This window comes from Cupriavidus sp. LA-1, from assembly GCF_055385985.1.
Genome location: NZ_AP031387.1, coordinates 3,542,560 through 3,653,527, shown reverse-complemented (window position 1 = coordinate 3,653,527; position 110,968 = coordinate 3,542,560). Strand labels below are relative to the sequence as shown.

At 66.9% G+C, this 110,968-nt stretch carries 107 protein-coding genes, 1 tRNA gene and 2 riboswitches (2 of these 110 running past the window's edge); of the genes, 69 read left to right on the top strand and 39 right to left on the bottom strand.

The genetic code is table 11. The annotated features are described in order from the left end of the window. Positions 1-392 carry the start of a LysR family transcriptional regulator gene (locus ACZ5MJ_RS17095; RefSeq protein WP_464220946.1) on the bottom strand. It extends 544 nt beyond the left edge of the window, so the window shows 392 of its 936 coding nt (coding positions 1-392); its start codon is at positions 390-392; its stop codon lies off the left edge, out of view. Positions 393-485: 93 nt separating this feature from the next. Here ACZ5MJ_RS17095 and ACZ5MJ_RS17090 point away from each other — a divergent pair, with 93 nt between their 5' ends. Further along, positions 486-1,013, top strand: a complete 528-nt coding sequence (locus tag ACZ5MJ_RS17090) for a DMT family transporter (protein ID WP_464220945.1) — start codon at positions 486-488, stop codon at positions 1,011-1,013. On the opposite strand, the gene ACZ5MJ_RS17085 is transcribed toward ACZ5MJ_RS17090, so the two are convergent. Continuing rightward, entirely contained in the window at positions 986-1,216 is a 231-nt protein-coding gene (locus tag ACZ5MJ_RS17085) for a cysteine-rich CWC family protein (RefSeq protein WP_464220943.1), read from the bottom strand. The two genes, ACZ5MJ_RS17090 and ACZ5MJ_RS17085, sit on opposite strands and share 28 nt — an antisense overlap. A 364-nt stretch (positions 1,217-1,580) precedes the next feature. Between ACZ5MJ_RS17085 and argB the strand changes: the two genes are divergently transcribed. The 5 genes from argB to metW all read left to right on the top strand — a co-directional run bounded on the left by argB (position 1,581) and on the right by metW (position 6,274). Next, a complete protein-coding gene (gene argB / locus ACZ5MJ_RS17080) occupies positions 1,581-2,498 on the top strand; it encodes an acetylglutamate kinase (RefSeq protein WP_010813296.1) in 918 nt (305 codons plus the stop codon). Positions 2,499-2,570: 72 nt separating this feature from the next. Beyond that, entirely contained in the window at positions 2,571-3,521 is a 951-nt protein-coding gene (locus ACZ5MJ_RS17075; protein WP_464220940.1) for a pyrimidine 5'-nucleotidase, read from the top strand. Next, a complete protein-coding gene (gene slmA / locus ACZ5MJ_RS17070) occupies positions 3,518-4,189 on the top strand; it encodes a nucleoid occlusion factor SlmA (RefSeq protein WP_464220939.1) in 672 nt (223 codons plus the stop codon). Before ACZ5MJ_RS17075 ends, slmA begins: the two co-directional genes overlap by 4 nt. Positions 4,190-4,484: 295 nt before the next feature. Then, positions 4,485-5,666, top strand: coding sequence for a homoserine O-succinyltransferase MetX (gene metX, locus ACZ5MJ_RS17065; RefSeq protein WP_464220938.1), 1,182 nt, complete (start codon positions 4,485-4,487; stop codon positions 5,664-5,666). After that, complete coding sequence (gene metW, locus ACZ5MJ_RS17060; RefSeq protein ID WP_432258974.1) at positions 5,663-6,274, top strand: methionine biosynthesis protein MetW; 612 nt, start codon at positions 5,663-5,665, stop codon at positions 6,272-6,274. Before metX ends, metW begins: the two co-directional genes overlap by 4 nt. A gap of 22 nt (positions 6,275-6,296) precedes the next feature. On the opposite strand, the gene ACZ5MJ_RS17055 is transcribed toward metW, so the two are convergent. Continuing rightward, the gene (locus ACZ5MJ_RS17055; protein ID WP_464220937.1) at positions 6,297-6,725 is read right to left on the bottom strand and encodes a VOC family protein; all 429 of its coding nucleotides are present in this window, start codon (positions 6,723-6,725) and stop codon (positions 6,297-6,299) included. 66 nt (positions 6,726-6,791) lie between these two features. On the opposite strand from ACZ5MJ_RS17055, the gene ACZ5MJ_RS17050 reads away from it, so the two are divergent. Then, on the top strand, positions 6,792-7,382 hold the full coding sequence (locus tag ACZ5MJ_RS17050) for a TetR/AcrR family transcriptional regulator (RefSeq protein ID WP_464220935.1): 591 nt from the start codon (positions 6,792-6,794) through the stop codon (positions 7,380-7,382). Here ACZ5MJ_RS17050 and ACZ5MJ_RS17045 read toward each other — a convergent pair whose 3' ends face one another. Next, on the bottom strand, positions 7,383-8,297 hold the full coding sequence (locus ACZ5MJ_RS17045; RefSeq protein WP_464220933.1) for a LysR family transcriptional regulator: 915 nt from the start codon (positions 8,295-8,297) through the stop codon (positions 7,383-7,385). 110 nt (positions 8,298-8,407) lie between these two features. Between ACZ5MJ_RS17045 and ACZ5MJ_RS17040 the strand changes: the two genes are divergently transcribed. Together ACZ5MJ_RS17040 and ACZ5MJ_RS17035 are read left to right on the top strand one after the other, a co-directional pair. Further along, positions 8,408-9,295: a DMT family transporter gene (locus ACZ5MJ_RS17040; protein ID WP_464220932.1), complete on the top strand. Its 888-nt coding sequence runs from the start codon at positions 8,408-8,410 to the stop codon at positions 9,293-9,295. A 123-nt stretch (positions 9,296-9,418) separates the two neighbouring features. After that, a complete protein-coding gene (locus ACZ5MJ_RS17035; RefSeq protein ID WP_464220931.1) occupies positions 9,419-10,267 on the top strand; it encodes an acyl-CoA thioesterase in 849 nt (282 codons plus the stop codon). Between the two features lie 12 nt (positions 10,268-10,279). Here ACZ5MJ_RS17035 and ACZ5MJ_RS17030 read toward each other — a convergent pair whose 3' ends face one another. After that, positions 10,280-11,539 carry a muropeptide transporter gene (locus ACZ5MJ_RS17030; protein ID WP_464220929.1) on the bottom strand — a complete coding sequence of 420 codons (1,260 nt, stop codon included), beginning with the start codon at positions 11,537-11,539 and terminating at the stop codon, positions 10,280-10,282. Positions 11,540-11,637: 98 nt separating this feature from the next. On the opposite strand from ACZ5MJ_RS17030, the gene ACZ5MJ_RS17025 reads away from it, so the two are divergent. Beyond that, a complete protein-coding gene (locus ACZ5MJ_RS17025; RefSeq protein ID WP_464220928.1) occupies positions 11,638-12,600 on the top strand; it encodes a M48 family metallopeptidase in 963 nt (320 codons plus the stop codon). Positions 12,601-12,667: 67 nt separating this feature from the next. Here ACZ5MJ_RS17025 and argC read toward each other — a convergent pair whose 3' ends face one another. Beyond that, positions 12,668-13,615 carry an N-acetyl-gamma-glutamyl-phosphate reductase gene (argC, locus tag ACZ5MJ_RS17020; protein ID WP_464220926.1) on the bottom strand — a complete coding sequence of 316 codons (948 nt, stop codon included), beginning with the start codon at positions 13,613-13,615 and terminating at the stop codon, positions 12,668-12,670. Positions 13,616-13,799: 184 nt separating this feature from the next. Between argC and ACZ5MJ_RS17015 the strand changes: the two genes are divergently transcribed. Further along, positions 13,800-14,096, top strand: a complete 297-nt coding sequence (locus ACZ5MJ_RS17015; RefSeq protein WP_464220924.1) for a type II toxin-antitoxin system MqsR family toxin — start codon at positions 13,800-13,802, stop codon at positions 14,094-14,096. Between the two features lie 15 nt (positions 14,097-14,111). Next, positions 14,112-14,513 carry a type II toxin-antitoxin system MqsA family antitoxin gene (locus ACZ5MJ_RS17010; protein ID WP_464220922.1) on the top strand — a complete coding sequence of 134 codons (402 nt, stop codon included), beginning with the start codon at positions 14,112-14,114 and terminating at the stop codon, positions 14,511-14,513. A 9-nt stretch (positions 14,514-14,522) separates the two neighbouring features. Here the strand turns inward: ACZ5MJ_RS17010 and ACZ5MJ_RS17005 are convergent, their stop codons facing one another. After that, entirely contained in the window at positions 14,523-15,299 is a 777-nt protein-coding gene (locus tag ACZ5MJ_RS17005) for an exodeoxyribonuclease III (protein ID WP_464220920.1), read from the bottom strand. Positions 15,300-15,326: 27 nt separating this feature from the next. On the opposite strand from ACZ5MJ_RS17005, the gene pyrE reads away from it, so the two are divergent. Both pyrE and ACZ5MJ_RS16995 read left to right on the top strand, forming a co-directional pair. Next, a complete protein-coding gene (gene pyrE, locus ACZ5MJ_RS17000) occupies positions 15,327-16,013 on the top strand; it encodes an orotate phosphoribosyltransferase (protein WP_106061998.1) in 687 nt (228 codons plus the stop codon). A gap of 99 nt (positions 16,014-16,112) precedes the next feature. After that, complete coding sequence (locus ACZ5MJ_RS16995) at positions 16,113-17,420, top strand: patatin-like phospholipase family protein (protein WP_464220918.1); 1,308 nt, start codon at positions 16,113-16,115, stop codon at positions 17,418-17,420. Positions 17,421-17,442: 22 nt separating this feature from the next. Here ACZ5MJ_RS16995 and ACZ5MJ_RS16990 read toward each other — a convergent pair whose 3' ends face one another. From ACZ5MJ_RS16990 to ACZ5MJ_RS16975, 4 genes are all read right to left on the bottom strand, one after another. Further along, entirely contained in the window at positions 17,443-18,252 is an 810-nt protein-coding gene (locus ACZ5MJ_RS16990) for a polyphosphate kinase 2 family protein (RefSeq protein WP_464220916.1), read from the bottom strand. A gap of 108 nt (positions 18,253-18,360) precedes the next feature. Next, positions 18,361-19,227, bottom strand: coding sequence for a diaminopimelate epimerase (gene dapF / locus ACZ5MJ_RS16985; RefSeq protein ID WP_464220914.1), 867 nt, complete (start codon positions 19,225-19,227; stop codon positions 18,361-18,363). 52 nt (positions 19,228-19,279) lie between these two features. After that, the gene (locus ACZ5MJ_RS16980) at positions 19,280-20,173 is read right to left on the bottom strand and encodes a lipid A biosynthesis lauroyl acyltransferase (protein ID WP_464220912.1); all 894 of its coding nucleotides are present in this window, start codon (positions 20,171-20,173) and stop codon (positions 19,280-19,282) included. After that, positions 20,170-21,075, bottom strand: coding sequence for a lysophospholipid acyltransferase family protein (locus ACZ5MJ_RS16975; RefSeq protein WP_464220911.1), 906 nt, complete (start codon positions 21,073-21,075; stop codon positions 20,170-20,172). Before ACZ5MJ_RS16975 ends, ACZ5MJ_RS16980 begins: the two co-directional genes overlap by 4 nt. Before the next feature lie 331 nt (positions 21,076-21,406). Between ACZ5MJ_RS16975 and metK the strand changes: the two genes are divergently transcribed. From metK to ACZ5MJ_RS16960, 3 genes are all read left to right on the top strand, one after another. Then, the gene (gene metK / locus ACZ5MJ_RS16970; protein WP_464220909.1) at positions 21,407-22,570 is read left to right on the top strand and encodes a methionine adenosyltransferase; all 1,164 of its coding nucleotides are present in this window, start codon (positions 21,407-21,409) and stop codon (positions 22,568-22,570) included. 202 nt (positions 22,571-22,772) lie between these two features. Then, positions 22,773-23,714, top strand: coding sequence for a Kdo hydroxylase family protein (locus tag ACZ5MJ_RS16965; protein ID WP_464220907.1), 942 nt, complete (start codon positions 22,773-22,775; stop codon positions 23,712-23,714). Positions 23,715-23,928: 214 nt separating this feature from the next. Further along, the gene (locus tag ACZ5MJ_RS16960; RefSeq protein WP_464220905.1) at positions 23,929-25,608 is read left to right on the top strand and encodes a GMC family oxidoreductase; all 1,680 of its coding nucleotides are present in this window, start codon (positions 23,929-23,931) and stop codon (positions 25,606-25,608) included. Between the two features lie 15 nt (positions 25,609-25,623). Here ACZ5MJ_RS16960 and ACZ5MJ_RS16955 read toward each other — a convergent pair whose 3' ends face one another. Then, a complete protein-coding gene (locus ACZ5MJ_RS16955; RefSeq protein ID WP_464220903.1) occupies positions 25,624-27,285 on the bottom strand; it encodes an acyl-CoA dehydrogenase family protein in 1,662 nt (553 codons plus the stop codon). A gap of 200 nt (positions 27,286-27,485) precedes the next feature. Then, positions 27,486-27,587: riboswitch (TPP riboswitch) on the top strand. Positions 27,588-27,688: 101 nt separating this feature from the next. On the opposite strand from ACZ5MJ_RS16955, the gene thiC reads away from it, so the two are divergent. The 6 genes from thiC to ACZ5MJ_RS16925 all read left to right on the top strand — a co-directional run bounded on the left by thiC (position 27,689) and on the right by ACZ5MJ_RS16925 (position 33,738). Then, on the top strand, positions 27,689-29,569 hold the full coding sequence (thiC, locus tag ACZ5MJ_RS16950) for a phosphomethylpyrimidine synthase ThiC (RefSeq protein ID WP_464220901.1): 1,881 nt from the start codon (positions 27,689-27,691) through the stop codon (positions 29,567-29,569). A gap of 136 nt (positions 29,570-29,705) precedes the next feature. Next, a complete protein-coding gene (locus ACZ5MJ_RS16945; RefSeq protein WP_464220899.1) occupies positions 29,706-30,899 on the top strand; it encodes an FAD-dependent oxidoreductase in 1,194 nt (397 codons plus the stop codon). Between the two features lie 10 nt (positions 30,900-30,909). Continuing rightward, positions 30,910-31,107: a sulfur carrier protein ThiS gene (gene thiS / locus ACZ5MJ_RS16940; RefSeq protein ID WP_432260333.1), complete on the top strand. Its 198-nt coding sequence runs from the start codon at positions 30,910-30,912 to the stop codon at positions 31,105-31,107. Between the two features lie 3 nt (positions 31,108-31,110). Continuing rightward, positions 31,111-31,947 (top strand): thiazole synthase, encoded by an 837-nt coding sequence (locus ACZ5MJ_RS16935; RefSeq protein ID WP_432258995.1) that lies wholly within the window; start codon positions 31,111-31,113, stop codon positions 31,945-31,947. Beyond that, positions 31,944-33,080, top strand: a complete 1,137-nt coding sequence (locus tag ACZ5MJ_RS16930; protein WP_464220896.1) for a thiamine phosphate synthase — start codon at positions 31,944-31,946, stop codon at positions 33,078-33,080. Before ACZ5MJ_RS16935 ends, ACZ5MJ_RS16930 begins: the two co-directional genes overlap by 4 nt. Positions 33,081-33,285: 205 nt before the next feature. Next, positions 33,286-33,738 carry a PaaI family thioesterase gene (locus ACZ5MJ_RS16925; protein ID WP_464220894.1) on the top strand — a complete coding sequence of 151 codons (453 nt, stop codon included), beginning with the start codon at positions 33,286-33,288 and terminating at the stop codon, positions 33,736-33,738. A 21-nt stretch (positions 33,739-33,759) separates the two neighbouring features. On the opposite strand, the gene ACZ5MJ_RS16920 is transcribed toward ACZ5MJ_RS16925, so the two are convergent. Together ACZ5MJ_RS16920 and thiD are read right to left on the bottom strand one after the other, a co-directional pair. After that, entirely contained in the window at positions 33,760-34,194 is a 435-nt protein-coding gene (locus ACZ5MJ_RS16920; protein ID WP_464220893.1) for a PGDYG domain-containing protein, read from the bottom strand. A gap of 5 nt (positions 34,195-34,199) precedes the next feature. After that, entirely contained in the window at positions 34,200-35,027 is an 828-nt protein-coding gene (gene thiD / locus ACZ5MJ_RS16915) for a bifunctional hydroxymethylpyrimidine kinase/phosphomethylpyrimidine kinase (RefSeq protein WP_464220892.1), read from the bottom strand. 1,307 nt (positions 35,028-36,334) lie between these two features. Here thiD and ltrA point away from each other — a divergent pair. The 6 genes from ltrA (at position 36,335) to ACZ5MJ_RS16885 (ending at position 42,287) form a co-directional block, all read left to right on the top strand. After that, positions 36,335-38,047 (top strand): group II intron reverse transcriptase/maturase, encoded by a 1,713-nt coding sequence (ltrA, locus tag ACZ5MJ_RS16910; protein ID WP_464220890.1) that lies wholly within the window; start codon positions 36,335-36,337, stop codon positions 38,045-38,047. A 77-nt stretch (positions 38,048-38,124) separates the two neighbouring features. Then, a riboswitch (S-adenosyl-L-homocysteine riboswitch) is annotated at positions 38,125-38,240 on the top strand. A gap of 121 nt (positions 38,241-38,361) precedes the next feature. Next, entirely contained in the window at positions 38,362-39,780 is a 1,419-nt protein-coding gene (gene ahcY, locus ACZ5MJ_RS16905; protein WP_464220889.1) for an adenosylhomocysteinase, read from the top strand. A gap of 70 nt (positions 39,781-39,850) precedes the next feature. Beyond that, complete coding sequence (locus ACZ5MJ_RS16900; protein ID WP_432259001.1) at positions 39,851-40,201, top strand: phage holin family protein; 351 nt, start codon at positions 39,851-39,853, stop codon at positions 40,199-40,201. A 61-nt stretch (positions 40,202-40,262) separates the two neighbouring features. Beyond that, a complete protein-coding gene (metF, locus tag ACZ5MJ_RS16895) occupies positions 40,263-41,093 on the top strand; it encodes a methylenetetrahydrofolate reductase [NAD(P)H] (protein ID WP_464220887.1) in 831 nt (276 codons plus the stop codon). Positions 41,094-41,102: 9 nt separating this feature from the next. Beyond that, on the top strand, positions 41,103-41,462 hold the full coding sequence (locus tag ACZ5MJ_RS16890; RefSeq protein ID WP_464220885.1) for a TfoX/Sxy family protein: 360 nt from the start codon (positions 41,103-41,105) through the stop codon (positions 41,460-41,462). Between the two features lie 51 nt (positions 41,463-41,513). Further along, on the top strand, positions 41,514-42,287 hold the full coding sequence (locus ACZ5MJ_RS16885) for a Mut7-C RNAse domain-containing protein (protein WP_464220883.1): 774 nt from the start codon (positions 41,514-41,516) through the stop codon (positions 42,285-42,287). Here ACZ5MJ_RS16885 and ACZ5MJ_RS16880 read toward each other — a convergent pair. Continuing rightward, the gene (locus ACZ5MJ_RS16880) at positions 42,265-42,849 is read right to left on the bottom strand and encodes a 5-formyltetrahydrofolate cyclo-ligase (RefSeq protein WP_464220882.1); all 585 of its coding nucleotides are present in this window, start codon (positions 42,847-42,849) and stop codon (positions 42,265-42,267) included. The two genes, ACZ5MJ_RS16885 and ACZ5MJ_RS16880, sit on opposite strands and share 23 nt — an antisense overlap. Before the next feature lie 102 nt (positions 42,850-42,951). Between ACZ5MJ_RS16880 and ACZ5MJ_RS16875 the strand changes: the two genes are divergently transcribed. From ACZ5MJ_RS16875 to ACZ5MJ_RS16860, 4 genes are all read left to right on the top strand, one after another. Beyond that, entirely contained in the window at positions 42,952-44,904 is a 1,953-nt protein-coding gene (locus ACZ5MJ_RS16875; RefSeq protein ID WP_464220881.1) for a lytic transglycosylase domain-containing protein, read from the top strand. Between the two features lie 105 nt (positions 44,905-45,009). Next, positions 45,010-46,032, top strand: a complete 1,023-nt coding sequence (locus tag ACZ5MJ_RS16870; RefSeq protein WP_464220880.1) for a complex I NDUFA9 subunit family protein — start codon at positions 45,010-45,012, stop codon at positions 46,030-46,032. A gap of 201 nt (positions 46,033-46,233) precedes the next feature. Then, positions 46,234-46,932 (top strand): glutathione S-transferase family protein, encoded by a 699-nt coding sequence (locus ACZ5MJ_RS16865; RefSeq protein WP_464220878.1) that lies wholly within the window; start codon positions 46,234-46,236, stop codon positions 46,930-46,932. A 56-nt stretch (positions 46,933-46,988) separates the two neighbouring features. Further along, positions 46,989-48,224, top strand: coding sequence for a multifunctional CCA addition/repair protein (locus tag ACZ5MJ_RS16860; protein WP_464220877.1), 1,236 nt, complete (start codon positions 46,989-46,991; stop codon positions 48,222-48,224). 10 nt (positions 48,225-48,234) lie between these two features. On the opposite strand, the gene ACZ5MJ_RS16855 is transcribed toward ACZ5MJ_RS16860, so the two are convergent. Genes ACZ5MJ_RS16855 through ACZ5MJ_RS16830 form a run of 6 tightly spaced genes read right to left on the bottom strand, consistent with a single transcriptional unit; the run spans position 48,235 to position 53,511 of the window. Then, positions 48,235-48,672, bottom strand: a complete 438-nt coding sequence (locus ACZ5MJ_RS16855) for a universal stress protein (RefSeq protein WP_464220876.1) — start codon at positions 48,670-48,672, stop codon at positions 48,235-48,237. A 41-nt stretch (positions 48,673-48,713) separates the two neighbouring features. Continuing rightward, a complete protein-coding gene (locus tag ACZ5MJ_RS16850) occupies positions 48,714-49,547 on the bottom strand; it encodes an ABC transporter ATP-binding protein (RefSeq protein ID WP_464220875.1) in 834 nt (277 codons plus the stop codon). Further along, positions 49,544-50,290, bottom strand: a complete 747-nt coding sequence (locus ACZ5MJ_RS16845; protein WP_464220874.1) for an ABC transporter ATP-binding protein — start codon at positions 50,288-50,290, stop codon at positions 49,544-49,546. Before ACZ5MJ_RS16845 ends, ACZ5MJ_RS16850 begins: the two co-directional genes overlap by 4 nt. Beyond that, complete coding sequence (locus tag ACZ5MJ_RS16840; protein ID WP_464220872.1) at positions 50,287-51,300, bottom strand: branched-chain amino acid ABC transporter permease; 1,014 nt, start codon at positions 51,298-51,300, stop codon at positions 50,287-50,289. The genes ACZ5MJ_RS16845 and ACZ5MJ_RS16840 overlap by 4 nt, the downstream gene beginning before the upstream one ends. After that, entirely contained in the window at positions 51,297-52,199 is a 903-nt protein-coding gene (locus tag ACZ5MJ_RS16835; protein WP_464220871.1) for a branched-chain amino acid ABC transporter permease, read from the bottom strand. The genes ACZ5MJ_RS16840 and ACZ5MJ_RS16835 overlap by 4 nt, the downstream gene beginning before the upstream one ends. A gap of 22 nt (positions 52,200-52,221) precedes the next feature. After that, on the bottom strand, positions 52,222-53,511 hold the full coding sequence (locus ACZ5MJ_RS16830) for an amino acid ABC transporter substrate-binding protein (protein ID WP_464220869.1): 1,290 nt from the start codon (positions 53,509-53,511) through the stop codon (positions 52,222-52,224). A 191-nt stretch (positions 53,512-53,702) separates the two neighbouring features. Between ACZ5MJ_RS16830 and ACZ5MJ_RS16825 the strand changes: the two genes are divergently transcribed. From ACZ5MJ_RS16825 to ACZ5MJ_RS16810, 4 genes are read left to right on the top strand one after another with little or no spacing between them, the layout of a single operon-like run. Continuing rightward, positions 53,703-55,109 (top strand): ABC transporter substrate-binding protein, encoded by a 1,407-nt coding sequence (locus ACZ5MJ_RS16825; protein ID WP_464220868.1) that lies wholly within the window; start codon positions 53,703-53,705, stop codon positions 55,107-55,109. Positions 55,110-55,122: 13 nt separating this feature from the next. Beyond that, positions 55,123-56,151: an ABC transporter ATP-binding protein gene (locus ACZ5MJ_RS16820; RefSeq protein WP_464220867.1), complete on the top strand. Its 1,029-nt coding sequence runs from the start codon at positions 55,123-55,125 to the stop codon at positions 56,149-56,151. Continuing rightward, positions 56,148-57,095, top strand: a complete 948-nt coding sequence (locus ACZ5MJ_RS16815) for a carbohydrate ABC transporter permease (RefSeq protein ID WP_464220865.1) — start codon at positions 56,148-56,150, stop codon at positions 57,093-57,095. The genes ACZ5MJ_RS16820 and ACZ5MJ_RS16815 overlap by 4 nt, the downstream gene beginning before the upstream one ends. Position 57,096: 1 nt before the next feature. Continuing rightward, a complete protein-coding gene (locus ACZ5MJ_RS16810; protein WP_464220863.1) occupies positions 57,097-57,951 on the top strand; it encodes a carbohydrate ABC transporter permease in 855 nt (284 codons plus the stop codon). 18 nt (positions 57,952-57,969) lie between these two features. Here the strand turns inward: ACZ5MJ_RS16810 and ACZ5MJ_RS16805 are convergent, their stop codons facing one another. Together ACZ5MJ_RS16805 and ACZ5MJ_RS16800 are read right to left on the bottom strand one after the other, a co-directional pair. Further along, the gene (locus ACZ5MJ_RS16805) at positions 57,970-58,164 is read right to left on the bottom strand and encodes a DUF2905 domain-containing protein (protein ID WP_432259019.1); all 195 of its coding nucleotides are present in this window, start codon (positions 58,162-58,164) and stop codon (positions 57,970-57,972) included. Between the two features lie 7 nt (positions 58,165-58,171). Beyond that, a complete protein-coding gene (locus ACZ5MJ_RS16800; RefSeq protein WP_464220861.1) occupies positions 58,172-59,359 on the bottom strand; it encodes a class I SAM-dependent methyltransferase in 1,188 nt (395 codons plus the stop codon). A gap of 15 nt (positions 59,360-59,374) precedes the next feature. Between ACZ5MJ_RS16800 and ACZ5MJ_RS16795 the strand changes: the two genes are divergently transcribed. From ACZ5MJ_RS16795 to ttcA, 3 genes are all read left to right on the top strand, one after another. Further along, entirely contained in the window at positions 59,375-60,217 is an 843-nt protein-coding gene (locus ACZ5MJ_RS16795) for an SDR family oxidoreductase (RefSeq protein WP_464220860.1), read from the top strand. 86 nt (positions 60,218-60,303) lie between these two features. Continuing rightward, entirely contained in the window at positions 60,304-60,705 is a 402-nt protein-coding gene (locus tag ACZ5MJ_RS16790; protein WP_011614433.1) for a dihydroneopterin aldolase, read from the top strand. A gap of 108 nt (positions 60,706-60,813) precedes the next feature. Beyond that, positions 60,814-61,758 (top strand): tRNA 2-thiocytidine(32) synthetase TtcA, encoded by a 945-nt coding sequence (ttcA, locus tag ACZ5MJ_RS16785; protein ID WP_464220857.1) that lies wholly within the window; start codon positions 60,814-60,816, stop codon positions 61,756-61,758. 65 nt (positions 61,759-61,823) lie between these two features. On the opposite strand, the gene ACZ5MJ_RS16780 is transcribed toward ttcA, so the two are convergent. Continuing rightward, positions 61,824-62,651 (bottom strand): DUF6279 family lipoprotein, encoded by an 828-nt coding sequence (locus ACZ5MJ_RS16780; RefSeq protein WP_464220856.1) that lies wholly within the window; start codon positions 62,649-62,651, stop codon positions 61,824-61,826. 290 nt (positions 62,652-62,941) lie between these two features. Between ACZ5MJ_RS16780 and glmU the strand changes: the two genes are divergently transcribed. The 3 genes from glmU to hfq all read left to right on the top strand — a co-directional run bounded on the left by glmU (position 62,942) and on the right by hfq (position 66,882). Continuing rightward, the gene (gene glmU, locus ACZ5MJ_RS16775) at positions 62,942-64,306 is read left to right on the top strand and encodes a bifunctional UDP-N-acetylglucosamine diphosphorylase/glucosamine-1-phosphate N-acetyltransferase GlmU (protein WP_464220855.1); all 1,365 of its coding nucleotides are present in this window, start codon (positions 62,942-62,944) and stop codon (positions 64,304-64,306) included. Between the two features lie 117 nt (positions 64,307-64,423). Beyond that, complete coding sequence (gene glmS / locus ACZ5MJ_RS16770; protein ID WP_464220854.1) at positions 64,424-66,262, top strand: glutamine--fructose-6-phosphate transaminase (isomerizing); 1,839 nt, start codon at positions 64,424-64,426, stop codon at positions 66,260-66,262. Between the two features lie 293 nt (positions 66,263-66,555). Continuing rightward, positions 66,556-66,882, top strand: coding sequence for an RNA chaperone Hfq (gene hfq / locus ACZ5MJ_RS16765; protein WP_464220853.1), 327 nt, complete (start codon positions 66,556-66,558; stop codon positions 66,880-66,882). Positions 66,883-67,148: 266 nt separating this feature from the next. On the opposite strand, the gene ACZ5MJ_RS16760 is transcribed toward hfq, so the two are convergent. Then, on the bottom strand, positions 67,149-68,795 hold the full coding sequence (locus ACZ5MJ_RS16760; protein WP_464220851.1) for an NRAMP family divalent metal transporter: 1,647 nt from the start codon (positions 68,793-68,795) through the stop codon (positions 67,149-67,151). Positions 68,796-69,596: 801 nt separating this feature from the next. Between ACZ5MJ_RS16760 and ACZ5MJ_RS16755 the strand changes: the two genes are divergently transcribed. The 6 genes from ACZ5MJ_RS16755 (at position 69,597) to ACZ5MJ_RS16730 (ending at position 74,223) form a co-directional block, all read left to right on the top strand. Then, the gene (locus ACZ5MJ_RS16755) at positions 69,597-70,352 is read left to right on the top strand and encodes a hypothetical protein (RefSeq protein WP_464223746.1); all 756 of its coding nucleotides are present in this window, start codon (positions 69,597-69,599) and stop codon (positions 70,350-70,352) included. Positions 70,353-70,425: 73 nt separating this feature from the next. After that, entirely contained in the window at positions 70,426-71,553 is a 1,128-nt protein-coding gene (locus ACZ5MJ_RS16750; RefSeq protein WP_464220850.1) for a VIT1/CCC1 transporter family protein, read from the top strand. Positions 71,554-71,895: 342 nt separating this feature from the next. Continuing rightward, complete coding sequence (locus ACZ5MJ_RS16745; RefSeq protein WP_464223745.1) at positions 71,896-72,525, top strand: cytochrome b/b6 domain-containing protein; 630 nt, start codon at positions 71,896-71,898, stop codon at positions 72,523-72,525. Between the two features lie 21 nt (positions 72,526-72,546). Continuing rightward, entirely contained in the window at positions 72,547-73,320 is a 774-nt protein-coding gene (locus ACZ5MJ_RS16740) for a molybdopterin-dependent oxidoreductase (RefSeq protein ID WP_464220848.1), read from the top strand. Positions 73,321-73,388: 68 nt separating this feature from the next. Then, the gene (locus tag ACZ5MJ_RS16735; RefSeq protein WP_464220846.1) at positions 73,389-73,676 is read left to right on the top strand and encodes a pentapeptide MXKDX repeat protein; all 288 of its coding nucleotides are present in this window, start codon (positions 73,389-73,391) and stop codon (positions 73,674-73,676) included. 253 nt (positions 73,677-73,929) lie between these two features. After that, positions 73,930-74,223, top strand: a complete 294-nt coding sequence (locus ACZ5MJ_RS16730; protein WP_464220844.1) for a hypothetical protein — start codon at positions 73,930-73,932, stop codon at positions 74,221-74,223. A gap of 91 nt (positions 74,224-74,314) precedes the next feature. On the opposite strand, the gene ACZ5MJ_RS16725 is transcribed toward ACZ5MJ_RS16730, so the two are convergent. Beyond that, positions 74,315-74,551: a YgiT-type zinc finger protein gene (locus tag ACZ5MJ_RS16725; protein WP_464220842.1), complete on the bottom strand. Its 237-nt coding sequence runs from the start codon at positions 74,549-74,551 to the stop codon at positions 74,315-74,317. 25 nt (positions 74,552-74,576) lie between these two features. After that, complete coding sequence (locus ACZ5MJ_RS16720; RefSeq protein WP_464220840.1) at positions 74,577-74,816, bottom strand: GDCCVxC domain-containing (seleno)protein; 240 nt, start codon at positions 74,814-74,816, stop codon at positions 74,577-74,579. A gap of 100 nt (positions 74,817-74,916) precedes the next feature. Between ACZ5MJ_RS16720 and ACZ5MJ_RS16715 the strand changes: the two genes are divergently transcribed. Continuing rightward, the gene (locus ACZ5MJ_RS16715) at positions 74,917-75,324 is read left to right on the top strand and encodes a MerR family transcriptional regulator (protein ID WP_464220838.1); all 408 of its coding nucleotides are present in this window, start codon (positions 74,917-74,919) and stop codon (positions 75,322-75,324) included. A gap of 48 nt (positions 75,325-75,372) precedes the next feature. On the opposite strand, the gene ACZ5MJ_RS16710 is transcribed toward ACZ5MJ_RS16715, so the two are convergent. Then, positions 75,373-76,008, bottom strand: coding sequence for a TetR/AcrR family transcriptional regulator (locus ACZ5MJ_RS16710; RefSeq protein ID WP_464220836.1), 636 nt, complete (start codon positions 76,006-76,008; stop codon positions 75,373-75,375). A 186-nt stretch (positions 76,009-76,194) separates the two neighbouring features. Here ACZ5MJ_RS16710 and ACZ5MJ_RS16705 point away from each other — a divergent pair, with 186 nt between their 5' ends. The 4 genes from ACZ5MJ_RS16705 (at position 76,195) to ACZ5MJ_RS16690 (ending at position 79,201) form a co-directional block, all read left to right on the top strand. Next, the gene (locus ACZ5MJ_RS16705; protein WP_464220834.1) at positions 76,195-77,505 is read left to right on the top strand and encodes an MFS transporter; all 1,311 of its coding nucleotides are present in this window, start codon (positions 76,195-76,197) and stop codon (positions 77,503-77,505) included. A gap of 287 nt (positions 77,506-77,792) precedes the next feature. Next, on the top strand, positions 77,793-78,269 hold the full coding sequence (bfr, locus tag ACZ5MJ_RS16700; RefSeq protein ID WP_464220832.1) for a bacterioferritin: 477 nt from the start codon (positions 77,793-77,795) through the stop codon (positions 78,267-78,269). A 95-nt stretch (positions 78,270-78,364) separates the two neighbouring features. Next, a tRNA-Cys gene (locus ACZ5MJ_RS16695) sits at positions 78,365-78,439 on the top strand. A gap of 318 nt (positions 78,440-78,757) precedes the next feature. Continuing rightward, positions 78,758-79,201 carry a GNAT family N-acetyltransferase gene (locus ACZ5MJ_RS16690; protein ID WP_464220830.1) on the top strand — a complete coding sequence of 148 codons (444 nt, stop codon included), beginning with the start codon at positions 78,758-78,760 and terminating at the stop codon, positions 79,199-79,201. Positions 79,202-79,249: 48 nt separating this feature from the next. Here the strand turns inward: ACZ5MJ_RS16690 and dmeF are convergent, their stop codons facing one another. Both dmeF and ACZ5MJ_RS16680 read right to left on the bottom strand, forming a co-directional pair. After that, positions 79,250-80,215: a CDF family Co(II)/Ni(II) efflux transporter DmeF gene (dmeF, locus tag ACZ5MJ_RS16685; RefSeq protein WP_464220829.1), complete on the bottom strand. Its 966-nt coding sequence runs from the start codon at positions 80,213-80,215 to the stop codon at positions 79,250-79,252. A 417-nt stretch (positions 80,216-80,632) separates the two neighbouring features. After that, positions 80,633-82,093 carry an aminotransferase-like domain-containing protein gene (locus ACZ5MJ_RS16680; RefSeq protein WP_464220827.1) on the bottom strand — a complete coding sequence of 487 codons (1,461 nt, stop codon included), beginning with the start codon at positions 82,091-82,093 and terminating at the stop codon, positions 80,633-80,635. Between the two features lie 346 nt (positions 82,094-82,439). On the opposite strand from ACZ5MJ_RS16680, the gene aptA reads away from it, so the two are divergent. The 3 genes from aptA (at position 82,440) to ACZ5MJ_RS16665 (ending at position 86,958) form a co-directional block, all read left to right on the top strand. Continuing rightward, complete coding sequence (gene aptA / locus ACZ5MJ_RS16675) at positions 82,440-83,771, top strand: omega-aminotransferase AptA (RefSeq protein ID WP_464220826.1); 1,332 nt, start codon at positions 82,440-82,442, stop codon at positions 83,769-83,771. 107 nt (positions 83,772-83,878) lie between these two features. Then, positions 83,879-85,396, top strand: coding sequence for a CoA-acylating methylmalonate-semialdehyde dehydrogenase (locus ACZ5MJ_RS16670; RefSeq protein ID WP_464220824.1), 1,518 nt, complete (start codon positions 83,879-83,881; stop codon positions 85,394-85,396). Between the two features lie 164 nt (positions 85,397-85,560). After that, positions 85,561-86,958: an amino acid permease gene (locus ACZ5MJ_RS16665; RefSeq protein WP_464220823.1), complete on the top strand. Its 1,398-nt coding sequence runs from the start codon at positions 85,561-85,563 to the stop codon at positions 86,956-86,958. An 18-nt stretch (positions 86,959-86,976) separates the two neighbouring features. Here the strand turns inward: ACZ5MJ_RS16665 and ACZ5MJ_RS16660 are convergent, their stop codons facing one another. Continuing rightward, complete coding sequence (locus ACZ5MJ_RS16660) at positions 86,977-88,383, bottom strand: aminotransferase-like domain-containing protein (protein WP_464220821.1); 1,407 nt, start codon at positions 88,381-88,383, stop codon at positions 86,977-86,979. Positions 88,384-88,595: 212 nt separating this feature from the next. Between ACZ5MJ_RS16660 and ACZ5MJ_RS16655 the strand changes: the two genes are divergently transcribed. From ACZ5MJ_RS16655 to ACZ5MJ_RS16635, 5 genes are all read left to right on the top strand, one after another. Next, positions 88,596-88,934 (top strand): DUF2917 domain-containing protein, encoded by a 339-nt coding sequence (locus ACZ5MJ_RS16655; RefSeq protein WP_464220819.1) that lies wholly within the window; start codon positions 88,596-88,598, stop codon positions 88,932-88,934. 259 nt (positions 88,935-89,193) lie between these two features. After that, entirely contained in the window at positions 89,194-92,484 is a 3,291-nt protein-coding gene (gene icmF, locus ACZ5MJ_RS16650; RefSeq protein ID WP_464220818.1) for a fused isobutyryl-CoA mutase/GTPase IcmF, read from the top strand. Between the two features lie 143 nt (positions 92,485-92,627). Continuing rightward, on the top strand, positions 92,628-93,065 hold the full coding sequence (locus ACZ5MJ_RS16645; protein ID WP_464220816.1) for an HIT family protein: 438 nt from the start codon (positions 92,628-92,630) through the stop codon (positions 93,063-93,065). Between the two features lie 62 nt (positions 93,066-93,127). Further along, complete coding sequence (locus ACZ5MJ_RS16640) at positions 93,128-93,982, top strand: 3-hydroxybutyryl-CoA dehydrogenase (protein WP_464220815.1); 855 nt, start codon at positions 93,128-93,130, stop codon at positions 93,980-93,982. A 190-nt stretch (positions 93,983-94,172) separates the two neighbouring features. Continuing rightward, on the top strand, positions 94,173-94,481 hold the full coding sequence (locus ACZ5MJ_RS16635; protein WP_464223744.1) for a hypothetical protein: 309 nt from the start codon (positions 94,173-94,175) through the stop codon (positions 94,479-94,481). A gap of 30 nt (positions 94,482-94,511) precedes the next feature. Here the strand turns inward: ACZ5MJ_RS16635 and ACZ5MJ_RS16630 are convergent, their stop codons facing one another. Then, positions 94,512-94,934 (bottom strand): DUF3293 domain-containing protein, encoded by a 423-nt coding sequence (locus ACZ5MJ_RS16630; RefSeq protein ID WP_464220813.1) that lies wholly within the window; start codon positions 94,932-94,934, stop codon positions 94,512-94,514. A gap of 1 nt (position 94,935) precedes the next feature. After that, complete coding sequence (locus ACZ5MJ_RS16625; protein WP_464220811.1) at positions 94,936-95,604, bottom strand: Crp/Fnr family transcriptional regulator; 669 nt, start codon at positions 95,602-95,604, stop codon at positions 94,936-94,938. Positions 95,605-95,882: 278 nt separating this feature from the next. Here ACZ5MJ_RS16625 and ACZ5MJ_RS16620 point away from each other — a divergent pair, with 278 nt between their 5' ends. The 7 genes from ACZ5MJ_RS16620 to ACZ5MJ_RS16590 all read left to right on the top strand — a co-directional run bounded on the left by ACZ5MJ_RS16620 (position 95,883) and on the right by ACZ5MJ_RS16590 (position 104,503). Beyond that, positions 95,883-97,841: an AMP-dependent synthetase/ligase gene (locus tag ACZ5MJ_RS16620; protein ID WP_464220810.1), complete on the top strand. Its 1,959-nt coding sequence runs from the start codon at positions 95,883-95,885 to the stop codon at positions 97,839-97,841. A 14-nt stretch (positions 97,842-97,855) separates the two neighbouring features. Next, positions 97,856-98,818 carry an ABC transporter ATP-binding protein gene (locus tag ACZ5MJ_RS16615; protein WP_115215918.1) on the top strand — a complete coding sequence of 321 codons (963 nt, stop codon included), beginning with the start codon at positions 97,856-97,858 and terminating at the stop codon, positions 98,816-98,818. Between the two features lie 11 nt (positions 98,819-98,829). Continuing rightward, positions 98,830-99,744 carry a branched-chain amino acid ABC transporter permease gene (locus ACZ5MJ_RS16610; protein ID WP_464220807.1) on the top strand — a complete coding sequence of 305 codons (915 nt, stop codon included), beginning with the start codon at positions 98,830-98,832 and terminating at the stop codon, positions 99,742-99,744. 24 nt (positions 99,745-99,768) lie between these two features. Then, a complete protein-coding gene (locus ACZ5MJ_RS16605) occupies positions 99,769-100,845 on the top strand; it encodes a branched-chain amino acid ABC transporter permease (protein ID WP_464220805.1) in 1,077 nt (358 codons plus the stop codon). 92 nt (positions 100,846-100,937) lie between these two features. Continuing rightward, the gene (locus ACZ5MJ_RS16600; protein WP_464220803.1) at positions 100,938-102,275 is read left to right on the top strand and encodes an ABC transporter substrate-binding protein; all 1,338 of its coding nucleotides are present in this window, start codon (positions 100,938-100,940) and stop codon (positions 102,273-102,275) included. 78 nt (positions 102,276-102,353) lie between these two features. Further along, positions 102,354-103,169 (top strand): ABC transporter ATP-binding protein, encoded by an 816-nt coding sequence (locus ACZ5MJ_RS16595; protein ID WP_464220801.1) that lies wholly within the window; start codon positions 102,354-102,356, stop codon positions 103,167-103,169. Between the two features lie 83 nt (positions 103,170-103,252). Next, positions 103,253-104,503 carry a phenylacetate--CoA ligase family protein gene (locus ACZ5MJ_RS16590; protein WP_464220799.1) on the top strand — a complete coding sequence of 417 codons (1,251 nt, stop codon included), beginning with the start codon at positions 103,253-103,255 and terminating at the stop codon, positions 104,501-104,503. 84 nt (positions 104,504-104,587) lie between these two features. Here ACZ5MJ_RS16590 and ACZ5MJ_RS16585 read toward each other — a convergent pair whose 3' ends face one another. The 6 genes from ACZ5MJ_RS16585 to ACZ5MJ_RS16560 form a co-directional block, all read right to left on the bottom strand. Then, positions 104,588-105,565, bottom strand: coding sequence for an NAD(P)H-dependent flavin oxidoreductase (locus ACZ5MJ_RS16585; RefSeq protein WP_464220797.1), 978 nt, complete (start codon positions 105,563-105,565; stop codon positions 104,588-104,590). A 125-nt stretch (positions 105,566-105,690) separates the two neighbouring features. Further along, the gene (creC, locus tag ACZ5MJ_RS16580; protein ID WP_464220795.1) at positions 105,691-107,127 is read right to left on the bottom strand and encodes a two-component system sensor histidine kinase CreC; all 1,437 of its coding nucleotides are present in this window, start codon (positions 107,125-107,127) and stop codon (positions 105,691-105,693) included. A gap of 7 nt (positions 107,128-107,134) precedes the next feature. Next, a complete protein-coding gene (creB, locus tag ACZ5MJ_RS16575; RefSeq protein ID WP_464220793.1) occupies positions 107,135-107,845 on the bottom strand; it encodes a two-component system response regulator CreB in 711 nt (236 codons plus the stop codon). A 9-nt stretch (positions 107,846-107,854) separates the two neighbouring features. Further along, positions 107,855-108,982 (bottom strand): NAD(P)/FAD-dependent oxidoreductase, encoded by a 1,128-nt coding sequence (locus ACZ5MJ_RS16570; RefSeq protein WP_464220791.1) that lies wholly within the window; start codon positions 108,980-108,982, stop codon positions 107,855-107,857. A gap of 240 nt (positions 108,983-109,222) precedes the next feature. Next, positions 109,223-110,548 (bottom strand): sigma-54-dependent transcriptional regulator, encoded by a 1,326-nt coding sequence (locus ACZ5MJ_RS16565; protein WP_464220789.1) that lies wholly within the window; start codon positions 110,546-110,548, stop codon positions 109,223-109,225. An 8-nt stretch (positions 110,549-110,556) separates the two neighbouring features. Next, on the bottom strand, positions 110,557-110,968 hold the 3' end of the coding sequence (locus ACZ5MJ_RS16560) for a sensor histidine kinase (RefSeq protein WP_464220787.1). It continues 1,574 nt past the right edge of the window; only the last 412 of its 1,986 coding nucleotides appear in the window; the start codon falls outside the window, past its right edge — the gene reads right to left on this strand; it ends in the stop codon at positions 110,557-110,559.

Genomic DNA, 110,968 nt, shown 5'->3' with positions numbered 1-110,968 from the left:
GACACCACCAGGTCGATATTGGGCGCGGCCTTGCGCACCGCGCGCAGCAGCCGCGGCAGCACCACCAGCGCGCCGTAGTCGGACATCGCCAGCCGGAAGCTGCGCCGCGCGGTGGCCGGCTGGAAGCCGCCGGGCCCCAGCAGGATGCGCACCTGCGCCAGCGCCTCGGCCAGCGGGCCGGACAGCTCGTGCGCACGCGCGCTCAGCACCAGGCCGCCCTTGCCGCGCACCAGGATGGGATCGTCGAGCAGCTGCCGCAGCCGCCCGAGCGCGTGGCTGACCGCCGGCTGGCTCAGGTGCAGCCGCAGCGCGGCGCGGGAGATATGGCGCTCGGCCAGCAGTGCTTCCAGCACCACCAGCAGGTTGAGGTCGATTCCGCGTAGGCTATTCATTCGGCGAATAATAAACGTACGAAAGCAGAATTGGAAATTCGCATTGCGATATTTCAAACTGTTGGCATCGCATCTTGCCCGATGGAGCGCGCAATGTCAGGCATCCAATTGCCGTTTTCGATCCCTGTTTCACTCTGGCTGCCGCTCGGCACCGCTGTGCTGGCCGGCGCGGCGATCCCGTTCCAGGCGGGCGCCAACGCCACCCTCGGGCGCACGCTGGGGCATCCGCTGTCGGCCACGCTGGTGTCGCTGCTGGTCAGCCTGGTGGCGCTGCTGCCCGTGCTGTGGCTGATGCGCGTGCCGCTGCCGGCGCCGGCGGCACTGGCGCGCGCGCCGGGCTGGCTCTGGAGCGGCGGGGTGCTGGGGGTGTTCTATATCTCGGCCGCGCTGATGATGGCGCCGAAGCTGGGCGCCGCCGGCTTTATCGCCGCGGTGGTGGCGGGCCAGGTGCTGGCCGCGCTGCTGGTGGACCAGTTCGGGCTGGCCGGCTTCGCGGTGCGCGTGCTCACGCCGGCGCGGCTGGCGGGCGCGGCGCTGATCGTGGCAGGAATGCTGGTGATGCAGTGGGGCAGCGCGGCGGCGCCGGCGGCACCTCAGCCAGTGGCGGGATCGGGCGCCTGAGCCGCCTGCCGGCGCGCCGCCAGGCAGGCGGGGCACAGGCAATGCTGGCCCGGCACGATCTGCCGCGCCGGCAGCAGCGGCTGGCTGGCGCACCAGCACTCGGGCAGCCCTGCCACGTAGCCGCAGACAAAGCCCGCGCCGCAGTGGCTGCAATGCTCGACCGGGCGCAGCTGGCCGGCCAGCACGGCCGAGGCGTCGCTCATGGGCGGCTCCCGCGTGCTGGCGGGAAGGCGGGGGTTCGGGCCGGTGGCATGCGGTTGGCGTCAGGCATGATGGTCAGGACTGGGGAACCGCTGCGCCAGGGTGCAAGCCAAACGGTTCAGGCGAGAGCGTTGTTGCGCGGACGGAACGCCGGCATGCTGCCTGGTGCCCCGTGGGGCGCTTGCAGGCCGCTTGCAGGCCATTCACAGGGCCGCGTTCGGCCGGTTGGCTCGCGCCCCGCGCGGTTTCTTGTAAAATCGGCGCCTGCCGTGGCCGGATGGTGCACTTTCGGGCGATCCCCGTAGGTTACCGCCGGCTACGCGGCCGATTAGCCATCATACCTGTTGATTCTCACGGATGTCCCCCATGAACGCCGACAACCCCGGGCCTGCCGCAACCACGGTGGCCGCCATTGCTCCCGCGCTGAAAGCCGAGATCCTCGCCGAGGCCCTGCCGTATATCCGCAAGTTCCACGGCAAGACCATCGTGGTCAAGTACGGCGGCAATGCCATGACCGAAGAGAAGCTCAAGCACGGCTTCGCGCGCGACGTGATCCTGCTCAAGCTGGTCGGCATGAATCCGGTGGTGGTGCACGGCGGCGGCCCGCAGATCGACGAGGCGCTGAAGAAGGTCGGCAAGGTCGGCACCTTCGTGCAGGGCATGCGCGTCACCGACGAAGAGACCATGGAAGTGGTCGAGTGGGTGCTGGGCGGTGAAGTCCAGCAGGACATCGTGATGCTGATCAACCAGTACGGCGGCCAGGCCGTGGGCCTGACCGGCAAGGACGGCGGCCTGATCCGCGCCAAGCGCCTGCAGATGCCCGACCGCGAGAACCCGGGCGCCTTTATCGATATCGGCTACGTCGGCGACATCGAGGCGATCAACCCGGCGGTGGTCAAGGCGCTGCAGGACGATGCCTTCATCCCGGTGATCTCGCCGATCGGCTTCTCCGACGACGGCCAGGCCTACAACATCAATGCCGACGTGGTCGCCGGCAAGATGGCCGAGATCCTGAAGGCCGAGAAGCTGGTGATGATGACCAACATCCCGGGCGTGATGGACAAGAAGGGCAACCTGCTGACCGACCTGTCCGCGCGCGAGATCGAAGAACTGTTCGCCGACGGCACCATCTCGGGCGGCATGCTGCCGAAGATCTCGTCGGCGTTGGACGCGGCCAAGAGCGGCGTGCATTCGGTGCACATCATCGACGGCCGCATCGAGCATTCGCTGCTGCTGGAAATCCTGACCGAGCAGGCCTTCGGCACCATGATCCGCTCGCACTGAGCGGAGCCCCGGGGCGGCGCTGGCCAGGGCCAGCCGCCCCGGAACATCCCATCATTCTCCGAGCTGCCCGGCGTGCCTTCCAGTCTTCCTCATCCGCGCCGTGTCCGCGCTCGCCTCTGCCGCCGCCCCGCTGGCAATACCTCCGGCGGCACCGTCTGGCTGTTCGATCTCGACAACACGCTGCACGACGCCTCGCACGCGATCTTCCCGGCGATCAACCGGCTGATGACCGCCTACGTGGCGCGCGTGCTCGGCTGCGACGAGGCCAGCGCCAGCCGCGTGCGCGTGGACTACTGGCAGCGCTATGGCGCCACGCTGCTCGGCATGATCCGGCACCACGGCGTGGACCCGGCCGACTTCCTGCGCGCCGCGCATGAATTCCCGGCGCTGGCCGACATGGTGCGGGTGCGGCGCGGGCTTGCCGCGCACCTGCGGCGCCTGCCCGGGCGCAAGATCCTGGTCACCAACGCCCCGCAGGATTATGCGCGCGCGGTGCTGGAGATCGCCGGCATCCGGCATTGCTTCGAGCGCGTGGTGGCGATCGAGCAGATGTGGGTGCATGGCCACCTGCGGCCCAAGCCGGACCGCCGCATGCTGCGCCGGCTGCTGGCGCAGGCGCGCGTCGCGCCGCATCGCGCGGTGCTGGTGGAAGACACGGTGTCGCACCTCAAGCGCTACGCGGGCACCGGCATCCGTACCGCTTGGGTGACGGGCTACCTGCGCACGATCGCGCCATCGCGTCCGCATGACGTGCCTGCCGGATCCACCGCGATCCGCGACGACGGCAGCCGGCGCGATGCCGCGGTACGCTCGACGCTGGACGCGGAGGACCGGCGCCATGTCGGCCACGCCGCGCAGGAACAGTCGGTTACGCTGGTGGCCGCCGAGTCCCAGGCGCCGCAGGCACAGCCCGACAACGTGCCGCGCGTGCGCGCCCGCGTGCCGAACCGCCCGGCCTATGTGGACATAAAAGTACAATCGATGCATCAACTCCAACGACGAATGCGGAGAATCGGGTCATGACGCAAAGCAACGGGCGCGAGCCAGGGGCGGTCATTTCAGGCAGTGCGCAGGAGGCGCAGGACGCTGACCAGCAGCCGGCCGCGCCGGTGCGCAAGCGCCCGCGTCCGGGCGAGCGCCGCGTGCAGATCCTGCAGACGCTGGCCACCATGCTGGAGCACCCGCGCGGGGAGAAGATCACCACCGCCGCGCTGGCCGCGCGCCTGAGCGTGTCCGAGGCGGCGCTGTACCGGCATTTCGCCAGCAAGGCGCAGATGTACGAGGGCCTGATCGGCTTTATCGAGCAGACCGTGTTCGGCCTGATCAACCAGATCACCGACAAGGAAGAGCACGGCCTGCGCCAGGCCCACGCGATCGTGCGCATGCTGCTGTCGTTTGCCGAGAAGAACCCGGGCATGACGCGCGTGCTGACCGGCGAGGCGCTGGTGGGCGAGCATGAACGCCTGCAGGAGCGCATCAACCATTTGGTGGACCGCATCGAGGCGTCGCTGCGCCAGTGCCTGAAGATGGCGGTGACGCAGGCCGCCTTCCCGGCGGATGCCGATATCCCCGCGCGTGCCGCGCTGATCATGGCGGCGGTGCAGGGCCAGTGGCACCGCTATGCCAAGAGCGGCTTCCGCAAGTCGCCTTCAGACCATGCCGAGGCGCACCTGCGGGTCTTGCTGGGCTAGGAACCCATTTGGGTTCCAATTCAACACACCGGGCCGATTGCTCTATAATTGCCCGGTCGCGCCGATTTGATGACTGGCTTGCGGGCGCGCGGCAGCCACGGGACCACGGTCCGGGGGCTTGCCACTATAAATGCGGCTAAAGAGGTTGGGTCGGCGCCCCATGCCACCACGGTAGTGGATGGCGCCGGCACGCGGAATCCCGCAAGGAATCCAGCGAATCCCGACTTGGCTGCGAAGCTTGATACGCAAATGCCGGTCGGGTTTTTTTATGCCCGTTCGCCACGGGCCGGATTCCATGACTGATGTCGCCCTGCCGACCGCTGCGCCTGCCGCGTTCGACCTGCCGCCCGATTCGGTTGGCGTGGTCGCGCCGCAGCGCATGCACTTTGCCGAGCCGCTCAAGCTGCGCAACGGCTCGTCCATTGCCGGCTACGACCTGATGGTCGAAACCTACGGCACGCTCAACGCTGCGCGCTCCAACGCGGTGCTGGTGTGCCACGCGCTCAATGCCTCGCACCATGTGGCGGGCGTCTATGCCGAAGACCCGCGCGATGTGGGCTGGTGGGACAACATGGTCGGTCCCGGCAAGCCGCTCGATACCAACCGCTTCTTTGTCATCGGCGTGAACAACCTGGGTTCGTGCTTCGGCTCGACCGGGCCGATGAGCACCAACCCGGCCACCGGTACGCCCTACGGCGCTGCGTTCCCGGTGGTGACGGTGGAAGACTGGGTCAATGCGCAGGCGCGCGTGGCCGATGTGTTCGGCATCACGCAGTTCGCCGCGGTGATGGGCGGCAGCCTGGGCGGCATGCAGGCGGTGGCCTGGAGCCTGATGTACCCGGAGCGCCTGCGCCACTGCATCGTGGTCGCGTCCACGCCCAAGCTGTCGGCGCAGAACATCGCCTTCAACGAGGTCGCGCGCAGCGCCATCCTGTCCGACCCCGACTTCCACGGCGGCAACTACTACGCGCATGGCGTCAAGCCCAAGCGCGGCCTGCGCGTGGCGCGCATGATCGGCCATATCACCTACCTGTCGGACGAGGACATGGCCGAGAAATTCGGCCGCGAACTGAAGAGCGAGGACATCCGCTTCTCGTTCGATGTCGAGTTCCAGGTGGAAAGCTACCTGCGCTACCAGGGCGACAAGTTCGCCGAGTACTTCGACGCCAATACCTACCTGCTGATCACGCGCGCGCTCGACTACTTCGATCCGGCGCTGGCCTACGGCGGCGACCTGACGCGTGCGATGGCGCAGACCCGGGCGAGCTTCCTGGTGGCCAGCTTCGGCACCGACTGGCGCTTTGCGCCGAGCCGCAGCCGCGAGCTGGTCAAGGCGCTGCTGGACAACAAGCGCCCGGTCTCGTACGCCGAGATCGACGCGCCGCACGGCCACGATGCCTTCCTGCTCGACGACCCGCGCTATCACAACCTGATGCGCGCCTACTACGACCGCATCGCTGAGGAGATCGGCGCATGAACGCCCCGGCCAATCCCAATATCCTGGCGCTGCGCCCCGACTTCCGCGCGATCGCGCGCTGGATCGAACCCAATTCGACCGTGCTCGACCTCGGCTGCGGCGACGGCAGCCTGCTGCGCGTGCTGCAGGACGAGCTGGACGTGCAGGCCTACGGTATAGAGATCCGCGACGAAGGCGTGCTGGCGTGCGCGCAGAAGGGCGTGCATGTCATCCAGCAGAACCTGGAAGGCGGCCTCGCGCTGTTCGAGGACAAGAGCTTCGACACCGTGATTCTGTCGCAGACGCTGCAGACCATCCACAACACCGCGCAGGTGCTGCGCGACACGCTGCGGGTGGGGCGCGAGTGCATCGTGTCGTTCCCGAACTTCGGCTACTGGCCGCACCGGCTCTCGGTGTTCCGCGGCCGCATGCCGGTGTCGGAATCGCTGCCTTACCAGTGGTACAACACGCCCAACGTGCGCGTGCTGACCATCAGCGACTTCGAGGCGCTGGCGCCCAAGGTCGGGCTGCGCGTGATCGACCGCGTGGTGATGCACGAAGGCGTGACCGTCAACTGGGGCGGCAACTGGCGCGGCAGCCTGGCGGTGTACCGGGTCTGCGCGGCCTGAGCCGGGCCGCAATCGCCGCCTTCTAGCCGGGCAGCGCGCCGGCCTGGTACTGCACCGCAAATTCTCCCGACGGCGGGATCGGCTTGATGATGTCGATCAGCACGCCGTTCGGGTCGGCGGTGATGAAATGGCGCTGCCCGAAGGCCTCGTCGCGCAGCGGCAGCAGGATCGGCAGCCCGGCCGCCCGCAGGCGGTCATGCACCGCATCCGGGTCCTCCACCTCGAAATTCAGCAGCAACCCCTTGGCGCACTGCCCGCGGGCCGGGGCGGGGATGGTCTCGTGGCAGCCATCCAGCACGGCCAGGTTGACCGAAGGCTCGTCCGCCAGTTGCAGGTGCACGTACCAGTCGCTGGTGAACAGCGCCACAAAGCCGAAATGCCGCTGGTAGAACGCGGCCGTGCCGGCAACGTCGCCGGTCATGATGACGGGGTAGTAGCTGGTGACCTTCATGGATGCTCCTTTATTATTGAGATACATACAGCCTGTATGTAAAAAGCATATTAAGATACAGACTGTATGTATGCAAGGAGGCAATGCGTGGCCCGATCCAACCGCGAACGTACCGAGGCAACCCGCCAGGCGCTGACCGATGCCGCGCGCGCATTGTTTGTCAGCCGGGGCTATGGCGAGACCTCGACCCCTGACGTCTGCGCCGCCGCCGGCATCACGCGGGGCGCCCTGTACCACCATTTCGCCGACAAGCGCGATCTGTTCCGGCACGTGCTGGCCGAGGAAGCCGCGGCAGTGGCCGCCGATATCGAGGCCGCCACGCCGGCGGGGCGAGACCCGGCCGACGCGCTGCTCAGCGGGGCGCAGGCCTACCTGGAGGCGATGACGGTGCCGGGCCGCACGCGCCTGCTGCTGGTGGAAGGGCCGGCCGCACTGGGGCTGCGCGAGATGCTGGCGCTGGACGGGGCCAATGCCGCCCGCACCCTGCGCGAGGGGCTGGAAGCCGCGGGCGTGGACCCGCAGGGCGACGTGGCGCCGCTGTTGTCGGCGGCGTTCGACCGCGCCGCGCTGGAGATCGAGGCCGGGGCCGAGGCCGCGCGCGTGCGCGACGCGATGCTGTGGCTGTTGCGCCGCGTCCTGGCGAAGGCGCCCGGCTGATCAGCGCGGTGAGTCGCCGGCGGTGCCGGCCAGGTGGTCGACAAAAGCGCGCACCTTGGGCGGAACGTGCCGCGTGGGCGTATAGACCGCGAAGGCCGTGCCGATATAAGGCTCGAGGATGTCCCAGTCGGCCAGCACGGTGACGACACGGCCGTCGTCCAGCGCGCTGCCCAGCGAGAAATCCGGCACCAGCCCGATGCCGGCATCGCGCTCCACCATGCTCATGATCGCCAGGCTGTTGTTCAGTGTCAGCCGCGGCGGGATGCGCACCTCCACTTTCTCGCCGCCGGCCTGGTGGCGCAGGGTCCAGCGCTCACCGAAGTTGCCATAGCCCAGGTACAGGCAGCGCGCGGCCGGCAGGTCACCGGGCGTGGCCGGCGTGCCGTGGCGGGCCAGGTAGCCGGGCGAGGCCACCAGCCGGTAGCGCACCTCGCGCAGCGGGCGCGCCGCCAGGCCCGGGGCCAGCTCGCGCGCGATGCGCACCGCCACATCCAGGCCTTCTTCGACCAGGTCGACCATGCGGTCGGCCAGCGTCAGCTGCAGGTCCAGTCCCGGGTATCTGGCCAGCAGCGCCGGCAGCCGCGGCGCCAGCCAGGCCTGCCCGAACGAAACCGGCGCGCTGACGCGCAGCACCCCGTGCGGCGTGCCGCCGTGCTCGCCGGCCAGCGCGGTGACCTCGCGCGCGGCGGCGGTCATGCGGGCGCAGGCGGCGTAGACCGACTGGCCCAGTTCGGTCAGCGCAAAGGCGCGCGTGGTCCGCTGCAGCAGGCTCGCGCCGAGCGTGGTTTCCAGCCGGGAGACGTGCCGGCTGACCGCCGAAGGCGTCATGCCCAGGTCCCGGGCGGCGGCCGAGAAGCTGCCGCACTCGACCACGCGCGCAAACACGGCCATCGCATTAAGTGGCATATCCGGCATTACGCATCCTCAATCTTTGACTCCAGGTCAAATACTAATTGAGTGATGACAGGATTGTTGAGCAGATCGCATGGTGGAACAATGCGCCCATTGTCTGACCGGAGTCCGTCATGCCCTCCCAACAACCCTTGCCAGGCGGCGCCTGGCGCATGGTCGCGGCCATGCTGCTGTCCGGCACCATCGGCTGGTTCGTGGTCACCAGCGGCCAGCCGCCGCGCGATGTGGTCTTCTTCCGCTGCCTGTTCGGCGGCGCGGCGCTGCTGGGCGCGCTGACGCTGCAGCGCGGCTGGGTGCGGATGACCCGCGCGCAGCTTGGCTGGCTGGCGCTGGGCGGCGTCACGCTGGTGCTCAACTGGCTGGCGCTGTTTTCGGCCTACGCGTACAGCGGCATTGCCATTGCCACCGTGGTCTATCACACCCAGCCGTTCTTCCTGCTGCTGCTGACCTCGGTGATCCAGCGCGAGCCGTTCCCGTTCGCGCGGCTGCCGTGGCTGGCGCTGGCCTTTGCCGGGGTGATGCTGATCACGGGGCTTGAGCACGGCGCCACCCGCACGGCGATGCTGGCCGGCATCGGCCTGGGCCTGCTGGCGGCACTGCTGTACGCGGTGACGACCCTGGCCACGCGGCGGTTGCAGGGGATCCCGCCGGGCCAGATCGCCGGGCTGCAGATGGTGCTGGGCGTGCTGATGCTGGCGCCGCTGGCCCATCCCGTGGCCGGCAGCTATGGCACCGGCACCTGGGCCGCGCTGCTGGCGCTCGGGCTGGTGCATACCGGTGTGATGTACACGCTGCTGTATGGCGCGTTCCAGCGGCTCAACGTGGTGTCGATCGCCACGTTGTCTTTTATCTACCCGCTGGTGGCGATCGTGATCGACGTGATGGTGTTTGGCGTGGTGCTGGGGCCGCTGCAGATCGCCGGCATGGCGCTGGTGCTGCTCGGCGTGGTCGCCAACCAGCTGGGCTGGAGCCTGCCGCTGCGGCGGCGGGCGCAGGGATGATGCTGCGCCACGGAGGCAAAGGCTGGCCGCTTGCCGTATTGACCCGAACGCTGACTACGGTTAGTGTAGGCAGAAGATCGAACGATCGTGCTATTCACTGCGTGCCAACGACCCACACCTGCCATGTCCACTGCGCCCCAGACTCAGACGGCCACTGCCGCCAGCCCGCTCCACCCCTTTGACGACGCGCTGGCGCTGGAGCCGGCCGGCGAACACCGCTTCCTGGGCCGCACCACGCCAGCGTACTGGAACATGATCGGGCCATTCGGCGGCATCACCGCCGCTACGCTGCTGCAGGCGGCGCTGGACCATCCGCAGCGCCTGGGCGACCCGGTCTCGCTGACAGTCAACTTTGCCGGGCCGATCGCGGAAGGGCCGTTCGAGATCGAGGCGCGCCCGGTGCGCACCAACCGCTCGACCCAGCACTGGACGCTGGAACTGCGCCAGGGCGATGCCGTGGCCACCACCGCCACCGCCATGTTTGCTGTGCGGCGCGAGACCTGGGCCTGCGGCGAAGCGGTGATGCCCGAGGCGCCGGCCGCCGGCACCCTGCCGGCAATGGGCGGGTTTGCGCCGGTGCGCTGGCTCAAGTCCTACGACATGCGTCCGGTGCGCGGCGCCAGGCCGACCGCCGAGGCCGGCACCGAGCATCCCGACAGCCTGACGCAGTTCTGGCTGCGCGACGCACCGGCGCGCACGCCGGACTTTGCCGCGGTGGCGGCCTGGGCCGACAGCTTCTACCCGCGCATCTTCCTCAAGCGCGCGGGCTTCGTGCCGGCCGGCACGGTGTCGATGACCACGTATTTCCATGCCGATGCGGCCACGCTGGCGGCGCTGGGCGACAGCCACGTGCTGGCCAGCGCGCAGGCACAGGTGTTCAGGCAGGGCTTCTTCGACCAGCGCGCGCAGCTGTGGAGCGCGGCTGGCGAGTTGATCGCCAGCTCGCACCAGATCGTCTACTACAAGGAATAAGTCCGGCCGGGGTCAGGCGGTGGCTTCGCGCGCCTGGGCCTCGTAGCGGTGCACGGTGTGGCGCATCGCCCAGAGCAGGATCACGCCGGGCAGCGCCACCACCACGGTCCCCAGGTAGAACGGCGCCCAGCCCCAGGCCTCGACCATATAGCCCGAAGTGGGCCCCACATAGACCCGGCCCACGGACGCCAGCGCCGACAGCAGCGCGTACTGCGTGGCCGAGAACGAGCGGTTGCACAGCGTCATCAGCAGCGCGACGAAGGCCGCCGTGCCCATGCCGCCGCACAGGTTCTCGACCGCAATGGTCGCCCCCATGGACCACAGGTGCGGCGGCGTCACCGCCAGGATCCAGTAACCGAGGTTCGACACCGCCTGCAGCACGCCGAACAGCATCAATGAGCGGTACAGGCCCAGGCGCACCATCAGCGTGCCGCCGAACAGCGCGCCGACGATGGTGGCGACCAGCCCCAGGGTCTTGTTGACGATGCCCACCTCGCCCGCCGAGAAGCCTACGCCGCGGATCAGGAAGGTGGTCGACAGGCTGCCGGCAAAGGCGTCGCCAAGCTTGTACAGCACGATCAGCAGCAGCAGCCACCATGCGCCCGGGCGTGCAAAGAAGTCGCGCAGCGGGCCCACCACCGCTTCTTCCAGCGAGCGCGGCGCACGGGCCGGCACGTCGGGCTCCGGCGCCCACAGCAGCGTGAGGATGCCCACACCCATCAGCGCCGCCATCAGCAGGTAAGTCTGCTGCCAGCCCAGCACACGGTCGGCCAGCCACAGTGCCAGGCCGCCCGAGACCAGCATCGCCAGCCGGTAGCCCAGCACCTTGACCGCCGCGCCGGCGCCGCGCTCGGGCGGGCGCAGCACGTCGGTGCTGTAGGCGTCGAAGACGATGTCCTGCGAGGCCGACAGGAAGGCCACCAGCGTGGCCAGTGCCGCCAGCGCCCACAGCGCCTCGCGCGGCGGGCAGAAGGCCATGGCGGCGATGCCCAGCACCAGCCCGATCTGCGTCACCAGCAGCCAGCCGCGCCGGCGCCCCATCAGCGGCGGCGTGTAGCGGTCCATCAGCGGCGCCCACAGGAACTTGAAGATATAGGCCTGGCCGACCAGCGAGAAGAAGCCGATGGTCTTGATATCCAGGCCCTCGACCGTCATCCATGCCTGCAAGGTGCCCGACGTCAGCGCCAGCGGCAGCCCGGAGGCGAAGCCCAGCGCCAGCATGGCGCCGATGCGGCGGTTGCGGAAGATGTCTAGATAGGTCTGGAAATTCATGAATGGGGCAGCCGTATGCTGCCGCGCGGCCGCGCGGGTGCCGTGTATTATTGCATCACCTGTTTGCCCGCTCCCCGATTGCGCCCAAGGAATCGCACATGCTCCGCCGCCTGCAAGGTGTTCAGCGTCCCACCCGCCTCCGGCTGGCCCGTGCGCTGGCACTGGCCGCGGCAGCATTGCCGCTCGGCTGGGGCTTGCCCGCGCAGGCACAGGACAGCGATGCCGGCGGCATCAGGCTGAATCCCGGCGGTTCGGCGGTGCGCACCATCGTGCCGGTCGAGGCCATCGAGCAGCAGGCAGCGCAGGAATACGAGCAGCTCAAGCAGGAGGCCATCGCCAAGCGCGCCCTTGCCGCCGACAACAACCCGCAGCTGATGCGCCTGCGCGCCATTGGCAAGCGGCTGCTGCCGCAGACCGCGCGCTGGAACGAGCGCGCGCGGCAATGGCAGTGGGAGATCAACCTGATCGGCTCCAGGCAGGTCAATGCCTTCTGCATGCCCGGCGGCAAGATCGCCTTCTACACCGGGCTGCTGGACCAGCTCAAGCTGACCGACGAAGAGATCGCCATGGCGATGGGCCATGAGATCGCCCACGCGCTGCGCGAGCATGCACGCGAGCGTGCCGCCAAGTCCGAGATCACCAACCTGGGCGCCAACGTGATCTCGCAGCTGTTCGGCTTCGGCAACCTTGGCAATATGGCGCTCGGCACCGGCGCCCACCTGCTGACGCTGCGCTTTTCGCGCGCGGATGAGTCCGAGGCGGACCTGATCGGCATGGATATCGCCGCGCGCGCCGGCTACGATCCGCGTGCCGCGGTGTCGCTGTGGCAGAAGATGGGCCAGGTCACGCAAACCGGCGCCGAGTTCCTGTCGACGCACCCTTCCGGGCGCAGCCGCATCGCCGACCTGGAAAAGCACCTGCCCGAGGTGCTGCCGCTGTATGCGCGCGCGACCAACACCACGGTGGACAAGCTGCCGGCATACCGCGCCAATATGGCGGGGCTGGGCGGCGCGCCGGTGGACAGCGGCGACGACGACCGGCAGAAGCCGCTGCAGCGCTGAGCGGCCTGCAGGCGCAAAAGAAAGAAGCCGGCATTGCCGGCTTCTTTGCGTTCAGGGCGTGGCCCTGTCAGGCGCGCAGCCCCGTGGCCTCGTCGGCGCCCACATGCACGTTCATGCACTGCACCGCCGCGCCGGCTGCGCCCTTGCCCAGGTTGTCCAGGCGCGCCACCAGGTTCAGGCGCTCGGCATTGCCGAACACGAACAGGTCGACACGGTTGGTGTCGTTGTTGGCCTGCACGTCGAAGAAACCGCCGTCGAGGTTGTCGGCGCTGTTGTACGGCATCACGCGCACGAACTGCTCGCCTTCATAGTGCTTGCGGTAGATCTCGACGATCTGCTCGGCGCTCACCTTGCGTGCCAGCCGGTCGGTGAACACGGGCACCGTGACCGCCAGGCCCTTCAGGAAGTTGCCGACGATCGGGTTGAAGACCGGCGCCTGCGCCAGGCCGGCCTGCACGCGCATTTCCGGCAAGTGCTTGTGTTCCAGGCCCAGCGCGTACGGGCGCGGGCTGTCCAGCTTCGGGTTACCGCCGGCTTCGAATTCGGCAATCATCGACTTGCCGCCGCCGCTGTAGCCGGTCAGGGAGAACGCCGAAACCGGGTAGTCGGCCGGCAGCACGCCGGCGTCCACCAGCGGGCGCACTGCCAGCACGAAGGCACTGGCGTGGCAGCCCGGCACCGCGATGCGCTTGCTGGCGCGGATCTTCTCGCGCTGGCCGCGCACCAGCTCGGGCAGGCCGTAGGCCCAGCTGTCGGTGGTGCGGAACGCTGTGCTGGCGTCGATCACGCAGGTGTCCGGGTTGGTCACCAGCGATACCGCCTCGCGCGAGGCCACATCGGGCAGGCACAGGAAGGCGACGTCGGCGGCGTTCAGGAATCGTGCTCGTTCGGTCGGATCCTTGCGCTTGTCATCGGCAATGCGCAGCAGTTCCACGTCGGAACGACCGGAAAGATAGTCAAGCAGCCGGAGACCGGTGGTGCCTTCCTGACCATCGACGAACACTTTGAAAACCATGGCTGACTCACTCAATGGGGTGCGGGAAATGCCGCTGGGAATGCGAAACGTCCCCTGCCGCATGCGGTAGGGAACCTGCATTGTAGCGGGGATGGGGGCGGGTCGCAGGGGTTTGTACCAATGGGCTGATTGCGATTTCGCACAGTTCCAGGCTTGCAGGATATAACCAAGTAGGTTAATTTCCATGGAAAAGGGGACCGCGCATTACCCGCTCTGGCGGGTCAGGGAGTTGATTGGAGCAAGGCGGGTGCGCGTGACCCGATGCGCGCGCGACGGCGCCACGGCACTCGGCTTCGACATGGCCGGGCTGGCGCAGGTGGTCGCGGGCCTGAGCGGTGCCGACTTCTACAAGAGCATGACGGCCTACGCCGACCACACCGTGTGGCAGGACGTCTATCGCCCGGTGACACCGTACGGCGGGGTGTACCTGAAACTGACCGTGACTGAAGACCTGCTGATCGTGTCGTTCAAGGCACGATGAAAGGAGCTGAGCAAAATGAAATGCCCCGTGTGCGGCGCGGCTGAACTGGTGGCCGACGTGCGCGATGTCCCCTACACCTACCGTGGCGAAACCACGGTCCTGGAATCCGTGCGCGGCGAGTTCTGCCCGGCATGTGGCGAATCCGTGACCGACTGGCACGAAAGCGACCGCATCATGAAGCTGATGAACGCGTTCAACCGCCAGGTCAACGCCGCATTTATCGAGCCTTCCTACATCACTGGCGTGCGCAAGAAACTCCGCCTCGACCAGCGCGAGGCCGCCGAGATCTTCGGCGGCGGGGTCAATGCCTTCTCGCGCTACGAGACCGGGCGGACCAAGCCGCCGCTGGCGCTGGTGAAGCTGCTCAAGCTGCTGGACCGCCACCCGGAACTGCTTGAAGAGGTCCGGGCGGCGTAGGCGCGTGACTCAGAGCGGGAAGTCGTAGTCGATCGACAGCGGCGCGTGGTCGCTGAACTTCTCGTCCTTGTAGATCGAGCACAGGTGCGCGGTGTCGGCGATCTTCGGCGTGGCCAGGTGGTAGTCGATGCGCCAGCCGACGTTCTTGGCGTAGGCCTGGCCGCGATTGCTCCACCAGGTGTACTGCTCGGGGCGCGGATCCAGCTTGCGGAATACGTCGACATAGCCATGGGTGTCGAACAGCTCGCCGATCCAGGCGCGCTCTTCCGGCAGGAAGCCCGAGTTTTTCAGGTTGCCCTTCCAGTTCTTGATGTCGATTTCCTTGTGCGCGATGTTGACGTCGCCGCACAGCACGATCTCGCGCCCGGAGGCCTTTATCTGCAGCAGGTGCGGCAGGAAGGCCTCCATGAAGCGGAATTTGGCCTGCTGGCGTTCTTCGCCGCTGGAGCCGGACGGCACGTACACCGAGATGACCGCCAGGTGCGGGTACTGCACTTCCACATAGCGGCCTTCGTTGTCGAACTCGGGGATGCCGAAGCCCGTGATCACGCGCTCGGGCTTGTGGCGTGTGTACAGCCCTACGCCGCTATATCCCTTCTTCTCGGCGTAGTGGAAATAGCCGTGATAGCCATGTGGCGCAAGGAACGCTTCCGTCATGTCGGCGGCCTGCGCCTTCAGTTCCTGCACGCAGACCATGTCTGCGTCCTGCTTGCCCATCCAGTCGAAAAAGCCTTTCTTCGACGCGGAGCGGATGCCGTTGAGGTTGGCGCTGATAATCCGTAACATTCGGGGAAATTTTGAATTCAGAGAGAAATGATGACGCAGCAGAATCCGCCCGCGGGTACCGATCTCAGCCAGACCTTTATCCGCTTTGCGCTCGATGCCGGCGTGCTGTCGTTTGGCGAGTTCGTCACCAAGGCCGGCCGCAAATCGCCGTACTTCTTCAACGCCGGCCTGTTCAACCAGGGCGCGATGCTGGGCCAGGTGGCGCAATTCTATGCCAAAACCCTGCTGGCCTCGGGCGTGCAGTTCGACGTGCTGTTCGGACCGGCCTACAAAGGCATCACGCTGGCGTCGGCCACCGCGGTGGCGCTGGCGGGCATGGGACGTGACGTCGGCTTCGCCTACAACCGCAAGGAAGCCAAGGATCACGGCGAAGGCGGCACCCTGGTCGGGGCAAAGCTGCAGGGCAAGGTGGTCATCATCGATGACGTGATTTCCGCCGGCACCTCCGTGCGCGAATCCGTGAACATGATCCGCGCCGCCGGCGCCGAGCCCGCTGCGGTGCTGATCGCGCTGGACCGCATGGAAAAGAGCGGCACCGCCGAGCAGGTCGGCACGCATTCCGCCGTGCAGGACGTGCAGCGCGAATTCGGCATCCCGGTGATCGCGATCGCCAGCCTGAAAGACCTGCTGGCCTATCTCGATGCCTCGCAGGACCCGGCGCTGGGAGCTTCGCGCGAGGCCGTGGCGGCCTATCGTCAGCGCTACGGCGTCTGAACCCGTTGAAGACGGCGGGCGCTGCCGGCCAGCGCCCATTCCACAATTTCGGCGTGCAGCGGACAGACGGCTGAGTTTCAGACTGGGAGGAAGCGCGGCGTGGCGGCAAAAGAGCGGCAGGAACGGGCAGGGCGGCAGGCGGCAACGCCATCCACAACCGCGGAATCGGCCGGCAACGGCGAGTCGCTGGCCGAGCGCGGCGCGCAGGCGCACCCGCGCAAGCCGGTGCGCCAGGCCGCCAAGGCCCCGGACCGGCCGGCGCACGAGGCCTATGCCGTGCGCGCGCTGGTGCTGCAGGGCGGGGGCGCACTTGGCGCCTACCAGGCCGGCGTGTACCAGGGCCTCGCTGAAGGCGGCATCTACCCGAACTGGGTCGCGGGCATATCCATCGGTGCGCTGAACGCGGCCATCATTGCCGGCAATCCGCCGCAACGCCGGGTGGAGCAGCTGCGGGCGTTCTGGGAGTACATCTGCGCGCAGCCGTGGCTGCCAAGCCCGTCGCACACGTGGTTTGCCGACCAGGCCGAAAGCTGGCCCGAGCCGATGCGGATCTGGTTCGATGGCCTGTATGCGGCGCGCGCGATGTTCGAAGGCCAGCGCGGCTTCTTCCAGCCACGCAGCTGGCCGGAGCTGATGTCGCGCTACGAAGACCCGACCCGCGCCAGTTTCTACGACACCACGCCGCTGAAGGCGACACTGGAGCGTTTTGCCGACTTCGACCTGATCAACCACCGTCCCGACCTGATGCGCGTCTCGGTCGGTGCGGTCAATGTGCGTACCGGCAATTTCGCTTACTTCGACAATACCCGCGACAAGCTCCGCCCCGAGCACTTCATGGCCTCGGGCGCGCTGCCGCCGGGGTTTGGGGCGGTGGAAATCGATGGCGAGTACTACTGGGACGGCGGGCTGGTGTCGAACACGCCGCTGGCCGAGGTGCTGACGGCGCAGCCGCGGCGCGATGCGCTGATCTTCCAGGTCGACCTGTGGAGCGCGCGCGGCAAGCTGCCGCACAACCTGGTCGACGTGGCCGAGCGCCAGAAGGACATCCAGTATTCCAGCCGCACGCGGGCCATTACCGACTATATGCGCGAGCAGCAGAACCTGCGCCGCATGCTCAACGAGGTGATGGCGCTGGTGCCGCAGTCAAAGCGCGACAACGACTGGTACCGCCGCGCGGCCGAGCACTCGTGCGATGCGCGCCGCAACGTGATCCAGCTGATCTACCGCGACAAGTCGTTCGAGAGCCTGGCCAAGGACTACCAGTTCGGCCCGCTGACCATGCATGAGCACTGGACCAGCGGACTGGAAGATATCCGCCAGACCCTGCGCCATCCGCAATGGCTGGCGATGCCCAGCCTCGAGCACCCCTTCGTCACGCACGACGTGCACCGCGGCAATGGTAGCTGAGGGCGGCTGAGGCGCGCGGAACTCAGTCGACCTTGAGCTTGGCCAGTTCCGGCCGCGCCGGCGGATAGGCCGGCTTCAGGTCCGCGAAGACCCGGGTCAGGATCTCGGCCACCATCAGGTTGCGGTGCGTCTTGGAATCGGCCGGCACCACATACCACGGGCATTCGGGCGTGCTGGTCGCCATGATGGCGGCCTCGTAGGCATCCGCGTAGGCCTTCCAGTGCTTGCGCTCGGTCAGGTCGGTGGTGTCGAATTTCCAGTGCTTCTGCGGGTCGGCCAGGCGTGCTTCGAGCCGCGCCTTCTGCTCGTCGCGGGAAATATGCAGGAAGCACTTGACGATGGTGGTGCCGGTCTCGGTCAGCATGGCCTCGAAGTCCCGGATCTGGCGGAAGCGCCGCTCGCATTCGGCGGCGTCGATCCAGTCGTGCACGCGCGTGATCAGCACGTCTTCATAGTGGCTGCGGTTGAAGACCACGATCTCGCCCGCCTTCGGCACCTGCAGGTGGACACGCCACAGGTAGTCGCGCGCCAGTTCCTCCGGCGTCGGGGCCTTGAAGCCGACCACGCGGATGCCCAACGGATCGAAGCTGCGGAACACGCCGCGCACGGTGCCGTCCTTGCCGCTGGTATCCATGCCCTGCAGCACAACCAGCAGCTTGCGGCGGTGCTCGGCATAGAAGATGTCCTGCTGCGCGTCCAGGGCGTTGCTCAGTTCGACGATGCGGGCAAGGTCTTCCTCTTTCTTGCCGCAGGACAGCGGCTTGCTGCCCGGGTCGAAGTCGGCAAGGCGGAATTGCTTGCCCGAGGTGATGCGGAAATCGTCCAGCGGCATGGGCGCTCCAATCGGTCTGACCTGCAGGATCAAGGGAGTGGGCGCCCCCGCCAGGACTCCGTTGCAAGGGACGCCGGGAGTGCGGAAAGGGGCGCGCAGCCCGTATGGTCAGGCCGGCAGGGCCGCCAGGTCAATGCTGCCTTCGAACACGGTGGTGGCCGGGCCGGTCATGCGCACCGATTCAGCGCCGCCGTCCCAGGCAATGTTCAGCTCGCCGCCATGGGTGTGGACCTGCACCGGCGAATCCAGCAGGCCGCGCCGGATGCCGGCCACCACGGCCGCGCAGGCGCCGGTGCCGCAGGCCAGGGTCTCGCCCGCGCCGCGCTCGTAGACGCGCAGGCGAATGGCGTGGCGATTTTCGATCTGCATGAAGCCGGCGTTGACGCGGTTCGGGAAGGCGGGGTGGTATTCCACCACCGGACCGTCCTGCAGGACCGGGAAGTTTTCCACGTCGTCGACCACCTGCACCGCGTGCGGGTTGCCCATCGACACCGCCGAGATCCATTCGGTGCGGCCGTTGACCTCCAGGCCGTACAGCGTGTCGGCGGCTTCGGCGCGGGTCGGCAGGCCCTGTGCGCGGAACGGCACGCGCGCCGGTTCCAGCTCTGGCGCGCCCATGTCCACCGTGACCTGGCCATCGTCCTGCAGCGTCAGCGTGATCACGCCGTTCATCACCTCCACGCGCACCGAGCGCTTGTCGGTCATGCCCTTGTCCGTGACAAAGCGCACGAAGCACCGGGCGCCGTTGCCGCAGTGCTCCACCTCGCTGCCGTCGGCATTGACGATGCGGTAGCGGAAGTCGACGTCCGCGCGGGTCGGTTTCTCGACGATCAGGATCTGGTCCGCGCCCACGCCGAAATGCCGGCTGGCAAGGGCACGCCACTGCGCCGGGGTCAGGTCGATCTGCTGGTGGATGCCGTCGAGCACGACAAAGTCGTTGCCGGCGCCGTGCATCTTGGTGAACTGGAGTTTCATGGTGGGGATTGTAGCTGCGGGGCGCCGGATGCGTTGGACGTGCCGGACGCGCTCAGTAGATCGCGGGCTCGCCCGGCATGCGGTTCTTGAAGCGCTTGTGCACCCAGTAGTACTCGGGCACGCGCGGGCGGATGCAGTCCTCGAAAAAGGCATTCATGCGGCGCGTGTCTTCAGTCACGCTCGCGCCCGGGTAGTGCTCCCAGGCCGGCAGCACGCGCAGCACATAGCCCTGGTAGTCGGGCAGCATCTCGGTGTAGATCGGCACCACCTTGGCCCCGGTCAGCCGCGCCAGCCGCGATACCGACGTCAGCGTCAGCGCCTGCGCGCCGAAGAACGGCACGAACTCCGAATCGCGCTCGCCGAAGTCCATGTCGGCGATCAGCTGCATCGCCTCGCCCTTCTTCAGGCAGCGCAGGATGTCGCGTGCGCTGTCGTTGCGCGAGATCATGTTGGCGCCGAAACGCCCGCGGGCGTGCTTCAGGAAGCCGTCGAACAGGGCGTTCTTCTGTCTCGTGTAGAGCGAGGCGCCGGAGCGGCCGACATGCTCGCGCAGGTGGATGGTGAGCCGGATCGCGCCAGCTTCCACGCCCGACAGGTGCAGCGTCACCAGGATATGCGGGGTGCCGTCCAGCGCCACCAGGTCAGCCTCGTCATCGATCTGCACCCAGCGGCGCATCTGTGCCTCGCTGCCGGTCCAGAAGATGCCGCGCTCGGCAAAGCTGCGGAACAGGATGCGGAAGCTCTGGCGCGACAACGCGTCGATCTCGGCCTCGGTGCGCTCCGGGAAGCACAGGCGCAGGTTGGCCTGCACCACGCGGCGCCGTTCGCTGGGCAAACGGTACAGCAGGCCGCCGAGCGCCTCGCCGAAGCGCGCGACGAAGGGATATGGCAATTTGCCCAGCACCGTCAGCAGGCCGATGCCGAGCCAGGTGAACACGCGGCTCATGAAATCGATTGATCAGTGGCCGGCTCGGTATGGTTGCCCGGGGTGCCTGGCGCATCCGGGGTGCCCGCTCCGGCGGGTTGCTTGTAGCGGTTGTAGCCCCACAGGTATTGGGTGGGGGACAGGCTTACCAGTTCTTCGATGGTCCGGTTGATGGCAGCGGCGGCGGCGGCGGGATCGTCCGGCAGCATGCCGCCGTCGTTGATCACGCGCAGATGGCCGCGATAGCCGGCGCCGCGCGGCAGGCGCTCGGCAAAGACCGCCACCACCGGCGCGCCGGTCAGCTGCTGCAGCCGGTGCACCAGCGCCATCGTATAGGCGGGCTTGCCGAAGAACGGCGCCCAGTTGCCTTCGCCGCCGCTGGGCACCTGGTCGGGCAGGATGCCCACCGCCTGGCCGCGCTTGAGCGCCTTCACCAGCATGCGCACGCCGCGCGGCGTGGCCGGCGCCATATGCATATTGGGGCGAGTGCGCATTGTTTCGATCCACTCGCGCAGCCAGGGCTGGTGCGGCGGCTTGAACAGCGCGGTGACCGGGCGATGCAGTGCGTGGGACTGCGGCAGCACTTCAAAGCAGCCCAGGTGCGGGGTCAGGATGATGATGCCCTTGCCGCGCGCCTGCAGCTTCCCGAGCTCGGGCCACAGGTAGTCGTCAAAGCCGTACAGCTTTGCGCCGATCCTGCTGCGGCTCCAGAAGTAAGGCATCTCGATGATCATGCGCCCGGTCGAGCGGGCGGCCTCGTCGATCATCGCCTCGGTGGCATCCGGGAAGGCCAGTCGGAAGTTTTCCCGCAGGCGCTGGCCATAGCGGCCGGGCAGGCGCGCAATCAGCAGGCCGATGGCGCCGCCCACGGCTTGCAGCAGCCGCAGGGGGAATCGGGAGATCAGCCAGAATAAAAAGGTCATCAGGCGCGAAAAACAGGTCTGTCGCAGGTCCGTGCCGGGAACAGACGGGCAAGCAGGCGTTTTTTTCGATGCGGTATTCAGTTCCGCACGCCGCGTGCCGTCAACAGGGACCAGCACGGGCACAGCGCCCCGGCGTGCCGGCAAGTGTTGTACCGCACCAATGGCGCGCTGCAACGAAGCCGGCAGGCGCGTATAATAGCGTGTATCGCCGAGTTAACTGACAACTTGCGGGGCGATGCGGCTCAAACCGGGCTGCCTGAAATACCGCTAAAGCGTCGCCGCCATGAACCGAACAGGCTGGCACGCAATAGCCAACCTGGAGAATAAGTTCGTGGCAAACGACTTCCTTTTTACTTCGGAATCCGTCTCCGAAGGCCATCCCGACAAGGTCGCTGACCAGATTTCCGACGCCGTCCTGGACGCCATCCTGGCCCAGGACAAGTATGCGCGTGTGGCAGCTGAGACGCTCTGCAACACCGGTCTGGTGGTGCTGGCCGGGGAAATCACCACGACCGCCAATGTCGACTACATCCAGATCGCGCGCGACACCATCAAGCGCATCGGATACGACAACACCGAATACGGCATCGACTACAAGGGCTGCGCCGTGCTGGTGGCTTATGACAAGCAGTCGCCCGACATCGCCCAGGGCGTGGACCGCGCCTCCGACGACTACCTGAACCAGGGTGCCGGCGACCAGGGCCTGATGTTCGGCTACGCCTGCGACGAGACCCCGGAACTGATGCCGTTCCCGATCTACTACGCCCACCGCCTGGTCGAGCGCCAGTCGCTGCTGCGCCGCGACGGCCGCCTGCCCTGGCTGCGCCCGGACGCCAAGTCGCAGGTCACGGTGCGCTATGTAGACGGCAAGCCGCACAGCGTGGACACCGTGGTGCTGTCGACCCAGCATTCGCCCGACATCACCCAGGCCCAGATCCGCGAAGCCGTGATCGAAGAGATCATCAAGCCGGTGCTGCCGGCCGAGATGCTCAAGGAAACCAAGTACCTGGTGAACCCGACCGGGCGCTTCGTCATCGGCGGCCCGCAGGGCGACTGCGGCCTGACCGGGCGCAAGATCATCGTCGACACCTACGGCGGCGCCTCGCCCCATGGTGGCGGCGCGTTCTCGGGCAAGGATCCGTCCAAGGTCGACCGCTCGGCCGCCTACGCCGCGCGCTATGTGGCCAAGAACGTGGTGGCCTCGGGCCTGGCGCGCCAGTGCCAGGTGCAGGTCAGCTATGCCATCGGCGTGGCCCGCCCGATCAACGTGACGGTCTACACCGAAGGCACCGGCAAGATTCCCGACGCCAAGATCGCCGAACTGGTGCAGGAGCATTTCGACCTGCGCCCGAAGGGCATCGTGCAGATGCTGGACCTGCTGCGCCCGATCTACGAGAAGACCGCCGCCTACGGCCACTTCGGCCGCGAAGAGCCGGAATTCTCGTGGGAAGCCACCGACAAGGCAGCTGTTCTGCGCGCCGCGGCCGGCCTGTAAGCGCCACCCGCGCCAGCTGCACTGACGGCAAGCCCCGCCGGCCCGCAAGGGCCCGCGGGGTTTTTTCATGCGGGTTTGATCCTGGTCCAGTCGCCGCGTGACGCCGGCGCCACGGCTGGCGGCAGGGAGTAAAATCCCGCCATTCCCAGCCGCCACGCCGGCGGCCGACCCCAAACACTGGTGACCGTTTCCAGAGGATGCCATGTCCGAAGCGCCTGTCCTTGCCCCGTCGACCTCAGCCCAGCCTGGCGCCGCCGGCCAACTCAACCTGATCCGTCCGCAGCCCTATACGGACTGGGCTCCCCAGGTCACGGCCGAAGAACGTGCCACGCTGCGCCGCGAACTGGAGCAGGGAGCCGTGCTGTACTTCCCGCACCTGAATTTCCGCTTCCAGCCGGGCGAAGAGCGCTTCCTGGACAGTCGCTATTCGGACGGCAAGTCCAAGAACATCAACCTGCGCGCCGACGACACCGCGGTGCGCGGTGCGCAGGGCAGCCCGCAGGACCTGGCGGACCTGTACACGCTGATCCGCCGCTACGCCGACAACAGCGAGGCGCTGGTGAGCACGCTGTTCCCGGAATATACCCCGCACATGACGCGCGCCGGCACGTCGCTGCGGCCCAGCGAGATCGCCGGGCGCCCGGTCAGCTGGCGCAAGGACGATACCCGCCTGCACGTGGACTCGTTCCCGTCCAACCCGATGCTGGGCAAGCGCCTGTTGCGCGTGTTCCACAATATCGACCCGGCCGCACCGCGCGTGTGGCGCGTGGGCGAGCCGTTCGGCGATTTTGCACGGAAGTTCGTGCCCAAGACCCATGGCATGTGGCCGGGGCAGGCGTCGCTGATGAAGCTGCTGCATATCACCAAGCGCAAGCGCTCGGAATACGATCACCGCATGCTGCAGCTGCACGACCTGGCCAAGGCCGACCTGGATTACCAGGCCAACGTGCCGCAGCAGGAATTCCAGTTCCCGCCGGGTTCGACCTGGATCGTCTTCAGCGACCAGTTGCTGCATGCCGCCATGCGCGGGCGCGCGATGATGGAGCAGACCATCTACCTGGCGCCGCAGGCGATTTCCGACCACACCCACTCGCCCGAGGCCGTGCTGTCGCGCATGCTCGGACGGCCGATGCTGGTGTCCTGACCAGCGCAGGAGCAGCCGCAGCCGGGTTGCGCCCGAGCACACGCGGCCCGTCCGACGTGCTTGCGCGCGTGCCTTGCCGCCGTCCTTCTCCACCCCTCCGGCTAACGTCTACACTGAATCTCACGGCTTGCCATCCGCTGGACGGACAAGGGCGGGCGCACCGGCGCAGCCCGGCTCACGCATGCGCGCCGCCTGCGGACTCGCGGGGAGACAGATGGAAACCACCTATGACTACGTCATCGTCGGTGCGGGCTCGGCGGGCTGTGCGCTGGCGGGGCGGCTTGCCGACAGCGGCGACGACGCCATCGCGCTGGTCGAGGCCGGGCACCACGATCACCATGTGCTGATACGCACACCCGCCGGGATGGCCGCGTTGCTGCCGCGTGCCGGGGCCCGCAACTATGGCTTCCAGACGGTGCCGCAGCCGGGCCTGAACGGCCGCCGCGGCTACCAGCCGCGCGGGCGCGGCCTGGGCGGCAGTTCTTCGATCAACGCCATGATCTACACCCGCGGCCGCCCCGCCGACTACGACGCCTGGGCCGACGCCGGCTGCGACGGCTGGTCATGGGACGACGTGCTGCCTTACTTCCGCCGCGCGGAATGCAATGAACGCCTGGCCGGCAGCGACGACGACCCGCTGCACGGCGGCAACGGTCCGCTCCATGTCAGCGACCTGCGCACCCCCAACCCCTTTGCCGAACGCTTTATCGAAGCCGCGCAGCAGGCCGGCTTTCCGCGCAACGACGACTTCAACGGCGAAGAGCAGGAAGGCGTGGGCTGGTACCAGGTCACGCAACATGCCGGCGAGCGCTGGAATGCCGCGCGCGCCTACCTGCACGGCGGCAACGTGCGCGACCGCGCCTGCAATGGCGGCCGTGCGCGGCTGCACGTGCTGACCGACACGCAGGCGCTGCGCATTGTCTTTGAGGGCCGCCACGCAGCCGGTGTGCGGGTGGTGCGGGATGGCCGCCAGCAACTGCTGCGCGCGCGCCGCGACGTGATCGTGTGCGCGGGCACGTTCGGCTCGCCGCAGTTGCTGATGGTTTCGGGGGTCGGCCCTGCCGCGCTACTGCGCGAGCAAGGCATCGGCGTGGTGCACGACCTGCCCGGCGTGGGCGCCAACCTGCAGGACCATCTCGACATCGTGCTGCACAAGCGCACCGCCGTGCCCGAGCTGTTCGGGGTGTCGTTCGGCGGCCTCGCGCGGCTGGTGTCCGAAATGCTGCGCTACCGGCGCGAGCGCACCGGCATGCTGTCGAGCAATTTTGCCGAGGCGGGCGGCTTCCTGCGCAGCCGGCCGGAACTGCCCGAGCCTGACCTGCAGCTGCATTTCGTGGTCGGCATCGATGACGACCACATGCGCCGGCTGAACTCCGGCCACGGCTATGGATGCCATGTCTGCCTGCTGCGCCCGCGCAGCCGTGGCGAGGTGCGACTGGCCTCGGCCGATATCCGGCGTGCGCCGCTGATCGATCCGAAGTACCTGAGCGATATGCGCGACCTGGGCGATCTGGTGGCCGGTGTGCGCATCGTGCGCAGCATCCTGTCGCAGCCGCAACTGGCATGCTTCGGCGGGCGCGAGCTCTATTCGGCCGGCCTGCGCGCCGACGGCAGCGACGATGCAGCCGTGCGCGAGCTGATCCGCGAGCACGCCGATACCATCTATCACCCGGTCGGTACCTGCCGCATGGGCATGGATGCGATGGCGGTGGTGGACCCGCAGCTGCGCGTGCGCGGCGTTGAGGGCCTGCGCGTGGTCGACGCGTCAGTGATGCCGACCCTGATCGGCGGCAACACCAATGCACCCGCGATCATGATCGGCGAGCGCGCGCACGACCTGATCCGCTATGCGCCGCGCGTGATGCTGCGCGTGCTGGAATCGATGGAGGCTTGACGGGAGGTGTGAGCCCTAGCCTTCGAAGCCGCGCGAGAACACCCGCTTGAGCACATCGGCATCCGCATCCAGCGTGCCGAAGACGCGCCCATGCTGCCGCCCCAGCCGGCTGGCGACGAACAGCTCCGCACTCTCGGTATCGGCATGCGCCAGCATCAGCGCGGCCTGCGCGGTCAGCACCAGTCCCTGCGCAAAGCGGCGCGCGTTGGCTTCCAGCAGTTCGGGGGGCTCGCGCAGCAATGCCTGCAGCGAGGCCAGTTCCGCGCGCACCGCCGGATGGCCGCCGGCGCGGCGCGACAGGTCCTGCAGCAAGCGCGCGGCATCGTCCGGATTGCGCTGGATCGCGCGCAGCACGTCCAGGCACATGATGTTGCCCGAGCCTTCCCAGATCGAATTGACCGGCGCCTCGCGATACAGCCGCGCCATCGGGCCTTCTTCGACGTAACCGTTGCCGCCCCAGACTTCCATCGCTTCGCCGGTGGCTTCCAGCGTGCGCTTGCAGACCCAGAACTTGGCCGCGGGCGTGACCACGCGCTTCCAGGCCGCCGCGAGCGGATCGTCCTCGGCATGCTCGAAGGCATGGCCCAGCTCCATCATCAGCAGCGTGGCGGCTTCGGATTCCAGCGCCAGGTCGGCCAGCACATTGCGCATCAGTGGCTGGTCGGCCAGCAGGCGTCCGAAGGCGCTGCGGTGGCGCGTATGGTGCAGCGCCTGCACAAAGGCCGCGCGCAGGATCGCGGCGCTGCCGATCACGCAGTCGAGCCGCGTGCTGGTGGCCATCTCGATGATGGTGGGGATGCCGCGGCCTTCCTCGCCGATCAGGATGCCGGTGGCATCGCGGAACTCGACCTCGCTGCTGGCGTTGGAGCGGTTGCCGAGCTTGTCCTTCAGGCGCTGGATCTGCACCGCGTTCCTGCTGCCGTCGTCGCGAAAGCGCGGCACGAAGAAGCACGACAGCGGGCCGTCTTCGGCGCCCATGCGCGCGACCACCAGGTGCGCATCGCACATCGGCGCGGAGAAGAACCACTTGTGGCCGGTCAGCGCATATTCCGCGCCGCGGCCTTCGCCGCCCACCGCGCGCGCCACGGTGGTGTTGGCGCGCACGTCCGATCCGCCCTGCTTCTCGGTCATGCCCATGCCGATCATGATCGCGGTCTTGCTGCGCCACGGCAGGTCGCGCGCATCATGCTCGGTGGCATACAGGCGCGGCTCCAGCTCGGCAAACAGCGCCGTTTCCTTGCGCAGCACGGGGATGCTGGCAAAGGTCATGGTCGGCGGGCACAGCGAGCCGGATTCCACCTGTGCCTGCAGGAAATACCCAGCCGTGCGCGCCGCCCATGCGCCCGCGCGCGGCTGCGCGAAGGGCAGGGCCTGAAGCTGCTGGCTGCGCAACAGGCCCAGCAGCGCGTGCCAGCTCGGGTGAAAGTCCACTACGTCGATGCGCTCGCCGGTGCGGCTGTGGGTGTGCAGTTCTGGCGTGAAGTGGTTGGCGTCGGCCGCCCATTGCTGCACTTCAGGCTCGCCCAGCCGCGCGCCGAACTGCCCGAGCGCGTCGGCATGCCAGCCGCCGGCAAGGCGTTCCAGCGCGGCGCGCACGGCGCGGTCGCAGCCAAACAGGTTGTAGTGGGCGAGATCCGGCACCTGGTTGAAAACGCGGTGCGTGGCGGCGTCGGTCATGATGTCTCCTGGATCGGTGCTTGCCGTTTGCTTGCATGGTAGATCACGTACCCGGTGTTTGAGTGCACGGTCGTCCCCTTGTTGGCGATTTTGCGGCGCAGCATGCGCGATTCGATACCTTTTCGCACAGGTGTGGCACCACAATCGGCAGGGAACTGGCACTGGCGCCCGCCGGCACCTTGTGCTTAAATTCACCCCGTTGGATGAAACAGGGGTGCCGTACGGATGGGCCGTGCGGCTGAGAGAGTCCCTTCGAACCCGATCCGGCTAGTACCGGCGTGGGAAGTTTCACAAGACCAAGTCTCCAGTCCCTCCGGGACTCGCCGCCCCAGGCTTCAGGCCCCAGGCAGCGCTCACAAGGCTCCTGGTTTCGTCCACCCCCGCAAGAGAGAGGACGACACCCATGGCCCGTACTGCCCCCGCTGCATCCTTCGAATCGCTTGAAAGCGACCTCGACCAGAAATTCGCCTATCCGGCTTCCAGCAAGACCTACCTGACCGGCAGCCGCCCAGATATCCGCGTACCGCTGCGGACCATCCTGCAGACCTCGACGCGCACCGAGAAGGGCGACATGCCCAATCCGCCGATCCCGGTGTACGACACCTCGGGCCCCTACAGTGACCCGGACGTGCATATCGACCTGAAGGCCGGCCTGCCGGCGCTGCGCGCCAAGTGGATCGAAGAGCGCGGCGACACCGAGGTGCTGTCCGGCCTGTCGTCGGAATACGGCCGCGACCGTGCCAACGACCCCGCCACCGCGCACCTGCGCTTTGCCCAGCTGACCAACCCGCGCCGCGCCAAGGCCGGCGCCAATGTGTCGCAGATGCACTATGCGCGCCGCGGCATCATCACGCCGGAAATGGAATACGTGGCCCTGCGCGAATCGCTGAACCTGCAGGCGCTGTACGACAAGCCCGAATACAAGGCGCTGCTGCGCCAGCACCCCGGCAACGCGCTCGGTGCCGGCCTGCCGCTGCGTCCGGAAGACATCACGCCGGAATTCGTGCGCCAGGAGATTGCCTCGGGCCGCGCCATCATTCCCGCCAACATCAACCACACCGAGCTGGAGCCGATGGCGATCGGGCGCAATTTCCGCGTCAAGATCAACGGCAACCTGGGCAACTCGGCGGTGACCTCGTCGCTGGCCGAGGAAGTGGAAAAGATGGTGTGGTCGATCCGCTGGGGCGCCGACACCATCATGGACCTGTCCACCGGCAAGCACATCCACGAAACCCGCGAATGGATCCTGCGCAACTCGCCGGTGCCCATCGGCACGGTGCCGATCTACCAGGCGCTGGACAAGACCGGCGGCATCGCCGAGGACCTGACCTGGGAGATGTTCCGCGACACGCTGATCGAGCAGGCCGAGCAGGGCGTCGACTACTTCACCATCCACGCCGGCGTGCTGCTGCGCTATGTGCCGCTGACCGCCGACCGTGTCACGGGCATCGTTTCGCGCGGCGGTTCGATCATGGCCAAGTGGTGCCTGGCGCACCACAAGGAAAACTTCCTGTACACGCACTTCGACGAGATCTGCGAGATCATGAAGGCCTATGACGTGTCGTTCAGCCTCGGCGACGGCCTGCGTCCGGGCTGCATCGCGGATTCCAACGACGACGCCCAGTTCGGCGAACTGCGCACTTTGGGCGAGCTGACCGCCAAGGCGTGGCAGCACGACGTGCAGGTGATGATCGAAGGCCCGGGCCACGTGCCGCTGCAGCGCATCCAGGCCAACATGGACGAAGAACTCAAGCATTGCTACGAGGCACCGTTCTATACGCTGGGACCGCTGGTAACGGACATCGCTCCCGGCTACGACCACATCACCAGCGGCATCGGCGCGGCCAATATCGGCTGGATGGGCACCGCCATGTTGTGTTACGTCACGCCCAAGGAGCACCTGGGCCTGCCGGACAAGGAAGATGTGCGCGAAGGCATCATCACCTACAAGATCGCCGCCCACGCCGCTGACCTGGCCAAGGGCTGGCCGGGCGCGCAGCTGCGCGACAACGCACTGTCCAAGGCACGCTTCGAGTTCCGCTGGGAAGACCAGTTCAACCTGGGCCTCGATCCGGAACGCGCGCGTTCGTACCACGATGCCACGCTGCCGGCCGAAGGCGCCAAGATCGCCCACTTCTGCTCGATGTGCGGGCCGAAGTTCTGCTCGATGAAGATCACGCAGGAAGTGCGCGACTATGCGGCATCGCTGCCCAAGGAAGCGCAGCAGGGCATGGAAGAGAAGTCGATCGAGTTCCTGAAGAAGGGCAGCAAGATCTACTCGTAAGGCAGTGACAGGCAGTACGGGCATGGCTTCGCAACCCATGCCCGCGCATGATCCGCCGCCGCGCTGCGCCCCGCGCGGCGGCACCGACATAGGAGGCCGGACGCGGCCGCATGGCGCGTCCGGCACAACACCCCTCATGACAGCAGTGCAGTCGTTTGACGTCGCCATCCTCGGGGCCGGTCTTGCCGGCCGCCTGGCCGCCTGGCAACTGGTCCGCAGCGGCGCCCGCGTGGCGCTGGTGGAGCGGGCCGGCCCGGACGGCGCGGGCTCGGCCGCCTATGTGGCCGCCGCCATGCTGGCGCCGCTGGCCGAGTCGGCCATTGCCGAGCGCCGCATCGTCGACCTGGGCATTGCCAGCGTCGACCTGTGGCGCGCGTGGCTGGCCGAGTTGGCGGAGCCGGTCTTCTTCCAGGAAGACGGCACGCTGGTGGTCTGGCATGCGCGCGACCGCGCCGAGATGTCGCTGTTCACCAGCCGCGTGCGTGCCGTGGCACCGCCGGAGCTGGTGGCGCAGCGGCTGTGCGCGCTCGACGCGAAGGGCGTGGGCGAGGTCGAACCCGCGCTCACGGGCCGCTTCCCGCAGGGCCTGCTGCTGGCCGGCGAAGGCCAGCTCGACAACCGCGGCGCGCTGCGCGCGCTGCTGTCGTGCGCGGTCAGCGAAGGCGTGCATTGCGTCTGGGAGGCCGGCGAAGTCGACGCCCGCTCGCTGCCCCAGCTCGGCATCCGTGCCGACGTGGTACTGGACTGCCGCGGCCTGGGCGCGCGCGCGGCCTGGCCTGTGCAGCCCGGCGGCACCCGGCCGGGTCTGCGTGGCCTGCGCGGCGAAGTGGTGCGCGTGCACGCCCCCGACGTCAAGCTGCACCGGCCGGTACGGCTGCTGCATCCGCGCTATCCGATCTATATCGCGCCCAAGCCCAACGACCTGTACGTGATCGGCGCCACCGAGCTGGAAAGCGAGGACGAGTCGCCGATGAGCGTGCGCTCCGCGCTGGAGCTGCTGTCGGCGGCGCATTCGCTGCATCCCGCCTTCGGCGAGGCGCGCGTGCTGGAACTGAACGTGCAGCGCCGCCCGACGCGCCCCGACCACCTGCCCGCGATCCGCGTGGACCAGCGCGCGCGCGTGGTGCGCGTCAACGGGCTGTACCGGCATGGCTTCCTGATCGCGCCGGCAGTGACCGAGGCCGCCTGCGCGGTGGTCGGTGCGCTGCTCAGGGGCGATCCCGCGGCCCATGCGGTGCCGGCCGCGCTGCGCTGGCCCGGCATGATCGAAGCCGTGACCGATGCGCCCGCCACCACAGCCATGGCCGCGCCTGGCGGGCTGCTGCACTAACGTGAACGACATGGATATCCTGCTCAACGGCCGACCGCTAGCCCTTGCCGATTCCGCCACGCTGGCGGACGCGGTGAGCGCGGCGCAGATCGCGCCCCCCTTTGCCGCGGCGGTCAACGGCCAGTTCGTGCCGCGCGGCGCCCACGCCAACACCCCCCTTGCGGCCGGCGACCGCATCGACCTCGTGCAACCCGTGACGGGAGGCTGACCCATGACCTTCGAACCCTCCGAAACCTTGCGCGACCCGTTCGTGCTGTATGGCGAGTCGTTCGGCTCGCGCCTGCTGCTGGGCACCGCGCGCTACCCGTCCCCGGCCACGCTGGAGGCGGCCGTGCAGGCGTCGAAGCCCGCCATGATCACCGTCGCGCTGCGCCGCCAGGGCGCGGTCGGCGATGGCGAGGGCGGCCAGGCCTTCTGGCAGATGCTCAGGGCCATGGACGTGCCGGTGCTGCCCAATACCGCCGGCTGCTTTACCGCGCAGGAGGTGATCACCACCGCGATGATGGCACGCGAGGTCTTCGAAACGCCGTGGATCAAGCTCGAGCTGATCGGCGACGACTACACGCTGCAGCCCGATACGCTGAACCTGCCGGCCGTGGCCGAGACCCTGATCAAGGAAGGCTTCAAGGTGCTGCCGTACTGCACCGAGGACCTGGTGCTGTGCCGCCGCCTGCTCGACGTGGGCTGCCAGGCGCTGATGCCGTGGGCCGCCCCGATCGGGACCGGCCGCGGCGCGGTCAACCCGCACGCGATGCGCGTGCTGCGCGAACGCCTGCCCGACACGCCGCTGATCGTCGATGCCGGCCTGGGCCTGCCGTCGCACGCGGCGCAGGTACTGGAGTGGGGCTACGACGGCGTGCTGCTCAACACCGCGGTGGCGCAGGCTGCCTACCCGGTCAACATGGCACGCGCCTTTGCGCAGGCCGTGGAAGCCGGCCGCACCGCCTACCTGGCCGGGCCGATGCCCGAGCGCGAGGTCGCGCAGGCCAGCACGCCTGTCGTCGGCATGCCGTTCTGGCACGCCGACAACACGGAGCAGCGCGCATGACCCGCCGCGCGGTGCATGCCGCCAGCGACGGCCCGCTGCGCCAGGCGGTGCTGGAACATTATGGCGAGACCTTTGGCGTCGATGACAAGCCGTGGCAGGCCTGGCGCCTGGCCGACGCGCCGGCGCAACCCGGCGCCCACGATGTGCTGCTGTCCGACGGCGAAGCCGACGAAGCCGTGATCGCGCGCGTTGCCGCCGCGGGCGCCACGCTGATCGAGACCGACCGCGAGGGCGGCCGGTGGATCGACACCGTGCGCTCGCCGATGGGCACGTGGGTCTTCTCTGTGGCCGCCGACACCGGCCAGCCGCATTCGCCCGCTTTTGTCGCGGTGCTGCTGGCCTGCCTGTCGCTGCATTTCCCGGCGCACGACGCGCTGTGCCTGGCACGCGCCTGGGAGCCGGGCTCGGCCGACTGGCCGTCCGACTTCGCGCGCTTCCCGCATGTGCGGCACGCCGCGCTGGTGGCGCCCGAGCAGGCTGCGGCGCCGTTCGCGCCGTGCCCCGCGCTGGGCCTGTATGTGGTGGTGCCGAGCGCCGAATGGATCGAGCGCCTGGCGCCGCTGAACGTGCCGACGGTGCAGCTGCGCTTCAAGTCCGACGACCCGGCCGCGGTGCGCGCCGAGATCGCACGCGCGGCGAAGGCCATGCAGGGCTCGTCTTCGCGCCTGTTCATCAACGACCACTGGCAGGCCGCGATCGATCACCGCGCCGCCACCGGCGGCGAGCAGAGCGGCATCTACGGCATCCACCTCGGCCAGGAAGACCTGGACGATGCCGACCTCGATGCGATCCGCGCGTCGGGGCTGCGGCTGGGTGTTTCCACCCACGGCTATGCCGAAATGGTGCGGGTGGCCGCGATCCGCCCCAGCTACCTGGCGCTGGGCGCGATCTTCCCGACCACCACCAAGGTGATGCCGACCCAGCCGCAAGGCATGGGCCGTTTCCGCGCCTATGTGAAGCTGATGCAGCCGGTGATCCCGTCGCTGGTGGGCATCGGCGGCGTCAACGCCGCCAATATGCGCGAGGTGCTGGCCGTCGGCGTCGGCAGTGCCGCCGTGGTGCGGGCGGTGACCGAGGCAGGCGACGTGCCGGCCGCGGTGGCGCATCTGGTCAGTTTGTTTCCGGTCGGCTGAGCTGTCACAGGTTCTCTGACCCTGCGGTTTGCTCTCCTCTCCCGCAAGCGGGCGAGGGGAGCCTGGTTCGCACGGCGTTGGCTACGGCTGGCTGGCTTGCATAGCCAAGATTTGTGCGACATTCGCCCAGCCGCGGAAACCGAACCGGACCCCGTCGCTATGATGTCGGGCAGCATTCCCCGCCAATCACCCAGCATCGCCCACCATGTCCAGCCAGCCCGTCCCCGAAATCATCCCCGCCGCACCCGGCACGCCGGAGAAGCCCTACTTTGGCATCGACATTCCGCTGATGCGATATTTTGGCCTGCAGCCGGTGCATATCGAGGAAGGCCTGTGCCGTACGCGCTTGCCGGCGCATCCGTCGCTGGTGAACAGCCGCGGCGATGTGCACGGCGGCACGCTGATGGCGACGCTGGACTTCACGCTGAGCGGCGCCGCACGCTCGCATGCGCCGCTGGACACCGGCGTGATCACCATCGACATGTCCACGCATTTCCTGGCGGCCGCGCGCGGCGAGCTGACGCTGGAGGCGCGCTGCCTGCGCCGTGGCGCGCGCATTGCATTCTGCGAGGGCGAGGTCAAGGATGCGGCCGGCACCGTGGTGTGCGTGGCGCGGGCCGCGTTCAAGCTGGTGCCGCTTTCCGCCGGCGGCAACTGATCCCGGCGTTGGCCGGGCCGCTCAGTCCTGCAGCGGCCGGTACACCTGCTCGAAGCGCGCGCGCTCGGTGATGCCATAGTCGCCGGGCGCGTATTGCATCAGCCAGTCGCCCGGCTTGCCGTGCAGCACGTCGCCGCCGGCGCTGCGCGCGATGCTGAAGGCCTCGTGCATCTCGCGCGCCAGTACCGGGATCGGCTTGTTGCGGTAGGCGCCGTCCTGGCCGTGCGCCAGCGGCGGCACCGCTTCGTACTTGGGGTCGAAGCGGTCGCGCGACACGCACCAGCGGTCACCGCCGCGGCTGGTGACCAGCGCATCGCCGGGCTGGTAGCGGTTGGGCCCCTCCCGGCTGATCAGCTCGCCGGGCCCGGTGGCGAACACCACGTCGACGACTTCATGCTTGAGGTAGAACGCGGCAGCCGGGTCGCTGCGCAGGTCGATATCGGTCAGCATCGTCATCTCCGTCACCCCAGCGCGCGCGGCGCGAAAAAATGGTTCAGCGGCCCGTTGCCAGCGCCCAGCCGCAGCCCCGCGCCCGCCGCGATGGCCTGCGCCACATAGTCCAGCGCGGTGGCCACGGCTGCCTCCAGCGCATCGCCGCGCGCCAGTTGCGCGGCAATCGCGGCGGCCAGCGTGCAGCCGGTGCCGTGCAGGTTGCGGGTATCGACACGCGGGTGCGTGAACACGCGCACGCTGCCGTCGGCCAGCATCAGCAGGTCGTCCAGGCCGCCGGCACCGGTGTCGTCTTCAAGGTGGCCGCCCTTGAGCAGCACGGCGGGGCAGCCCATGGCGATCAGGTCGGCGGCGGCCTGCTCCATCCCGGCGCGGCGCGCGATCCTGCGCCCCAGCAGGTACGAGGCTTCGGGCAGGTTGGGGGTGACCAGCAGCGCGCGCGGGAACAGCAGCCGCACCATGGCCTGCGTGGTGGCGTCGTCGGACAGCGTCGCGCCCGAGGTCGAGATCATCACCGGATCCACCACCAGCTTGCGGATGCCGTGCCGGTCCGCCGCCGCGGCCACGGCCTCGACGATGGCGGCGGTGCCCAGCATGCCGGTCTTGGCCGCGTCTACGCCGATATCGCCGGCCACGGCATCGATCTGCGCGGCCACCATGTCGGCGGGAATGGCGTGCACGCCGGTCACGCCCTGCGTGTTCTGCGCGGTGATGGCGGTGATGGCGCTCATGCCGAAGCAGCCCAGCGCGGAAAAGGTCTTCAGGTCGGCCTGGATGCCGGCGCCGCCGCCGGAGTCGGAGCCGGCGATGGTCAGGGTGCGGGGTGGCGTTGGGATCATCTGTGCAGGAATCGGAGGGATCCGGTGCGCAAGGCGCCCGGGCACGCTACAATACCGCCACTCGTGCGACACGGCGCGCTCCGTGAAGAGGTCAGGCCCTCTATAACACCCTGAACCCAAGCTTGGTAACGCCGTATATCAAGGCAGCTATTGGGATTAACGGCAGAAAGCGAAACACCGTTCAGCGCAAGTCATGACGGTGAACCGGCAGTATTTTAGCTGGTTATGTAAGCCTTAAAACCCCTTCTGGGGTATCGACCTCTATCGATTCCGTGACGATTGCCTTGGCAGTTGTTGCGCAGAATCGACATCTCGCGACTATCCCCCTCTTCAGTTGGGGGTGTCAGATCGGACCACAGTACCGGTCCCGGTCTGGCCTGCAATCTGCTGAACCACAAATCAGCCACTGCCCGAAGGCGGAAGTTCGCCTATGGGCGAGCTTCCATGCGCGTTCATCCCTGCGATGAAAGTTCAATATGCCCAAGGGGCGAATGGTCCGCCATTCGTCAGGCGCTCGCTTGCCCAGGAGCACTACAAGGTCGTCACGATGAGGTCGGGAGCGCAAGCTCTACGCGTTATGGTTCGACCTGAGCACTGCCGTGAGGCAGCCTTGGATAGAGAACCTGCTATGCGACTAGCAGTAGCCTAGGGAGACGTGCGTCACTGGTAACGGTGGGGTGCGAAGCTCTCCTGACAATGTATCCCCCCGACGTCTGGGTATTAGTGAGCCGCGAGGCTGACTGGTAGAGACTCCGAGCAGCAATGGGGTTGAGGGGCTAGGCTGGCCGGTATGGGCAACATAAGTGAATCGCTATTAAACACCGTGAGTATTACGGTGCCTAAGCTGCTGACAGGCACTAACCAAATGGTACGTGGTCGGATATCCCGCTGAGTGGTCGGGATACGTCGTCAATAGACCACCGGTGAAGAGGCGGGTCCTAACCCGGTCGTGTAACGTGTAGGGAACGTGGTAAGCCCGTATGGCTGCCGGGGCGCAGTACGGCTCAGGCAGGCGGACCGCAAGGAACGCTGTTGGCTGTGCGGGTATGGGAGGTTGGAAAAAGCGAACGCCGGGGGTAATGCCCCGGATAGAGGCTCGTTCCTCACGCGAAAGCGGGCAGACTTCCAACTGGTCGATCGTCGCAGGACGGCTGTCAGACCTCTACAACTTGAGGTGAAAGACGACCTTCGGGTCATCCGACACCAATCAATGACCCCCCGCGCGGGAGCGCAGTTTTTCTCCCGCGAGGGGGAAAGCTGTGTCCTCGCGTCTGGGATCGTTTGATCTTTCAGAACAGGAGAGCAGCATGAAAGTATTGATCGGCGGTACAGATCGATCTGCGCTTTCCGGCAGACCGCAAGCATGGGGCGATATTGATTGGCGCCGCGTCGAACGGAATGTCAGGGGAATGCAGTTTCGAATTGCGAAGGCAACGCAGGAAGGCAAATGGCGCAGGGTCAAGGCCCTGCAACGGATGCTGACCCGCTCGTTCGCGGCCAAGGCATCGGCAGTGCGACGGGTGACGGAAAACCGAGGCAAGCGGACACATGGCGTGGACCGCGAGTTATGGGACTCACCTGAAGTTCGATGGGAAGCCATCGGACGGTTGAAGCGTCGGGGGTACCGACCCATGCCATTACGGCGGGTCTTCATCCCCAAAGCCAACGGAAAGGAGCGCCCGCTGGGCATCCCGACTATGTTGGACCGAGCCATGCAGGCGCTGTACCTGCTGGCGTTGGAACCGGTGTCCGAAGGCACGAGCGATCCGAACTCTTACGGGTTCCGGATCAATCGGTCCACGGCGGACGCCATGTCCCAGCTATTCGTGTCCCTCTCCCAGAAGGCCTCGGCCCAATGGGTACTGGAGGCGGATATTCGAGGATGTTTTGACCATATCAGTCACGCGTGGCTGGAGCGCAATGTCCCTATGGACACGGCAATCCTGCGCAAATGGCTGAAAGCTGGCGTGGTATTTCAGGGCCAGTTTCAGGAGACTGAAGCCGGAACACCACAGGGAGGCATCATTTCCCCGACTCTGGCAAACGTGGCACTCAACGGGCTGGAACGACAACTGATAGCGTTTCTACAAACGACATTGGGCGTCAACCGCACGAAGAAGCTGAAAGTGAATGTTGTGCGCTATGCGGACGACTTCGTGATCACCGGCGACACGCCGGAGCTGTTAGAGAACGAAGTGAAGCCGTGGGTGGAGCAGTTCCTTGCCGTTCGAGGGCTGTCGCTGTCCACGGAGAAAACGCGGATCGTCAATATCGCGGAAGGTTTTGACTTTCTGGGGTGGAACTTCCGGAAGTACTCGGGACGACTGCTCATCAAGCCGAGCAAGAAGAACGCCCAGGCGTTCTATCGCAAGGTGAAAGAGGTCATTGCCGGCCACAAGACGGAGAAGCAGGAGGAATTGATCCGACTGCTGAACCCGATGCTACGAGGTTGGGCGCAGTATCACAGCCCGGTGGTTGCGAAAGCGATGTTCAGCAAGCTGGAGCGTTTGATTTTCAACGCACTATGGCGCTGGGCGAAACGGCGACATCGAGGGAAGAACGCTGAATGGGTGCGGAAGAAGTACTTCGCCTCGGACGGTGAACGACACTGGGTGTTTGGTACTCGTGTAGTGGAAGTGAACGGCAGTATCAGCTGGTGGGAGTTGTACGCGCTCTCGCGCAGGCCCATCCAGCGGCACAAGAAAATCAAGGGGGACTACAACCCCTTTGACCCGGACCAGGAAAGGTATGGTGAGACCTTGCGACAGGAACGCTTGTTGAAAAACATGGCGCACCGGAAGCAATGGATCAAGCTGTACATGTCCCAGAAAGGCTTGTGTGCGATGTGTCGGTGCAAGATCACCAAGGAGACGGGATGGGAAGACCATCACATCGAGTACCAGATGTACGGTGGCTCGGACGCTCTGGGGAATCGCGTGCTGCTGCATCCGAACTGTCATAAGCAGGTCCACAGCCGCAAGTTGACTGTTGCGAAACCGGTGTTTGAAGAAACACTTTGAAAGGCTTGAGCCGTATGCGAGGAAACTCGCACGTACGGTTCTTAGGGGGGAGTGGACCAGAAATGGTACACTCCTACCCTCCCGAGGAGCGTTGCAACGGATGGAGGCCTGCGAAGCACATCGCGCGGCCGGCGGCACAGCCGCCCCATGCCATCCGCCAGGCTCGGACTGTCTTCAACGGCGCTCGCTGATCCGTGGTCCGCACGGAGGCGAGTCGACCTATCCGCGTGCTTTGCATGTGCCCCCGGGCCATGCCACAGCTGCCAGATTCCCGTACTCGTCATCTGCGTGCCACTCTTCACCGGGAGTGAAACATGAACGCTGTGACCGACCTGAAGCAAGACTACCTCGTCGCCGACATCAAGCTGGCCGGCTGGGGCCGCAAGGAAATCGCCATTGCCGAGACCGAAATGCCCGGCCTGATGGCGATCCGCGACGAATTTGCCGCCGCGCAGCCGCTCAAGGGTGCGCGCATCGCCGGCTCGCTGCACATGACGATCCAGACCGCCGTGCTGATCGAGACGCTCAAGGCACTGGGCGCCGACGTGCGCTGGGCCTCGTGCAACATCTTCTCGACCCAGGACCATGCCGCCGCCGCGATCGCAGCCGGCGGCACGCCCGTGTTCGCCTTCAAGGGTGAATCGCTGAAGGAATACTGGGACTTCACGCACCGCATCTTCGACTGGGCGGACGGCGGCACCCCCAACATGATCCTGGACGACGGCGGCGACGCCACGCTGCTGCTGCACCTGGGCGCGCGCGCCGAGAAGGACGCTTCGCTCATCGCCAACCCGGGCAGCGAGGAAGAAACCTACCTGTTCGCCGCCATCAAGGAAAAGCTGGCCAGGGACCCGAGCTGGTACAGCCGCAACCTGGAAGCCATCCGCGGCGTGACCGAGGAAACCACCACCGGCGTGCACCGCCTGTACCAGATGGCTCAAAAGGGTGAGCTCCGTTTTCCGGCCATCAACGTCAACGACTCGGTGACCAAGAGCAAGTTCGACAACCTGTACGGCTGCCGCGAGTCGCTGGTGGACGGCATCAAGCGCGCCACCGACGTGATGATCGCCGGCAAGGTCGCGATCGTCGCGGGCTACGGCGACGTGGGCAAGGGCAGTGCACAAGCGCTGCGTGCGCTGTCGGCGCAGGTGTGGGTGACCGAGATCGACCCGATCTGCGCGCTGCAGGCCGCGATGGAAGGCTACCGCGTGGTGACCATGGACTACGCCGCCGAGCATGGCGATATCTTCGTCACCTGCACCGGCAACTACCATGTCATCACCCATGACCACATGGCAAAGATGAAGGACCAGGCCATCGTCTGCAATATCGGCCACTTCGACAACGAGATCGACATCGCCTCGATCGAGAAGTACGAGTGGGACGAGATCAAGCCGCAGGTCGACCATGTGAAGTTCCCGGATGGCAAGAAGCTGATCATCCTGGCCAAGGGCCGCCTGGTGAACCTGGGCTGCGCCACCGGCCACCCGTCGTACGTGATGAGCAGCTCGTTCGCCAACCAGACCATCGCCCAGATCGAACTCTGGCAGGAACGCGACAGCGGCAAGTACCCGGTCGGCGTCTACACCCTGCCCAAGCACCTGGACGAGAAGGTGGCACGCCTGCAGCTGCGCAAGCTGAACGCGCAGCTGACCGAGCTGACCGAACAGCAGGCCGCGTATATCGGCGTGAAGAAGGAAGGCCCGTACAAGGCCGACCACTACCGCTACTGATCCGCGCGGGAAGGCAGGACTCTCCTCTCCCGCTTGCGGGAGAGGGGGAAACCACATTCAAGGAACCGTCATGAGACTACTGGTCGTCTGGGTCATCAACGCCGTTGCGCTGTTCGTGCTGCCGTACCTCGTGCCGTCGATCCACATCAAGAGCTTCGGCTCGGCGATGCTGGCGGCGCTGGTGCTGGGCCTGGTCAATACGCTGATCCGTCCGATCCTGGTGATCCTGACGCTGCCGGTCACGCTGCTGACGCTGGGGCTGTTTATCTTCGTCATCAACGCGCTGCTGTTCCTGTTCGTCGGCAACCTGCTGTCGGGCTTTACCGTCGTCGGCTTCTGGGCGGCCCTGCTGGGCTCCATCCTGTACAGCGTGATCTCGTGGCTGCTTGCCAGCCTGCTGCTGGGCGAACGCACCGCCTGAAGCCGGCTGCTTCACCACGGATCCCATCTCGCGCGCCGCGCCAACGCGGCGCGCCACCATCATGCAAGACCGCTACTTCAGCTTTGAATTCTTCCCGCCCAAGACGGCGGAGGGCACGGAGAAACTGCGCAACACGCGTGCGCAGCTGGCCCCGCTCAAGCCCAAGTACATCTCGGTGACGTTCGGCGCCGGCGGCACCACGCAGCAGGGCACGCTGGACGCGGTGCTGGAAATCCAGCGCGAAGGCATCGAGGCCGCGCCGCACCTGTCGTGCGTCGGCTCGTCGCGCGAGAGCATCCGCGCCGTCCTGCAGCAGTACCGCGACGGCGGCATCCGCCATATCGTCGCGCTGCGCGGCGACATGCCCTCGGGCATGGGCGAGATCGGCGAGTTCCGCTACGCCAACGAACTGGTCGAGTTCATCCGGGCCGAAACCGGCGACTGGTTCAATATCGAAGTCGCGGCTTACCCCGAGTACCACCCGCAGGCCAAGTCCCCGCGCCACGACCTGGACAACTTCGTGCGCAAGGTCAAGGCCGGCGCCGACTCCGCCATCACGCAGTACTTCTACAATGCCGACGCCTACTTCCGCTTTGTCGACGACGTGCGCGCGCTGGGCGTGGAGGTGCCGATCGTGCCGGGCATCATGCCGATCACCAACTACTCGCAGCTGATGCGCTTCTCCGAGATGTGCGGCGCCGAAGTGCCGCGCTGGGTGGCCAAGCGGCTGGAGAGCTTCGGCGACGACCGCGAATCCATCCGCGCCTTCGGCCTGGACGTGGTCACCGCCTTGTGCGAGCGGCTGCTGGCCGCCGGCGTGCCGGGGCTGCATTTCTATACGCTCAACGCGGCCGGCGCGACCAAGGCGATCTGGCAGCGGCTGAAGCTGTAAGAACCCACCATGGCCACGCGCCGCCCGGATCCCTTCATCGAACACCTGCTCGAGCTGATGGGGCCGCTGGCGGCGCGCATCGGCCCCGTGACGGCCAGGCGGATGTTCGGTGGCCATGGGCTGTTCTATGACGGGCTGATGTTCGCGCTGGTGTCGGGCGGCACCTGCTACCTGAAGGCGGATGACGCCACGCTCGGCAAGTTCGAGGCCGAGGGCAGCGAGCCTTTCCGCTACCAGTCGGCGAAGCGCGAGGTCACCATGCGCCACTACCTGAGCCTGCCGCCGGCTGCGCTGGAATCGCCCGGGGCGATGACGCCGTGGGCCAGGCTGGCGGTGGAGGCGGCGCTGCGGCTGGGGAATGCGGGCTGAGGCAGGCTTGCACTATCGCGCCAATCCGCCGACGGTGCCATACTCGGCACCATGGTCACCGCCACCTTCCGCTTCTACGAGGAACTGAACGACTTCCTCGCGCCGGACCAGCGCCGGCGTGACCTGTCCTGCGCCTGCGCGCGCGCCGCCACGGTCAAGCACATGATCGAGGCGCTGGGCGTGCCGCATACCGAAGTCGAACTGATCCTGGTCAATGGCGAGTCGTCCGGCTTCGAGCGGCGGCTGCGCGATGGCGACCGGGTCTCGGTCTATCCCAAGTTCGAACGGCTCGACGTGTCCCCGCTGCTGCGGGTACGCGGGCAGCCGCTGCGGGTGATGCACTTTGTCGCCGATGCCCACCTGGGCGGGCTGGCGCACCTGCTGCGCATGACCGGCTTCGACACCCTCTACGACAACCATTTCGAAGACAGCGAGATCGAGCGCATTGCCGTCGACGAGGGCCGCATCGTGCTGACGCGCGACCGCGAGCTGCTCAAGCGCCGCGGCATCACCCACGGCTGCTATGTGCGGGCGATCAAATCGCAGCTGCAGGTGCGCGAGATCTTTGCGCGGCTGGACCTGGCGCGCAGCGCGCGGCCGTTTTCGTTATGCCTGGACTGCAATGCGCCGCTGCGGGCGCTGGATGCGGCGGGCGCGGCGGGGCGCGTGCCGCCAGGGGTGCTGGAGCGCCATCGCAGCTTTGCCACCTGCGACCGGTGCCGGCGCGTGTTCTGGGAGGGATCGCACTGGCGCTGCATGCGTGCGCTGGTGGATGAGCTGGTGCGCGGCGCCGGGGCAGACCCTAAAACGCCCCCGACTCGGTGACGATCCACTCCATTGCGATGTCGTGCGCCTGCGCCTGCAACGGTACGCGGCAGGCCTCGTAGCCAATCCCGATCGCCAGCGGCCGCGGCGCCAGGGCCGCCAGGGTGCGGTCGTAGAAGCCGCCGCCGTAGCCCAGGCGGAACTTGTCCGGGCTGAAACCGACACAGGGTATGAGCAGCGCATCCGGCGTCGCGGCCTCGGTGCCGTCGGGCACCGGGATGCCGTAGTGGCCGGTGGCCATGGGCGTGTCCGGGGTCCACAGGTGGAAATCCAGCGGCGCGCCCGGGCGGCTGACCGCGGGCAGCGCGGCATGCCGGCCGGGCTCGGCGGCAAGCCACTGCGCGACCGCGCCGCGCGCGTCGAATTCCTGCTGGATCGGCCAGTAGAAGCCCAGGCAGCGCACGGCCAGGCCGGCCAGCAACTCGGACAGCGAGGCGGCGATGCGCGCGTCGGCTTCGGCACGCGCGGGCAGGGCGGCGCGTTGCGCCAGCAACTGCGTGCGCAGTGCGCGGCGGCCGTTGTCGGCAGGGGCAGGCGGTGCGGTGGCGGGTGTAGAAGACATGGCGTGGGATAATGACCCTCGTCCGAACCAACACGGACGGCGGAGCCGCGGCTGGGCACAGGTTGCAAGCGCCAGCGCCGCCGTCATCGACAAGGAAGAAGAATGCTGAAGGGAGTATATCTGCAGCGTGCCGGCCGGGCCGCCTGGATGGCGCTGGCATGTGCACTGCTTGTCACGCCTGTCCATGCGCAGAAGCGCCCGCAGGCAGTGTCGCGCCCGCAGGCGGCGGCGATCCCGAGCGATCCTGACGAGGCCTTCACCGCGTTGCGCGAAGCCGCGCGCAAGAACGACGTGGAGCGTGCCAGCGCGATCTCGGCCACGCTGGTGGACTATCCGGTGCCGTCCTATGTCGAGTACTTCCGCATCAAGCCGCAGTTGTTCGACGCCAGCGGCCTGGCGCGCACCGATGCGCCCGACGACCAGGTGCGCGCCTTCCTGCAGCGCTACAAGGGCGACGCCATTGCCGACCGCATGCGCAATGACTGGCTGCTGGTGCTGGGCAAGAAGCGCGACTGGGCCAATTTCGATGCCGAATACCCGCAGTTCGTGCTCAAGGACGATACCCAGGTCGAGTGCTATGCACTGCTGTCGCGCGCGCTCAAGGGCCAGAACGTGGCCGCCGATGCGCGCAATGTGCTGAGTGACCCCAGGTACTACGGCGAAGGCTGCGTCGACCTGATCGGCTACCTGGCGCAAAGCCAGCAGATCCAGCGCAGCGATGTTGCCTTCCAGGCGCGCCTGGCGCTGGAGCAGAACTACCTCACGCTGGCCGGCAAGATCGCCGCGCTGCTGCCTGACGCGCGCGTGGACGGCGATACGCTTGCCACCATCGTCAAGATGGCGCGCAACGACCCGTCGCAGGCGGTGGCCTACCTCAGCACGGCCCAGGGCCAGTTGTCGCGCGACGAGCAGGGCGCGGCCTGGGGCGTGATCGGCCAGTTCGCGGCCAAGAAGCTGCTGCCCGAGGCGGCCGGCTACTACCGCCGCCAGATGGACCTGGGCGGCAACCAGTGGCTGTCCGACGACACCCAGGAATGGCGCGTGCGCGCCGCGCTGCGCCAGGGCGACTGGAAGCAGGTGCGCCAGGCAGTCGAACTGATGCGTCCTGAACTGCGCGCCAAGGATCCGGCCTGGCTCTACTGGTATGGCCGCGCGCTCAAGGTCGACGGCCGCGATACCGAGGCCCAGCAGAACTTCCAGCAGATTGCCGGCCAGTTCAATTTCTACGGCCAGCTGGCCAGCGAAGAGCTGGGCAACCGCATCACGCTGCCGGCGCGCACCACCGTCAGCGACGCCGAGGCCATGGCCATGCGTTCGCGCCCCGGTTTTCAGCGGGCGCAGAAGTTCTATGCCATGAACCTGCGCTTCGAGGGTAACCGCGAGTGGAACTGGGAACTGCGCAATATGAGCGATCGCGAGCTGCTGGCCGCGGCCGAATACGCACGCCGCCTGGAGCTGCTGGACCGCACCGTCAACTCCGCCGACCGCACCCGCAACGAGCATGATTTCACGCTGCGCTTCCTGATGCCGTACCGCGACATCATGCAGCGCGCCACCGACGACGTCGGCCTGGACATGGCGTGGGTGTACGGCCTGATCCGCCAGGAATCGCGCTTCCTCATGAATGCGCGTTCGTCGGCCGGGGCCCATGGCCTGATGCAGGTGATGCCGGCCACGGCGAAGTACGTGGCGCGCAAGATCGGCATGGCCGACTTTGCGCCGTCGATGATGGGCGATCCCAATATCAACATCCTGCTCGGCACCAACTACCTGAGCATGGTGCTGACCGACCTGGACAGCTCCTGGACGCTGGCCTCGGCGGCGTACAACGCGGGCCCGGGCCGGCCCAAGGCCTGGCGCAGCACACTGTCGCGGCCGGTGGAAGGCGCGATCTTTGCAGAGACCATCCCGTTCAATGAAACGCGCGGCTATGTGAAGAATGTGCTTTCCAACGCTACGTACTATGCTGCATTGGTGAGTGGCCGGCCGCAGTCGCTGAAATCGCGCCTCGGCATGGTCGCGCCGTCGGCGGTGACCACCACCAGCCTGCCCTGAAATCGCCCCTTTCAAAGGGGTATTACGGGCCCTGCCGGGAGCACCCGGCGGGCCCGGGCTGGCGCGCGGTGCCGTGACGTGCGGTTTTCGTGGCACGGAGGCATCATGCAGACCAGCAACGTCCTCGTTATCGGTGGCGCCGGCTTTATCGGCAGCCATCTCGTCTCGCGCCTGGCCGGGGCCGCCTCGGCCTCGGGCGCGCCGCTGGAACCCGGCGCCATTCCCGATTCCCCGATTGCCCCGGAGCGCATCGTGGTCGGCACGCGCAGTGTCGAGCATGCGCAGCACCTGCTGTTGCTGCCGCGCGTCGAGGTGGCGGAGCTGGGGCTCGCCGACAATGCCGCCCTTGACGACGCCATCGGCTCGCTCGGCGTAGACGGCATTGTCGTCAATCTGGTGGGCGTGCTGCACGGCGAGCGCGCCGATCCCTATGGCGAAGCCTTTGCCAGCGCGCATGTGGAACTGGTGCGGCAGATCGCGGCGTCGTGCCTGTCCACCGGGGTGCGCCGGCTGTTGCATATGAGCGCGCTCGGCGCCGACAGCAACGGGCCGTCGATGTACCTGCGCAGCAAGGGCGACGGCGAGCGCATCGTGCGGTCCAGCGGGCTGGACTGGACCATCTTCCGGCCCTCGGTGGTGTTCGGCCCTGACGATCACTTCCTGAACCTGTTCGCCCACATGCAGCAGATGGCGCCGGTGGTGCCGCTGGCGTGCGCGCATGCGCGCTTCCAGCCGGTATTCGTGCAGGACGTGGTGCAGGCCTTCCTGAATGCCATGGTCAACCCGGCCACGATCGGCCACGGCTATGAACTGGGCGGCCCGCAGGTCTATACGCTGGAAGAACTGGTGCGCTTTGCCGGCCGCGCTTCCGGCCATCCGCGCCCGGTGATCGCGCTGCCCGATGCGCTGGCCCGGGTGCAGGCCAGCATCATGGAGCATATGCCGGGCGAACCGCTGCTGTCTCGCGACAACCTGGACTCGATGCGGCTCGACAATGTGCTGGAACACCCGGTCGCACCCGAGCTGAACCTGCATCCTGCCAGCCTGGAGTCGGTCATGATCGACGCGCTGGCCGGGCGCAGCCGCGATACCACGCTGACGCATATGCGCGCGAGCGTGCACCGCTGACAGGCCTGCGGCCCGATGTGCCCTATGTGACCAGATTTCATATCGGTTGCTAGCGCAATTCACTTTGACGCGGGCGGCCGCGCTGGCAGAATGACCAGTCCGGCGCGCGGCCGTCACACCGGCCTGCTGCCCCACTGCCCAACAGGCCGCGGGCGCCGCGCCTGCGCCGTCTCCCCCTGTTTCCTCCCCCAAGGACCCACGATGAAGCTAGTCATCGGCAACAAGAACTATTCCTCCTGGTCGCTGCGTCCCTGGCTGCTGCTGCGCCAGGCCGGCATTGATTTCGAAGCAGTGCAGGTGCGCCTGTTCACCGGCAGCTTCGCCGCCGAGATCGCGCGCTATTCGCCGGCGGGCAAGGTGCCGGTGCTGGTCGACGGCGAGGTCACGGTGTGGGACTCGCTGGCCATCTCCGAATACGTGGCCGAGCGCTTCGCGGAAAAGCACCTGTGGCCGTCCGACCCCGCCGAGCGCGCGGTGGCGCGCGCCGTCTGCGCCGAAATGCATTCGGGTTTCGGCAACCTGCGCAACCAGTTGCCGATGAACGTGACCGCGGTGCTGCCCGGGCGCGGCTGGAACGTGGCCGTGCAGCGCGACGTGGAGCGTATCGCCGCGATCTGGGACGGGCTGCGCAAGCAGCATGGCGCGCGCGGGCCGTTCCTGTTCGGCGAGTTCACGGTGGCCGACGCGTTCTTCGCGCCGGTGGTGAGCCGCTTTGCCACCTACGGCATTTATCTGCCGGATGGTGCCGAGGACGCCAAGGCCTATGCCGACTTCATGCTGGCACTGCCGGCCATGCAGGAGTGGATTGCCGGCGCGCGCGAGGAACGCGACTTCCTGGCCGACGACGAGCCGTACCGGCTGGTCCCCGACCGTCCCGATGCGATAATCGTCAACCACTAGCAACATCACCGGCGCCGGACTTCTGCACGGCGCCGGCCCATGACGAGGCCAGAACGATGCAGGTGTATGCCGTCGGCGGCGCGATCCGCGACGAATTGCTGGGCAAGCCCAGCCAGGACCGCGACTACGTAGTCGTCGGCGCGACCCCGCACGAGATGGAAGCGGCGGGCTATCGCCCGGTCGGCAAGGACTTCCCGGTCTTCCTGCATCCCGCGACCCATGAGGAATACGCGCTGGCGCGCACCGAGCGCAAGACCGCAATGGGCTACAAGGGCTTTGCCTTCTACTGCGAGCCCGATGTCACGCTCGAGGACGACCTGGTCCGGCGCGACCTGACCATCAATGCGATGGCGCGTGCCGTCGACGCAGGCGGCAACCTGGTCGGCCCCGTGATCGATCCGCACGGCGGCCAGCGCGACCTGCAGGCCCGGCTGTTCCGCCATGTCTCCGACGCGTTTGCCGAAGACCCGGTGCGAATCCTGCGGCTGGCGCGCTTTGCCGCGCGCTTCCATGATTTCAACGTCGCCGCCGAAACCATGCGGCTGATGCGCGAAATGGTCACCGCCGGGGAGGTCGACGCGCTGGTGCCCGAACGCGTGTGGCAGGAACTCGCGCGCGGGCTGATGGAGGCGCGCCCGTCGCGCATGTTCGAGGTGCTGCGCGAATGCGGCGCGCTGGCACGGCTGCTGCCCGAACTGGACCGACTGTGGGGCGTGCCGCAGCGCGCCGACTACCACCCTGAGGTTGATACCGGCGTGCACGTGATGATGGTGATCGACTGCGCCGCCGCGCTGGGCGCACCGCTGCCGGTGCGTTTTGCGGCACTGGTGCACGACCTCGGCAAGGGCACCACGCCCGAGGACGTACTGCCACGCCATATCGGCCATGAAATGCGCAGCGTCAAGCTGCTTGAAGCCGTCTGCGCGCGGCTGCGCGTGCCCAACGACTGCCGCGACCTGGCCGTGGTGGTGGCGCGCGAGCACGGCAATATCCACCGCTCGCTGGAATTCAGCGCGGCCGCCGTGGTGCGGCTGCTGGAGCGCTGCGATGCGCTGCGCAAGCCGGCCCGCTTTGCCGAAGCGCTGCAGGCCTGCGAGGCCGACCTGCGCGGGCGCAAGGGCTTTGAAGCCAACGCGTACCCCCAGGCGGCGCGCCTGCTGGCGGCGCTGGACGCAGCGGTGGCCATCGACGCCGGCGCCATCGCGCGCGCATGCGCCGACGATGTCAGCCAGATCCGCGACCGCATCCATGCGGCGCGCGTGGCGGCGGTGGCGCAGCGGCTCGGTTGCTAGCGCTCGGTTGCTAGCGATAGACCAGCACTGGAATCTTCGTGTGGGTGAGCACCTTGTGCGTCTCGCTGCCGATCAGCAGTGCCTGCACGCCGCGCCGCCCGTGCGAGGCCATCACGATCAGGTCGCATTGGCGGCTTTCGGCCGCGTCGATGATGGCCTGGAAGATGTGGTCGCCGGTGACGCAGGCGGTATCGCAGCTCACGCCGGCCGCGGCGGCCTCCTGCGCAATCGTCGACAGGTAGGCCTCGGCCTGCCGGTAGGCTTCCTGCATGTAGCGCTCCCGGGTTTCGCGCAGCATGGCGGTCTGCAGGCGCATCACGTCATAGTGCGCAACCACCTGGACTGCGGTGATGCCGGCCTGCAGCGGCCGGGCCAGCGCGATGGCTTTGCGGTACGCGGTATCGGACAGGGGCGAGCCGTCGACCGCCACGAGCAGATGCTTGAACATTTTGATCTCCTTGCAAGCTGGTGCCCGACCGCGGGTGTCGCTCAGGCACCGAGAAACAGCCGTCCGACCTCCGGGTCCCGGCTCAGTTCGCCGCCGGTGCCGGCCATGGCCAGCTGCCCGGCCACCAGGACATAGCCGAGGTCGGCGAATGCCAGCCCTTTGCGGGCGTTCTGCTCGACCAGGATGATGGTCTTGCCCTCGTCCTGCTGCAGCTGGCGCAGGAGTTCGAACACCATCTCGACATAGCGCGGCTGCAGCCCGATCGAAGGCTCGTCGACCAGCAGCACGGCGGGATCCATCATCAGCGCGCGCGTGATTTCCAGCAGCCTGCGCTCGCCGCCGGAGAGCACGCTGGCGCGCTGGCCACGCCGTTGCGCGAGCACGCCATGGCGCTGGAAGATGCGCTCGGCGGCGGCCGCGGCGTCTCGCGGGTGCGGCATCAGGTACCCGCCCATCAGCAGGTTCTCTTCGACCGTCATGTCGGGGAAGAGCGAGCCCTCCTGCAGCACATAGGCCATGCGCGCCTGCCGCAGCTTCTGCTCGGCACGCAGGTGGGTGACCGGGGCGCCGGCCACGGCGATGGTCCCCGACATGACCCGCGCGAGGCCGTAGATGGCGCGCAGCACCGTGGACTTGCCCGCGCCGTTCGGGCCGATCAGGCACAGCGAGCCGCCGCGCGCCACGCGCAGGCTGAAGCCGTGCAGGATCTCCATGCCGCCATAGCCGGCGACCAGGTTGTCCACGGCGACCATCGGCGTGCCGCCGGCCAGTTGCGCAAGTTGCGCCACGGTTGGCCGGGGGCGCGAGAGCGCCGCGCCGAGCGTGGTGGCTGGCGCGGCGGCAACCGGCTGGGGCATGGTGTGCGCGCTGATCATGGCTGTGCGCCCAGGTAGGCCTCGACCACGGCACGGTCGGCAGTGATCCGTGCCGGCGCCCCCTGCGCCAGCACCTCGCCATGCGCCAGGCAATAGACGTGATCCGCCAGCTGCATCATGACCCGCATATTGTGTTCGATCACCAGCAGCGCGATGCCGAGCCGCGCGTTGATGTCCCTGAGCAGGGCGACCAGGCTGTCGATCATCACCGGGTTCACGCCGGCGGTCGGCTCGTCGAGCAGCAGCAGCCTGGGCTCGTTCATCAGGGCCATGGCAATCTCGAGCAGTTTCTGCTGCCCGAACGACAGGTCCGCGCCGCGCTGGTCGGCGCAGTCCCGCAGCCCGACCATGCGCAGGACCTGCCGGGCCCGTGCTGTCACCGAGGGTGGCTGCAGCGCGCACATGGCGGCGAGGCCTTCATGCACATGGGGCACGCTGACCAGCAGGTTTTGCAGGCAGCTCATCTTGCCGAACACCCGCGTCTGCTGGAAGGTGCGCGCGAGGCCCAGGCGCGCGATCGCGGCAACGCGCAGCCGCGAGATCTCGCGCCCGTCGAATGCGATCGATCCGCCGTCGATCGGGTGGTATCCGGCGATCGAATTGAACAGGGTCGTCTTGCCCGAGCCGTTCGGCCCGATCAGGCCCACGATGCTGCCGTGCGGCACCTGCAGGGAGATCTCATGGTTGGCGACGACGCCGCCGAAGCGCTTGGTGACGCCGCGCACCGCAAGCAGCTCGGTCATGGCGCGGCACTCCCCGTCATGCGGCGGCGCCCTGCGCTGGTTTCATGCAGCCAGCCCATGATGCCGGTCGGGAACAGCACCACGATCACCACGATCAGCAGGCCCAGCGCAACGCGCTGCCAGTTCAGCAGGTAAGTCCAGAACAGCTCCTGGGTGAGATGGAACAGCGCGGCGCCGAGCACCGGCCCCCACAGCGTGCCCTTGCCGCCCAGGATCGCCATCACCACCATCCACACGCCGAAGGTGGCGCTGGCAAAGGCCAGCTCGCGCGGATCGATGAAGCCCACCAGGTTGCCCGTCAGGGCGCCCGCCATGCCGAGGAAGACGGCGCAGACGCTCCAGGCCAGGATCTTGTAGCGCGTGGTGTGCAGGCCGAGCGCCTCGGCCTTGTCCTCGTCGTCGCGGATGGCATTGAGCGCGAGCCCGAACGGGCGCGCATAGAGCCAGCGCAGCGTCAGCAGGGTAGCCACCGCCAGCACCAGCATCGCGTAGTAGAAGAACGGCTCACGGCTGCCGGCCGCGCCCGGGAACAGCGGCAATGTCATGCCGGATCCCGCGCCGATGAAATCCCAGCCGGCGGCGGCATCGGCAAAGGCGATGCCCAGTCCCAGCGTGCCGATGGCGAAGTAGTGCCCGCGCAAGCCCAGCATGGCCGGGCCCAGCGCCAGCGCGGCAGCCACAGCCGCCAGCGCCGCCAGGCCGGTCCCCGCCGCCAGGCCGGCGAAGTAGCCCAGCCCGAAGTCGCGCTGCGCCACCGCGCAGACATAGGCGCCCACGCCGAAGAACACGATGTTGCCAAAGGAGTTATAGCCCATCTGCCCGCCCGTCACGTCCCACGTCAGCGCGAACAGCACCATCAGCCAGAGAAAGGTCAGTTGCGTGGTGATGCCGGCGAACAGCCACGGCGCTGCCAGCGTGGCCACGCTGCCTGCAAGCAGCGCCAGCCGGGTAGCGGTGGCGGGCCGGGCATCCGGTTCGGGCCGGCGCGCGCCGCGCAGGTGCGGGTTCATCGCAGGTAACCTCGCCGCCGGCGCAGCATCAGGTTGCGGCCCACCAGGATCGCCACCAGCAGGGCGTAGAGGAAGGCGGTCTGGTATTCGGTGCCGAGCAGGAAGCCGGCGTAGTTCTCGGCAATGCCCAGCCCGCCCCCGGCGCCTAGCACCGGCAGCATGCTGCCCAGCCCGGCCACCACCACGATCATGAAGGCGCGCACGGTATAAGGCAGGCCCAGGTAGGGGTGGATGATCCAGGTCATTGCCACCAGGCCGCCGGCCGCACCGCAGATGGCGGCATTCAGGGCGAAGGTCGCGGCGTAGATGCGATCGGCGTCCACCCCCAGCACACGGGCGGCGCGCGCGTTCTGGGCGGTAGCCCGGATCGCCTGGCCGCGGCGGGAATGCCTGAGGAACAGCATCAGGCCGGCGCCCAGCGCCAGGGCCGCGGCGAACGCGGCCAGCTTGATCTTCGGCACCACCAGCCCGCCCGGCAGGAACAGGCTGCCCAGCCCCGCATCGACCGTGCGCACGTTGGCGCCGAAGGCCAGGTTGGCGAGCTGCTGCAGCACGATGCTCAGGCCGAAGGTGGCCAGCACCGAGACAAAGAGATCGCGCTCGATGAGCCGGAAGATGACGATGCGATAGAGCCCCCAGCCGACGCCGTACATTGCCGCCGCGGCAACCGGAACGGCCAGCAGCGGGGGCACGCCCTTGCCGGCCAGCCAGATCACGATATAGCCGCCCAGCATCACCAGCTCGCCCTGGGCCACGTTGATGAGGTTCATCACGCCCCAGACCAGCGCCATGCCGTAGGCGGCCAGCGCGAAGATCGCGCCGGCCAGCAGGCCATCCACCACCAGCTGCAGGTTCAGCTCGGGACTCTGGAACAGGACCGTGAGATCGGTCATCGGCATCAGGCCGCCGTGCGGCGGCCTCCTATTTGCGCCGCGCCCACGCAGGTGCCGGATAGATGACATCCGACGATGCCCACCTGGCCGGCGCGACCACCTTGAACTTGCCGTCCTGCACCTGGTACAGCACCATGGACTTGGCGATGTTCTTGCCGCTCTGGTCGAACCTGAGCGGGCCGTAGAACGTCATCAGGTCGGTCGCGGCAAGCGCCTCGCGGACCTTTTCCGTATCGAACGAGCCGGCGCGCTCGAAGGCGTCGACGAAGGCCAGCACCGCGGCGCTGGATTCGGCCGCCTGGTAGGGGGCCTCGTAGTGAAACGCCTGCTCGAAGCGCCGCGCATACTGGTCGGCCGTGCCGAACCAGCGGTCCTTGTAGTTCAGCGAGCGGTCCCATTGCGAGCCGCACACCGCGAATTCGGCGCTCTTGCCGAACTTCTCGATGATCTGCGCGGAGTCGCAGTGGGTCAGGGCCAGCATCGGCACATCGATCCGCATCTCCGCCACCTGCCGCACTGCCAGCGCCGCGCCTTTTTCATGGCCCGATACCACCAGGATGTCCGGCTTGAGCGCTTTCACCTTGGCCAGCGTGACCGACATGTCGTTCAGCTCGGGCGGCAGCTTGTCGTCGATCACCACCTGGATGCCAAGGCGTTTCGCATCCTCTTCCACGCCGTCGCGCACGTCCTGCGAGAAGTTGTCGTTCTCGATGGCGATGGCCAGCTTGAGGCTCTTCGGCGACCTGCCTGACTGCCGTGCCTGCTCGGCAGCAAGGTTGATGGCGGCGCGCAGGTAGTAGTCGGAGGTATTGAGCACCGCGAACATGTAGCGGTAGCCCTGCGTGAACAGGTTGCGGTCGGCGCCGTTGCCCTCCACCATCGGGATCCGGTACTTCTCCGTGACCGGCGCGATCGCCTTGGTGAGCCCGGAACTGTAGGGCCCCAGCACGAACTTCACGCCGTCCTGGCTGATCAGCCGCTCGGCCAGTTGCGCGCCGCGGGCCGAGGTGGATTCGTCGTCGTAGAAGATGATCTTCAGCTGGTAGGCCTTGCCGCCGACCCTGACGCCGCCGGTCTCGTTGATGCGCCTGGCGGCAAGCGTGTAGCCGTCCTGGGTGTTCTTGCCGTTGGTGGCGTATTTGCCGGTGAGCGAGACCGCAGCGCCGAGCACGATGGTGTTGCCTTCCACCTTGGCGGCGGCGGGCCAGGACAGCGCCAGTCCCAAGCCGGCCAGGGCGCAGACGGTGGCATCGCGTATCCGGGTAGCGGACCCGGACCTGGCACCAGCCGCAAAGCTGTTTGCGGATGCGGTTTCCATGGCACCTCCTCACTCTTTCCAGCTTAGGCTTCATTTCTGAAAGGGGAAGGGACGGCATGTCACGATTCCATCACTTCATGACATGTGCCGGGATTTCCTATTCATGAAATGAAGCCTACCCTTAAGAACAGGGTAGCTGGCTACCTGAACCGGGGTGGGAGCCGACCGCTTTCTCGTACAAGGAGATAGCCATGGCCAAGGCAACGCATCCAGGTGGTACCGATACTGCAGTCGCCACCAGCACCTATGCGGACACTGACACCGCGGACACCAACACCGGCAGGCGCAGATTCATCCGGACCACGGGCGCCGTCGGGCTTGCGGCCGGCCTCGGACCCTTCCTGATCCCCAGGCATGCCCATGCGGCAAAGCACACGCTCAAGATCCTGCAGTGGAACCACTTCGTGCCGGGCTATGACAAATGGTTCGACGACACCTATGTGAAGCAGTGGGGCCAGAAGAACGATACCGAGGTGGTGGTCGACCACGTCGGCATTCCCGCGCTGGCCACGCGTGCCGCCGCCGAAGTCTCGGCGCAGAAGGGGCATGACCTGTTCATGTTCCTGTCGCCGGCGCCGGTCTACGAGGAGCAGGTGATCGACCATCGCGAGATCTACGAGGAATGCCAGCGCAAGCATGGCAAGCCGGTCGAGCTGGCGATCCGGAGCACGTACAACCCGAAGACGAAGAAGTACTTCGGCTTCTCCGACAGCTTCGTGCCGGACCCGATCAACTACCGCAAGGACCTCTGGGACGACGTCGGCATGAAGCCGCCGGACAGCTGGCTGGACGTGCTGGCCGCCGGCCGCAGGATCAAGGCCAAGCGCGGCATCCCGGTCGGCATCGGGCTGTCCGCGGAACTCGACACGGCCATGGCGATGCGCACCATCCTCTATGCCTTCGGCGGTTCGATTCAGGATGAGCGGCACACCGTGGTGCTGAACTCGAAGAACACCCTGGAAGCGGTGAAGTTCGTCAAGGCGCTATACCAGGACACCATGACGCCGGAAGTGCTGGCATGGGACCCGTCGTCCAACAACCGCGCCATGCTGGCGGGCAAGATCTCGCTGTGCCTGAACGCCATATCCATCACCCGCGAGGGCGAGAACAAGAACATCCCGGTCACCCCCGACATCTGGCTCACGCAGGCCCTGCAGGGGCCGGTGCGGCGCATCGGGCTGGAGCACGTGATGGATTGCTACGTGATCTGGAAATTCGCCGAGAACATGGCTGGGGCAAAGAAGTTCCTGGTCGACTATATCGACAACTTCCGGCAGGGCTTCCTGGGCAGCGAGTTCTACAACTTCCCCTGCTTCCTCAGCACCGTGCCCGACCTGCAGAAGCTGATCGCCGATGACCCGAAGGCCATGCCGCACGACAAGTACAAGGTGCTGGGCGCGCTGATGAACCAGGCGACCAATGTCGGCTATCCCGGCTACGCCAACGCGGCCATCGACGAGATCTTCAATACCTGGGTCCTGAACACCATGTTCGCCAAGGCCGCTACCGGCGACGAGACACCGGAGGACGCAATCCGTCTTGCCGATGCCGCGTGCAAGCGCATTTTCGCCAAGTGGCGCGACAAGGGCATGGTGTAGCGCGTGGCTGGACATGGCTTCCGTAGAAGTTCGCTCGCTCAGCAAGCATTTCGATGGCGTCAACGCGGTGGACAACGTCGACCTTGGCGCCCGCGATGCCGAGTTCCTGGTCCTGCTGGGGCCGTCAGGCTCCGGCAAGACCACGCTGCTGCGCCTGATTGCCGGGCTCGAGGCGCCCAGCGGCGGCGATGTGCTGGTGGATGGCCGCGTCGTCACGGCGCTGCCGCCCAGGCTGCGCAATATGGCGATGGTGTTCCAGAGCTACGCCCTGTACCCGCACCTCAATGTGTTCGACAACATCGCCTTCCCGCTGCGGGCCAGGCATAGGCCGCGCGAGGAGGTCGGCCGCCAGGTGGACTGGGCCGCGCAATTGTTCGGAATTGGCCCGCTGCTGCAGCGCAAGCCGCGCCAGCTTTCCGGCGGCGAGCGCCAGCGGGTGGCGCTGGCGCGCGCGGTGGTGCGCGAACCGGTGGCGTTCCTGCTCGACGAGCCCCTGTCCAACCTGGACGCCAAGCTCCGGACCTCGGCGCGCGACGAGCTGCAACGGTTCCAGCGCCGGCTCGCCATCACCACCATCTACGTCACCCATGACCAGATCGAGGCGCTGGGACTGGGCGATCGCATTGCCATCCTCGATCACGGCCGGATTCACCAGGTCGGCACGCCGCGGCAGGTCTACGAACATCCCGCCAATCTCTTCGTCGCCACCTTTATCGGCTCGCCGCCGATGAACCTGATCGAGGCCGACGGGGTCGTGACCGGCTTCCGGCCCGAGCATTTCCTGCCGCGCGAAGCCTATCCCGCGGAGGATGCGCTGCGCGCCTTTGCCGTGGACGTGACGCGCATCGAGAACCTGGGCTCGGACCGCCTGGTGTACGGCAGGCTGGAAGCGCCGCTGCCGCCTGCCAGCGTGGTTTCGCGCATTCCGTGCACGGTGACGGTCCCGATCGAGGCCGGCGCCGGCCACCGCTTTGTGGTGCGCGAGCGCGACCTGCGCCGCTTCGATGCGAAATCCGGGGCCAGCCTGGGAGCCGCGCCGTGAAGCCCCTGCGCATCGCCACCGGGCAGCCGGCGACGGATCTGGCGTTGCCGCCCGCGCAGCGCCTGAGCGACGACGACCGCTGGCTCGGCCGCGCCATGCTTGCCCCGGCGGTGATCTACATCGCCTTGCTGGTCGGCTTTCCGTTCCTGCTGTCGGTCTACTACAGCCTCTCTGATGCCACGGTGGGCAGCCAGGCGCTGCACTTCGTCGGCCTGGAGAACTTCCGGCGCGTGCTGGAGAGCAGCACGTTCTGGCGTTCGCTGCGCAACGCGCTGGTCTTTACGCTGGTGTCGCAGGCGCTGGTGGTGGTGCTGGCCAAGATGCTGGCGCTGGCCCTGTACCGGGACTTTCGCGGCAAATGGCTGGTGCGCCTGCTGATCCTGCTGCCGTGGGTGGCACCGATCTCGCTGGGCACCATCGGCTGGCTGTGGATCTTCGATCCGGTCTACAGCATCATCAACTGGACCCTGGCCGCGGTCGGCGTGCTGGGGCCGCAGAACTGGCCGGTATGGCTCGGCCAGCCGGAGCTGGCGATGGTGTCGGTCATCATGGTGGATGTCTGGCGCCTGCTGCCGCTGGCCACGGTGATCATCCTCGCCGGGTTGAGCGGCATCCCGCAGGACATCCACGACGCCGCCGCCATGGATGGCGCCGGCTTCTGGCGGCACCTGTTCCTCATCAACATTCCGCTGGTGATGCCCATCATGCTGGTGGCGCTGCTGTTTGGCATCGTGTTCACCTTCACCGACATGATCATCATCTACGTGCTGACCCGCGGCGGGCCGTACGACACCACCCAGGTGCTGGCCAGCCTGGCGTTTTTCACCGGCATCCAGGGCGGCGACCTGGCGGAAGGGGCGGCCATCTCGCTGTTCCTGTTCCCGGTGCTGGTCGCGGTCGTGATCGTGCTGCTGACCGTGGCGCGCCGCGCCGAGGTGACCTGAAATGCGCCCCGCGGCCATCGCCTGGCGGCGCTGGGCGGCGCGCGGCGGCCATTTCGGCGTCATTGCCGCGTTTGCGACGTTCTGCGCGTTCCCCTTCTACTGGATGCTGATCACGACCTTCAAGGATGTGCACGACCTGATCAACACCGCCAACAACCCGTTCCTGTTCAACCTGCCGCCCACGATGGAGAACCTGCGGATCCTGTTCGGCGAGACCCGCTACCTGCGCTGGGTGCTCAATACCCTGGTCGTGGCCGTGGGCGTGGTGCTGGTCACGCTGCTCCTGGCCGTGCCCGCCGGCTACAGCCTGGCCCGGCTGTCGGGCCGCTGGGGCCGGCAGTGGGCCATCGGCATCTTCCTGACCTACCTGATTCCGCCCACCATCCTGTTCATCCCGTTCTCGCGCATCATCGGCGCGCTGGGCCTGCAGGATTCACTGTGGTCGCTGGTGCTGGTGTACCCCAGCTTCACCGTGCCGTTCTGCAGCTGGCTGATGATGGGGTTCTTCAAGGCGGTGCCGCGCGACATCGAGGAAGCCGCGATGATGGACGGCCTGAGCCGCTTCGGCGCGTTCCTGAAGGTGGTGGTGCCGCTGTCGTCGAGCGGCATACTGACCGTGGTCATCTTCAGCGCGACGCTGGCGATGCAGGAATTCGTCTATGCGCTGACTTTCATCACCAGCTCGTCGCAGTACACGGTAAGCGTGGGCGTGCCGACCTTCCTGGTGCGGGGCGATGTCTATTTCTGGGGTTCCCTGATGGGCGCCTGCCTGATCGTCAGCGTGCCCGTGGCAGCGCTCTACAACAGCTTCCTCGACCGCTTCGTCGCCGGGTTTACCGTCGGCGCGATCAAGTGATTGATCGGGAAAATGGCGCTAAAGCAGTTTGCCGATCACCAGCGCCACCATCGACAGCAGGATCGTCGAAGCAAACGGCAGAACAAAGTCGCGCCCGAACAGCCGGAAGCGCACATCGCCCGGCAGGCGTCCCAGCCCGATCTTCTGCAGCCACGGCAACGCCGCGGACAGCACGATCACGCTGAAGAAAATGGTAAAGGTCCAGCGCAGCATGGCGGGCCTACAGCGCGTGGCAGCGGTCGCCGCGGGCGAAGCCCGCCAGCGGCTCGCTGTCATCCAGCCCGCGCGTCAGGGCAATGACCTTGAACAGTTCGCCCATTTCCGCTTCGGACAGCAGCTTCTGCACCGCATTGGCCTGCGGCAGGAAGGCGCGCGCGTCGGACGGGTCCAGTTCCATCAGCAGCTCGGTGATGCCCGCGTTCATCAGGAAGCGCGCCTGCGAGGCGAAGCCCGCCACGGTCAGCCCCGCATCCACGGCGGCATGCGCGATGCCGCTGAAATTCACGTGGGCGGTGATGTCCTGCAGGCCGGGGTACAGGAACGGGTCCGGGTGCGCATGATGGCGGTAGTGGCACATCAGCGTGCCGCCGGCGCGTTGCGGGTGGTAGTACTCGCCCGCCGGGAAGCCGTAGTCGATAAAGAAGGCCGCGCCGCGCGCCAGCATGGCGCCGATGGCGCGCGCGAAGCCCTCGGCCTCGGCATGGGTCTCGGTGACGAGGTCGTGGTCGCCGGGAATGGCGTGCAGCGCCTCGGGCACGTCGGCATCGGCCAGCGGACGGTCCTCGAAGCGGAAGGCGGGCTCGCCGACATGGCTGCGCACCACGCCGCGCTCATGCCAGCGGCCGCCGCTGCGCGCATAGAGCTGCACCGGCATCGCGTCCAGCACCTCATTGCCGACGATCACGCCGTCGAAGCTGGCAGGCAGTGTATCGAGCCAGGTGACCCGGTCCGCCAGGTGCGGCGCCCGCTGCGCCAGCGTGGCCTGCTGGCGCGCGCGCAGCTCGCCCGACAGTTCGACGATGGCGTATGTTTGCGGCAACTGGCCTTCCTGCTCCAGCCCCAGCAGCAGGTCCGCCGCCAGCCGGCCGGTGCCGGCGCCGAACTCCAGCAGGCGCGGCAAGCCCTGCGCCAGCAGCGGCGCGAACTGGCGTGCCAGCGTACGGGCGAAAAAGGGGCTCAGTTCCGGGGCGGTGATGAAGTCGCTGCCGTCGCGGGCATCGCGCCCGAACTTGGCCGAACCGCCGCTGTAATAGCCCAGGCCGGGCGCGTACAGCGCCAGCGCCATATAGCGGTCAAAACCGATCCAGCCGCCGGCCGCGTCGACGGATTCGCCAATACGGGCCGTAAGGGTATCGGAAGCGGCCTGCGCGTCGGCGGGGGGAAGGGGTAAACTAGCGGCTTTCTGCATCCTGCAATTGTAGCAATGCCCGCATCGAATACCCCTGCCAGCCAGACCCGTGATCAAACCGGTGGCCAACGCGCCACCGCCCGCGGCGTGGCGCTCGTGACCGGCGGCGCGCGCCGCCTGGGTCGCGCCATTGCGCTTGAACTGGCGGCGCAGGGCTGGGACGTGGCGGTGCACTGCCATCGCTCCGTGGATGAAGCCGAGGCCCTGGCCACCCAGATCCGCGCGCTGGGCCGCCGCGCCGCGGTGCTGCGCGCCGACCTGGCCGACGAGGCCGCCACCGGCGGCCTGGTGGCGGACTGTACCGCCGCGCTGGGCGTGCCCACCTGCCTGGTCAACAACGCGTCGCTGTTCCAGTACGACGTGGCAACCAGCTTCTCGTATGCGTCGCTGGATACGCATATGCGCACCAACGTCGCCGCGCCGCTGCTGCTGGCGCGCGAACTGCACAAGGCGCTGGGCGCCGCTGCCGGTGGTGCCGACAAGGCCGAGCCGCGCGGCGTGGTGATCAACCTGCTGGACCAGAAGCTGGACAACCTGAACCCGGACTTCCTGTCGTACACGCTGTCCAAGGCCGCGCTGCAGACCGCCACGGTGCAGCTGGCCCAGGCCCTGGCGCCGCGCCTGCGAGTGGTGGGCGTGGCCCCGGGCATCACGCTGGTGTCGGGCGAGCAGTCCGAGCAGAGCTTCCGCCGCGCGCATCGCGTGACGCCGCTGGGCCAGTCGTCCACGCCCGAGGATATCGCCCAGGCGGTGGCCTACCTGGCGCAGGCGCGCGCCGTGACCGGCACCACGCTGTACGTGGACGGCGGCCAGCACCTGATGCCGCTGGCGCGCGACGTGATGTTCCTGACCGAGTAAGCTGGAAGCCAGCAACCGAATACCGTAGTCCCTGATGTGCCGCGCCCGCCGGGCGCGGCTTCCTTTTTCTCCTCAGCAGCCCGCTCATGACCATGCTCGCCGCCCTTTCCCACCCCAGCCTGCAAGACTGCCGACGCATGTTCCTGCGCAACTACGAAGTGCAGATCAATATCGGCGTGCACGAATTCGAGAAGAAGGGCGAGCAGCGGGTGCTGATCAATATCGACCTGTTCGTGCCGCTGGCGCAGAGCACCCCGCAGGCCGACAAGCTCGACGAAGTGGTCGACTACGACTTCATGCGCAATACCGTGGCCGAGCGCATGGCGCAGGGCCACGTGCACCTGCAGGAAACGCTGTGCGACGACGTGGCGCGCGCCATGCTCAAGCACCCCAAGGTGCGCGCGGTGCGCGTGTCGACCGAGAAGCCCGACGTGTACCCGGATTGCGATTCGGTCGGCGTCGAGGTATTCCATATCAAGCAGGCCTGAGCGGTCCTGCCCGCGCCCCTGCAGCTTGCGGGCGCCTAAAGTAAAATGTTGCCCCTTCGCGCCGCGCCGGCCATTCCATCCGGCGGGCGCCACGCAACAGGATGCTCCATGAGCCACTCGAACAACTTCTACCGCCTCGAGACGAGGCTGCAATCGCAAACCGGCAAGGCCATCGGCGACTTCGGCATGATCGAGGACAGCGACACCGTGCTGGTCTGCATGAGTGGCGGCAAGGACTCGTACACCATGCTGTCGGTCCTGATGGCGCTGCAGAAGCGCGCCCCGATCCGGTTCAAGCTGATCGCGATGAACCTGGACCAGAAGCAGCCCGGCTTCCCGGAACACATCCTGCCCGAGTACCTGAAGTCGGTCGGCGTGGAATATGTGATCGTCGAGGCGGATACCTACTCGATCGTCAAAGAGAAGGTGCCCGAGGGCAAGACCACCTGCTCGCTGTGCTCGCGGCTGCGCCGCGGCGTGATCTACCGCACCGCCAAGGAACTGGGCGCCAACAAGATCGCGCTGGGCCACCACCGCGACGACATCGTCCAGACCTTCTTCCTGAACATGTTCTTCGGCGGCAAGATGAAGGCGATGCCGCCCAAGCTGTCGACCGACGACGGCCAGCACATCGTGATCCGGCCGCTGGCGTATTGCTCGGAGAAAGACATCGCGTCGTACGCGCGCGCGATGGAATTCCCGATCATCCCGTGCAACCTGTGCGGCTCGCAGGAAAACCTGCAGCGCAAGAAGGTCAGCGAGATGCTGCAGGACTGGGAGCGCCAGAACCCGGGCCGTATCGACAATATCTTCGCGGCGCTGCGCAACGTGGTGCCGTCGCACCTGGCGGATACCGATCTGTTCCCGTTCACCGGGCTGGCCACTGGCCTGGCCAAGGTGGATGAGGCGTCACTGTTCGGCGAGACCACCTTCCAGCAGCAGCCGCTGACCTTCGCCGGCAGCGTGGAAGAGAACCGGATGGAGTTCGTGCGTTTCGAGCGCTCGCCCGCGGCCGCCGCTGCGCCGGCTGCGGAGCAGGCCGGCACGCAGTAAGGCCAGCGCGCCGGCTGCACGGAAAGCCGCCCGCTTGTGCGGGCGGTTCTCGTTTGCGGCGGGCTTCAGTTGGTCGCCGCCGACTGCACCGGCGCGTTTGCCTTCTCGCGCATCAGCGCATGGGTATCGTCGATCCACTTCTGGAAGCGGTCCTGCGCATGCGCCTTCTGCTGCGGCGTGGTCATGTTGGCGATCGCCACGGTCAATGCGACGCCGGCATTGTTGCTGGCTTCGTGGCTGGCAGCCTGCATGGCGGGCGGGTTCTGCCAGTATTCGCGGAAGCGGCGCAGCAGGTCGATCACCTGCGCCCTGGGCGGCTGGGTGGCCTGCACGTAACGCACCATCCTGAGCCATTCCTGCTGGCGGGCCACGCGCTCGGCGTAGCGCGCCTCGGCATTCTGCACCACCGGTCCCACCTTGGCGCGGATAGCCTGTTCCTGTTCGCCGGAGAAGCTGCCGTAGATCAGCCGGGCGTATTCCATTACCTTGTCAAAGCGCGCAGCCTCGCGCTCGGCCGGGTCGGTCTTCAGGAATGTCTTGCGGTACTTGGCGTTGCCCTCGGCAAACTTCTTTTCCATGCGCGCGATCTGGTCGGGCGTGAGCGTCAGCAGCAGGTCGGCCGTATCGGGCATGGCCTGTTCGAACGACCGGCGTGCCAGCGCCTGCGAGGCGTCCTGGAAGTGCTCGACCATGGCCGGCGTGACCGGCTGGCGCACCTCCGCCTTGGCCTGCTGCAGCAGGCTGGCGATTTCGGGCAGCTGGGACTTGCGGTGCCAGGCGAAGAAGCGGGAAATGGCCTCGCGCGTCGGCGGCTCCTGGGCCGCGGTGACGTCGACATAATTGTCGATCCACCAGTACGCCAACCGGTCACCCTGCTGGTATCCCAGCTTCATCGCGCTGCAGGCGCACAATGCCGCCGCGCCCAGAATCGCGAAAATCCGCCGGGCCCGGGAATTGTGAAAATCCGAAACCGCAATCCGTTGCGCAGAAACCGCCATGTTAAAATCGGCGCGCATTGCGACCGGGCCGCCCTGATGACCGCCAGCCAAGTCCTGGCAAGGGTTTGCGGGATTATGCGCAGGCTTGGCGGCAGCGTTCCGCCAAGCCCGGTCGCGCAGCCGGCCAAACGCCCGGCCGGCGCTTTCCAGAATATTTTCGGACACACTCACTTAGGGGTCTCCTTGTGAATATCGTCATTCTCGCCGCGGGCATGGGCAAGCGGATGTATTCCGATTTGCCCAAGGTGCTGCACCCGGTAGCCGGGCAGCCCATGCTCGCGCACGTCCTGGATACGGCACGCGCCCTGTCGCCGTCGCGGCTGGTGGTCGTGGTCGGCCATGGCGCCGCGCGCGTGCGCGAGGCCGTCGCCGCCGACGATGTCGCCTTTGCCGAACAGGCCCAGCAACTGGGCACGGGCCATGCGGTGATGCAGGCACTTCCCATGTTGGACGACAGCCAGCCCACGTTGGTTCTGTACGGTGACGTGCCGCTCACCAGCGTTGCGACGCTCCAGGCACTGGTGGCCGAAGCCGGCGCCCGGCGCTTTGGCGTGCTGACCGTGGAGATGCCTGACCCGACCGGTTATGGCCGCATCGTGCGCGACGCCGCGGGCAGCATCGTCCGCATCGTCGAGCAAAAGGATGCCACCGAGGCCGAGAAGGCCATCCGCGAGATCAACACCGGCATTATCGTGTGCCCCACCGGCCACCTGCGCAAGTGGCTGTCGACGCTGCGCAACGACAATGCCCAGGGCGAGTACTACCTGACCGATACCGTCGAGCGTGCCGTCGCCGACGGCGTGGAGACCGTCTCGGCCCAGCCGGCCGCGATCTGGGAGACGCTTGGCATCAACAGCAAGCTGCAGCTGGCCGAGGTCGAGCGCATCCACCAGGGCAACCAGGCCCGGCGCTTGCTCGAGGCTGGCGTGACCCTGCTGGACCCGGCGCGCATCGACGTGCGCGGCGAGCTGAGCTGCGGGCGCGATGTCACCATCGATGTCGGCTGCGTGTTCGAAGGCCGCGTGCACCTGGAAGACGGCGTGCGCATCGGCGCCCATTGCGTGATCCGCAACAGCACCATCGGCGCCGGCGCGCAGGTGCACCCGTTCTGCCACATTGATGAGGCCAGGGTAGGTCCGGCCGGCCGCATCGGTCCGTACGCGCGCCTGCGCCCGGGCACCGAGCTGGGCGAGGATGTGCATATCGGCAACTTTGTCGAGATCAAGAACGCACAGGTGGCGGCACATAGCAAGGCCAACCACCTGGCCTATGTGGGCGACGCCACGGTGGGGTCGCGCGTCAATATTGGCGCGGGTACCATCACCTGCAACTATGACGGGGTGAACAAGCACCGCACCGTGATCGAGGACGATGTCTTTATCGGCTCCGACACGCAGCTGGTGGCGCCGGTGACGGTGCGACGCGGCGCCACGCTCGGCGCCGGCACCACGCTGACCAAGGAAGCACCCGCGGACAAGCTGACGCTGTCGCGGGCCAAGCAGATGACTATCGACGCCTGGCAGCGTCCGGTCAAGCAGCCGAAGCAGTAAGCGTCAGGGGCCGCCCGCGGGGCGGCCAGGGCATGCGCCGCCTCGGCGAGGCGGCGCCACAGGATTCATACCGGCGCCACAGGTCTACGGGCAGGCGCCAGAAAACGGGGGTTCAGCATGTGTGGCATCGTCGGCGCGGTTTCCACGCGCAATATCGTTCCGGTCCTGATCGAAGGGCTGCGCCGCCTGGAGTATCGCGGCTATGACTCGTGCGGCGTTGCGGTCGTGCGCGACGATGCGGTCGAGCGCGCGCGCACCGTGTCGCGCGTGGCCGACCTGGACGCGCAGACGCAGGCGTCGGGCCTGTCCGGCTTCACCGGCGTGGCGCATACGCGCTGGGCCACGCATGGCAAGCCCGATACCGTCAACGCCCACCCGCACCTGTCGGGCGAGACCATCGCGCTGGTGCATAACGGCATCATCGAGAACTACGAGCCGCTGCGCGAAGAACTGCGCGCGGTCGGCTACGGCTTTGAGTCGCAGACCGATACCGAGGTCGTTGCCCACCTGATCCACCAGGCCTACACCTACCCCAGCAGCGCCACCCGCGGTGATCTGTTTGCCTCGGTGCGCGCGGTGACCAAGCGCCTGCACGGCGCCTACGCCATCGCCGTGTTCGCCAAGGACCAGCCGGGCCGCGTGGTCGGCGCGCGCGCCGGCTCGCCGCTGGTGGTGGCGCTGGGCGAGAACGAGTCCTTCCTGGCCTCCGACGCGCTGGCCGTGGCCGGCACCGCCAACCGCATCATTTACCTGGAAGAGGGCGATGTGGTCGAGATCACGCTGGACGGCGTGACCATCCACGACGCCGACGACCATCCGGTCGAGCGGGAAGCGCGCGTGGTCGAAGCCCATGCCGCTTCGGTGGAGCTGGGCCCGTACCGCCACTTCATGCAGAAGGAAATCTTCGAGCAGCCGCGCGCGCTGGGCGACACGCTGGAAGGCATCGAAAGCATTTCGCCGGCGCTGTTCGGCAGCGGCGCCGCCGAGGTCTTTGCAGGCATCGACAGCGTGCTGATCCTGGCCTGCGGCACCAGCTACTACTCCGGCTGCACCGCCAAGTACTGGCTGGAGAGCATTGCGAAGATCCCGACCCAGGTCGAGGTCGCCAGCGAATACCGCTACCGCGAGACCGTGCCCAACCCGCGCGCGCTGGTGGTGGTGATCTCGCAGTCGGGCGAGACCGCCGACACCATGGCCGCGCTGCGCCATGCGCGCGCGCTGGGCCATGTCCATACCCTGGCGGTCTGCAACGTGGCGACCAGCGCCATGGTGCGCGAGACCGAACTGCGCTTCCTGACCCGCGCCGGCACCGAAATCGGCGTGGCCTCGACCAAGGCCTTCACCACGCAGCTGGCGGCGCTGTACATGCTGACCCTGGCGCTGGCCAAGGTGCGCGGGCTGCTGACCGAAGACACCGAGGCCAAGGCCCTGACCAACCTGCGCCACCTGCCCGCCGCGCTGCATGGCGTGTTGGCGCTGGAGCCGCAGATCATCGCGTGGTCGGAAGACTTTGCCCGCCGCGAGAACGCCCTGTTCCTCGGCCGCGGCCTGCACTACCCGATCGCACTGGAAGGCGCGCTCAAGCTCAAGGAAATCTCGTATATCCATGCCGAGGCCTATCCGGCCGGCGAGCTCAAGCACGGCCCGCTGGCACTGGTCACCGAAGCCATGCCGGTGGTCACCGTCGCGCCCAACGACGCGCTGCTGGAAAAGCTCAAGTCCAACATCCAGGAAGTGCGCGCCCGCGGTGGGCGCCTGTACGTGTTTGCCGACAGCGACACGCATATCCAGTCGTCCGACGGCATCCAGGTGATCCGCCTGCCCGAGCACTACGGCGACCTGTCGCCGATCCTGCACGTGGTGCCGCTGCAGCTGCTGGCCTACCACACGGCCTGTGCGCGCGGCACCGACGTGGACAAGCCGCGCAATCTGGCGAAGTCGGTGACGGTGGAGTAAGGCACGCCTGCAATTGTCAGATTTGCCGGCAACTTTAGTTGCTTGTTGCCACGCACCTGGCGAAGTTGTTGCGACGTTTGTGAAAGCCCCTTTTGATCAAGGGCTTACAGCGTCGCAACAATTTATTGGTGCGAATTTTGATGCACAAGGAGACGCAGGGTAGCAGCCTGGCCAATCCGCGGACCCCTGCTGCCTTCAATGCCCGGCTTTGCACGTCGTCCTGTTTGGCCCGCAGGGCAGTGGCGCAATAAAATCGAGGTGGGGCAACAGCGCCTGTGTCTGGCGAATCATTCATGCAGCCTGAGCAACCCTCTCCGCAAAGCGACTTCCTGAACACCGCGCGCAAGGAGCGCAGGCCGGTTGAGGTCTACCTGCTCAACGGCGTCAGGCTGGTCGGGTCCATTGCGTCGTTCGACCGGTTCATGGTGGTACTGAGCGCGTCCGGTGGCATGCAGGCCATTTACAAGAGCGCGATATCGACTATCCAGCTTCAAGGGCCGGTGCGGCAACCGGGGGCCAGAATGCGTCCCGCGCGAGATGAGGCCCCCAACAAAGAGGCTGCGCCTCGCGTGGTCATGCGAAAGCGTCGCCATGCGACGCCGGGCGGCGAAGCAGAGTGATCCCGTCACTCCTTCGGCAGGCTGCCGAGCAAACGATGCAAACCGCGGAAGGCAGCTTTGACGCTGCCGGGTATGCAGTCTCCAATGCCATTCAGCACTCGGTCGAACAGGTACCTCAGGAGGCCGAATAGTGGTTCAGTGGGTACGGCGGGGTGGTTCGGGGCGCTGTCACGTCGGCTAATCGATGCTCCGCGATGTTTCCCCCCCATATCGCGAAGCGCGCATAGCCATGATGCGCCTTCGCCGACGTTCTCTCACCAGTGGCACTACGCTGTTACCAGCGTGACAATGCGCACGAGTACCAATCCAGCCGCGACCAGCAGATAGCCCCGCAAGACCATCATCCATACGCGATTCAGCAGGGTGAGCTTCAGCGCTGGCAGTTCAGCGAGCGGGGGCATGGTCCAACCTGCCTTGTCGTCCACCGATGGCAGCGTGGACGGCAGCGGTGTGTTATGGCGGCGCCTCTCATAGCGCTTCACGAAGAGCGAGGCGATCAGCGCGAGGCCCGTTGCGCCGAGCAGGATGCCAAGAATCTCTCGCTCGCCAATCTGCGGGAATAGCACCGATGTCGTCAGGATGATGGAGAGCATGACCAGGCCCGCCACCACCATTCCCGTGAACAAGTTCGTCCAGCGTCCATTTACCCACGGTCCGAGCACAGCCTTGTCATTACAGAGCAACAGCAGGAAGACCGTGGCGCTGGGCAGGAGTATGCCGGCCAGCGACTGGACCGCATTGGTGAGCAGGCCTAACGGCACGCCTGGCGTCAGTACCAGCCCGGCTGCCAGCATGGTCAGCCCGAAGTAAACCGCGTAGAAGCCTTTGGCTTCCGTTGGCTTGCGGTGCAGGGAATGGCGCACGGCAAAGACATCCCCCAGCGCGTACGCCGTAGACAGCGAGACGGCGCAGGCGCCGATGATGCTCGCGTCCAGCAATGCGATGGCGAAAAGAACACCGGTCAGCCGGCCCGAATGCTTCTCAAGCCCGACCGCCGTGCCAAGCGCATCGGTGTAGTTGCCGAACGCCGTCGTACCATGAAACGCCTCGGCACTGAAAGCAATCATGGCCGCCGCGCCGGCGATGACGAGGGCAATGCCCAGCCAGAGGTCGGCCTTCTCATAGCGAATGAAGCGTGTCGTAATCCGCTTGTCGATGACGTAGCTCTGCTGAAAGAATAGTTGCCATGGCGCCACAGTGGTGCCGACGATGGCGATGATGAGCAGCATGACCTCGCTCAGCGGCGCTTGCGCGGGCATTGCGGGGACGAAGAAATCCCGGGCGACCTGGCCCAGGGGCGGATGCACAAGCAGGAAGACAGGAATCAGTGTGAGGCTCCCCGCGACGAGTCCCATGGCGAACCGCTCAAAGCGCCGGAGATCTCCGGTCGAAGCGGCCAGCATCACCAGCAGCGCCGAAGCGCACACGCCCCATTGCCGGGGGATGCCCAGATACTCCAGCGCAAGGCTGATGCCGATGAACTCGGTTACCAGCGTCAGCGCATTGACGAGAAACAGGTCAATGACGCTGAAGCTGCCCCACAGCTTGCCGAAGCGCTCAAAGATGAGCCGAGCGTGACCCACCCGCGCCACGGCGCCCAGCCGCACCACCATCTCCTGATTGACGTAGAGCACGGGTATCAACAGCACCAGCGTCCACAGCAGTGTCGTGCCGTAGTTTTGCCCCGCCTGTGTGTAGGTGCCGAAGGCCCCTGCGTCGTTGTCCCCCACCATGACGATGAGCCCGGGGCCCAAAATGGCGAGCAGAGTACTGAATCTGTCGCGCCATCCCTTGCGCGGGCCGGTGTCGTGCTGGCCAATCGTCCCGAGCGCACCGCGAATGTCCCCGGCGTGAGCCTCATCGAGCACTCCCTGCTGTGGCGGGGCGGTCATCTCTGTTGTGAAATTGACCATTTTTTTTCTCCTCAAGACTTATCAAGTGCTTGTGGGCGATGCCGGCACCGGGCTCGCAAGGACAGTTACCAGAGGGTCCGGCACGTCCGGATGGCGGCGTCGGCGAACTCCCGATTGGTCTGCGGCGCATGTGCGCCTGAATGGCGCGAATCCGGACCTCTGGTGGGCGCCATGCTGGAGGTGCCTGGTTCAATCTGGCGCAGGAACGGGGACGTCATCCGTGCGGTGAGGGAGGTCATCCGGCGGAACGGGGTGAGAATTCTGCGCATGTCCGACTCCTCGCCGCCCTGCAGCGCGGTTCGCAGGGCAGCACAGCGCCAGGCGGTTCTGGCGGAATACAACAAAGGAGCGGAGCTGGCCGAATGGCCTGATGACACCGCTGCCTTACCTGTCAGGCAAGACAGCGGTCGGGGAACGACTGATGGCTTGCCTAGAAACGATGCAAAGGTCGACTAGAACAACTGTCCACTTGATTTCCTTTTTCGGCACCAATGCCAAGCCCGGGTTGCCTGCGTGAGCGCGAACCCGCACTCAACTTTTGACGTCTATGGCTCCTCAAAATTCCCTGTGAAAGCGCATGCCGATGAATTTCACCGGCCCCCGGTCACGGCCGGCGGCCACGCAGGCGCGATGGTTGGGAACGCGAGGCTCCGCCGAAAACGCGAACCACTCTGATTCCTCCCATCATTGGCAAAAACTAATGAAAATGCGAAATTGATTTTTTGGGGCTATTATTCGGGCTGCCGCCCTTCCAAGGCACCCACGATGAAAGCCCTGTTCCACATCCGTCATAGCCTGTGCATGTGGCCTGTGTTGCTGTGCCTGTCGACTCTGCCTGCCTGGGCGGCGCTTCCCGATGAAATCCAGGTCTACGCTGGCGACATCAATGCACCGGGCGAATTCGGCCTGGAGCTGCATCTGAACACCACCCCAAGCGGGCATTCGCAGCCGGACTATCCAGGCGAGGTCACCACGCCGCACGCCTGGCGGGCCACAGCCGAGTTTTCCTACGGGCTGACGCCGTCAGTGGAGCTTGGCCTGTATATCCCGACCGTACTGTCTCGGGACAACAGCTACTACGTAACCGGCCCCAAGTTCCGAGTCAAATGGTTGCCGCTCCGTACAGTCGATGGCGTTGGTTACTTTGCGGGTCTGAACGTTGAACTGTCGCGCGTCGCGCAACGCTTCGAGACTTCCACCAGGCATCTGGAGCTCCGGCCGATTTTCGGCTACCAGGATGAACGCTGGCTTTTCGCTGTCAATCCCGTGCTGGGATGGGACCTCGCCGGCCCCGGCAAGAGCGGGGTGCCAGGCGCCGCGCCCAATTTCAAGGTCGGCCGCACGGTCCTTGCAGGCATACGTGCCGGCGCCGAGTACTACACCGACCTGGGTCGCATCGATCATCTGGCGCCCTGGTCGGAACAGCAGCAAACGCTATACCTCGCGTTCGATGTCAACCGTGGCCCCTTCGTGTTCAATTTCGGTATTGGCCGGGGGCTCACGCGGGCGACCGACCGCTGGACGCTGAAATGGATATTTGAAGTGCCGTTCTCCTGACCGCCAAACCTCGTTCCATTTGAACAGTCTGCTGCTGCCGCTCAGCGGACCATCTCTTTAGCTGGGGTACTTCGTGACCAAAAAGCAGGCCGCCATTCACCGCTACCGCGCTAACCTCCAGGACGAGCTCGACGGCGCCGAGCTTTATCGCGTGCTGGCAAGCGTTGAGCAGGACCGCAACCGGCAGGACGTCTTTCTGCAGCTCTCGGCTTCCGAACTGGAGCACGCCGAGGTATGGCGCAAGCGCTTGCGCGAGCAGGGCGTGGAACCGTCGGCATTTCAGCCAGGCACAAAGACGCGAGTGCTCGGCTGGCTGGTGCGCCGTTTCGGTCCTCGCTTTGTACTGCCGGCGATTTCCGCCAACGAGTTCATGGACCGGGACAAATATGCTCGCCAATCCGATGCGCGAGCGCTGGCCAGCGAGGAGCTGGGGCACGTGGAGGTGCTGCGCGCGGTGGCGCAAAACAGCGCATCGCCGGGGCTCGCGGGTTCTGACATTGCCGGTGCGGAGGCATGGCACCGCAGGGGGTCTGGCAACGACCTGCGCGCTGCCGTGCTCGGCGCCAACGACGGATTGGTCTCCAATTTCTGCCTGCTGATGGGCATTGCAGGCTCGGGGGCGCCAGCAAAGGCCGTTATCCTGGCCGGTACTGCTGGCCTGATTGCGGGTGCGTTCTCCATGGCCCTGGGTGAATGGCTATCGGTCGCCAACGCCCGGGAGCTGGCGCAATCCCAGATTGCCAAAGAGGCCGAGGAACTCGAGCACACACCATTGGCCGAGCAGCACGAGCTGGCGCTCATCTACCAGGCAAAGGGCCTGGACAAGTCTGATGCGATTCGCGTTGCTGAACGCGTCATGCAGGACAAGGGACGGGCGCTCGACACGCTGGCTCGTGAGGAACTCGGCATTGACCCGAACGAGTTGGGCGGGAGTCCGTGGTCGGCGGCGGCGATATCGTGCGCGCTGTTCGCTTTCGGTGCCGTCGTCCCGTTGCTACCCTTCCTGTTCCTCTCTGGATTCACGGCGGTCTCAGCCAGCATTGCATTTGCCGTCCTGGCCCTGGCTGGCATCGGTGTACTGACTTCTCTTTTCAATGGGCACTCCGCCCTCTATTCGGCCATCCGTCAAATTGTCATTTGCTGTGTTGCGGCCGCCGTCACCTTTGGCGTTGGAATGATTCTTGGTGTATCGCTGGCGTGACGGGAGCATGCCAGCAGATTCATCGCCGGTCATGCGAGGCGCTCCGAAATTGCGCAAGCAGATTCCGCCGACCATGGCCGCCGAAGACAGCCGGTAAGCGAAGGCCTGCTTTGCCTCCTACGGGATTTGCTCCTATCGTGAATGCGCGAGTCGCTCTTTTTTTATATATCCGAACCGGTGTGGATTTTCTGAGCTGAAAGGTGTTGCATACGGCACTCGTCAGCGGCGGAACAAGGGTGCCAGGGCAAGAATGCATTGACCTTGTCAGGTTTGGGCGCCTGGGACGACGAACGTGGTGAAGAAGGCGGTCACCGACTGGCCGCCTGGCGTCGGAGAAAGCAAGTGAAAAATGCCCACCAGGTGCCGCCCCGGAAGCTGGCGCCACAAGGCCAGCCCATCCAGCCTGCATGGGTTCGCATCACGCACTGGCTGAATGTCGTTGCCGTACTCGTCATGATGTTCAGCGGCTGGCGCATCTACAACGCATCGCCGCTGTTCGGCTTCCACTTTCCCAATGCGATCACCCTGGGCGGCTGGCTTGGGGGAGGGCTGCAGTGGCATTTCGCGGCGATGTGGCTGCTTGTCGCCAATGGCCTGTTCTATCTGGTGATGAATCTCGCCACGGGCCGTTTCCGGCGGCGCTTCTTCCCGCTTTCCGTCCCGGCGGCATTGGGTGACGTGGCTGCAGCCATGCGAGGCAAGCTCGCGCACCCCAATCTGGCGGAATACAACGCTGCCCAGAAGCTGTTCTACGCGGGCGTGGTGGTGGTGATTGTGCTGACGGTGCTGTCTGGCCTGGCAATCTGGAAGTCGGTTCAGTTTCCCACGCTACGTGTGCTGATGGGAGGTTACGACGCCGCGCGCTGGGTTCACTTCATCGGCATGAGCGCGATTGCGCTATTCCTTGTCATCCATGTGGTGATGGTGTTGCTGGTACCTCGCACACTCATCATCATGCTGCGCGGACGCTAGTTCTCGATGCGGAGAATGGTCATGAGCAAAGCTGAGCGAATCGTCAAGCTTGACCGCAAGCTGATATTGCACGATGCAACGCGCGAGTTGAGCATGCCTTCTCGCCGGCTGTTCGGAAAGCGTGCCATGACGCTTGGCGGCTTGCTGCTGTTGACCGGCTGCAGCATGACCGACGAACCGTCGGTTGAGTCTTTCCTGATGGCAGTCTCGCGCTTCAATGACCGGGTGCAGGGATGGCTGTTCGATCCTGACCGGCTGGCGCCGACCTATCCCGAGTCACGGCTGACACGGCCGTTTCCGTTCAATGCCTACTACGGCCTTGCTGACGTGCCGGAGGTAGATGCCAGCGAGTATCGACTGGAAGTCGGTGGACTGGTCTCGCGCAAGGCGTCATGGACCCTGGAAGAACTCTACGCGTTGCCGCAGACGTCGCAGGTGACTCGCCATATTTGTGTGGAGGGGTGGAGTGCCATCGGCAAGTGGGGCGGTACGCGCTTCTCTGATTTTCTCAAGCGCGTCGGTGCCGATACCACGGCCAAGTACGTGGGCTTTGTCTGCGCCGATGACTACTACACCAGCATCGACATGCCCACGGCGCTGCATCCGCAGACCTTGCTTACCTTCACCTACGACGGCGAACGCCTGCCGCCCAAGTATGGGTTTCCGATGAAGCTGCGCATGCCCACCAAGCTCGGGTACAAGAACCCGAAGCACATTGTCGCGATCTACGTCACCAACAAGTATCCCGGCGGTTATTGGGAGGACCAGGGATACAACTGGTTTGGGGGATCCTGACCCCCCGAAACCTGGGCGGCAAGTCTGCCGGTTTCTCCCTATCAATCAATCCAATCAAGGAGCACAACATGAACAAACGCCTGGTTTTGCTGCTTTCCTCCGCAGTGTTGCTGGCCAGCCATGCATGGGCACAGGATGCAATGAAGAAGGACGACATGGGCAAGGGCGCCATGGGCGCCAGCGGCAGCATGGCGAAGGACTCCATGGGGAAGGACGACATGGACATGAAGAAAGACAAAATAAGCAAGAGTCACGCCAAGAAGCCCCACGAAAAGAAGGAAGGCATGAGCAAGGATGCGATGGGGAAGGATGCGATGGGCAAGGATGCAATGAGCAAGGAAGCCCCGAAACAATAGTAAGCCTTACGCGCGCTCGATCGCCCTGGGCGATCAGGCAAAGGAAGCCTCAGCTTCTGTCAGACGACAGCGGTTGAGGCTTTCATGCAGCAGACTGCCCGTGGAGCCGGACGGCCTCGTGACGCATGTTTGCTGGTTGCAGAACTTACGGATTGTCACGACTTGTGGGTCAACTCGGATGCCGACCGTACCGTTTTTTCCGGTAAGCAAGGCGCATTGCCGAGCTGCTTGATTTATCCCAGGAGTCCACGTCATGAAGAAGCTGTTCGCTGCACTCGCCTCCGCCGCCCTCGTCGGCACCGTTTTCGCCCAGACTGCTGTGCCAGCTTCCGCGATGCAGCCGCAGAAGAGTGCCGGCACGCAGGGCAATGAAGTAAAGGCCCAGGTCAGCGCCACCAAGGAGAAGGCTGACGCAAAGGCCGATGCCGGCAAGTCAGCCGCCAAGGGCACCCACCACAAGGCGAAGGCCGCCCATACCAAGGCCGGTATGACGAAGCCCGGCGTCGCGAAGGCCGCGACCAGCATGGACAAGACGAAGAACCAGTAAGCTGCTCCCATCGGGCGAACCGAGGGGCCGTTGCCAGGGCGAAGGCCGTGGCAATGTAGCCTGAGCGCAGGAGCTTTGCGGAGAGTGCAGGTTAGCTGGAATGCCAGCCTGGCCTCTCCGCATTTGTCACGTCTGGCGAGCTTTCACAAGCCGGTTCATGACGTCGGGGCTCGCCGACCGCATGGCGGAGTTCGCGGTCTTCGATGATGCCTTCGCCGCATGCGGGGCACTGCATCGCCTTCAGCACAATGGTCTTGTTTGGCTCGGGAGTTTCCAACTCCAGCGTTACGGCAATCAGATCAGCCTTGTCGCACGCGGGGCATAGCATGATGGCGCAGTGGAGTTGTGGCGAGTCAGTCAGCGGTGGGCGCGCTGGCCGGCGAGCAGCATGAACCCTGCCGTTGCTGCATAGGCGGGCACTTGTTGGTGCCATACGAGCAGAACACACAGCAGTCGCCCGCCCTGGGCCGAAGCACCGTTCCGCAGCCTTCGCATTCGTAGAACCACTGGCAGGCATCGATCGGCATCGTCTCAGTCTTGCGGTGGCCGCAACTGGGACAGGTGATGGTGGATTTCAGCTCGAAGGTGCGCATAGTTTCCCCTGCCTGACAGTCGCCATCGGCCTGCCATCAAACTTCCTTTTCGAGCCATTTACACGTAGTCTAGGTCCGTACCTGAGTACGGAGTCAAGTGATGGGGGCGACCCTGACAATCGGGCAGCTGGCCAGGGCGGCCAAGGTTGGCGTGGAAACGGTTCGCTATTACCAGCGATGCGGATTGCTGCCGATACCCGAACGCGTGCGCGGCGCCATTCGTCAGTATGCCGAGGACAGCTTGCAGCGGCTTCATTTCATTCGCCGGGCCCAGGCACTTGGGTTCACCCTGGACGAGGTTCGTACCCTGCTGCAACTGAACGACGGCAGCCAATGCGGAGCTGCGCGCGCGCTGGCCGAACAAAAGCTGCAAGTCGTCGAGGAACGGCTGCGCGATCTGCGGATGCTGCGGACCGAGTTGAGAAGTCTTGTCGGGCAATGCCGCGACAATGGCGAGGTCATTTGTCCGTTGATTGCCAACCTGTGCAAGGGCAAATGGCCAAAGTAGCCGCGGCTCGGGCCCTTGTGCGCCGTGTTACGTGGCGAGGGCCGGCCATCATGACACGTACGACAGGAACGCCCGCGCCATCTCGCTGTCCAGCCGCCGGTCCGACAGCGCGAAGGTGCTCTCGCGGTTGATCAGCGCATACAGCAGCGTCCCGGCCAGCGCCTGGTGCGCAAAGCGGATGCGCAGTTCCAGGTCCGGCGAGGCGCCCGCCGGGTGCAGCCGCGCCAGGCGCACGGCCAGGTCGTCCATGTACTGGCGGTTGAGCTGCCGGATCGGGTCCTCGCCAGTGGTGGCGCGGGCCACCAGCGACGCGCGCAGCACCCCTGCATTGCGATAAGTCCAGATGCGGCTGTCGCGCGCCAGCGTGTGGACGGCGTCTGCCAGCGGCGGCCGGCGTGCGTCGAGTTGCGCGAGTCGCTCCGCCATGGCCTTGCGCAGCATCGCCAGCGCCAGGGCCTGCAGGGCCTTGAAATAGCTCTCCTTGCCCTCGAAGCGGCTGTAGAACGCGCCCGTCGTGACGCCGGCGTGCGCGCAGATCTCCTGGATCGAGACCTGTTCCAGCGTGCGCTCGCGCAGCAGCCGGCGGCCGGCTTCCAACAGCGCCACGGTGGTGCGCAGGCCACGTGAATAGCGCGGCGCGGCATAGCCCGCGTGGCCTTCCAGCCCGGTCAGCTTGTCTTCCATGATGACCCATTCTCCCGGCGGGGCGTGGCGGGTGCCCGCCCCGTCTTGTCGGTGTTTCTACGGATGTCGTGAACGGTATCACGCCAACATACTGGCTCGAAAACATAATCCATATTACGAATTGGCCGGCGCCGTGCCTATCGGGTGCCGCCCGGATACCGATGAGCGCCCTTCGGGAGACCGCGCATGACCACGTCCTACCAGCCGCGCCGCGCGTGGCTGACCGCAGTACTGTTGTTCTTCTTCCTGGTGGTCAACGCCATGGACAAGATGGTGGTGGGCCTGCTGGCCGCGCCGATGATGGATGAGCTGGGCCTGACGCCGGCGCAGTTCGGCCTGGTCGGCAGCAGCTTCTTCTGGCTGTTCGCCGTCTCCGGCGTGCTGGGCGGCTTTCTGGCCAACCGCACACCCACCTCGCGCCTGCTGGTCCTGATGGCGCTGGCATGGTCGCTGTGCCAGATCCCGCTGGCGCTGTCGTCCAGCCTGGCGGTGCTGATCGTCTCGCGCATCCTGCTTGGCTTCATGGAAGGGCCGGCCGCGCCGGTGGCGATCCACGCCTGCTACAAATGGTTTCCGAACAGCCGGCGCAACCTGCCCGTTGCGGTGCTGACGCAAGGTGCCGGCATTGGCATCGTGCTGGCGGGCCTGCTGATCCCGGCAGTCGCCGCGCACTGGGGCTGGCGCAGCAACTTCTACCTGCTGGCGGTGCTGGGCGTGGTGTGGGCGTTGGTATGGCTGGCGCTCGGGCGCGAAGGGACACTCGACGAACGTCCTGCCGCGCATGGCGTCCCGGCCGGCAGCGCGCCGCAGCGCCTGCCGTACCGTGTACTGCTGAGCGATCCCACGGTGCTTGGCTGCTTCGCGCTGCGGCTGGCAGCGTACTGGGGCCTGGCGCTGTGCCTGACCTGGATCCCGGCCTACCTGCAGAGCGGGCTGGGCTTCGATCACGCCGTCAGCGGCAAGTTGTTCGCGCTGATCATCGGCACCAACCTGCCGCTGACGCTGGCCATCGCGTGGTTCTCCGAGCGCCTGCTGGCGCGCGGCGTGTCGTCGCGCGCGGCGCGCGGGCGGATGTCTGCCGGCATGCTGCTGCTGGCAGGCGGCTTCTTCCTGTTGCTGCTGTGGCCGGGGGCCACGCCGGCCACGCGGGTGGGCCTGCTGGTGCTGGCCTGCGTCTGCGCGCCGGCGATCTATTCGCTTGGGCCGGCGATCCTGGCCGAGGTAGTGCCCGCCGGACAGCGCGGCGCGGTCCTGGCCATCGATGCCTCGGTGTCGTCGCTGGCCGGCGTGCTGGCGCCGCTGGTGACGGGTGTGCTGGTGCAGAACGTGCCGGGCGCACGCGGTTTCGAACTGGGCCTGGCCCTTTGCGGCGCGATCATGCTGGTGGCGGCGCTGGCCGGGCTCTACGTGGTCAACCCCGAGCGTTCGCGCCGGCGGCTGGCCGAACACCTGCCATCGCATGCGGACGCGGGGCAGCCTGCGGTAGCCGCTGGCTGAACGCGGCGCATCGGGTCTGCGACGGCGCGGCAATTGCCGCGTGCGCCCGCTTGGATATTTCCATCATGCCGCACGAAGCGCTTCTGAAAGCCGAATGGAAACCATTGGTATTCGCATCCTCAATGGTGCGTGAAAACCCCGCAAGAATGCGGCGGCGAGGCCGAATTTGCTTGATGTCTGCGCTTGCAGGGCTACGATGACAATCGCGGCGGGAGAATCACTGCGCGTTTTCGTGATTGCGAGAACGAGGGTGAGTTCAATCGTTTCGAGGGTCGTTGGGGGTAGTCATGAAAAGCGACAAGAAGGTGATCCAGTTGCTCAATGGCCAGCTCAGGCATGAACTGACCGCGATCAACCAGTATTTCCTGCATGCCCGCATGTACCGGCACTGGGGGCTCAGCGCCCTGGGCAAGCATGAGTACGACGAATCGATCGAGGAAATGAAGCACGCCGACAAGCTGGTCGAGCGCATCCTGCTGCTCGATGGCTTGCCCAACCTGCAAGACCTGGACAAGCTGCTCGTGGGCGAGAACACCGAGGAAATGCTCGGCTGCGACCTGAAGCTTGAGCAGGTGTCGCAGGCCAGCTGCAAGGACGCGATCAAGTATTTCGAGTCGGTTGGCGATTATGTCTCGCGCGAAATTGTGGTCGATATCCTCGCGGATACCGAAGCCCATATCGACTGGCTGGAAGCACAGCTGGAACTGGTGGGCAAGGTCGGGCTGCAGAATTACATCCAGTCCGCCATGGGTGGCGTCGGCTAGCGCGGCCCGGTCCCGGCGCGGTCTCCTGCAAGGATTTCAATTTCCCGCTACACTGCGGCCCGCAGCACGTAGCGTCGCTCAGGCGCGGCGTCAGCGGCGGGGTGGCAGAGTGGTTATGCAACGGCCTGCAAAGCCGTGTACGACGGTTCGATTCCGGATCCCCGCCTCCAGTCTTCCTTGCCCGGCTCATGGAGCCGGGCATGCCGGCGCGTCCGCGCAACTTCCCTGATATTCATGCGCCTGCCAGCGGGCCTTCGCCATACCGGCGACCGGCCTGTGCCGCGCGCGCCCTGAGCGGCATGCCGCAGGCCATTCCGGACACACATTCACCGTTACTTCCCCAATGGATCAACGACCCCGAATCGGGTAGTGTTGCCCGACAGGCCTGCCGGCCTGCGTGCAACCCGTGCCGCCGGATGGCGGCGCAGCCATGTCCGGGCTTCCATGGTGTTCCCGTCGCGAGGTAATGTGAAAAAGAGAGGCTCCAGATGATCAAAGACCTGCGGATCCGGGCGGCGGTGCCCCCGGACGCGCCAGCCGTGGCAGACGTGCTGGAACGCTGCGGGCTGCCGGTGGACGACGTGCCGCGCCTGCTGGACCATTTCCACGTGGCCGTGCTCGGGACGCAGATCATTGGCTGCGCCGCCGGCGAGCGCTGTGGCGAGACCGTGGTGATCCGTTCCGTCGCGGTGCTGCCCGAGCACCGTGACCAGGGCGTGGCCACGCACGTGGTGCGCGCCGCGCTGATGCGCGCACGCGCCAATGGCGTGCGGCGCGCGGTGCTGCTGGCGTCGAGCTGCCCGAGCTATTTCGCGCGCTACGGCTTTACGCTGGTGCCGGCCTCGAAGCTGCCGCCAGAAGTCATGGCATCGAGCGAATTCCACCGCCGCGCCGACACGCCGCCGCTATGCATGTGGTGCGAGCTGAGCTGAACCCGGCGAATCCGGTGGCGCGCCTCGGTGCGCGCCGCGGTGACCGTCTCAGTGCGCGCCCTCGCAGCGGCTGATCTCCACCGTCACGTGCACCAGTTCCTCATGCACGGACAGCGCCTGGCGCACGCGCTGCGGCGTCAGCGCGGTGTCGTGCGTGACCAGGCAGACGATGCAGGCAAACTGCTGCCGGCCCACGCGCCACACATGCAGGTCTGACACGCGGGTGCTTTCGTCGCCGTGGTCCAGGCCTGCCAGCACCTCGCGCACTTCCTCCACCACCGGGTGATCCATCTCGCGGTCCAGCAGCACCGTGCCGCTCTGGCGCAGCAAGCCGATGGCCCATCTGCCGACCAGCACCGCACCCACCAGGCCCATCACCGGATCCAGCCACGCCCAGCCCAGCCACCAGCCGCCGGCCAGCGCGACGATCGCCAGCACTGAGGTCGCGGCATCGGCCAGCACGTGCACATAGGCGGCGCGCAGGTTGATGTCGTGGTGGTCTCCATGATCGTGGCCATGATGGTGGTGGCCATGCTCATGCCCGTGGTCGTGTCCATGCGCATGGCCGCCCAGGATCAGCGCGCAGCCCAGGTTGACCAGCAGGCCGAGCACCGTCACTGCCATGGCTTCGCGATAGTGGATGGCTTGCGGCGTGAACAGCCGCTCGACCGAGCCCGCCGCCATCAGCGCGGCGATGCCAAGCAGGAACACCGCGCTGGCAAAGCCGGCCAGCACTTCGATCTTCCAGGCGCCGAAGGCAAAGCGCCCGTCGCCGGCATAGCGCCGCGCGGCGCCATAGGCAAAGGCGGACAGGCCAATGGCCAGGGCGTGCGAGCTCATGTGCCAGCCATCGGCCAGCAGCGCCATCGAATTGAACCAAAGCCCGGCGGCGATCTCCACCACCATGGTGATGGCGGTGATCACCATGACCAGGCGCGTGCCGCGCTCGGCGGCACGGTTGCCGGCGTCGAAGGCGTGGCTGTGGGTCCAGGCGGACAGGTTGTGGGTATGCATCGTGGGTCCTGTGGTGCGCTTGAGGTCGTGCGGCTGGCCTGGCATCAGGCCGGGGATGCGCCAAGGGTAGCAGAGGACCGGCCGCCTGCCTGTGGCGTCCCTGATGGCGGCAGGGGCGCAAGGCCGATGTGTCCGCCGTCCCCGGGCGGTCCGAAAAGTGCTGCCGGCATTGCGAAAATCCCCGTATGCCGCACGCAGACTCCACTTTGCTCTTACATACATTCATGAATGGATGTATGATTCCGCAAATAATTCACATGCCCATCACATATTTGTTGCTGATTCTGAGATGAGTTATCGCTTTATCGCTACCTGTCTTGCCGCCTGGTTAGGCGTTTGCGCCACCGCGGGCTGGCTCGTCGAGCGCCTCTGGAGCTGACCCCCGGCCAGCCGGCCCAGGGCCCGAATCCATCCCCGTCAGGCCGCGCGCTGCGCCTGCGCCAGGCTGTCGAAGAACTGCCACAGTTGCGGCGCATCGCCGGTGGCCACGTTGAAGCGGATCCACGGCGAGTCGGTTTCGTCCGGCTCGAAATACGAGCCCGGCGCCAGCCAGATGCCATGTTCCAGTGCCAGCGTGGCCAGGCGGTTGCCGTGCAGCGGTTCGCCGCGGCGGCCGGCCAGCCATTGCGCCTGCACGGTCTCGTTCAGGCGCGCCCACGCGAACATCCCGCCCTCCGGGCGCAGCAGCACCTCCAGCCCGTGGGCTTCCATCCGCTCCGTCACGCGATCCTGCTGCGCGCGCAGCCGCTCGGCTAGCGCCGCCACGTGGCGGCCGTAGTGGCCGCTGGTCAGCACGGAATAGACCAGCCGCTCCGTCACCTCCGATGAAGTGAGGCCGACCGCCATCTTGGTGCGCGCGAAGGCCTTGGCCAGGTCCGGGCTGGCCGCCAGGTAGCCGACCCGCAGCGAGGGCGTGATGGTCTTGGAAAAACCGTTGATATAGACCACCTGCGACAGGCCGTCCATGGCCGCCAGCATCGGCGAGCCGGCCGGCGCCAGTTCGCGGTAGATATCGTCCTCGACCACCAGCAGCCGGTGTTGCTCGGCCAGCTGCAGCACGCGGAAGGCGTTCATGCTGCTCAGGCTGGCGCCGGTCGGGTTCTGCAGCACGGTGTTGATGAACAGCGCGCGCGGGGCGTGGGCGCGGATCGCATCGTCCAGGGCATCGGTGTCCAGCCCCGCAGCGGAGCGCGGCACGCCCACCACGCGCAGCCCCGCCAGCCGCAGGATCTGCAGGAGGTTGCAGTAGCAGGGCGATTCCACCAGCACCGTATCGCCGGCGCGCAGCAGGGTGCGCACCACCAGGTCCAGCGCCTGCGTCGCGCCCTGGGTCAGCACCACCTGCTGTGCCTGCAGCGGAATGCCGTACTGGCCCAGGCCCGCGGCGATATGCTCGCGCAGCGGCGCAAAGCCGTAGGGATGGCCGTAGCCCGACAGCTGCGCCGCCGGCACGCGCGCCGAGGCGCGCATGGCCTGGTGCAGCCCCTCCTCGTTGAGCCAGTCGCCGGGCAGCCAGCCCGCGCCTGCCTTGATCGGCACCGAATGGTCGGCAAACACGTCCGACAGCAGCCATGCCGCATTCAGCCCCGGCGCTTCCCATTGCGGCGCGCGCGCGTGTCCGGACGGGGCATGGCGGTGGGCCACGGTATAGCCCGAGCCCGGGCGCGCCGCCAGGTAGCCCAGCGCGGTCAGCCGGCCGTAGGCCTCGGCCACGGTGAAAGTGCTGACGTGGTGGTGCTGCGCAAAGCGGCGCACCGAGGGCAGCGCGGTGCCGGCGCGCAGCGCGCGCTGCTCCACCAGCGCGGCGATGCCGGCGACGATCTGCTCGGTCAGGGTCTCGCCGTCGCGGCGGCTGCGGGTCAGGTTCAGGGTCAGCATCAGGCACTCTGGCAGGCGTGAACCTGTACAGTTTAGCGGCTGCCGGTGGGCCCGCGCGCAGTGGCTTTCCATTACGTGAAATTTGCCGCAGTGCAGCGTGGCGTGGCGCACCGCGAGCCGATGCCAGTCGTGGCAGCGTGCATGAAGCGGGCGCCGCAACGATGCTTGCCTGTACGGTTTGGTGTGATCAAACTGTACGGTAAGGCGGGGTTGTCCTGACTGTATATTTTGTCGGCAAGAAGCCGCCGGTAGAGTGGCCGTCATTGCTACCGCGCTGACCGACAGCGCGCCACCCGCCAATCCGACCCGATCGACCCGATCGACCCGTTTGCCCCTAGGAGGACGTATGGACGCCGCCAAGACCGTGATTCCCGATCTCGATGCCCTGTGGATGCCCTTTACCGCCAACCGCCAGTACAAGGCGGCGCCGCGCCTGCTGGCGTCGGCCAGCGGCATGTACTACACCACCCACGACGGGCGCCAGATCCTGGACGGTTGCGCCGGCCTGTGGTGCGTGGCCGCCGGCCACTGCCGCAAGGAAATCGCCGATGCGGTGGCGCGCCAGGCCGCCACGCTGGACTATGCGCCGCCGTTCCAGATGGGCCACCCGCTGTCGTTCGAGGCCGCCACCAAGGTCGCCGCGATCATGCCGCAGGGGCTGGACCGCATCTTCTTCACCAACTCGGGCTCGGAGTCGGTCGACACCGCGCTGAAGATCGCGCTGGCCTATCATCGCGCGCGCGGCGAAGGCCAGCGCACGCGCTTTATCGGCCGCGAGCGCGGCTACCACGGCGTGGGCTTCGGCGGCATGGCGGTGGGCGGCATCGGTCCCAACCGCAAGGCATTCTCGGCCAACCTGATGCCGGGCACCGACCACCTGCCGGCCACGCTGAACATTGCCGAAGCAGCCTTCTCCAAGGGCCAGCCGCAATGGGGCGCGCACCTGGCCGACGAGCTGGAGCGCATCCTGGCGCTGCACGACCCGTCCAACGTCGCCGCCGTGATCGTCGAGCCGCTGGCCGGCTCCGCCGGCGTGCTGGTGCCGCCGGTCGGCTACCTGGAGAAGCTGCGCGAGATCACCAGCAAGCACGGCATCCTGCTGATCTTCGACGAGGTGATCACTGCCTTCGGCCGCCTGGGCGCCGCCACCGCGGCCGAGCGCTTCAACGTCACGCCGGACCTGATCACCATGGCCAAGGCGATCAACAACGCCGCGGTGCCGATGGGTGCCGTCGCCGTGCGCCGCGAAGTGCATGACACCGTGGTCAATTCGGCTGCGCCGGGCGCGATCGAGCTGCTGCATGGCTACACCTACTCCGGCCACCCGCTGGCCGCCGCCGCCGCCATTGCCACGCTGGACCTGTACCAGCGCGAAAACCTGTTCGGACGCGCCGCCGAACTGGCACCGGTATTCGAGGCCGCGGTCCACGGCGTACGCAGCGCGCCGCACGTGAAGGACATCCGCAACTACGGGCTGGTCGCCGGCATCGAGCTGGAGCCGCGTCCCGGCCAGCCTGGCGCGCGCGCCTACGAGGCCTTCCTGAAGTGCCTGGAGCAGGGCGTGCTGGTGCGCTACACCGGCGACATCCTGGCGTTCTCGCCGCCGCTGATCATCTCCGAAGCGCAGATCGGCGAAATGTTCGATACCGTGAAGAAGGCGTTGCGGGACATCAAGTAAGCGGCGCACGCCGTATCGCATGGCTGCCGGACCTGCGGGTCCGGCCTCCCTGGTCACAGGCCGCGGCGCGCTGACGTGCGCGCCGCGGCAACCGAAGGAAATCCCAAGTGAGCATCGCAGAAAACCGGCAACTGGCCGAAATCCACCATTTCATCGGCGGCGCCGTGCGCCGCGCCAGCGGTCAGCGCCTGGCGGAAGTGTTCAACCCCGCCACCGGCGAAGTTGCCGCGCGCGTGGCCATGGGCACCACGCAGGACGTGGCCGACGCCGTCGCCGCCGCCAAGGCCGCCTTCCCGGCCTGGGCCGACACCCCGCCGCTGCGCCGCGCGCGCATCCTGTTCAAGTTCAAGGAACTGCTCGACCAGCACCATGACGACCTGGCCGCGCTGATCACGCGCGAGCACGGCAAGGTGTTCTCCGATGCCAAGGGCGAAGTCACGCGCGGCATCGAAGTGGTCGAGTTTGCCTGCGGCATTCCCAACCTGCTCAAGACTGATTTCACCGACAACATTGGCGGCGGCATCGACAACTGGAACCTGCGCCAGCCGCTGGGCGTGGTGGCCGGCATCACGCCGTTCAACTTCCCGGTGATGGTGCCGATGTGGATGTTCCCGGTGGCGCTGGCGTGCGGCAATACCTTTGTGCTGAAGCCGTCGGAACGCGATCCGTCGCCGAGCCTGCTGATCGCCGACCTGCTGCGGCAAGCGGGCCTGCCTGACGGCGTGTTCAACGTCGTGCAGGGCGACAAGGAAGCGGTGGACGCGCTGCTCGTGCATCCGGACGTGCAGGCGCTGTCCTTCGTCGGCTCGACGCCGATTGCCGAGTACATCTACACGGAAGGCACGAAGCACGGCAAGCGCGTGCAGGCACTGGGCGGCGCCAAGAACCACCTGGTGGTGATGCCCGATGCGGATCTCGAACAGGCCGTGGATGCGCTGATCGGTGCCGCGTATGGTTCCGCTGGTGAGCGCTGCATGGCGATCTCGGTCGCAGTGGCGGTCGGCGATATTGCCGACAAGCTGGTACCGCGCCTGGCCGAACGCGCCCGCACGCTGAAGATCCGCAACGGCATGGAGTCCGATGCCGAGATGGGCCCGCTGGTAACCGGTGCGCACAAGGCCAAGGTCGAAGGCTATATCGCGAAGGGCGTGCAAGAGGGGGCAACGCTGGTCACGGATGGCCGCGGCCACAAGGTCGAAGGCCATGAGAACGGCTTCTACGTGGGCGGCACGCTGTTCGACAATGTGAAACCTGACATGACGATCTACAAGGAAGAGATCTTCGGTCCGGTGCTGTCGGTGGTGCGCGTGCATGACTTTGCCGAGGCGGTGTCGCTGATCAACGCGCACGAGTACGGCAACGGCGTGTCGTGCTACACCAGCGACGGCGGCATCGCGCGCGCGTTTGCGCGGCAGATCCAGGTGGGCATGGTCGGCATCAACGTGCCGATCCCGGTGCCGATGGCGTGGCATTCGTTCGGCGGCTGGAAGCGCTCGCTGTTCGGCGACCACCATGCCTATGGCGAAGAGGGCGTGCGCTTCTACACGCGCTACAAGAGCGTGATGCAGCGCTGGCCGGATTCGATCGCCAAGGGTGCCGAGTTCACCATGCCGGTGGCGAAGTAACGACAGGCGCCCGGGCCCGGGCTTTCCTATCATTCCTGCAATGCGGTGACGCAGTGCCCCGGCGCAAGTGATGCTTGCGCCGGGGCACTGGCGTAAACTACCGCCCTTTTGCCGCGCGCGCGCCTTGCCGCCGCGTGCCCGGCCACCGTTTGCAGGGAGTCTGAATGAGCTTGTTCCGCACCAAGGACATCGACGCGATGCTGGCCGTCGCGCGCGATGACGGCCTGAAAAAGGTGCTGGGTCCGATCGACCTGGTGATGATGGGCATCGGCGCCATCATCGGCACCGGCATTTTCGTGCTGACCGGCACTGGCGCGCTGACCGCAGGGCCGGCGCTGACGGTGTCGTTCGTGATCGCGGCGCTGGCGTGCGGGTTTGCCGCGCTGTGCTACGCGGAGTTTGCCTCGGCGATTCCCGTGTCGGGATCGATCTATACCTACAGCTACGCCACGCTGGGCGAGATCGTCGCGTGGATGATCGGCTGGGACCTGCTGCTCGAATACGGGCTGGCCACGTCCGCCGTGTCGGTGGGCTGGTCGGGCTACTTTCAGTCGCTGATGGCGGGCTTCGGGCTGAAGCTGCCGGCGGCGCTGACTGCCGCGCCGGGTTCGGTGCCGGGGCTGCATACCGTGCTGAACCTGCCGGCGTGCCTGATCATGCTGGCCATCACCTGGGTGGTGTCTTACGGCGTGCGCGAATCCACGCGCATCAACAACCTGATGGTGGCGGTCAAGATCGGCGTGGTGCTGCTGTTTATCGCGGTGGGCGTGTGGCATGTGCAGCCGGCCAACTGGCAGCCGTTTGCGCCCTTTGGCCTCACCGGCATCTTCAATGCGGCGGCGCTGGTGTTCTTTGCCTTTATCGGCTTCGACGCGGTGACCTCGGCCGCGGAAGAAGTGCGCAATCCGCGCCGCGACCTGCCGATCGGCATCATTGGTTCGCTGGCGGTGTGCACGGTGCTGTATGTGGTGGTGGCGGCGATCATGACCGGCATCGTGCCGTTCGCGAAGTTTGCCGGCGTGGACCACCCGGTCTCGCTGGCGCTGCAGTTCGCGGGGCAGAACTGGGTGGCGGGTTTTGTCGACCTGGGCGCGATCCTGGGCATGACCACGGTGATCCTGGTGATGACCTATGGCCAGACCCGCGTGATCTTTGCGATGTCGCGCGACGGCCTGCTGCCCGAGCGGCTGTCAGCGGTGCACCCGGTGCATGCCACGCCGTATTTCGCCACCTGGACCGTGGGCATCGTGTTTGCCGCGATTGCCGCGTTGGTGCCGCTGAGCGTGCTGGCCGAGCTGATCAATATCGGCACGCTGGCGGCCTTCACGCTGATTTCGGTGGCAGTGCTGGTGCTGCGCAAGACCCGGCCCGAGCTGCCACGCGCGTTCCGCTGCCCGGGCGTGCCGGTAGTGCCGCTGCTGTCGATCGGCTTCTGCCTGTTCCTGATGGCGCACCTGCAGGCGCTGACCTGGGCCGCCTTCCTGATCTGGCTGGCGGTGGGGCTGGTGATCTACTTTGCCTACGCGCGGCGCAATGCCGTGCTGCATAACCACGGGGGCTGAACCGCTTCAGCGCCGCCCTCAGCTGCCGCGCTCGGCCGCGGCCTTCATGAAGGCCACCGCGCGCGGCTCGTTGGCATAGGCGGCGTTGATCCGGATCCATGCCGAGGTCTCGCCGCCCGGGCGGAAGTAGTTGCCCGGCGCCAGCGTCACGCCGTATTCCTCGCCCAGCTTCACCAGCTCGCGCGAATCCGCGATGCCGGGCGGGCGCGCCCACAGGAAGTTGCCGCCCGAGGGCTGGCAGAACACCTCCCAGCCGTTGCCGGCGAGCTGCCGCACTGCATTGGCCGAGGCCTCGCGCACGCGCAGGCGCAGCCGCTCCACAAACTTGCGGTAGCCGCCGCGCTCCAGCAGCGCCGCCGTCACCGCTTCCGCAAAGTGCGAGCCGGCCACGCTGGTCAGCACCTTCACATCGACCAGGTCCTTGATCAGCGCCTTGTCGGCCACCAGGTAGCCGATCCGCAGCGAGGCCGACACCGTCTTGGAAAAGCCGCCGATGTAGATCACGTGCTCGAGCTGGTCCAGCGTGGCCAGCCGGTCGGTGAAGTGGGTCTGGAAGTCCGAGAAGATGTCGTCCTCGACAAAACGGAAGCCATGTCGGCGCGCCAGCTCCAGCAGCCGGAATGCCACCGGCGGCGCCAGCGTCGATCCGGTCGGGTTCTGCAGCACGCTGTTGGTGAAGAACAGCTTGGGCTTGTGCTGGCGCAGCAGCGCCTCGGTGGCGTCCGGGTCGGGGCCGTCGGGCGTATGCGGCACGCCCACCAGCTGCACCCCGTGCAGCCGCAGCAGGCCGAACAGGTTGTAGTAGCCGGGGTCTTCCACGAACACCGTATCGCCGGGCTTGAGCAGGTGCCGCACCACCAGGTCCAGCGCCTGGCTGGCGCCGGTGGTGATCAGCACCTGCGGCAGTTCGGCGGCGATGCCGAGCTGGCGCACGCGCAGCAGCACCTGGCGGCGCAGTTCCGGATGGCCCATCGGCGTGGCGTAGTGGATCACGCTGTCGATCTCGTTGCGCGAGATCGCGCGGATCGCCTGCGTCAGCCCTTCCACGTCGCGCCAGGTCTCGGGCACGAAGCCGCCGGCCAGCTTGAGCGTGCCGCTGGGGTGGTTGAACTGCTCGATGATGTGGTCGGACAGGTCCTCGGCCAGGCTTGGGTCTGACCAGCCGCGTGCCGAGCGTCCCGCCAGCGGACTGTCCGCCACATAGAAGCCCGACCCCTGGCGCGAATCCAGCAGCCCCTGCGACACCAGCCGGTCGTAGGCCTCGATGACAGGGAAGCGGCTGATGCCGTTTTCGGCGGCCAGTTGCCGGATCGACGGCAGCCGCGCACCGGGGCGCGCCTCGCGGTTGCTGATCCACGACTTCACGCCCGCGACGATCTGCTCGGTCAGTGGAATGCCGGTGGAAGCATCCAGGATGAGTTTCATGAGCGGGCTCGCGGGGGAGGGTTGGCGGGGGGGCACAACTGTCAGGAAAAACTACTGAACAGTTCATCGAAAACTGTTCACAACTGTACATGGGATTGTAGTAACAGATGCGAATAATGGAAGCATGGCGGAGGAGGGCGCCGGCGACCGTGACGACATGGCATCCACGGGCCGGCGCCCGACGCGACCGCCGGGCTGAAGAGGAGCAGGACATGCGCGAACTACGGACTTTCGAACTGGACAAGCCTGGGCACCCGGTAAGCTGGCGCGTCGGTTACGGCCAGACCGTCCGCGCGGTGGCGGGCAAGCTGTGGGTGACGGTCGAAGGCAACCCGAACGACATCTGGCTGGAGCCGGGTGCCGAAATTGCACTGCCGGAGGGCTACCGGGTGTGGCTGTCGAGCGATGGCGCGGGGGCGCGCTTCACGCTGGCGCAGGTGCCGGCGCCATGGTCGCTGCGCCGGCTGGCGGCGTGGCTGCGGGTGATGCGGCACCGGGCTGAGGCGCACAGCACGGATGCGTTCGGGGAGTGCCCAAGGATCTGGGCCTGAGCGACCGCTCACTTTTTTGCCGGACAGGCCACCGCATGGTGGCCTTTTGTCTTTCAGGGGCGCCTACTCTATAGGGGCAGGACCCGCCCGGCCTTGGGGTTCCGCCCCATTGATTGACGTAAACGTCAACGCCATATAATCGACCGGCCCCAACCGCGGGGCCCAGCCCGCGCGCGCAGCCAGGCCGGCACAGAACGGCACGGAGCGGCACTTCCGGCGCACGCCGCGGTGGCAGCCAACACCAGAGACGGTGGAGACCATGACCGACCTTTCCGATGTGCAGGATGTGCGCCGCGGGGCGCCCCAGCCCAAGCCCGCCGCGCAGGGCCGCGGTCCGGTCAACAAGGTGCGCTTTGTCACGGCGGCGTCGCTGTTCGACGGCCATGACGCCTCGATCAACATCATGCGCCGCATCCTGCAGTCGCACGGCTGCGAGGTGGTCCACCTGGGGCACAACCGCTCCGTCGAGGAAGTGGTGACGGCGGCGCTGCAGGAAGACGCGCAGGGCATTGCGATTTCCAGCTACCAGGGCGGCCATGTCGAGTTCTTCAAGTACATGGTCGACCTGCTGCGCGAAAAGGGCGGCGAGCATGTGCAGGTGTTTGGCGGCGGCGGCGGCGTGATCGTGCCGGACGAGATCCGCGAGCTGCAGGCCTATGGCGTGGCGCGCATCTACAGCCCGGAAGACGGCCAGCGCATGGGCCTGGCCGGCATGATCGCCGACATGGTCCAGCGCTGCGATATCGACCTGTCGCGCTATGCGCCCGCCAGCCTGGACCCGGTTGCCGCAGGTGACCGCCGCGCGCTGGCGCAGCTGATCACAGCGCTGGAGAACGGCAAGGCCGACCCGGCGCTGGTGCAGGCCATGCATGCACAGGCTGCCAGCGCATGCATCCCCGTGCTCGGCATCACCGGCACCGGCGGCGCCGGCAAGTCGTCGCTGACCGACGAGCTGATCCGCCGCTTCCGGCTGGACCAGCAGGATGCGCTCTCCATCGCCGTGATTTCCATCGACCCGTCGCGGCGCAAGTCGGGCGGCGCGCTGCTGGGCGACCGCATCCGCATGAATGCGATCAACCACCCGAACATCTTCATGCGCTCGCTGGCCACGCGCGAGGCGGGCTCGGAGATCTCGCAGGCGTTGCCCGATGTGATCGCCGCGTGCAAGGTGGCCGGCTTCGACCTGGTGATCGTCGAGACCTCGGGCATCGGCCAGGGCGATGCGGCCATCGTGCCGCACGCGGACCAGTCGCTGTATGTGATGACGCCCGAATTCGGCGCGGCCAGCCAGCTCGAGAAGATCGACATGCTGGACTTTGCCGACTTTGTCGCCATCAACAAGTTCGACCGCAAGGGCGCGCAGGACGCCTGGCGCGACGTGGCCAAGCAGGTGCAGCGCAACCGTGAACAGTGGCACGGCAAGGCCGAGGACATGCCGGTCTATGGCACGCAGGCGTCGCGCTTCAATGACGATGGCGTGACCATGCTGTACCAGGGGCTGCGTGACGCGCTGGCCGGGCGCGGCCTGACGCTGCAGCCGGGCGTGCTGCCGGCGCAGGCGGGGCGCATCTCCACTGGCCAGAACGTGATCGTGCCGCCAGCGCGCAGCCGCTACCTCGCCGAGCTGGCCGATACCGTGCGCGCCTACCATCGCCGTGTGACGGATCAAAGCCGCATCGCGCGCGAGCGCCAGCAATTGCGCGAATCCAGCCGCATGCTGCAGGCCGCGCAAGGCGACGGCGCCGCGCTGGACGCGCTGGCCGCCGAACGCGACGGCGCGCTGGGCCAGGTCGAGCGCAAGCTGCTGGCGATGTGGCCGCGCATGCGCGAGGCCTACAGCGGCGACGAATACGTGGTGAAGATCCGCGACAAGGAAATCCGCACCGGGCTGGTCACCACCACGCTGTCGGGCACCAAGGTGCGCAAGGTGGTGCTGCCGCGCTTCGAGGACGACGGCGAGGTGCTCAAGTGGCTGATGCGCGAGAACGTGCCCGGCAGCTTCCCCTACACCGCCGGCGTATTCGCCTTCAAGCGCGAGAACGAGGACCCCACGCGCATGTTCGCCGGCGAGGGCGATGCCTTCCGCACCAACCGGCGCTTCAAGCTGGTGTCGGAGGGGATGGACGCCAAGCGCCTTTCGACCGCGTTCGACTCGGTCACGCTGTATGGCGAAGACCCGCATGTGCGCCCCGACATCTACGGCAAGGTCGGCAACTCGGGCGTGTCGATCGCCACGCTAGACGACATGAAGGTGCTGTACGACGGCTTCGACCTGACCAGCCCCAGCACCTCGGTGTCGATGACCATTAACGGCCCGGCCCCGACCATCCTGGCGATGTTCATGAACACCGCCATCGACCAGCAGCTCGACAAGTTCCGCGCCGACAACCAGCGCGAGCCCAGCGCCGACGAGGAAGCCAAGATCCGCGCCTGGGTGCTGCAGAACGTGCGCGGCACGGTGCAGGCCGACATCCTCAAGGAAGACCAGGGCCAGAACACCTGCATCTTCTCCACCGAGTTCTCGCTCAAGGTGATGGGCGATATCCAGGAGTACTTTGTCCACCACCAGGTGCGCAATTTCTACTCGGTGTCGATCTCCGGCTACCACATCGCCGAGGCCGGAGCGAACCCGATCTCGCAGCTGGCGTTCACGCTGTCCAACGGCTTCACCTATGTGGAGGCCTACCTGGCGCGCGGCATGCATGTCGACGACTTCGCGCCCAACCTGTCGTTCTTCTTCTCCAACGGCATGGACCCCGAGTACAGCGTGCTGGGCCGCGTGGCGCGCCGCATCTGGGCGGTGACCCTGCGCGACAAGTACGGCGCCAACGAACGCAGCCAGAAGCTGAAGTACCACATCCAGACCTCGGGCCGCTCGCTGCATGCGCAGGAGATCGATTTCAACGATATCCGCACCACGCTGCAGGCCCTGATCGCGATCTACGACAACTGCAACTCGCTGCACACCAACGCCTACGACGAGGCCATCACCACGCCCACCGGCGAGTCGGTGCGCCGCGCGCTGGCGATCCAGCTGATCATCAACCGCGAATGGGGCGTGGCCAGGTGCGAGAACCCCAACCAGGGCAGCTTCCTGATCGAGGAACTGACCGACCTGGTGGAAGAGGCGGTACTGCAGGAGTTCGAGCGCATTGCCGAGCGCGGCGGCGTGCTGGGCGCGATGGAGACCGGCTACCAGCGCGGCAAGATCCAGGAAGAGTCGCTCTACTACGAGCAGCTCAAGCACGACGGCACGCTGCCTATCATCGGCGTGAACACGTTCCGCAACCCGGACGGCGACCCGATCCCGCAGAAGCTGGAGCTGGCACGGTCCAGCGAGGCCGAGAAGCAGAGCCAGCTTGACCGCCTGCAGGCCTTCCAGCAGGCCCACGCGGCCGAGGCGCCGGCCATGCTGCAGCGGCTGCGGCAAGCGGTGATCGACAACCAGAACGTGTTCGCGGTGCTGATGGATGCGGTGCGGGTCTGCTCGCTGGGGCAGATCACGCATGCGCTGTTCGAGGTGGGCGGCCAGTACCGGCGCAATATGTAGACCCGGCTGCACCGCGCCTCAGGCAGTGCCCGATTACCGCGCAGGGCGGCCGCAGTGAAGGGCCGCCCTGCGTTACACTCAAAGGCTGCGCCGGCGGCCGCGCCACGGCACATCGCATTCGAGACCACAGCAAGCCAGAGATCATGGACACCCAGTACAACCCGAACAATATCTTCGCGAAGATCCTGCGCGGCGAGATGCCGTGCCTCAAGGTGTACGAGGACGTCGACACCATCGCCTTCATGGACATCATGCCGCAGGCCGACGGCCATACGCTGGTGGTGCCCAAGGAAGCCGCGGTCAACCTGTTCGACCTGTCCGAGCAAGGCGCGCAGGCCGCCATCGTCGCCACGCAGCGGGTGGCGCGCGCGGTGCGCGCGGCGTTTTCTCCCGACGGCATCTCCATCGGCCAGTTCAACGGCGCGGCCGCGGGCCAGACCGTGCCGCACGTGCATTTCCACATCGTGCCACGCTATGCCGACAGCGCCCTGCGCGGCCACGCGCGCGAGATGCAGGACCCGGACCTGCTCAAGGGCCACGCCGAGCGCATCATCGCCGCGCTGCGCGCGCAGGGCGACTGAACCGCGGCTGAACCGCGCCTGAACCGATTATTCAACGATCCAACCAAGCAGAGGAAGACAAGATGAGCATCAGGACAGTGGGCATCGTCGGTGCCGGCACCATGGGCAATGGCATCGCCCAGGCCTGCGCAGTGGCAGGTCTCGACGTGGTGATGGTGGACATCAGCGACGCCGCCGTGCAGAAGGGTGTCGCCACCGTGGCGGGCAGCCTGGACCGGCTGATCAAGAAAGAGAAGCTGACCGAGGCCCAGAAGGCCGCCGCGCTGGCGCACATCAAGGGCAGCACGGCGTATGACGATCTCAAGGCCACCGACATCGTGATCGAGGCCGCCACCGAGAACTACGACCTGAAGGTCAAGATCCTCAAGCAGATCGACGGCATCGTCGGCGACAACGTGATCATCGCGTCGAACACCTCGTCGATCTCGATCACCAAGCTGGCCGCCGTGACCGCGCGCGCCGACCGCTTTATCGGCATGCACTTCTTCAACCCGGTGCCGGTGATGGCGCTGGTGGAACTGATCCGCGGCCTGCAGACCAGCGACGCCACCCACGCTGCTGTCGAGGGCCTGTCGAAGCAACTGGGCAAGTACCCGATCACGGTCAAGAACAGCCCGGGCTTCGTCGTCAACCGCATCCTGTGCCCGATGATCAACGAGGCCTTCTGCGTGCTGGGCGAAGGCCTGGCGTCGCCCGAAGAGATCGACGAAGGCATGAAGCTGGGCTGCAACCACCCGATCGGGCCGCTGGCGCTGGCCGACATGATCGGCCTGGACACCATGCTGGCCGTGATGGAAGTGCTGTACACCGAGTTCGCCGATCCGAAGTACCGCCCGGCGATGCTGATGCGCGAAATGGTGGCCGCGGGCTACCTGGGCCGCAAGACCGGCCGCGGCGTGTACGTCTATAGCAAGTAAGCCGCCCGGCACTTGCCGCGTGATGCCGGCGGCCGCCTTCGGGCGGCCGCTGCCGTTTCCGGGGGCCGGACCCGGCGCCGCCAAATCCCGCTTACACGGCGTTATATGCCGAAACACTCCGCCGCATCCGGTAACAGGAATGCGCGGTAAAGTGCACACCTTCTGATTACCACAAAGAAGAATGCCAATGTTGCCTCCGGTTCTCGTTGCCGCCCTGCTTGCGGGTGCCATGTCCCTGTTTGCCGCCCGCTCGGCGATGGCTCATGGCGATGTCGGTGTCCAGGTCGGTACGCCCGCCCCGGTTTATGCGGCCCCGGCTCCGGTGTATGTGGCGCCGCCGCCGCCGGTGGTGTACGCGCCGCGCTACCACGGCTGGCATGGCGACCGTTACTGGGATGGCCGCCGCTGGTATGGGCGGGATGCGTGGCGCTATCGGCGCGGGTATCGCGAGTACCGTGGCGATCACCATCACGGGCATGGCCACGGCCATCATCACTGATGCGGCGGCGCGAATGCGCCGACGGTTTGCTCAGCGCAGCAGTACCAGCCTGGGCACCGCATCCGCGCCGCACCACACCACCGCGTTCTGCCCGTACTTCTCGCCCAGCGCGCGCGCATCTTCCAGCGACAGCCCGGGCACCAGGTAGCTCGGCTCCGCCGGCCAGCCGTTGGACGGGTGCTCGCCGGCGCCGTCGATCGTCTCCAGTCCCAGCCTCACCAGGTCTTGCGCCAGCGCCTGCTGGCGCGTGGCGTTGGCGCTGTCATCACAGCGCTGGCTGAACGGGTTGGCGGCGGTAATGAAGGCGCTGCATGCGACCCCAAACGCGCTGTGCAGCGCCGCCAGCCGCGTACTGGGAGCGTCGATGCGCAAGGTCATCGGCACGTCGCCAAGCACGCGGTAATGGGTTTCGCGATAAGCCTGCAAGGTGGCCGCGTCGATGGCGCTGGCCACGCTATTCCCCGTACTGCCGCAACCCATCCAGGTCCAGCACCTCGATCACGCCGTAGTCCACCCGCACCAGGCCCTGCTGCTCCAGCACCTTGAGCGCCTGGTTGGCGCGCTGGCGCGAGATGCCCGCGAGCAGGCCGATCTCTTCCTGCGAGATCTCCAGCGTCTTGCCGATTCCCGGATACAGGTGCTCATTGAACAGCGACGACACCGCGCGCGCCACGCGCGAATCGATATCGAGCAGCCGCTCGTATTCCACCGCCGCGATGAACTGCCCCAGGCGCTCGTTGAACTGCGTCAGCAGGAAGCGCGAGAACGGCAGGCTGGTATCCAGCAACCACTGAAAAGTGTCGCGCGGCAGGAAGGCGATGGTGGAGCGGCGCAGCGCCATCACGTCGTACTTGCGGATCTCCGACTTGAGCACCGCGCCTTCGCCGAACCAGCCGCCGGTGGGCACGCCGGTGAAGGTGACCGACTTGCCCGAGGGCGACACCGTGGTGATCTTGACGATGCCTTCGAGCACGCCCATCCAGTGCTCGGCGATATCACCCTTGTGGCAGACGTAGTCGCCCTGGCTGTACTCGTGCACGAACATGGCGCGGCGCACGCGTTCGCGCTGCTCGGGGCTCAGGTCTGCTGCCCACACGCAGCGGTCGACAAAATCGTTCAGCATGGCCTGCGGAAGCTCCGGTAGGGATTAACCCGGAATTGTCACCGGCGTGACAACCGGGGTGGTTGGCATGGGCTATCGTACGATCACAACGGAACCGCGGGTGCCACCAGCGGCACGCCGGGGAGGGCGGAAACGCTGTCCCGGCGCCCTGAAAACAGGCACGAACGGGCTTGATGCGATGCGGCAGATGCCGCCGGGCAAAGCAAGCCAAGTATAACGACCGGACCGGCGCTTGACACCGGGCGTGGACCCCCACGCCGGAGGGACAGGAGACAGCGATGCAGGAATCGTCGGCGACGACCTTCCCGCGATGGCTGCTGGCGCACGCCCAGCAGCGGCCGGATCATCCGGCGTATCGCGAGAAGGATCTCGGCATCTGGCAGACATACAGCTGGGCCCAGGCGGCGCAGCAGGTGAGGGCGCTGGCTTGCGGGCTGGCCGCGCTCGGTTTCAGGCGCGGCATGAACCTCGCGGTGGTGGGCGACAACCGCCCGCGGCTGTACTGGGCCATGACCGCGGCGCAGGCGCTGGGCGGCGTGCCGGTGCCGCTGTACCAGGATGCCATCGCCAACGAGATGGTCTATGTGCTCAACGATGCCGAGATCGAGTTCGCCATCGTCGAGGACCAGGAGCAGGTCGACAAGCTGCTTGAAGTCGATCCGCAGCTGGCCGAGTCAGGCCGCCCCGTGCGCCACATCATCTTTGAGGACCCGCGCGGCCTGATGGACTACGACCACCCGTCGCTGATGTCGTACGCCCAGCTGCAGGAACTGGGCCGTGAATTCGACCAGGCGCACCCGGGCTTCTATGACGAGGCCATTGCTGCCGGCCAGCCCGACGACACCGCGATCATCCTCTATACCTCCGGCACCACCGGCAAGCCCAAGGGCGTATGCCATTCGCACTACGGCCTGATCGGCGCTGCGCGCAACGGCTGCGCCTTCGACAAGCTCAGCGCGGACGACGACGTACTGTCCTACCTGCCGATGGCGTGGGTCGGCGACAACCTGTTCTCGTATGCGCAGGCGATGGTGGCGGGCTTCACGGTGAACTGCCCGGAATCGCGCGAAACGGTGATGACCGACCTGCGCGAGATCGGCCCTACCTATTACTTTGCGCCGCCGCGCATCTATGAGGGGCTGCTGACGCAGGTGATGATCCGCATGGACGACGCCGGCTGGATCAAGCGCAAGCTGTTCCACTGGGCTATGGACGTGGCGCGCCGCTGCGGCACCGATATCCTCGACGGCCAGCCGGTGTCGCTGGCGAGCCGCATGCGCTATGCGCTGGGCGAGGTCCTGGTCTACGGTCCGCTGCGCAATGTGCTGGGCATGAGCCGCATCCGCGTGGGCTATACCGCCGGTGAGGCGATCGGCCCCGACCTGTTCCGCTTCTATCGCTCGATCGGCGTGAACCTGAAGCAGTTCTACGGCCAGACCGAGACCTGCGCCTATGTGTGCCTGCAGCCCGACGGCAAGGTCAAGTTCGATTCCGTGGGCCCGGCCGCGCCCGGCATGGAGATCCGCATTGCCGACAACGGCGAGGTGCTGGTGCGCGGCGTGGGCCTGCTCAAGTCCTACTACAAGCGCGACGACGCCACGCGCGAGGCCATCAACGACGAGGGCTACTTCATGACCGGCGACGCCGGCGTGATCGACGCCGACGGCCACCTGAAGATCATCGACCGCGCCAAGGACGTGGGCAAGCTGGCCGATGGCTCGATGTTCGCGCCCAAGTACATCGAGAACAAGCTCAAGTTCTTCCCGTACATCAAGGAAGCGGTGGCCTTCGGCAGCGGCCGCGACCAGGTCTGCGCCTTTATCAATATCGACTTCGAGGCGGTGGGCAACTGGGCCGAGCGCCGCCACCTGCCGTACGCAGGCTATGTCGACCTGGCCGCGCAGCCCGACGTGCTGGAGATGATCGGCGAGTGCGTGAACCAGGTGAATGCCGACCTGGCCAACGACCCGATGCTGGCCGGTTCGCAGGTGGCGCGCTTCCTGGTCCTGCACAAGGAACTGGACCCGGACGACGACGAACTTACTCGCACGCGCAAGGTGCGCCGCGGCTTTATCGCCGAGAAATACGGCGTGCTGGTCGAGGCGCTCTACGCGGGCAAGTCCGAGCAGTTCATCGAGACGCGCGTCAAGTTTGAAGACGGGCGCGAGGGCAGCGTGTCGGCCACGCTGAAGCTGGTCAATGCGAAGCGCCTGCCGGTGGCGGCGCGCGCGGCATGAGCGAGGGCAGCAAGATGACGCAAGTAGCCTGGCAAGGCGCGGGGCAGCGCGAATGGGCAGGGACGGCACGCACGGATGCCAGCGGTGCGGGCAGCGGCGGCGCGATCGCCCCGGCGGGCCCGATGTCGCCCGCGGGCCTGGCCGATGACAGCGGCGCGCATCCCGGCACGCAGCGCGCGCAGCGCGCCGGCGAGCAGGCGCGCACCGGCGGCGAGGTGATCCTGGACCTGCAGCATATCTCGCTGTCGTTCGGCGGGGTCAAGGCGCTGACCGATATCTCGTTCGATGTCTGCGAGCACGAGGTGCGCGCCATCATCGGCCCCAACGGCGCGGGCAAGAGTTCCATGCTCAACGTGATCAACGGCGTCTACCACCCGCAGCAGGGACGCATCGTGTTCCGCGGCGAGGAGCGCAAGCAGATGCACCCGACCGCCGCGGCGCGCCAGGGTATCGCGCGCACGTTCCAGAACATCGCGCTGTTCAAGGGCATGACGGTGCTGGACAACATCATGACCGGGCGCAATACCCAGTTCCGCACCGGGCTGTTCGCCCATGCGCTGTGGTGGGGCCCGGCCCGCAACGAAGAGATGCGGCATCGCCAGAAGGTCGAGGAAGTGATCGACTTCCTCGAGATCCAGTCGATCCGCAAGACCCCGGTGGGACGCCTGCCGTATGGCCTGCAAAAGCGCGTGGAACTGGCGCGCGCGCTCGCGGCCGAGCCCTCGATGCTGCTGCTGGACGAGCCCATGGCCGGCATGAACGTGGAAGAGAAGCAGGACATGTGCCGCTTCATCCTGGACGTGAACCGGCAGTTCGGCACCACCATCGTGCTGATCGAGCACGACATGGGCGTGGTGATGGATATCTCCGACCGCGTGGTGGTGCTCGACTACGGCAAGAAGATCGGCGACGGCACGCCGGAAGAGGTCAAGGGCAACCCTGACGTGATCAAGGCGTACCTGGGCACTTCGCACTGAGGGTCTGAACCATGACGTTCTTCTTCGAAATCCTGATCGGCGGCCTGCTGTCGGGCCTGATGTACTCGCTGGTGGCGCTGGGCTTCGTGCTGATCTACAAGGCCTCGGGCGTGTTCAACTTTGCGCAGGGCGCGATGGTCTACTTCGCCGCGCTGGCGGTGGTGGGGCTGATGGACAAGGGCCTGCCGATGTGGGCCGCGGTGATCGGCGCCTTCGTGGTGATGATCCTGGTGGGCATGAGCACCGAGCGCTTCGTGCTGCGCAAGCTGGTCAACCAGCCGCCGATCACGCTGTTCATGGCCACCATCGGGCTGTCGTTCTTCCTGGAGGGCCTGGGACCGCTGCTGTTCGGCAATGAAGTGCGCCCGATCAACCTGGGCATCGTCGACGAGCCGATCGAGTCGATCCTGACCAACTTCAATATCGTGCTGTCCAAGTTCGACCTGGCGGCCGCGGCCATCGCGGGCCTGCTGGTGGGGTCGCTGGCGCTGTTCTTCCAGTACACCAAGGTCGGGCGCGCGCTGCGCGCGGTGGCCGACGACCACCAGGCGGCGCTGTCGCTGGGCATCCCGCTGCAGAACATCTGGGCAATCGTATGGGGTGTGGCCGGCTTTGTCGCGCTGGTGGCGGGCATGCTGTGGGGCTCGCGCAATGGCGTGCAGTTCGCGCTCACGCTGACCGCGCTCAAGGCGCTGCCGGTGCTGATCCTGGGCGGCTTCACCTCGGTGCCCGGCGCCATTGTCGGCGGGCTGATCATCGGCGCCTCGGAGAAGCTGGCCGAGATCTATATCCCGCCGGTGTTCCAGTCGATGTTCGGCGGCAACTTCGGCGGCATCGAAGGGTGGTTCCCGTATGTGTTCGCGTTGCTGTTCCTGCTGGTGCGGCCCGAGGGCCTCTTCGGCGAGAAGCACATCGACCGCGTCTGACCGACTTCGCACAGGAGACTTGCCATGTTTTATCGTGAAGCCGGCCAGTTCAAGACCAGCTACGTTGCCGACAGCCAGATCTTCCCCATTCGCCAGGACCGCATCGGCTTTGCCGTGCTGATGGCCGTGGCCTTCGTGGCGATCCCGTTCGTCGGCTCGGAATACTGGTTCTCGGCCATCCTGGTCCCGTTCCTGATTTTCTCGCTGGCGGCGCTCGGGCTGAATATCCTGACCGGCTATGCCGGCCAGCTGTCGCTGGGCACCGCGGCCTTCATGGCGGTGGGTGCCTACGCGGCCTACAACTTCCAGTTGCGCATCGAAGGCATCCCGGTGTTGCTGTCATTCCTGCTGGCCGGGCTGTCCGCCGCGCTGGTGGGGGTGGCCTTCGGCTTGCCGTCGCTGCGCATCAAGGGCTTCTACCTCGCCGTGGCGACGCTGGCGGCGCAGTTCTTCGTGGTGTGGGCGCTGACCAAGTTTCCCTGGTTTTCCAACAACAGCTCGTCGGGCGTGATCACGGCGCAGCGGCTGGACCTGTTCGGCGTTGCCATCGACACCCCGGTGAAGAAGTACCTGTTCGTGCTGGCCATCGTCACGGTGCTGGCGCTGGCGGCCAAGAATATGGTGCGATCGGCCACCGGGCGCGCCTGGATGTCGGTGCGCGACATGGATGTCGCGGCCGAGGTGATCGGCATCCCGCTGATGCGCACCAAGCTGCTGGCGTTCGCGGTCAGCTCGTTCTACTGCGGCGTGGCCGGCGCGCTCTACGCGTTCTGCTACCTGGGCTCGGTCGAGCCCGACGGCTTTTCGCTGGACCTGTCGTTCCGCGTGCTGTTCATGATCATCATCGGCGGGGTGGGCAGCATCCTGGGCTCGTTCCTGGGCGCGGCCTTCATCCTGCTGCTGCCGATCTTCCTGGACAACGTGCTGCCGCCGCTGGCAGCGCTGCTGCACCTGCCGTTCACCAATGCCACCGTGTCGCACATCCAGCTGATGGTGTTCGGCGGGCTGATCATCTTCTTCCTGATCGTGGAGCCGCACGGGCTGGCCCGGCTGTGGCAGATCGCCAAGGAGAAGCTGAGGTTATGGCCTTTCCCGCACTGACGGGGCGGGGTGCCTGTGTTACCGCAGTTCCTGTGTGAAGTTCAGAAGCTTACGCATAACGAAACGCTCCCCTGAGGGCGAAGGAGACTGTCATGACCAAGCTGATTCGCAATGTGCAACGCGCCGTCCTGGTGGTCAGCGCCGCGGCGGCACTGCTGGCGCCGGCGGCGCCGGCCATGGCGCAGAGCAACGAGCAGTTCGTGGCGTTGCCGAGCTACCGCGTGGGGCCGTACGGCGCCAACGGGCAGTCCTGGTATGGCGGCTTCATCGACTACCTCAACTACGTCAATATGAAGGAAGGCGGCGTCAACGGCGTCAAGCTGTCGTGGGAAGAGTGCGAGACCGAGTACAACAACGCCAAGGGCGTGGAGTGCTATGAACGGCTGAAGTCCAAGAATGCCACCACCAAGGGCACGGCCTACCACGCCATGTCCACCGGCATCTCGTACGCGCTGGTCGACAAGACCGCGGCCGACAAGGTGCCGCTGGTGATGATGGGCTATGGCCGCACCGACGCGGTGGACGGCTCGGTGTTCCCGTACGCGTTCCCGCTGGTGACCACCTACCAGATGCAGGTCTCGGCCATCGTCAAGTACCTGGCCTCGAAGAACGGCGGCTCGCTGGCCGGCAAGAAGATCGTCTACCTGTATCACGACTCGGCCTATGGCAAGGAGCCGATCGTGGCGCTGCAGGCCGAAGCCAAGCTCGGCAAGTTCGACCTGGTCGAGATTCCGGTAGCGCACCCCGGCAATGAGCAGGGCGCCCAGTGGCTGAAGATCCGCCAGGAAAAGCCCGACTACGTGATCTTCTGGGGCTGGGGCGTGATGAACCAGACCGCGCTGAAGGCCGCGCAGAAGGTGGGTTTCCCGCGCGACAAGATGATCGGCTCGTGGTGGGCCGGGTCGGAAGAAGACACCGTGCCGGCCGGTGATGCGTCCAAGGGCTATATGAGCGCGACCTGGAACGTGGCCGGCCGCGGCGTGCCGCTGATCGCCGATATCGACAAGGTGGTCTACGGCGCCGGCAAGGGCAATATGCAGGACAAGAACAAGGTGGGCTCGGTGCTGTACAACCGCGGCGTGTCGGCGGCGGTGGTGACGGTGGAAGCGGTGCGCGTGGCGCAGGCGAAGTTCGGCAAGGGCAAGCCCATGACCGGCGAGCAGATGCGCTGGGCCTTCGAGAACCTGAACCTGACCAACGCGCGCCTGCAGCAATTGGGCGCCACGGGCCTGCTGCCCGAGATCAAGACCAGCTGCGACAACCACGAAGGCTCGGGCAAGGTGAAGATCCAGCAGTGGGACGGCACCAAGTGGGTGGTGATTTCGGACTGGATCGAGGGCAACAAGAACCTGATCCACCCGCTGTTCAAGGCGACCGCCGCGCAGTACGCGAAGGAGAAGGGGATTACGCCGGCCTGCATGAAGTCTTGATTGCAGCGACACGGGCATGCGGCGCCTGGCGCCGCATGCCCGCCTGAGCCGAACCGTCTCACCAACACGAGCCGCACCATGAGCCTTCTGTCCGTCAACAATATCGAAGTCATCTACGATCACGTGATCCTGGTGCTCAAGGGCGTTTCGCTCGAAGTGCCGGAAGGCAAGATCGTGGCGCTGCTCGGCGCCAACGGCGCGGGCAAGACCACCACGCTCAAGGCCATCTCCAACCTGCTGCAGGCCGAGCGCGGCGATGTCACCAAGGGCTCGATCGAATATCGCGGCGACCGCGTCGACCAGCTCACGCCCAACGACCTGGTGCGCCGCGGCGTGATCCAGGTGATGGAGGGGCGCCACTGCTTCGCGCACCTGACCATCGAAGAGAACCTGCTCACCGGCGCCTACACGCGCGGCCTGTCGCGCGGGCAGACGCGCGACGAGCTGGAAAAGATCTACGAGTACTTCCCGCGGCTGAAGACGCGCCGCAAGTCACAGGCCGGCTACACCTCCGGCGGCGAGCAGCAGATGTGCGCGATCGGCCGGGCCATGATGGCCAAGCCCGCGATGATCCTGCTGGACGAACCGTCGATGGGCCTGGCGCCGCAGATCGTCGAGGAGATCTTCGAGATCGTGCGCGGGCTGAATTCGCGCGAGAACGTCAGCTTCCTGCTGGCCGAGCAGAACACCATGGTGGCGCTGCGCTATGCCGACTATGGCTACATCCTGGAAAACGGCCGCGTGGTGATGGACGGCGATGCCGATTCGCTGCGCACCAACGAGGATGTCAAGGAGTTCTACCTGGGCGTGGCCGCCAATGACGCCGACGGCCCCGGCCGCAAGTCGTTCCGCGACGTGAAGAGCTACCGGCGCAGGAAGCGCTGGCTGGCGTAGCGCGCCCGATTCCGTCCGGCATCGCCACCACGCGCCCAGCGGCGCGGTGGCGGGCCGCATCCCATTCCCTGACGCACAGCATCATGCCAGAACACTTCGATTCGCTCGAAACCCGCGCGCCGGAAGTCCGCGAGCGGGCACTCCTTGCCGCCCTGGCACGCCAGGTGGCCCACGCGCGCGACCATGCCCCGTACTTTGCCGAGCTGCTGAGCGGCGTCGAGCCGCGCCTGCTGACCTCGCGCGCGGCGCTGGCGGCGCTGCCGGTCACGCGCAAGTCGGACCTGAGCGCGCGCCAGCGCGCGCTGCCGCCGCTGGGCGGGCTCAATGCGACGGCGCTGGGCAAGCTGCGCCATGTGTTCCAGTCGCCCGGCCCGATCCACGAAGTCGACGGCCACGACGCCGACTGGTGGCGCGTGGCGCGCGCCATGCATGCGGCGGGCTTTCGCGCCGGCGAGCTGGTCTATAACACCTTCTCCTACCACTTCACCCCGGCCGGCATGATGATGGAAACCGGCGCGCACCGGCTGGGCTGCTGCGTGTTCCCGGCCGGCGTCGGCCAGACCGATTCGCAGGTGCAGGCGCTGGCCAGCCTGCAGCCATCGGCCTACGCGGGTACGCCGTCGTTCCTGAAGCTGCTGCTCGAGCGTGGCGATGAGCTCGGCACGCCCTGCACCAGCCTGGCCAAGGCGCTGGTCTCGGGCGAGGCGCTGCCGCCGTCGCTGCGCGCGTGGTTCCAGGCGCGCGGGGTGCGCGTGCAGCAGATGTATGGCACCGCCGACGTGGGACTGATCGCCTATGAGACCGAGGGGGGCGACGGCTGGGTGGTGGACGAGGGCGTGCTGGTCGAAATCGTCGAACCCGGCGGCTCGCGCCCCATGCCCGAGGGCGAGACCGGCGAGGTGGTGGTGACGGTGCTGGGCAACGGCGACTACCCGCTGATCCGCTTCGGTACGGGCGACTTGTCGGCCATCGTGGCGGAGTCGCCGCAACGGCCCAGCCCGTGCGGGCGTACCAATATCCGGCTCAAGGGCTGGCTGGGGCGCGCCGACCAGGCCACCAAGGTCAAGGGCATGTTCGTGCATCCGGGGCAGGTGGCGGACGTGCTGCGGCGCCATCCGGAGATTCGCGCCGCACGGCTGGTGGTGACCGGCGAGCCCGGCGCCGACGTGATGACCCTGCACTGCGATGCCACGCGCGAGGATGAGGCGCTGCAGCGCGCGGTGGCGGAGTCGCTGCGCGAGGTGATGCGGCTGCGCGGTGAAGTGGCCTTCGTCGCGGCGGGGTCGTTGCCGCAGGACGGGAAGCTGATCGAGGACGCGCGCAGCTACGATTGAGCCGGGTGGCGGCGGGCAGGTTCGACGTCGCTGATACGCTGGCCCTCTCCCCCGGCCCCTCTCCCGCTTGCGGGAGAGGCAGGGTTAGCGCGCGATACCCAGCCGCGCCTTGGCGTCATCGTACTCCGCCTTCATGCGCGCGACGATCTCGCCGGCGCTGGGGATGTCGTGGATCTGGCCCACGCCCTGGCCTGCGCCCCAGATGTCCTTCCATGCCTTGGTCTTGGAGCTGCCGCTGGAGAAGTCCATCTTGCTCTTGTCGGCCACTGGCAGGTTGTCCGGGTCCAGGCCCGCATTGCTGATGCTTTCGCGGATGTAGTTGCCGTGCACGCCGGTGAACAGGTTGGTGTAGACGATATCGGCGGCGGCCGAGCTGGTGATCGACTGCTTGTACGTTTCCGCCGCATGCGCCTCCTGCGAGGCGATAAAGCGCGTGCCCACGTAGGCAAAGTCCGCCCCCATGGCCTGCGCGGCCAGCACCGCCTCGCCGGTGGCGATCGAGCCCGACAGCGCGATCGGGCCGTCGAAGATCTTGCGCACCTCGCCCACCAGGGCGAACGGCGACAGCATGCCGGCATGGCCGCCGGCACCGGCCGCGACCAGGATCAGGCCGTCGACGCCGGCCTCGAGCGCCTTTTCGGCATGGCGCATGCTGATCACGTCGTGCAGCACGATGCCGCCGTAGCTGTGCACCGCGTCGATCATTTCCTTGACCGGCGCGCGCAGCGAGGTGATGAAAATCGGCACCTTATGGTCCACGCACACCTTCACGTCATGCTCGAGCCGCGCGTTGGAGGTGTGCACGATCTGGTTGACCGCGACCGGGCCCACCGGCGCGCCGGGGTTGGCGGCCTTGAAGGCGGCCAGCTCGCCCTCGATCTGGGTCAGCCACTCGTCGAGCAGCTCAGCCGGGCGCGCATTGAGCGCCGGGAACGAGCCGACGATGCCGGCCTTGCACTGCGCCAGCACCAGCTCGGGGTAGCTGACGATGAACATGGGCGAGGCGATGATGGGCAGGGCCAGGTTCTGCAGGGCCTGGGGCAGTTGCTTGGCGGCGGGCATGGTGTCTCCTGAACTACTGCGGGCACGTGGCAGGTGCCCTAAATGAACGGTCGTTCGATTATAGGGAGTTTCGGCGCGGTCACGTTAGAAGCCCCAGTCTATGCCGGTCCGGTCACCTCGTGGAACTACCCGGCCGGAAGGGTCAGTTCCGCCAGCGCGCCGCCGCCCGGGCGGTTGGCCAGCGTCACATCGCCATGATGCAACGTTGCCACCTCGCGCGCAAAGCACAGGCCCAGGCCAGTGCTCTTGTCCGCACCGTGCGGGCGCGGCAGCGAATAGAAGCGCTCGAACACGCGCGGCAGGGCGTAGTCGGGGATGCCAGGGCCCTGGTCGGCCACGGCGATGGCCAGCGCGCTGCCGCGCTGTTCCAGCCGCACCGTGACCTCGCTGTCCGCCGGGGCGAAGTCGATGGCGTTCTCCAGCAGGTTGGCGATGGCCTGGCGCAGCAGGAACGGATCGCCGGCAACCAGGCCGGGGCTGGCGTCGGCGGCGAATTGCAGGGTGACGCCGCGCTGGCGCGCGCGCGGCTCCAGTTCGCCGCACAGTTGCGCCAGCAACGGCGCCAGCGGCACCGGTTCGCGCACTTCCAGGCGCTGGCGCTGCTCCACGTCGGCCAGCGCCAGCAGCTTGCGGATCATGGTCTCCAGCCGCCCGGACTGCGCCCGGATATTGGCGACGAAACGCTGCCGGTCGGCCGCCGGCATCGCTTCCTGCAGCAGCTCGGCGGCGCCGCCGATCGCGGCCAGCGGGCTCTTCATCTCATGGGTCAGCGTGTGGATGTAGTGCTCGACATACTGCTTGTCTTCCAGCCGCTCGCGCATGCCCTGCACCGCGCGGCCCAGCTCGGCCAGCTCGCTGGCGCCGCGCAGCGGCATCTCGGCGCGCTCGCCGGCGGCCACCGCGCGCGCATAGCCGCGCAGCTGCTTCAGTCCATGCACCAGCCACAGCGTGCAGGCCAGCCCGATCACGCAGGCGGCGCCGATCAGCAGGCCGCCGTAGAGCAGGATCTTGCGCTGGCTGCGCTCGATAAAGGGCGCCATCGCCGCATTGGGCTTGGCCACGGTCAGCGCGCCGATGATGCGCCCGCCGTTGCCGTCGCGGATTGGCGCGGCCACGTGCATCACGGTGCTGGCCTCGTCGTCGGGGTCGGTGCGCGTGCTGCGCGCGCCGTACTTGCCGCGCAGCGTCAGGTAGACATCGTTCCAGCGCGAATAGTCGCGGCCGACGTCGGTGCCGGTGGAGTCGAAGCGCACGATGCCGCTGGCATCGGTTACGTAGACGCGGTAGCCGATGCTGTCCTTGTGCAGTCCCGACACATCGGCATTCACCGGCACGTCGCGCAGCGCCGCCATATGCCGGGCGAAGTCGCCATCGGCGATGCGGCCGGCCTTCATGTCGTCGGCGGCCAGCGCCGCCAGCACGTGCGCGGTATCGATCAGCGTGTCTTCCATGGCCTGGCGCACGCCCGGCTTGACCTCCTGCACGAACACGCGCAGGGTCAGCACCGTGGCCAGGCCGACGATCAGGAAGAAGCCGAAGAAGATGCGCAGGCCGATATGCATGCCGCGCTCAGGGTTCCAGCGAATAGCCCATGCCGCGATGGGTGCGGATGCGCTCGGCGCCTTCGGGGGCGCCGTCTGTGCTGGCCTCCCGCAGCTTGGCGCGCAGGGTCTTGATATGGGTGTCGACGGTGCGGTCGCTGGTGTCGAGCGCGTCTGCCCAGACGCATTCCATCAGCTGCGCGCGCGAGTAGACGCGGCCCGGATGCGCCACCAGCCAGGCCAGCAGCAGGTATTCATAGCGCGTCAGCTCCAGCCAGCGGCCGCGGTAGGCCAGGCGCGCGCCGTCCTTGTCATGGGTGAAGCCGGCAACCTCGTCGCCCTTCGCCACGGTTGCGCCGCCGCCGCGCGCCCGGCGCAGGATGGCGCGCACGCGCGCGGCCAGCTCGCGCGGCGAGAAGGGCTTGACCACATAGTCGTCGGCGCCGATCTCCAGGCCGACGATGCGGTCGATCTCTTCATGGCGCGCGGTCAGGAAGATCACCGGCGCATCGCTGAAGGTGCGCAGCGTGCGGCAGACCTCGGAGCCGCTCAGATCCGGCAGGCCCACGTCCAGGATCACCAGGTCGGCCGGGCCGGCGCGCATGCGCCCGAGGGCGGCGCCGCCCAGCGTGCAGTGCTCGGCCAGCATGCCGTCGGTGCGCAGGGCATAGAGGATGGTGTCGGCGATGGCCTGCTCGTCTTCCACCACCAGGATCCGCGGTTGTTCCATGTCAGGCATTCTAGCCGGTCAGGCGTTGGGTACTGCGCGCGGCGGCGGGGCGGTTTGGTCGCCCCTGCGCTTGTGGAAATAGATCTGTTCCGCGGCCCAGCGCAGCGGCGGCGAGTACAGCATCAGGTCGAAGGGCCAGTCGCACTGGAAGCGGTCGAACATCCAGCGCAGCGCGCGCTTGGCGTGAAAGCGCGGCGCGCTGGCGGTGGCGACGGCCTCCGGGGCCGGGCCGCCGCGCAGCAGGTGCGCGGCCACGGCCTGGCCGACCGACTCGCCATGGGCAAAGGCATAGTGGATGCCGCCGGCAGTGAGCGGCGACACGATGCCGGCGGCGTCTCCCGTCAGGATCACGCCGTCGCGCGCCAGCGGGAAGGCCGGACCGCCGCACGGGATCAGCCCCGCGCGCGTCGCGGCCGGCCGCGCCAGCTGCGGCAGTCCGGCGCGCTCGCGCACATGCGCCAGCAGCCCGTCGAGGTCCGGCGCCCGGCCGTAGCGTGGCAGGTAGCGCAGCGCCAGCCCGGCCTGCACCCCGGTGGGGTTCTGCGCGATCCAGCCGATATAGCCGGGCGCGAAGCGCCGGGTGATAAAGCAATGCAGCGCGCCCGGCTCGGGCAGCGCCAGCCCCGGGAATTCGTACTCCACGCCATACAGGAAGCTGTGTACGCGCCCCAGCCCGGCACACTGCGCCACGCGCGACTTCGCGCCGTCCGCGCCGACCAGATAGCGCGTATTGCCCACGCCCGTCACATGCCAGCCGCCATTGCGCGGTACCGCGCCCACGAATGCCTGGCCCAGGCGCAGTTCGACCCGGTGGCGCACCAGTTCGGCGGCCAGCCAGCGCATCAGCCGCGGCGTGTCGGTGGTGTGGAAGTAATAGCCGGGCGCGCTCAGGTCGATGCTGCGCAGCCCCGGCGAATACAGCCGCACCTGCTCCACGCGGTGCACGCAATCGGCGGGCGCGAGGCCCAGCCAGGTCTGCTCGATGGCTTCCTTGACCAGGATGCCGGTGGTGTGGAGCCTGTCGCCCGGATCGGTCTTGCGTTCCAGCACCAGCACGCGCAGGCCGGCGCGCGCCGCGGCCAGGGCGCAGGCGGCGCCGGCAAAGCTGGCGCCGGCGATGACGAGGTCGTAGTCGAAGGAGGGCATGGCGGTTCCCGGAGGTGGAAGGGCTCCAGTCTGGCCAGCGGGGGTGAGGGGAATGTGTGGGGAGTGTGAAGTGGCGGGGCGGGTGTGCATCACCCCAAAAAAACGCCCCGCATACGCGGGGCCATTAATTACCACGAAGTTTGATACACACGGCGGGCACCTGCCAATGCCGCAGCCGCAAGCGAAGGATAGGCGGTCAATGTGACGGCGGCGTGGCAGCGCAATGAACGCCGCATGACATCACAGGCCGTAGCGCTTGATCTTGTCGTAGAGCGTCGCCTTGCCGACCTGCAGCAGGTCCGCCGCCTGGCTGACCGCGCCGCCAGTGCGCGCCAGCGCATCCGCGATCACGGCGCGCTCGAAGTGCTCCATGCGCTCGCGCAGCGGCGCGGTGTCATCGGGGGCCGCGGCCTGCGCACCCGCCTGGCCGCCTTCGCGCACGCCCAGCACCATGCGGTCCGCGGCATTGCGCAGCTCGCGCACATTGCCCGGCCAGGGCCGCTGGGCCAGGGCCTGGCGTTGCGCCTCGGACAGGATCGGCGCCGGGCGCTGGTAGCGCACCGCGGACACCAGCGAGAAATGCTCGAACAGCGGCACGATGTCCTCGCGCCGCTCGCGCAGCGGCGGCAGGGCGATGGTGACCACGTTCAGCCGGTAATACAGGTCTTCGCGGAAGGTACCCTGCGCCACCAGCGCATCCATGTCGCCCTTGGCCGCCGCGACGATGCGCACGTCGATCCTGACCGAGGCATTCGAGCCCAGACGCTCCAGCGAGCCTTCCTGCAGCACGCGCAGCAGCTTGACCTGCAGCGCCAGCGGCATGCTCTCGATCTCGTCGAGGAAGAGCGTGCCGCCCGAGGCGTGCTCGAGCTTGCCGATGCGGCGCTTGCCCGCGCCGGTGAAGGCGCCGGCCTCGTGGCCGAACATCTCGCTCTCGAAGATGGCCTCGGGCACGGCGCCGCAGTTCAGCGCGATAAAGGGGCCCTCGGCGCGCCCGGACAGCGCATGCAGGCTGCGCGCGACCAGTTCCTTGCCGGTGCCGGTCTCGCCGTTGATCATCACCGGCACGTCGGTGGGCGCGACATTGGCCACCAGCGCGCGCACCTGCTCGATCGCGGGCGAGCGGCCGATGATGCGCGTGCCCGCGGCGGGGCCGGCCAGTTCGCGGCGCAGCGCCTGGTTTTCCAGTTCCAGCGCGCGGCGTTCGAGCGCGCGGCGCACGGTGTCGGTGAGGCGGTCGGCGCCGAAGGGCTTTTCGATAAAGTCGTAGGCGCCTTCGCGCATGGCCTGCACGGCCATGGTGATGTCGCCATGGCCGGTCACCAGGATCACCGGCACGCCCGGCGCGGCGTTGCGGCAGTGCTGCAGCAGGTCCAGGCCGCTGGCGCCGGGCAGGCGCACGTCGGTCACCACCACGCCGGCAAAGGCGCCGTGCAGGTGCGGGATCGCGGCCTCGGCGGTGGGCAGCGCCAGCACCCGGAAGCCGGCCAGCTCCAGGCTCTGCGCGGTGGCCTGGCGCACCAGTGGCTCGTCTTCGACAAACAGGACACGCAGACCGTCTTGCATGGCAATACTCATTGAGAGGCGGAAACCGTGGGCGCGGGGTCGATGGCGGGGGCGCGTGCCAGCACCAGCGTGAACAGCGCGCCGCCGCCGGGTACGTTAGCCACGCTCAGCTGGCCGCCGAACTCGCGCACGATCGACGATGAGATCGCCAGCCCCAGCCCCAGGCCCTGCCCGGTTTCCTTGGTGGTGAAGAAGGGTTCGAACAGCCGCGGCAGCGCGTCCGGCGCGATGCCGGTGCCATTGTCGCGCACGCCGATGGTGACCGCCTGGCCCTCTGCCTGCACGTCCAGATCGATCTGTCCCTGCGCCGGCGCGGCCGCGGCAATCGCGTCCAGCGCATTGCCGATCAGGTTCAGCAGCACCTGCTCCAGCTTGAGCTCGTCGGCGCGCACCGCCAGGCCGGGCAGGGCGTCCAGGCCC

Coding starts and splice junctions, on each gene's coding strand:
- ACZ5MJ_RS16840 (WP_464220872.1), bottom strand. CDS start 51,300: ATGAACCCGCACCTGCGCGGCGCGCGCCGGCCCGAACCGGATGCCCGG.
- ACZ5MJ_RS16930 (WP_464220896.1), top strand. CDS start 31,944: ATGACCCGCCGCGCGGTGCATGCCGCCAGCGACGGCCCGCTGCGCCAG.
- ACZ5MJ_RS16710 (WP_464220836.1), bottom strand. CDS start 76,008: ATGGAAGACAAGCTGACCGGGCTGGAAGGCCACGCGGGCTATGCCGCG.
- ACZ5MJ_RS16980 (WP_464220912.1), bottom strand. CDS start 20,173: ATGAGCCGCGTGTTCACCTGGCTCGGCATCGGCCTGCTGACGGTGCTG.
- ACZ5MJ_RS16805 (WP_432259019.1), bottom strand. CDS start 58,164: ATGCTGCGCTGGACCTTTACCATTTTCTTCAGCGTGATCGTGCTGTCC.
- ACZ5MJ_RS16665 (WP_464220823.1), top strand. CDS start 85,561: ATGAGCTTGTTCCGCACCAAGGACATCGACGCGATGCTGGCCGTCGCG.
- bfr (WP_464220832.1), top strand. CDS start 77,793: ATGAAAAGCGACAAGAAGGTGATCCAGTTGCTCAATGGCCAGCTCAGG.
- ACZ5MJ_RS16715 (WP_464220838.1), top strand. CDS start 74,917: ATGGGGGCGACCCTGACAATCGGGCAGCTGGCCAGGGCGGCCAAGGTT.
- ACZ5MJ_RS16845 (WP_464220874.1), bottom strand. CDS start 50,290: ATGACCGAGCTGCTTGCGGTGCGCGGCGTCACCAAGCGCTTCGGCGGC.
- ACZ5MJ_RS16965 (WP_464220907.1), top strand. CDS start 22,773: ATGTCCGAAGCGCCTGTCCTTGCCCCGTCGACCTCAGCCCAGCCTGGC.
- ACZ5MJ_RS16800 (WP_464220861.1), bottom strand. CDS start 59,359: ATGCAGAAAGCCGCTAGTTTACCCCTTCCCCCCGCCGACGCGCAGGCC.
- slmA (WP_464220939.1), top strand. CDS start 3,518: ATGACGCAAAGCAACGGGCGCGAGCCAGGGGCGGTCATTTCAGGCAGT.
- ACZ5MJ_RS16615 (WP_115215918.1), top strand. CDS start 97,856: ATGACGCAAGTAGCCTGGCAAGGCGCGGGGCAGCGCGAATGGGCAGGG.
- thiC (WP_464220901.1), top strand. CDS start 27,689: ATGGCCCGTACTGCCCCCGCTGCATCCTTCGAATCGCTTGAAAGCGAC.
- aptA (WP_464220826.1), top strand. CDS start 82,440: ATGGACGCCGCCAAGACCGTGATTCCCGATCTCGATGCCCTGTGGATG.
- ACZ5MJ_RS16880 (WP_464220882.1), bottom strand. CDS start 42,849: ATGTCTTCTACACCCGCCACCGCACCGCCTGCCCCTGCCGACAACGGC.
- ACZ5MJ_RS16780 (WP_464220856.1), bottom strand. CDS start 62,651: ATGAAGCTGGGATACCAGCAGGGTGACCGGTTGGCGTACTGGTGGATC.
- ACZ5MJ_RS16730 (WP_464220844.1), top strand. CDS start 73,930: ATGAAGAAGCTGTTCGCTGCACTCGCCTCCGCCGCCCTCGTCGGCACC.
- ACZ5MJ_RS16620 (WP_464220810.1), top strand. CDS start 95,883: ATGCAGGAATCGTCGGCGACGACCTTCCCGCGATGGCTGCTGGCGCAC.
- ACZ5MJ_RS16870 (WP_464220880.1), top strand. CDS start 45,010: ATGCAGACCAGCAACGTCCTCGTTATCGGTGGCGCCGGCTTTATCGGC.
- metX (WP_464220938.1), top strand. CDS start 4,485: ATGACTGATGTCGCCCTGCCGACCGCTGCGCCTGCCGCGTTCGACCTG.
- ACZ5MJ_RS16825 (WP_464220868.1), top strand. CDS start 53,703: ATGGCCAAGGCAACGCATCCAGGTGGTACCGATACTGCAGTCGCCACC.
- ACZ5MJ_RS17090 (WP_464220945.1), top strand. CDS start 486: ATGTCAGGCATCCAATTGCCGTTTTCGATCCCTGTTTCACTCTGGCTG.
- ACZ5MJ_RS16960 (WP_464220905.1), top strand. CDS start 23,929: ATGGAAACCACCTATGACTACGTCATCGTCGGTGCGGGCTCGGCGGGC.
- ACZ5MJ_RS16705 (WP_464220834.1), top strand. CDS start 76,195: ATGACCACGTCCTACCAGCCGCGCCGCGCGTGGCTGACCGCAGTACTG.
- ACZ5MJ_RS16885 (WP_464220883.1), top strand. CDS start 41,514: ATGGTCACCGCCACCTTCCGCTTCTACGAGGAACTGAACGACTTCCTC.
- ACZ5MJ_RS16935 (WP_432258995.1), top strand. CDS start 31,111: ATGACCTTCGAACCCTCCGAAACCTTGCGCGACCCGTTCGTGCTGTAT.
- ACZ5MJ_RS16945 (WP_464220899.1), top strand. CDS start 29,706: ATGACAGCAGTGCAGTCGTTTGACGTCGCCATCCTCGGGGCCGGTCTT.
- ACZ5MJ_RS16735 (WP_464220846.1), top strand. CDS start 73,389: ATGAACAAACGCCTGGTTTTGCTGCTTTCCTCCGCAGTGTTGCTGGCC.
- hfq (WP_464220853.1), top strand. CDS start 66,556: ATGCAGCCTGAGCAACCCTCTCCGCAAAGCGACTTCCTGAACACCGCG.
- ACZ5MJ_RS16660 (WP_464220821.1), bottom strand. CDS start 88,383: ATGAAACTCATCCTGGATGCTTCCACCGGCATTCCACTGACCGAGCAG.
- metW (WP_432258974.1), top strand. CDS start 5,663: ATGAACGCCCCGGCCAATCCCAATATCCTGGCGCTGCGCCCCGACTTC.
- ACZ5MJ_RS16755 (WP_464223746.1), top strand. CDS start 69,597: ATGTGGCCTGTGTTGCTGTGCCTGTCGACTCTGCCTGCCTGGGCGGCG.
- ACZ5MJ_RS16790 (WP_011614433.1), top strand. CDS start 60,304: ATGACCATGCTCGCCGCCCTTTCCCACCCCAGCCTGCAAGACTGCCGA.
- ACZ5MJ_RS16590 (WP_464220799.1), top strand. CDS start 103,253: ATGCCAGAACACTTCGATTCGCTCGAAACCCGCGCGCCGGAAGTCCGC.
- ACZ5MJ_RS16850 (WP_464220875.1), bottom strand. CDS start 49,547: ATGATCAGCGCGCACACCATGCCCCAGCCGGTTGCCGCCGCGCCAGCC.
- icmF (WP_464220818.1), top strand. CDS start 89,194: ATGACCGACCTTTCCGATGTGCAGGATGTGCGCCGCGGGGCGCCCCAG.
- ACZ5MJ_RS16570 (WP_464220791.1), bottom strand. CDS start 108,982: ATGCCCTCCTTCGACTACGACCTCGTCATCGCCGGCGCCAGCTTTGCC.
- ACZ5MJ_RS16655 (WP_464220819.1), top strand. CDS start 88,596: ATGCGCGAACTACGGACTTTCGAACTGGACAAGCCTGGGCACCCGGTA.
- ACZ5MJ_RS16720 (WP_464220840.1), bottom strand. CDS start 74,816: ATGCGCACCTTCGAGCTGAAATCCACCATCACCTGTCCCAGTTGCGGC.
- ACZ5MJ_RS16690 (WP_464220830.1), top strand. CDS start 78,758: ATGATCAAAGACCTGCGGATCCGGGCGGCGGTGCCCCCGGACGCGCCA.
- ACZ5MJ_RS16920 (WP_464220893.1), bottom strand. CDS start 34,194: ATGACGATGCTGACCGATATCGACCTGCGCAGCGACCCGGCTGCCGCG.
- metF (WP_464220887.1), top strand. CDS start 40,263: ATGCAAGACCGCTACTTCAGCTTTGAATTCTTCCCGCCCAAGACGGCG.
- ACZ5MJ_RS16955 (WP_464220903.1), bottom strand. CDS start 27,285: ATGACCGACGCCGCCACGCACCGCGTTTTCAACCAGGTGCCGGATCTC.
- ACZ5MJ_RS16565 (WP_464220789.1), bottom strand. CDS start 110,548: ATGCAAGACGGTCTGCGTGTCCTGTTTGTCGAAGACGAGCCACTGGTG.
- ahcY (WP_464220889.1), top strand. CDS start 38,362: ATGAACGCTGTGACCGACCTGAAGCAAGACTACCTCGTCGCCGACATC.
- ACZ5MJ_RS16890 (WP_464220885.1), top strand. CDS start 41,103: ATGGCCACGCGCCGCCCGGATCCCTTCATCGAACACCTGCTCGAGCTG.
- ACZ5MJ_RS17085 (WP_464220943.1), bottom strand. CDS start 1,216: ATGAGCGACGCCTCGGCCGTGCTGGCCGGCCAGCTGCGCCCGGTCGAG.
- ACZ5MJ_RS17025 (WP_464220928.1), top strand. CDS start 11,638: ATGCTCCGCCGCCTGCAAGGTGTTCAGCGTCCCACCCGCCTCCGGCTG.
- dapF (WP_464220914.1), bottom strand. CDS start 19,227: ATGAAACTCCAGTTCACCAAGATGCACGGCGCCGGCAACGACTTTGTC.
- ACZ5MJ_RS16810 (WP_464220863.1), top strand. CDS start 57,097: ATGCGCCCCGCGGCCATCGCCTGGCGGCGCTGGGCGGCGCGCGGCGGC.
- ACZ5MJ_RS16835 (WP_464220871.1), bottom strand. CDS start 52,199: ATGCCGATGACCGATCTCACGGTCCTGTTCCAGAGTCCCGAGCTGAAC.
- ltrA (WP_464220890.1), top strand. CDS start 36,335: ATGAAAGTATTGATCGGCGGTACAGATCGATCTGCGCTTTCCGGCAGA.
- thiD (WP_464220892.1), bottom strand. CDS start 35,027: ATGATCCCAACGCCACCCCGCACCCTGACCATCGCCGGCTCCGACTCC.
- ACZ5MJ_RS16855 (WP_464220876.1), bottom strand. CDS start 48,672: ATGTTCAAGCATCTGCTCGTGGCGGTCGACGGCTCGCCCCTGTCCGAT.
- ACZ5MJ_RS16640 (WP_464220815.1), top strand. CDS start 93,128: ATGAGCATCAGGACAGTGGGCATCGTCGGTGCCGGCACCATGGGCAAT.
- ACZ5MJ_RS16860 (WP_464220877.1), top strand. CDS start 46,989: ATGCAGGTGTATGCCGTCGGCGGCGCGATCCGCGACGAATTGCTGGGC.
- ACZ5MJ_RS17045 (WP_464220933.1), bottom strand. CDS start 8,297: ATGCCGGATATGCCACTTAATGCGATGGCCGTGTTTGCGCGCGTGGTC.
- ACZ5MJ_RS16760 (WP_464220851.1), bottom strand. CDS start 68,795: ATGGTCAATTTCACAACAGAGATGACCGCCCCGCCACAGCAGGGAGTG.
- ACZ5MJ_RS16595 (WP_464220801.1), top strand. CDS start 102,354: ATGAGCCTTCTGTCCGTCAACAATATCGAAGTCATCTACGATCACGTG.
- ACZ5MJ_RS17035 (WP_464220931.1), top strand. CDS start 9,419: ATGTCCACTGCGCCCCAGACTCAGACGGCCACTGCCGCCAGCCCGCTC.
- ACZ5MJ_RS16900 (WP_432259001.1), top strand. CDS start 39,851: ATGAGACTACTGGTCGTCTGGGTCATCAACGCCGTTGCGCTGTTCGTG.
- argC (WP_464220926.1), bottom strand. CDS start 13,615: ATGGTTTTCAAAGTGTTCGTCGATGGTCAGGAAGGCACCACCGGTCTC.
- creB (WP_464220793.1), bottom strand. CDS start 107,845: ATGCCTGACATGGAACAACCGCGGATCCTGGTGGTGGAAGACGAGCAG.
- glmS (WP_464220854.1), top strand. CDS start 64,424: ATGTGTGGCATCGTCGGCGCGGTTTCCACGCGCAATATCGTTCCGGTC.
- ACZ5MJ_RS16820 (WP_464220867.1), top strand. CDS start 55,123: ATGGCTTCCGTAGAAGTTCGCTCGCTCAGCAAGCATTTCGATGGCGTC.
- ACZ5MJ_RS16680 (WP_464220827.1), bottom strand. CDS start 82,093: ATGCTGACCCTGAACCTGACCCGCAGCCGCCGCGACGGCGAGACCCTG.
- ACZ5MJ_RS17030 (WP_464220929.1), bottom strand. CDS start 11,539: ATGAATTTCCAGACCTATCTAGACATCTTCCGCAACCGCCGCATCGGC.
- ACZ5MJ_RS16625 (WP_464220811.1), bottom strand. CDS start 95,604: ATGCTGAACGATTTTGTCGACCGCTGCGTGTGGGCAGCAGACCTGAGC.
- ACZ5MJ_RS16830 (WP_464220869.1), bottom strand. CDS start 53,511: ATGGAAACCGCATCCGCAAACAGCTTTGCGGCTGGTGCCAGGTCCGGG.
- ACZ5MJ_RS16605 (WP_464220805.1), top strand. CDS start 99,769: ATGTTTTATCGTGAAGCCGGCCAGTTCAAGACCAGCTACGTTGCCGAC.
- ACZ5MJ_RS16795 (WP_464220860.1), top strand. CDS start 59,375: ATGCCCGCATCGAATACCCCTGCCAGCCAGACCCGTGATCAAACCGGT.
- ACZ5MJ_RS16645 (WP_464220816.1), top strand. CDS start 92,628: ATGGACACCCAGTACAACCCGAACAATATCTTCGCGAAGATCCTGCGC.
- creC (WP_464220795.1), bottom strand. CDS start 107,127: ATGCATATCGGCCTGCGCATCTTCTTCGGCTTCTTCCTGATCGTCGGC.
- argB (WP_010813296.1), top strand. CDS start 1,581: ATGAACGCCGACAACCCCGGGCCTGCCGCAACCACGGTGGCCGCCATT.
- ACZ5MJ_RS17005 (WP_464220920.1), bottom strand. CDS start 15,299: ATGTTACGGATTATCAGCGCCAACCTCAACGGCATCCGCTCCGCGTCG.
- dmeF (WP_464220829.1), bottom strand. CDS start 80,215: ATGCATACCCACAACCTGTCCGCCTGGACCCACAGCCACGCCTTCGAC.
- ACZ5MJ_RS16585 (WP_464220797.1), bottom strand. CDS start 105,565: ATGCCCGCCGCCAAGCAACTGCCCCAGGCCCTGCAGAACCTGGCCCTG.
- ACZ5MJ_RS16600 (WP_464220803.1), top strand. CDS start 100,938: ATGACCAAGCTGATTCGCAATGTGCAACGCGCCGTCCTGGTGGTCAGC.
- ACZ5MJ_RS17050 (WP_464220935.1), top strand. CDS start 6,792: ATGTATGCAAGGAGGCAATGCGTGGCCCGATCCAACCGCGAACGTACC.
- ACZ5MJ_RS16865 (WP_464220878.1), top strand. CDS start 46,234: ATGAAGCTAGTCATCGGCAACAAGAACTATTCCTCCTGGTCGCTGCGT.
- ACZ5MJ_RS16975 (WP_464220911.1), bottom strand. CDS start 21,075: ATGACCTTTTTATTCTGGCTGATCTCCCGATTCCCCCTGCGGCTGCTG.
- ttcA (WP_464220857.1), top strand. CDS start 60,814: ATGAGCCACTCGAACAACTTCTACCGCCTCGAGACGAGGCTGCAATCG.
- thiS (WP_432260333.1), top strand. CDS start 30,910: ATGGATATCCTGCTCAACGGCCGACCGCTAGCCCTTGCCGATTCCGCC.
- ACZ5MJ_RS16610 (WP_464220807.1), top strand. CDS start 98,830: ATGACGTTCTTCTTCGAAATCCTGATCGGCGGCCTGCTGTCGGGCCTG.
- ACZ5MJ_RS16740 (WP_464220848.1), top strand. CDS start 72,547: ATGAGCAAAGCTGAGCGAATCGTCAAGCTTGACCGCAAGCTGATATTG.
- pyrE (WP_106061998.1), top strand. CDS start 15,327: ATGATGACGCAGCAGAATCCGCCCGCGGGTACCGATCTCAGCCAGACC.
- ACZ5MJ_RS17040 (WP_464220932.1), top strand. CDS start 8,408: ATGCCCTCCCAACAACCCTTGCCAGGCGGCGCCTGGCGCATGGTCGCG.
- ACZ5MJ_RS16725 (WP_464220842.1), bottom strand. CDS start 74,551: ATGCTATGCCCCGCGTGCGACAAGGCTGATCTGATTGCCGTAACGCTG.
- ACZ5MJ_RS16990 (WP_464220916.1), bottom strand. CDS start 18,252: ATGCCGCTGGACGATTTCCGCATCACCTCGGGCAAGCAATTCCGCCTT.
- ACZ5MJ_RS16875 (WP_464220881.1), top strand. CDS start 42,952: ATGCTGAAGGGAGTATATCTGCAGCGTGCCGGCCGGGCCGCCTGGATG.
- ACZ5MJ_RS17010 (WP_464220922.1), top strand. CDS start 14,112: ATGAAATGCCCCGTGTGCGGCGCGGCTGAACTGGTGGCCGACGTGCGC.
- ACZ5MJ_RS17015 (WP_464220924.1), top strand. CDS start 13,800: ATGGAAAAGGGGACCGCGCATTACCCGCTCTGGCGGGTCAGGGAGTTG.
- ACZ5MJ_RS16925 (WP_464220894.1), top strand. CDS start 33,286: ATGTCCAGCCAGCCCGTCCCCGAAATCATCCCCGCCGCACCCGGCACG.
- ACZ5MJ_RS17055 (WP_464220937.1), bottom strand. CDS start 6,725: ATGAAGGTCACCAGCTACTACCCCGTCATCATGACCGGCGACGTTGCC.